The organism is Roseomonas alba (assembly GCF_019430885.1).
Classification (GTDB): domain Bacteria; phylum Pseudomonadota; class Alphaproteobacteria; order Acetobacterales; family Acetobacteraceae; genus Neoroseomonas; species Neoroseomonas alba.
Genome location: NZ_JAHYBZ010000006.1, coordinates 226,943 through 337,301, shown reverse-complemented (window position 1 = coordinate 337,301; position 110,359 = coordinate 226,943). Strand labels below are relative to the sequence as shown.

Sequence of the window (110,359 nt, the reverse complement as noted above, 5' to 3'; positions counted from 1 at the left end):
GCGCGCGCGGGTGATGCCCGATCCGGCGGGTTCGAATTGCGGGCTGTCGTTGCGGAAGAAGCGGTCGTAGTTCCAGATCACCGCATCGGCGTTGACCGGCGTGCCGTCATGGAAGGTCACGCCGCGGCGCAGGTGGAAGATCCATGTCTTGGGATCGTTCGGATCCTGCTCCCAGCGTTCCGCGAGGCCAGGACGCAGATCGGCGGGCTTCGAGGGATCGGACAGGTCCCACAGCACCATCGCCTCGAAGATCGGATAGCCGAGGAAGCGCATGCCCTCGAAGCCATTGTTCGGCATGCCGGTGGTGGTGGGCACGTCGGACGCTGTCATGGCGATGCGCAGGGTGCGCGGCTGCTGGGCATCGGCGGTGCCGGCTGCAGTGAACAGCGCAGCGCCCAGCACGGTGGCGGCAAGCCGCCGGAACTTGGTCATGCAACGATCTCCCCGTATCGGGGGCGCCGTGGTCCGGCGCCCCTGCGCGATTGTATGCAAGGAGTGGGCCGGGGGAGGGCGCGCGGATAGAGGGGCTCCGCCCCTCCAAACCACCTCGCCAGGGCTCTGCCCTGGACCCGCCAAAGGCCGAAAGGCCTTTGGAAACCTCAATTTGGCGCCGGGCGCCCCTGGCCGAGCGACATGCCGAGACGCGCTTTTGCGCACCGAGCGTGCTGGGAGGGGCAACACGGCGTTCCCGCCCGGGCCAGAGATCGGTTTGCAAAGGCCTTTCGGCCTTTGCCGGGGTGAGGTTCGGAGAGGAGTGAAGCCCCTCTCCGACGACCTTCCCACCCCAGGCTTCGCGCGAGAGGGGCAGCGCCCTTCTCGGTTCCGTCCCTTACTGCAGCGACACCCGCGTCAGGTCCTGGAACCACGACTGCGCGGAGACGAAGCCGCTGACCCGGCGGCTCATCGCCCGCGGGTTCAGGTCGTGCACGATCCACAGCCACGGCGCCCCATCCACCAGCCGCTCATTGGCCGTGCGGGTCAGCGCCAGGATGCGCTGCGGGTCGGTCGCGGTCTCCAGCTCGGCGAGCGCGGCATCGAACTGCGCGTCGCGCCAATGGCCGGAATTCGACCCGCGCGGCGAGAAGTTCGAGGACAGGAACCACCGCGCCATCTGCGACGGGTCCGAGGAGACCAGCGAGACATTCGCCGCATCCGCGCCCAGCCATTGCGGCTGATCCGGTGCCACGCGCTGGGAGCCGAGCAGCGTGTTCCACTCCACCACCTCGAAGGTGACGTCGACGCCGCAGTTTTCTTTCATCGACTGCTGCAGGAACTCGTTCATCGGCAGCGGCAGCATCTGGCCCGAACCCGACGGCGAGATCGCGATCTTGATCTTCAGCGGATTTTGCGCGGTGTAGCCGGCCTCGGCCAACAATGCGCGGCCGCGCGCGGCATCGAGCGTGTAGCGGTTCTGCGGGCTGCCGAAGCGCGGGTCGGAGGGGCGGAAGAAGCCGACCGCGGGTTCCGCCGTGTCGTTCAGCATCGTCACCAGGCCGGCGCGGTCGAAGCAGTAGTTCAGCGCCTGGCGCACGCGCTGGTCGGCGACCGGGCTGCCGTTGCGCCCGACGGCGAAGACCCAGGGCCACACATGCGGGTAGGAGTTGGTCACCACCTGGAACCCCGCCTGGCGCAAGGAGGGAATGGCATCCGGCGGCGGCACCTCGATCCAGTCGACCTGGCCCGAGCGCAGCGCCGCGAGGCGGGTCGTCGCTTCCGGCATGGGCAGCAGCACGATGCGCTCCAGCTTCGCGCGGCGCGCTTCATCCCAATACTCGGCGTTGCGCCCGAGTTCGGCCGACTGGCGTGGCACGAAGCGCGTCAGGCGGAAGGGACCCGTGCCCGCCGGCGGCAGCGCCGCGGTGCGCGCCCAGTCGCGCCCGCCCTGCTCGAAGGAATTGGGCGAGGTCATCAGGACCAGCGTCATCAGGTACGGCCAGTAGGAGACGGGCCGGGTGGTCTCGATCTCGACCGTGTACTCGTCGATCTTGCGATAGGCGGCGAGCACGGGAATGCGCCCGCGCGTGATGGCCGACCCGGTCGCGTCGAATTGCGGGCTGTCGTTGCGGAAGAAGCGGTCGAAGTTCCAGATCACCGCATCGGCGTTGAAGGCCGTGCCGTCATGGAACTTCACGCCCTGGCGAAGGCGGAAGCGCCACAGCTTCGGATTGGCGGCATCCTGCGTCCAGCTTTCGGCCAGGCCGTCGCGGATATCGGCGGGCACGTCGGCGCGCGTCAGGTTCCACTGCACCAGCGGCTCGAAGATCGGATAGCCGAGAAAGCGCATGCCCTCGTAGCCATTGTTCGGCATGCCCGAGGTGGTCGGCACGTCAGCCGCGGTCATGGCGATGCGCAGCGTGCCGGCCTGCTGCGCGACGGCGCCGGTTGCCCCCAAAGCAAGCAGTGCGGCGGCGGCAATGGCGCCACCGGCCAGACGATTCTTCAGTTTCATCATGCTCTCCCAGCCCGGAGCCGCCGTGGCACCAGGGTCGCGGCGGGGCTAGCAAGGATCGGGCCGCTTGTGGCGGTGGCGCTCAGGCCATGGAGAGGCATCGCCCTTCTGAGCCAGGCTGCCGGGCGTTTCCATCGGCGTTGCCGTGCAACGTCATCGGGGGGCCGGATGCCGGCATCCCGGACCGCACTCCATGGGAGCAGGCACGACAGACATGCTGCGCCCGGCGGGCTTCCTACCGTGCCAGCCTGTGCAGACTGTCGCGCAGGGCATCGGGGTCCCGCCGAGCCCCGGCGCGCAGGGCAAGGTGCCGGTCCCGTAGCGCCGCCAGTACGGCGCGACCGGCCGCAGGGTCCAGCATACGTGCCGGTTCCGCCGTCGCACGCCGCGCCGCAACGGCATCGAGCCCGAGCGCGACCCGCCGCGCCGCACCCTCCCGCAATCGCTGATCGGCGAGGGGCGAGATGGACCAGCCAAAGGACTCCGCGAGGCCGTCCAGTGCGGCGGCGCTGCCTACCCGCGCCACGCCGGCCCGGCGCAGCGCCGCGGCGACATCCGCGCCGTGGTCGGCCGCCACCTCGGCCAGCAGCGGACCGAGCATCGCCTTCTCGCGCTCGGCCGAACCGATCAGGCTGTCGAGCAGTGCGATCAGCGCGTCGTTTGGCTCCATCAGGCCGCGCGCCGCGCGCGCCCGGCTGATCGCGCCGCCAGCCAGGCGCGCGACACCGATGACGGTCTCGCCGCCCGGCAGGCTCTCGACCAGTTCGGATCCGTCCGTGGCGTGGCGCTCGATCAGGGTGCGTAGCGCCTCGGCATCCTCCATGGCGCGGTCGAGCAGCGCGTCGAACGCTTCCGGATCGCGCCCGGCGGCGACCTCGCCGAAGCCGCGGTAGCTCTCGCGCAGTCCTTCGAGGGCCTCGTGGTCCTGGGCCAGGATCGCCGACGCGGGGGCCAGCCGCGCATCGGCCGCCATCACACCGGGCTGTGCCCGCAGCGCGGCGACGCCGGTGCCGGCAGGGGCGGCGAGGGCCGCGCGGAGCAGCACCAGGTCCCGCGCCCGCTCGACCCGCTGCTGCGCCGCGGAAACATCTGCGGCCAGCCGGCCGGTCGCATGTTCGCCGTCCCGGGCAAGGCGCGCCGCTTCGATCGGGGAGACGCCGGCGCAGGCAGCCGGCAGGGCGGCGAGGGCGAGCGCCATCACCCGCCGTCCGACCATCGCGCCCCCTTGCCGTGGATCGTGGCTGTCGCTTGTCATATGCGGATCATGCCGCGTCGCAGGCAGGGCGCCAGGGTGACGTTGCCGGGCCAGCCTTCGCGTCCTGCGCGCAAACGCGTAGGATCGGTCACGATGAATGCCAGGACGATTCCGCCATGCGCCACCTCCTGCTGACGGCCATGCTCGCCGCCGCCGCGGCCTGCGCGCCCCAACAGCCGATCCCGATCACCTATGAGAATCAGGCGCCGACTCCGGCCTCGGACGGGACGCCGGAACAGCAGGCCTCCCGCCGCCTGAACCGCGCCATGAACCAGGAAACGCGCCAGGACCGGGCACAGGATTCCGACCCCTATGCCGGGTCCATGGCCGGGGCACCGACGCCTGCGAGCGACTTTGAGATCGGCGGCGGCAATCCCGACCCGGCGATGCCGAGCGGGCCGGGGATCGGGATTCCCTTCCAGTGACGCGGCCGGCCGGGGGCGCCCTGCGCCTTCGGCCGATATCTCCCGGCTGGCGCCGGCCTGGCCGGAGATGATGGCCGCGTGGCCGGCGCGGCCGTTCCCGATGCGCGACGCAGTATCGTTGTCGCCCGCTCCACACGCCTGAGTTGATCGATCATGGCGCAGCGGCCCGCATGGTGCGTGCCTGTCTGTAGCCGATTCATGATAATGATCCTAAATCGAAATGATTTGCGCCTGCCGGATGGAAAGCGCACAACAGGCGCGCAACCACCGGCAGAGGATCGGTGGCGCTCCCTGCACGGATCGGTTGCGGAAGGGAGAACGTCATGGCCAATAAGCAGGATACTCGGCGCTCGGTCATCGTGACCTTCAAGCCGAAGGACAAGCGGCCGGACGCGGGCACCGACAAGGTCGAGATCGTGCGCAGCGTCCTTCCGAAGGGCATGCAGACCCAGTTCTTCGCGGCGACGGACATGGTTTCGGGAACCTCCATTCCGCCCATGCCTGATGACCTCATCGGCTACGACGTGAACCAGTACGAGGCGCCGATCGTCACGGCGCAACTGACCCAGGCGGAAGTGGAGAAGCTCTCCAAGAACGGCAACGTCGCGGCGATCGAGGAGGACATGCCCTGCTACGCGATCGACGCCGACCAGTTCTCGCATCTGAAATTCGAGGACCAGCCCAGCGTGCAGGCCGAGACGGTGCCCGCCGGTGTCTCCCAGATCCGTTCCCGGGAAGCCTGGCCGTCCTCGCAGGGTGAGGGGGTGCGCGTGGCCGTGCTCGATACGGGCATCGATTTCCATCATCCGGACCTGGTCGCGAACTACCGCGGCGGGGTCAGCTTCGTGTCCGGCGCGGTGACGCCGATGGACGACCATGGCCACGGCACGCATTGCGCCGGCACCATCGCCGCGCCGATCAACGGCATTGGCGTGGTCGGCGTGGCGCCGAGTGCCTTCCTCTATGCGGTGAAGGTGCTGAACAGCGCGGGCAGCGGCGCCTTCAGCCAGATCATCTCAGGCATCGACTGGTGCATCCAGAACCGCATGCACATCATCAGCATGAGCCTGGGCGCCGGCGCGGCCCCAGCGGCGCTGGAGACGATCTGCAAGACCGCCTGGGCGCGGGGGCTGCTGATCGTCGCCGCGGCAGGCAACAGCGGGGCGCCATCCTCGCCATCGGGATCGACCGTCGGCTTCCCGGCGAAGTATCGCAACGTCATCGCCGTCTCGGCGGTCGATTCCGCCAATGCGCTCGCCCCCTTCTCGAGCCGCGGCCCGGAAGTGGACATCTGCGCGCCCGGGGTAACCGTGCTGTCGACGACGCGGGGCGGCGGCTATGGGAACATGAGCGGCACCAGCATGGCCTGCCCCCATGTCTCCGGCGCTGCGGCGGTGATCTGGGGCGCGCATCGCTTCGCGACGAATGAGCAGATCTGGAACCTGCTCGCCTTCCATGTGGACAATCTCGGCCCGCCCGGCTGGGACGCCAATTTCGGCTATGGGCGGGTGAATACCGACCGGGCCGCGATGGCCTTCGACCCGGCTCCGGTCGTGGCGAAGAAGGGCGTCTAGAGCATTTCCGGCGAACTTCCGTTCACCCGCAATGCTCCAGGTGTCTGTTTTTGCGAGCATCTTCACCTGTCCGGATGAGTTCATCCGGACAGGATCCGCTCAGGCAGCCTGGGACCGGCCCCGGTGGCGCTCGACGCCCGGGGGCCGGTCATTGGCGCAGGGGGCAACCATGCCCGTTGTCGAGACCTGTTCCCTGGTTCCCGGCCTGGCGATGCCGATCCCGGCCACGGGCCGGCTACGGGCCCAGGTGCCCGAGGACCATGGCACCGAGGAGCAATGCCTGCCCTTCGTGGCGGCGGCGGCGCTGGGGTTCCTGCTGCCGTCCCCCCCATTCGCTTCGGGCTGTGCCCGCCCCAGGCGATACCGCACGGTGCGCATGCTTTCCGCTCGCCCTTCGAGCGGCCCGGACCGGACGGCATCTGGCGCGATCCACGCGTTTTCTATGTGTGCGACCGGCCCGAAGCGCGCTTCCTGCTCAACGCCTATGAGATTCCGGCGTCACCGCCCTGGCCGGAGCTGCGCGAGCCGGGCCTCAGCTTCTTCGTCCGGGAGGACCAGGACGACCTATTCAAGGTCCACCTGCCCTATGTCTGGCGCACGCCGGCGGGGCTGGGGACGCTGTTCCTCCCGTCGCTGAGCCGGCCAGGGGTGCAGGTCGTCGCCGGGCTGGTCCAGGCCGAATGGTATGGCAACCCGGTCAACCTCGTGCCGTGCAAGCCCCCGATGGACCAGGCGCGGCATGTCGAGCCGGGGCAGCCCATCGCGCAGGTCGTGTTCCTGAACCGGGCGAACCGGCAATCGGAATTGCGGGTGGTGCCCGAAGGTGGCGCGGCGGCGCGGCGCTTCCACCACGGCCTGCATGCCTGGCACCGCGACAAGCTCGCGGATCGCAGTGCCTACAGGCGGCTCGCGCGCCGACAATCCCCCGGGGGCGGCTGACCGGTCCCGCCGCGGATCAGCGCCGGGGCAGGACGGTCGCGGTGCCGTCCGCCTCGATGGCGCTGACCTCCGCCGCCGCGGCGAGGCTGTCGATCTGCGCCCGCGTCACCGTCGCGGCGGCGCCGGGCAGGCTCTCATAGACCGCCGTCGGCGTGATGCCGAGGCGCTGCAGGACGCCGCGCCGCGTCGTCGCGTCCTCGGTCGAGAAGCGGATGATGACGCCGAAGCGCTGGGCGGGATCGGGCGCGGCGCCGAGTGCTTCTGCCAGGGCAGTGTCGATCTTCATGACGTTCCGGCTCCCTTGTTGCGCCACGCTTCCGGCCGGTGCGCCGAGCACGAGCGACATGGCCAGCAGCATGGCCAGACAGGAGGTGCCAGGACGTCCCGGACGGGCAAGCGACATGACACCTCAGCCTACGGCAAATCCGCCTGTCGGGGAATCGCCGAGGCGGCTCACGCCACCTCGGCCAGCCCTTCCGCCTGGCGGCGGAACAGCCCGGCATAGATGCCGCCTTCCCGCGCCAGCAGCGCGGCGTGGCTGCCTTCCTCCACGACGCGGCCGCGATCGAAGACCAGGATGCGGTCCATCGCGCGCACCGTGGACAGGCGATGCGCGATCACCAAGGCTGTGCGCCCCTCCAGCAGCGTCTCCATCGCATCCTGGATCAGCGCCTCGCTTTCGGAATCGAGCGAGGCGGTCGCCTCGTCCAGCACCAGGATCGGCGCATCGGCGAGGAAGGCACGGGCGAGGGCGATGCGCTGGCGCTCCCCGCCCGACAGCTTCACGCCGCGCTCGCCCACCAGCGTCGCGAGACCGCGCGGCAGCCGGGCGATGAAGCCATCGGCGTGCGCGAGGGTCGCGGCGCGCAGGATCTCCGCCTCGGTGGCGCCGGGGCGGCCATAGGCGATGTTCTCCGCGATCGAGCGGTGGAACAGCACGGGTTCTTGCGCGACGAGGGCGATGGCCTGCCGCAGGCTGTTCTGCGTCACATGACGGATGTCCTGCCCGTCGATGGTGATGCGGCCCTCGGTCGGGTCGTGCAGGCGCTGCAGCAGCTTCACCAGCGTCGACTTGCCCGAACCGGAATGCCCGACCAACCCGACGCGCTCGCCGCCGCGGATGCGGATGTCGAGGTCGCGATAGAGCGGCGTGACATGCCCGCCATAGCGGAAGCCGACGCGGTCGAAGTGGATCGCGCCCTTCTCCACGGCGAGGGGCACCGCATCCGGCGCATCGGCGATGGCCGGGCGCGTGGCTTCCAGCGCGACCGCGTCCTCCAGCTCGTTCACGCTGCGCTGGAGGTTGCTGATGTGGTAGCCGATGTCGCGCAGATAGCCCTGCACCACCAGGTACATGGTCAGCGCCGCGACCACGTCGCCGGCCGTCGCATGCCCCAGATTCCACAGCACCAGCGCGGCGCCGACCACGCCCGCACGCAGCACCAGCAGTGCGACATCCTGCGCGGCATTGGCCGCCGTGCCGCGCAGCCAGGCGCGCGCCGTGCGCTGCCGCCAGCGCGCCAGCAGCCCGCCGAGCAGCGCATCTTCGCGCGGTTCGGCGGCGAAGGACTTCACCACCGCATTGGCGCCGATGGAATCCGCGAGCGTCCCGCCCAGACGGCTGTCCCAGCGATTGGACAGGCGTGAGGCGGGCGCCACCCACAGCACGGACAGCAGCGCCGTCAGCGTGATGTGGCCCAGCGCGCCGATCAGCACGACCAGCCCCAGCCAGGGCGACACCGTCGCCAGCATCGCCGCGGCCGCGACCAGCACGGCGAGCGAGGGCAACAGCGCGATGAGCACCGTGTCGTTCAGCAGGTCGAGCGCCCACATCCCGCGCGAGATCTTGCGCACGGTCGATCCGGCAAAGGTTTCCGCATGCCAATCGGCCGACAGGCGCTGCACGCGCGCGAAGGTGTCCTGGGCGAGGCCTGTCATGTTGCCCAGCGTCAGCCGGATGACCGCGCGGATGGCGCCATAGCGCAGCACCGCCATGGCCGCGCCGAGGGCAACCATGCCGCCGAGCAGCCATAGCGTCGTCGCGAGCGCCCCTGGCGCGCCGGAGGCGACGGCATCGGTGAGCCGCCCGGCGAGCAGCGGCGTGGCGACGTCGCACAGCACGGCGGCGAGCATCAGCCCAGCGCTCAGCGGCGCGGCGGACCCCTCGCGCCGCCAGCGCGACAGGATGAAACGGAAGGCCACGCGGAAGGGTTCCGCGTGGACGGAGGAATCGGTGGACATGGTAACGGCACGGCCTGCGGCCGTGTCTCCCGGGATGTGCAGGAAAGGGGGCGCCGGCAAGGAGCCGGCGCGGGGCGTCAGGTCTGTGTCAGCCGACGCGCGGAGTGTCGGGCGGGCGATGGGACGTCATCCGGCACTCCTTTCCTTCAAGGGTTACGCAAGAACAGTCCGACTTATATGATGCGCTGCGGCAACGAGACAAGGCACCTTTCCGTGTGGGTGCCCGGCAAGGCGTGCGCCGGGTATCTTGGCGCGACGCTTTCGACCGCGAAGGATCGCCGATGCGCGCCACCTGTCTGATCGCCGCCCTGACGCTGCTGGCTGCCTGCGCCGAACGGGCGCCGCCACCGGCCGCCACCCCGGTGAGCGCGACGCCCAGCCCCGCCGGGCCGCAGCAGGGAACGATCGTGCGGCCCGACCGGTCGCAGCTCGCCGAGCCCCCGCCGCCGGAGGAACCCCGCTACGCCCCCTTCGATGTCGGCGGGGCGGGGCAGGGGCCGGTCATCCCCAACCAGGTCGCCCCGGCGTTCCGCGGGCTGTAAGGCTAGGCAGCGACCCGTTGCGGCTCGCGCCGGCCGCGCCCGGCCAGCACGGCGAGCAGCGCCTGCGACGCGGCCGCCTGGCAGGGTTCGATCACCGGGACGCCGCAGGCATCCTCGGCGAAGGCGCGGTGGCCGGCCATGCCGGCGCAGCCCAGCACCACGGCCTCCGCGCCCATGGCGACCAATTCGCGGGCGGCCTCGGCGAGGCGCGCGCGGGGTGCCACAGGATCCGTCAGCACCTCCATGTCGAGGTTCAGCGCCACGGTGCCCGCATGGCGGTCCTCGACGCCGAGCGCCTGCATGGCGCGGCGCTGGCGGGGCCGGGACTTTTCGGTGAAGCCGACGATGCCGAAGCGCTCGCCGCGCATCATCGCCGCCGCGATGCCGCAGCGCAGGGTGCCGAAGACGGGCTTGTCCGTCGCCGTGCGCACCGCCTCGATGCCCGGATCGGAGACGCAGGCGATGACATAGGCATCGGCCGGTTCGGACTCGACCATGCTGCAGAGCGGCTCGGCCACGGAATACCAGTCCCGCCAGGTGACGATGGCGGGCGGACCCTGTTCCAACCGCACGACATCGAGGTGCGGCAGCCCCGGTGCAGCGAAATGGGCCAGCGCGCCGGCGATTCCGTCGGTGCAGGACAGGCTGGAGTTCGGGTTGATCACCAGGATGCGTTCGGTCATGACCCATCCTCGCGCCGCTTGCCCCATGCATTCAAGCCCGCGCCGTGCTTGAAGCGGGGACGCGAAGCGTGCTTTATGTTGCGACGCACAATGAATGTCCTTGTGGCATTCGCTGACCGGCGCACCGCGCCCACCGAGGAGAGGCGCGCGAGCGCCCGCCGAAAGGAACGCCAATGCCCTGGGATACGGAGCCGCCGCGGCCCGAACCCGTCATCGCTTCCCCGCCGCTCCGCGAGGCCTTCCTCCGCGGCGCGAAAGGGCTCTGCCCGGCCTGTGGGCAGGGGAAGCTGTTCCAGGGCTACCTTCGGCTGGTTGATGAATGCTCGCATTGTCACACGGAACTCGGCCGCATCCGGGCCGATGATGCGCCGCCTTATTTCACCATCCTGATCGTCGGGCATGTGCTGGTGCCCTTCGTCTTCATGGCCGAACGCGCCTGGCACCCGCCCATGTGGGTGCACATGGCCATCTGGCCGGCGCTGTTCGGCGGGCTGAGCGCGCTGCTGCTGCGCCCGATCAAGGGGATGACGGTGGCCTGGATGATGCGGCTCGGCCTGACCGGGACCGAGCAAGGCGAACAGACCGCCGTGATGCCGCCACGCCGGACGCCGCGCGATGTCTGAACAGCGCCTAATCCGCGTGGAACTGCCGGAGGAGCCGCCGGCACCTTCCGCCTTCGCCGAGGCCGATCGCAGGCAGGCCATCGCCGACCTGCTCTCGGCCAATCATTTCGATCCACCGAACCTGCCGCCGGGCCCTTACGCGCTGGCCGTGATGGTGCGGGAGGGGCGGCTGGTGCTCGACATCCGCGATGTCGACAACCGGCCGCTGCATGTGCTGGCGCTGGCCCTCGGCCCGTTTCGCCGGCTGATCAAGGACTATCACCTGGTGGTCGAGGCGCATGAGCGCGCCGTCGCCGAAAGCGGCCCGGAAAGCCGCGTCCAGGCGATCGACATGGGGCGGCGCGGCCTGCACAACGAGGGGGCAGAATTGCTCCGACAGCGTCTCAAGGGCCGCGTGGACGTCGATTTCGAGACGGCGCGGCGGTTGTTCACCCTGGTCTGCGCGCTGCATCAGCGGATCTGACTTGGATTCCGGACGGGCGCCGAAGGGCGCTACCGCGCGGCCCAACGCCGACCGTAGTCAGGCCGGTCCCCCGAGGTTTCCGTCCGTCTCGGGATGCGCCGCGTTTTGGCCGCCATCACCGGGGACAAGCCCTTCAGCATGCAAGACCGATTCGATCGCCGCCGACTGGCTGCGCGCGGCCGGTCGGACGGAGCACCATGGTCGCGGGACAATCGCGCAACTTCACCATCGACGTCCTGCGCGGCATTTCCATCAGCGTCGTGCTGATCCTGCACTTTCATCTCTCATATTCGCTGATTGAAAGCCCGTTGGGCGTCGTGCTCCCGGCAGATGCCATCAGTGCCGTTGCGAGAAATGGCAATTACGGGGTCACGATGTTCTTCGTGATTTCCGGCTTCCTGATCACCTCGACCACGATCAGGCGATATGGCAGCCTTGCGACGGTGGATGTCCCAGGCTTCTACGCGTTCCGCTTTGCCCGCATCGTACCTTGCCTGTTGCTCGCGTTGGTCTTGATCGCCGGCCTCGGGGCGCTCGGCCAACCAGCCTTCGTCAATGCAGCGAAACCCGGGTGGCCCGAGGTCAGCATGCCGGTTGCTGTGCTCTCCGTGCTGACCTTCTGGCACAATATATTGATGCAATATGCATGGTATTTCAACTATGCGATGAATGTATATTGGTCGCTTTCGGTGGAAGAAATGTTCTATCTTGTGTTTCCGATTATTTGTATTGCTATCAGAAGAACTGGAATCATAGTAATTATATGGGTGGCAGCGATCGCATATGGGCCTGTTTACAGGTATTATCATAGCGATAACGAGATATATTTCATGTATGCCTACCAAGCCTGCTTCGACGCGATCGCTTTCGGTTGCTGCGCCGCGCTGGTCGCGCGGAAGATCAGCCTCAAGGGCATGGTGGGCGGCGTGGTTCGCATCGCTGCGGCGATCCTGGTGGGGGCAACCTATCTTGCCGGTATCCGCGGGCACGAGGTGTTCGGCTTCACCCTGGTTGCCGCCGGCACCGCCATTCTTCTGGTGGGAGCCGATGGTGAGCGGGTGCCGGCGCTGCTGCAGCGCAACCGCGCGCTGGCAGGTCTCCGCTGGCTCGGCCAGCGCAGCTACGAGCTCTATCTCTTCCATATCATCGTGCTTGGCCTGATGCGCAGCATCTGGCCGCGCGGCACCCTGGCCTATGGCGACAAGGCACCCGCGTTCGCGGCTTTCGTCGGTCTTTCCGCCCTGGCAGCATGGGCTGTCTCGCGCTTCTACGCCGAACCGCTGAACGCCGGCCTGCGCGCCGCCTTCCTTCGAACAAGGGAGCTCTCTGCCCGACAGGCCGGGTAGCCCGGAGTGCGCCCTGCCAGCAATGCGACGGCGAGAGACACGCCCCTGGCCCGCAGGGCGGCCGGGTTGCCCCGGTCTTGGGCACGATTCATGCCCCGGTGATTTCGTCCTGGCGGGAACTGCTCTAAGTCCCGAGGGTCAAAGACCGTTTGGCACGTCCGGTACCCGCCCGCACCCCAGCCCGGCCACCCGTTCGGCATCGTCGGGCCATGGGGGCGGAGTGGTGGGTGCGGCGTTTCCGAACAGGATTTCAGCCGGGCCCACAGGGGAAGCAGCATGAAGATCGACGGCGTCGCCTATCGCAGCATCTGGGTCGAGCCGTCCGATGGCTGGTCCGTCCGCATCCTCGACCAGACGAAGCTGCCCTGGCAGGTCGAATGGCTGCGCCTGACCGATGAGGACCAGGTCACCCATGCCATCCGCGCCATGCAGACGCGCGGCGCGCCGCTGATCGGGGCGACGGCGGCCTATGGGGTGGCGCTGGCGATGCGCCGCGATCCCACCACGCTGGAAGAATCGTGCCGGCGCCTGGCCGGCACGCGCCCGACCGCGATCAACCTGCGCTGGGCCATCGAACGCATGCTCGCCGCCCTGCGCAACCTGCCGCCAGCGCACCGCGCCGCCGCCGCCTATGCCGAGGCCGCTGCCATTGCCGACGACGACGCCGCCACTTGCGAAGCCATCGGCCGCAACGGCCTGCCCCTGTTGCAGGAGATCGCGGACCGCAAGCCGAACATTCCGGTGAACGTGCTGACGCATTGCAATGCGGGATGGCTCGCCACGGTGGATTGGGGCACGGCGCTGGCACCGATCTACATGGCGCATGATGCCGGCCTGCCCATCCATGTCTGGGTGGACGAGACGCGCCCGCGCAACCAGGGCGCGGCGCTGACCGCCTTCGAGCTTGGTGCGCATGGCGTGCCGCACACCGTCGTCGCCGACAATGCCGGCGGTCATCTGATGCAGCATGGCGAGGTCGACATCGTCATTGTCGGCACCGATCGGGTGACGCGCCAGGGCGATGTGGCGAACAAGATCGGCACCTACCTCAAGGCGCTGGCCGCGCGGGACAACGGCGTGCCCTTCTGGGTGGCGCTGCCGCATTCGACGCTCGACATGCGCGTCGCCGACGGCATCACCGAAATCCCGATCGAGGAACGCAGCCAGGCCGAGGTGACGGACCTGACCGGCCGCACCGCCGACGGCCGCATCGAGACCATCCGCGTCGTCGCCGGCGGCAGCCCGGCGGCCAACCCGGCCTTCGACGTGACGCCGGCGCGGCTCGTCACCGGGCTGGTCACCGAACGCGGCCGCATCGCCGCGACCGCGGAGGCCATTGCGGGCCTCTATCCCGAGAAGGTCTGACAGCCTGTCCGGAAATGCGCCAGGCGGCGCATTTCCGCGTCCGGCAGCGGCCCGCGCGCCCCATTCCGCCTACTGTCGTTGGGTGGCCGGGTGGCGGCAAAGCCCGGCGCCCGACTTTCCAAGCGATCCGAGGGCTGACGCTGCCGCGTGCAGGAAACGGCTATCGATTTTCTCTGGCGGACGCCCATGCGGAAGCGGATTCTGGTTGGCCCGATCGCCAGGGACGGAACTGACCATGCGCCTGCATCGCCCCATCCTCGCCGCCCTCCTGACCCTTGCCGCCATTCCGGCGGCGCAGGCCCAGGGTGCGGATGAGCGAACCGGCTGGAGCGTCCAGATCGGCCTCTACGGCTGGGCACCGACCTTCAACGGGAGGCTGAACTACAGCCTGCCGGGCAACCGCGGCGGCACGGCCGCCGTGAAGGCGGAATCGAGCAACTATCTCGACGACCTGAACGCCGCTCTGATGATGATGGCGGAGGTGCGCTATGACCGCATCTCGGTCGTCACCGACATTATCTATGTGGATCTCGGGTCGAGCTCGACGCGCTTCGGGGCCGTGAATCCAGGGCCGCTGGCCGGAAACCCGATCAGCTCCACCCAGACGCTGAACGCGGACAGCTCGCTCGAAGCCACGGTCTGGACTCTGGCGGCGGGCTACACCCTGGCGCGCGGCGGCTGGGGCAATTTCGACGTGGTCGGAGGGTTCCGGCTGCTGAACATGGACGCGCATACGAACTTCAGCCTGGCGGCGGATGTCACCGGACCAGGCGGACGGGACGTGGTGCTGGGCCGCAGCGGGCGGCTGAGCGGAAGCACCGATATCTGGAACGGCGTCGTCGGCGTGCGCGGCCGCGTGCTGATCGGGGATTCGGGCTTCTTCGTCCCCTACTACTTCGACCTCGGCACGGGGGATTCGCGGCTGACCTGGCAGGTGTTCAGCGGCATCGGCTACCAGACCGGCTGGGCTGGGGTGCAACTGGGCTACCGCTATCTGTCCTTCGACCAGGGAAACCAGGCGATGGTGGATTCCCTGTCGATGGGCGGGGCGTATCTGGCGGTGAACTTTACCTTCTGAGGCGGAAAGGCGCTGGCGCGGAGGCGCAGGAGAGGGCGCACGGCACAGGCCGGAGAGGGGCCTTGCCCCTCTCCGGACCTCACCCCAGCAAAGGCCGAAAGGCCTCTGCAAATCTCAACTTGGCGCCCGGCGCTGCTGGCAGAATGGTGCCGAGACCCGCTCTTGCGCACGATGCGCGCTTTGCGGGGGGCATTCCAGCTGACGTGCCTGGCACCAGAAGATTGCGTTCCAAGTGCTCCAAGCACCAGGTTTACCCATTGGCGTTGCGAAGCAAGGTCAATGGGATCCCGGTGGAGGGGCGGTTTGGAGGGGCGGCGCCCCTCCAATGGCGACAGTGCAAGGACACGGGCCATCGGTCCCGCACTCGCGCCCTCCAGGCCTCAGCCGACACCTTCCATCCCCGCCAGCGCCAGGATCGCGGCCAGGGTGCTGCGCATGCCGCGCAGGCATTCGGTGGGTTCGACGTCCAGCCATTCCTCCAGCGAATGCGCGCGCCCGCCGCGCCCGCCGGCGCCGACCTTCAGCGCCGGGATGCCGAGGCTCATCGGTACATTCGCGTCGGTGGAGGAAAATTCGAAGCTAGGGCTGTAGCCTTCGGCCGTGACCGCCGCGGCGGCAATGTCGCGGATCGGGCTGCCGGCCGGGGTCTCGCCAGCGGGCCGGTCGCCGACGCGGGCGATCTCCGCGACAATGCTGCCTGCCTGGGTCGAGCGCGCCGTGTTCTCGGTCGCGACGGCCTTCTCGACGATCGCGAGGAAGGCCTTGTCCAGCTTCTCGAGTTCCGCCGCGGAGGCGGAGCGCAGATCGACCTCGATCGTCACCGCATTGGCGATGGCGTTGATCGAGGTGCCGCCCGAGACGACCGACACGCAATGGGTGGTCGGCGGATTGCGCGGCACTTCGACGGCGGCGAGGCCGCGCGCCGCTTCCGCCATCGCGTACATCGGGTTCACCAGCCCGAAGGCCGCATAGGAATGCCCGCCGGGGCCTCGGAAGGTGACGCGGTAGCGCCGCGACCCCACGCCGCCCGAGACGATCTGCTCCACCTGCGGGCTGTCCACCGTCAGGAAGTGGCGCACCCGCGGGCGGTAGCGGGAATGTTCGAAGAAATGCCGCACGCCGCGCAGGTCGCCGAGGCCTTCCTCGCCGACATCGCCAAGGAACAGGATGTCCTGTCGCGTGCGGATGCCCGCCGCATCCAGCGCGCGCAGGAAGGCGAGATTCACGGCCAGCGACCAGGTGTCGTCCGAAACGCCGGGGGCGAAGAGCTTCGTACCGTCGCGACGCACGCGCACATCAGTGCCGGCGGGGAAGACGGTATCGAGATGGGCGGCGACGACCAGCATCTCGCCATTGCCGTAGCCGCGGCGGATGCCCATGACGTTGCCGATCGCGTCCTGCTCGACGTCTTCCAGCCCATGGGCCTTCAGCATGTCGAGATAGGCGGCCGCGCGCTGCTCCTCGCCGAAGGGCGGGGAGGGGATTTCCGTCAGGGTGATCACGTCCTGCACGGTGCGGCCGTGTTCAGCGGCGAGGGTCTCGGTCGCCTTGGCGAAGCGGGCATCGGCACGGATGGCGGCGATGGTCTCGGAGGCATTCATGCGGCGGGGTCCATCAGGGCGGCTGTGGAGCCCCTCATACGCACACATCGCAGACCGCGTAAGGGCCGCCCCGGCGCTTCGGTTCAGCGCGCCGTCTGTGCTGTCACAAGAGTGATCGGCGGCGCCGCCGCATAAGCGAGGATCTGATCGACCGCCGGGCCCGGCAGTGGTGCCCATTTCTCTGCGCGGTCAGCCTACCCCTCGCATCTCCCCGCGAAGCACGTCGTATTCCGCGACGAAGGTGGCGGCGAGGCCGCGCTTGTCCTCCTCCGGCAGGAAGGCGCCCACGATGCCGTTCAGCATGAAGCGGCGGAGATCGTCGAGGTCGAAGCCGAAATCCTCCACCATCATGCGCCAGCACCGTTCGGGGTCCACGCGGTGCAGCGGCGGGTCGTCGGTGTTGGGGTGGATCAGAAGCCCGGCTTCCGGCATGCGGCGGATCGGGTGGTCCAGCGCCCAGCGATCCGCTGGCAAGGTGCGCAGGTAGTAGGAGTTGGTCGGCACTACGGTGAAGACGATGCCGCGCTCGGCGCAGCGATGCGCAAGTGCCGGATTGTCGAGCACGGTATAGCCATGGTCGATGCGCTCGACCTCCAGCAGGTCGATCGCCGTCTCGATGTTGCGCCAATGGCAGCCGAACTCGCCGGCGTGGGCGGTCAAGCGGAAGCCGGCGCGCTTCGCCGTGCGATACGCCTTCCAGAAGGCCTCGGGCGGGCCGTCATTCTCGCGGTAGTCGATGCCGAGGCCGATGATGCGGTCGCGGCGATGCGTGATCATCCACTCCACCATCTCGGCCGCTTCCTCGGGCGTGCCCTCGCGGTCGATGGACGGGATCAGCAGGGCCGAGATGCCGTGGTCGTGTTTCGCATCGTCGAAGGCCGCGAGGATCGCATCCGCCCCGGCGGCATAGGGAATGCCCGTGTCGCGCGCCGCGCCGGTCGGATTCCAGAAGATCTCGGCATGGCGCACGCCCTGGGAGGCCGCGTCCTCCAGATATTCATAGGCGATGCGGTGCAGGTCCTCCGCGCCGCGCATGATGCGCTGCTCCAGCGCGCGCAGGATGTGCAGCACGCCCTTGGGCTTCGCATCGCGGCGCGCCAGGTCCTCGACTTCCTCCGGCGTGAAGCCGGCGCCCTGCCGCGCCGCCATCTCGGCCAGCGTCGCCAGCCGGATCGCGCCGAGGAGATGCACGTGCAGCTCGACCTTCGGCAGGCGGCGGCAGAATTCCGACAGATCCATCCCGTATCCTTCGGCGGGCCGCTACTTGCGTCCCCAGCGGATCACGCCATCCGTCTCGGGCAGGCGCTCGACCCTGCCATGCTCCTCCAGCCGGCGCAGATGCGCGAGGGTCTCCCCCAGCCCGAAGCCCAGGCTCCGATCGTCCAATGGCCGGCGGAACAGCGAGGGCAGCAGCGCATGCGCCGTGGACGGCTCTCGGCAGGCCTCCTCCAGCGCCGCCAGGCGCTCGTCATGGTGGTCCATGATGGCGTCCAGCCGCACATGCAGCGGCGAGAAGGGCTCGCCATGGGAGGGCAGGACCAGCGTGTCCTCCGGCAGGGCGTGGAAGCGCCGCAGCGTGGCCAGGAAGGCCCCGAGCGGATCGCCCATCGGCTCCCCCGCATGCAGCCCGACATAGGGGGTGATGCGCGGCAGCACCTGGTCCGCGGCGATCAGCACGCCCTCATCGGCGCAATAGAGGCATGCCATGTCCGGCGCGTGCCCCTGGCCGGTCAGGACCCGCCAGTGCCGCCCGCCGATGCGCAGCGTCTCGCCATCGGCGATCGCCCGGAAGGCGCGCGGCAGGGGCGCGACGGCCTTGGCATAGAGTGCGCCGCGTCGCAGCAGATAGGCGCTGTAGCTCTCCGGCGCCCCCGCGATGCGGGCGAATTCGGCCTGCTGCTGGAGCATGTCCGGGCCGGTGTCGTACCAGACCGCGCGCGCCTGCAGCCATTCGATGCGCGTCATCATCGGCGTGACGCCGTGGTTCTCCGCCAGCCAGCCCATCAGCCCGGCGTGGTCGGGGTGGAAATGGGTGATCAGCAGCCCGGTCAGCGGCCGGTTGCCGAAGGCCTCGCCGGTCAGGGCCGTGTGCCAGTGCCCGCGCGTCGTGTCGTCATTGATGCCGGCATCGATGACGAGCCAGCCATCGCCATCCTCCAGCAGCCAGACATTCACGTTGTGCGGCGCGAAGGGCAGGGGGAAGCGCATCCAGCGCAGACCCGGGATGACGGTGCGCGCCTCGCCGGGCGGGGGGATCTCGATCGACATGTGCCGCCAGGGTGGCGCGGGCCGGGCGGGGGCTCAACCCCCGCCCATGTTTCGTAACTGAATGGTTACGTCGGATTGCATCCGGGTCATCTGGCGGACTGCGCCGCTTCATGTGGGGTGGCGCTCAATGAAAGCCTCACGAAAACGAAAGAGCCGGATCCTAGGCCGCTGTCGGGACAGCCCATTCGCGCGCGCCGCCACGCCTGCCCATCCGGAAGGTCGGAGAACTGAGATGGGGCGATCGACTCGCCTGTTCCTGGTGGTGCTCCTCCTCGCCGGCGCGGGTGGCGGATGGTTCTGGTACAAGGAACGGGAGGCGGCGGCGCCCGCCCTCGCCGCGGCTCGGTCCGGCGGCGGCACGCCGCCGGTGGCGGTGTCGACCGAACCGGTGCGGCGGGGCGCCCTGCCCATCGAGATCACGGCCAACGGCCTCGTCGTCCCTGAAGCCGTCGTCACCGTCCGGCCCCGTGTCGATGGCCAGATCGAGCAGGTTCTCGTCGAGGAAGGCCAGATGGTCGAGAAGGGTGATCCGCTCTTCATCCTCGACAGCCGGCTGAACCAGGCCATCCTCGCCCAGCAGGAAGCGCAGCTCGCCCGCGACCGGGCGCTGCTGCAGCGCTACCAGTCCGACCTCGTGCGCTACCAGTCGCTGCGCGGGGAGGGCTACACCGCCCAGCAGCGCTTCGAGCAGGCCCAGGCCGACGCGGCCTCTGCCGCCGCCGTGGTGCGGGCGGATGAGGCGCTGGCCTCCCAGACGCGACTGTCCATCGAATTCGCCTCCATCCGTGCCGAGATGACCGGGCGTCTCGGCGCGCTGCCGCTGCGCCCGGGCAATTTCGTCCGCCAGGCCGAGAATGTCGGCATGGCGACCATCACCCGCATGGACCCGATCCTGGTGCAGTTCTCGGTGCCGGAGCGCTGGCTTGGCGAGATCCGCGCTGCCATGGCCACGCCCGGCGAGGGGCCTGTGGTCCGCGCCATGCCGGCCGAGAGCGACAGCGCCCCGGTCGAAGGGCGCCTTGTCTTCGTCGACAGCGCGGTCGACACCCAGACCGGCACGGTCGCGCTGAAGGCGCGCTTCGCCAACGACCCCGTGCGGCTCTGGCCCGGCCAGTTCGTGCGCGTCACCCTGATCCCGCGCACCGAGCCCGATGCCATCGCGGTGCCCTCGGCGGCGCTGCAGGTGGGGCAGCGGGGCCGCTACGTCTTCGTCATGCAGAACAACCAGGCTCGCCGCCGCCCGATCGAGCTGGTGCGCATGAGCGGCGACCGCGCCGTGGTGCGCGGCGAACTGGCCGAGGGCGACCGGGTGATCGTCGAGGGCGCGCAGCGCGTCGCCGACGGCGCCCGGGTGGTCGAGCGCAGCGGCGGAACGCCGCCCCCCGCGCAGCGCGTTTCCATGGCGACGCCGCAGTAGGGCGCGCGCCATGAACATCTCGGAGCTCTGCATCCGCCGCCCCGTCATGACGGGGCTGCTGGCCATCGCAGCCATCATCGCCGGCGCCGTCGCCTATACGAAGCTGCCGGTCGCCGCCGTGCCGCGCGTCGATTTCCCGGTCATCACCGTCTATGCGAACCTGCCCGGGGCGAGCCCCGAGACCATGGCGACATCAGTCGCCCTGCCGCTGGAGCGCGAATTCTCGACCATCGCGGGCATCGACCAGATCTCCTCGGTCAATGGCCAGGACACCACGCAGATCACCCTGCAATTCGTGCTGAACCGCAGCATCGACGCGGCGGCGCAGGACGTGCAGGCGGCGCTGACCCGCGCCCAGCGGCGCCTGCCGACCGAGATGACCACGCCGCCCTCCTACCGGAAGGTGAACCCGGCGGACGCGCCGGTGCTGCTGCTGACGCTCAACACCAATGGCGACGTGCCGCTCTACCGGCTGAACGACATCGCCAGCACCATCGTCGGCCCGGCGCTGTCGCGCGTGCCCGGCGTGGCGCAGGTGCAGGTCTTCGGCGAGCAGCTCTATTCCGTGCGGGTGCGGCTGAACCCCGACCGTATCGCGACCATGGGCCTCGGCTTCGACCAGGTGCAGCAGGCCGTGGCCGCCGCCAATTCCAATACCCCGGTCGGCATCCTGCAGGGGGACCGCCAGCAGCTTACGCTGCGCGCCAATGACCAGCCGCAGGATGCCGAGGATTTCTCGCGCCTCGTCGTCGGCGGCCGGCCGAACGCCCCGGTGCGGCTGGGCGACATCGCGCAGGTCGTGGACGGCGTGCAGAACCAGCGTGTCGCCTCCTGGCGTGACGGGCAGCGCGCCCTGGTCCTCGCCGTGATGCGCCAACCCGACGCCAATACCGTCGACGTGGTGGATGGCGTGCGCGCGACCCTGCCCGGGCTGCGCGAGGCGCTGCCGCCGGGCAGCGAGCTCGGCGTCATGCTCGACCGCTCGGCTTCGATCCGCGCGGCGGTGCACGATGTGCAGGAAAGCCTGCTGATCGCCATCGGCCTGGTGGTGCTGGTCTGCTTCCTCTTCCTGCGCCGCGTCAGCGCCACGCTGATCCCGACCGTCGCGGTGCCGATCAGCCTGTGTGTCACCTTCGGGCTGATGTATGCGCTGGGCTATGGCATCGACAACGTCACCCTGCTGGGCCTGACCATCGCGGTGGGCCTCGTGGTGGACGACGCCATCGTCGTGCTGGAAGCCGCGGTGCGCCACATGGAGCACGGGGTCGCGCCCTTCCAGGCGGCGATCCGCGGCGCGCGGGAGATCGGCTTCACCGTCATCTCCATCACCCTGTCGCTGATCGCGGTCTTCCTGCCCATCCTGCTGATGGGCGGGGTGGTGGGGCGCGTGTTCAATGCCTTCGCGGCGACCGTCTCGCTCGCCGTCGTTGCCTCCTGCGTGGTCTCGCTGACGCTGACGCCGCTCATGGCCTCCCGCCTGCCGGCGCATCCGAAGCCGTCGAGGCTGGACGCGGTGCTGGAAAAGGGCTTCGTCGCCGTGGAGCGGGGCTATGGCGCGGCGCTCGACTTCCTGCTGCGCTTTCGTTCCATTGTCTGGCTGGCCTTCTTCGGCTCGCTCGCCGCCGCGGTGTGGCTCGCCATCGTCATCCCCAAGGGCTTTTTCCCGGTGGAGGACACCGGCCTGCTCACCATCTCGACCGAGGGCCCGCGCGGTGCGTCGATCGACGCCATGGCGGAGATGCAGAACCGCGCGGCCGATATCCTGAGGCAGTCGCCCGATGTCGTCTCGGTCGTGTCCAATATCGGCGCGGTGGGCGGCTCGGCCTCGATCAACCAGGGGCGGCTTTTCGTCGAGCTCAAGCCGCTCGGTGAGCGCCCGCCCATGCCGCAGGTGCTCCAGCGGCTGCGGCGGGAGCTCGGCGGCATCCCGGGCCTGCGCGTCTTCGTGAACCCGATCCAGAACATCAATTTCGGGGCGCGCCAGTCGCGCACCCTCTACCTCTACACCCTGCAGGGGCTGCGGCTCGACGAGCTCTATGACTGGGCGCAGCGTATCGAGGACCGGCTGCGCCGCCTGCCCGAATTGCAGGATGTGAACACCGACCTCCAGCTCGACAGCCCGGTGGTGCAGGTGACGGTCGACCGCGACCGCGCCGTGCTGCTCGGCGTCAGCCAGGACCAGGTGCGTCAGGCGCTGTATTCAGCCTTCGGGTCGCGGCAGATCTCGACCATCTTCGGCCAGGCGAACGCCTATCCGGTGATCCTCGAGGCGCTGCCCGAGGACCAGCGGGACGAGGCGGGCCTCGCGAAGCTCTACCTGCGGTCCAATACGGGGCGGCTGGTGCCGCTCTCGGCGGTGTCGCGGCTCGATCGCGGGTCGGGGCCGCTGACGGTCGGCCATCAGGGCCAGTTGCCGGCGGTGACCATCGGCTTCAACACCGCCCCCGGCGTCGCGCTGGGCCAGGCGGTGGAGGCGATCCACGGGGTCGAGCAGGAGATCGGCATCCCGCCGACCATCGTCACCGGCTACACCGGCACGGCGCAGATCTTTCAGCAGGCCCTGGCCGGCCAGGGGATGCTGGTGATCACGGCGGTGCTGATCGTCTACCTGGTGCTCGGCGTGCTCTATGAAAGCCTGATCCACCCGCTGACCATCCTGTCCGGCCTGCCGGCGGCGGCGGTCGGCGCTTTCGCCACGCTGCGATTGTTCGATCTCGACCTGTCCGTCATCGCGGTGATCGGCGTGCTGCTGCTGGTCGGGCTGGTGAAGAAGAACGCCATCATGATCGTCGACGTCGCGCTGACCCAACAGCGCGCCGGAAGGCCGGTGTTCGAGGCGGTCCGCGAAGCCTGCATCGTCCGCTTCCGCCCCATCATGATGACGACGCTCGCCGCCGGCGCCGGCGCGCTGCCGATCGCGGCGGGCTGGGGCGCGGCGGCGGAACTGCGCCAGCCGCTCGGCCTTGCGGTAGTGGGCGGGCTGATCGTCAGCCAGGCGCTGACGCTGTTCGTGACGCCGGTGCTCTACCTGGCCTTCGACGGGCTGGCCCAGCGCTTCTCCTTCGGGCGCGGCGCGGTGGCGCCGGCGGAGTAGGCGCGGAGCAAGGGCAGCGGTCCGCTTCGGCGGGGAAGGGCTGTTGGAGAGGGGCGGCACCCCTCTCCCAGCGCCATCACCAGCCGCGATAATACCCCCTCGGAGGGCCGTAATAGGCCCGGGGCGGCGGCGCGTAGTAGCGCGGCGCGTAGTCGTATCGCGGCTGCGACGCCGCCGCGACGCCGAGCCCCGCGGCCGCGCCGATGCCGGCGCCGAGCAGCGCCGTCCGTGTCGGGTCGACGCGCCCATAGGCGTCGTAGCAGCCGGCTGTGAAGAGGCTGGCCCCGAGGGCCAGGAATGGAAGAAGGCGCATGGTCGGTGTCCTTCCCTGTGGTGGCGATGTCATGCGTGGAGGAAACGACCGGTTGATGGAAATCACGCGACCGAAACAAGGCCGGGGCGGGGCGTTCGGTAACGGAGCCTGTCGCTCACCAGCGGTTGCGATAGGGCTGGCGCTCCCAGCTCGCGTAGCGGTCGGGGCCGCGCGAGCGGTAGCGCCCCTGGCGGCGGTATCCATCGTTGTCATTGCTGCTGGCGGCGACGGCGATCAGTCCGCCGATCGCCGCGGCACCGATGCCGAGCGCGGCGGTGCTGCCCCAATCCGTGCTGCCATCCGGGTTCTGGCAGCCGCCGAGGGCGATCGAGGCGGAAAGGGCGAGGGCGGGGAGCAGGCGCATCGGGCATTCTCCTGATGGCCAGGAGATTGCCGGTGCGTCATGGCCTGGCTGCGGCGGGGTCAGGGCGGCGGTAAGGCGGCCAGCGCCGGCTTCGCCACAATCCATGCGTAAGGGGAACGGTGCCTCAACGGGACTGGGAGATCGCCGCCCCGGCCATGCCGACCGATCCGCCGACGCTGACCGACAGCGATCCGGGCCGCGTCGCATCCGGCGCCGGGGCGGTGTCGCGGCAGCCGGCGATCAGTGCGGCCGCCAGCAGCAGGCCCGCCACGGCGAGCTTCATCCGCGCTGGCCGGAGAAGGCGTTGAAGGTCTGCAGCGTGTAGGTGTCCTTCACGCCCGGGACGGTCTGCACCGTCTCCACGACGAACTGGCCGATGTCGCGGTCGGTCTCCAGGTAGAACTTCCCGAGTAGGTCGTACTGGCCGGAGATGGAGTGCATCTCCGACAACTCCTCGATGGTGTCGGCCATGTCGCGGGCCACGCGATAGGCTTGACCCATGTCGCATTTGATCATGACGAAGATCGCGCGCATCGCCGGTTCCGTTCCTTGACCCTGCGCGGCCCTGGCCGCGACTGCCTGGCAGCCTTCTACACCGTGGCGCCCGCGGCGCCCAACCGGCCCGGCCGCATGATGCGGTCGCGGGCGATCCCGCCCAGAAAATAGGCATAGCCGCCACCGCCCCGGAGTCGGAGCCGTCGCACGCGGCGGCACGCCGGTTGCTTGCCACCCTGTCATGACCGTCATCAGCCAGGCGCCCGACCGCGGCGGCCCCGCCCAGCCCCTTCTCAGCGTGACGGGGCTCGTGAAGCATTTCCCTATCCGCGGCGGCCTGCTCGGCCGCCAGGTGGCGGAGGTGCGCGCCGTCGATGGCGTGGACCTCACCATCCTGAAGGGCGAGACGCTCGGCATCGTGGGGGAATCGGGCTGCGGCAAGTCGACCACCGCGCGGCTGCTGATGCGCCTGATGGACCCCAATGCGGGCGAGATGATCTTCGACGGCGAAGCCGTCGGCGGCAATGACGAGACCGGCGGCGTACCGATGCGCGATTATCGCCGCCAGGTGCAGATGGTCTTCCAGGACAGCTACGCCTCGCTGAACCCGCGCCTGACGATCGAGGAGACGATCGCCTTCGCGCCCAAGGTGCATGGCGTCTCGACCCATGAGGCGCGGGAGCGCGCGCATGAATTGCTGGCGGCGGTGGGTCTCGCGCCCGCCCAGTTCGCCCGGCGCTATCCGCATGAGCTGTCGGGCGGCCAGCGGCAGCGCATCAACATCGCTCGCGCGCTCGCCCTGCAGCCGCGCCTGGTCATCCTCGACGAACCGGTGAGCGCGCTCGACAAGTCGGTCGAGGCGCAGGTGCTGAACCTGCTGATGGACCTCAAGGAGAAGTTCGGACTCACCTACGCCTTCATCAGCCATGACCTGAACGTGGTGCAGTACATCTCGGACCGGGTGCTGGTGATGTATCTCGGCAAGGTCGTCGAGACCGGGCCGGTCGAGGAGATCTACGAGCGTCCCGCGCATCCCTATACCCGCGCGCTGCTTGCCTCCCGCCCGTCCATGGATCCGGGCAAGCGGCGGACGGAACCGCCGCTGACGGGCGATCCGCCCAATCCGGTGAATCCGCCCTCCGGCTGCCGTTTCCGCACGCGCTGTCCGCTGGCCGAAGGCGTCTGCGCCGAACGCGAACCCCCCGCGGCGACGCTGTCCGCGGGCCATGAGGCCGCCTGCCACGCGGTGATGCCCGGTTCCGGGCACACCCTGGCGCCGAGGCTCGCGGCATGAGCGCGGCCCTGAAGATGGACGCCGCGGCGCCGCTGGTGCGCGCGCGCGACCTGACGGTGCGCTTCGTCTCCCGCGATGCCACGGTGCATGCGGTGAACGGCGTCGATCTCGACCTCGCGCAGGGGGAGGTGCTGTGCCTTCTCGGTGAATCCGGTTCGGGCAAGTCGGTCACCCTGCGCGCGCTGATGAAGCTGCTGCCGAAGCGCGCCGTGGTCGGCGGCTCGATCGAGGTCGCCGGGCGCAACGTGCAGGCGATGACCGAAAGCCAGCTCTCGGAATTCCGCGGCGGCGACGTCGCGATGATCTTCCAGGAGCCGATGACCGCGCTCGACCCGGTCTTCACCATCGGCCAGCAGATCGCCGAGGCGGTGCGCCGGCACGAAGGCGCCTCGCATGCCGCCGCCGAGGCCCGTGCGCTCGAGTTGCTGGAACTGGTGCAGATCCCCTCGGCGAAGCGCCGTCTCGCGGCCTATCCGCACGAGCTGTCGGGCGGCTTGCGGCAACGCGCGATGATCGCCGTGGCGCTCGCCTGCAAGCCGAAGCTGCTGCTGGCGGACGAACCGACCACCGCGCTCGACGCCACGGTGCAGATCCAGGTGCTGCTGCTGTTGCGGGAACTTCAGGAAAAGCTCGGCATGGGTGTCATCTTCGTCACCCATGATCTCGGCGTGGCGGGCGAGATCGCCGACCGCGTCGCGGTGATGTACGCCGGCCGGGTGGTCGAGGAAGGGCCGGTGGTGCCCTTCATGTCGGGGCCGTTGCACCCCTACCCGCAGGGTCTGCTGGGCGCGACCGTGCATGGCGGCATGCGCGGCAAGCGGCTGACCACCATTCCGGGCGCGCCGCCAAGCCTCGAGAAAGTGCCCACCGGTTGCGCCTTCGCGCCGCGTTGCACCCTGGCCGAGCAGGCCTGCCTGGAAGCCGTGCCCGCTGCGCGTGAAATGGGCGGCGGCCGCATGGTTCGCTGCATAAAGGTCGGCGGAGCCTGACGTTTCGACCTGACGATGGCTTGCTGATTCCTCTCAATATCGTCATGTAGTCAGCAACGTCGGGCAGGCTTTCGATGAAGACGATCACCCAGGTGGCGGTGCTGGCGGTGCTCGGTGGCTTGGGCGCGGGCTGGCACTACTATGGCGAGCAATTCGGGCTGAAGCCGCCCCTCGAGCTGCTGGGCCTGCAGGGGGCCGGCCCGCAGGGCGGCGGGCGCGGCGGCGGTTCCAGCGGCCCCGTCGGCGTCATCGTCCAGGCCGTGCGCGTCGCCCCGGTGGTCGAGCGTGTCGAGAGCGTCGGCACCGTGCGGGCGCGCGAGGCGGTCACCATCACTTCCAAGGTCGCCGGCATCGTCGAGCGCATCGGCTTCACCGAAGGCGAGCGCGTCGAGGCCGGGTCGACGCTGGTGCAGCTCGACGCGGCGGCGCTTCGGGCGGAACTCGACCAGGCGCGCGCCCTGCTGGACGATGCGCGCAACCAGCTCGATCGTGCGCGGCGGCTGCAGCCGGGGGCGACCATCGCGGCGCAGCGCCTCGAGACGCTGGAGGCGCTGTCGCGCCAGGCCGAGGGCCGCGTGCGCCAGGCCGAGGCGCGGCTGGAGGAACTGCGCGTCAACGCGCCTTTCGCCGGCCGGGTCGGGCTGCGCCAGGTCAGCCCCGGCGCGCTGATCCAGCCAGGCACGCCGATCACCACGCTCGATGACACGGCGCGGGTGCGCGTCGAGTTCTCGATCCCCGAGGTCTATCTGGCGCGCATCCATGCCGGCAGCGGCGTGACGGCGCGCAGCGCCGCCTATGGGGCCCGTCGCTTCGAGGGACAGGTGGCGGTGATCGACACCCGCATCGACCCGGCCACGCGGTCGGTGCGCGTCATCAGCGAATTCGACAATGCCGATGAGGCCCTGCGCCCCGGCCTGTTCCTGACCATCGAACTGGTGCTCGAGGAACGCGAGCACGCTCTTCTGGTCGCCGAGGAGGCGATCGATCCGGTTGGCGACCGCGCCTATGTCTTTGTGGTGCGCGACGGGCGCGCGCGGCGGCAGGAGGTCAAGCTTGGCCTGCGTCTGCCTGGCGAGGTCGAGATCCGCGAGGGGCTGAACGCCGGCGAGCCGGTGGTGGTGCGCGGCATCCAGCGCCTGCGCAACGACGTGCCGGTGCGCGTCACCGAAACCCTGACCCGACCGACGAGCTGAGGGGAGCGAGGCGCCGATGGTTCTCTCCGACGTCTCGATCAAGCGGCCCGTCTTCGCCACCGTCATCAGCCTGCTGCTGACGGTGCTCGGGCTGTTCGCGCTGTTCCGCATGCCGATCCGGGAATACCCTGCGATCGACCCGCCCATCATCCAGATCACCACCACCTATACCGGCGCCTCCGCCCCCGTGGTGGACAGCCAGATCACCGAGATCCTGGAAGCCGCCGTGGCGGGGATCGAGGGCATCAAGACCATCACCTCCCAGTCGCGCGACGAGCGCAGCCAGATCACGCTGGAATTCCGCCTGACCCGCGATGTCGACGCGGCGGCGAACGACGTGCGCGACAAGGTGGCCCGCGCGCTCGCGCGCCTGCCGGACCAGGCGGAGACGCCGATCGTCCAGAAGGTCGATGGCGACAGCCGGCCGATCTTGTGGCTCGCCTTAGCCTCGGACCGGCTGACGCCGCTCGACCTGACGGACCTCGCGCGGCGGCGCATCGTCGATCGCCTGGCCATCGTCGAGGGCGTGGCGCAGATCATCATCTCCGGCGAGCGGCGCTTTTCCATGCGCGTCTGGCTGGACCGCCAGGCCCTCGCCGCGCGCAACCTCACGGTGCAGGACATCGAGGAGGCGATCCGGCGCGAGAATGTCGAATTGCCGGGCGGGCGCATCGAGAGCGAGCAGCGCGAGCTGACCGTGCGCACCGACACGCGCATGTCGCGTCCCGAGCAGTTCCGCGAGATCGTCATCCGCCGCGGCGCCGACGGTGCCCAGGTGCTGTTGGGGGAGGTCGCGCGCATCGAGGTCGGTGCCGAGGATACCCGCGGCGCCTATCGCATCAACGGGCGGCCGGCCATCGGCCTAGGCATCCTGCGGCAATCCACCGCCAATACGCTGTCCGTCGCCAATGGCGTGAAGGCGGAGATGGCGCTGATCACGCCGACCCTGCCCGAGGGCGTGGACGTGATGATCGGCTATGACGAGAGCCTGTTCATCAGCCAGTCCATCTTCGAGGTGGAACACGCGCTGATGATCGCGCTCGCCCTGGTCATCGGCGTCATCTTCCTGTTCCTGCGCTCGGTGCGGGCGACGATCATCCCGGCCGTGGCCATCCCGGTCTCGATCATCGCGTCCTTCATCGCGACGGCCGCACTCGGCTTCTCGGTCAATGTCCTGACGCTGCTGGGGCTGGTGCTGGCCATCGGCCTGGTGGTGGACGACGCCATCGTGGTGCTGGAGAACATCCACCGCCGCATCGAGGAAGGCGAGGATCCACTGCTCGCCTCGGTCTATGGCGCGCGGGAGATCGCCTTCGCGGTCATCGCGACCACGCTGGTCCTCGTCGCGGTCTTCGTGCCGCTGTCCTTCATGGGCGGCAATACCGGGCGGCTGTTCACGGAATTCGGCCTGGCGCTGGCGGCCTCGGTCCTGTTCTCGGGGCTGATCGCGCTGACGCTGACGCCGATGATGTGTTCCAAGCTGCTGAAGCCGCATCAGAGCGAGACGCTGCTGGTACGCGTCACCGAACCCTTCTTCCTGGCGCTGAATGGCGGGCTGCGCTGGACGCTGGACCGCGCGCTGCGGGCGCCGGTGCTGGTGCTGGGCGTTTCGGGGGCGCTCTGTGGCCTGGCAGTGGTGCTCTACAACATCCTGCCCAAGGAATTCGCGCCGACCGAGGATCGCGGCGTGGTCATCATCCCGACGACTGGGCCGGAGGGTGCGTCCTTCGGCTACACCATGGAGCATGTGATCCAGATCGAGCGCCTGCTGCAACGCTATGTGGACAGCGGCGAGGCGGCGGCGGTGTTCTCGACCGTGGGCGGCTTCCAGCGGCCGGCGATCGGCAATGTCGCCAACATCTTCATCCGCCTGTCGCCCTGGGCGGAACGGCCCCGCAAGCAGCAGGAGATCGCGGCCGAGGTCTTCCCCGAGATCGCACAGATCCCTGGCGTGCGCGGCTTCGCGCTCAACCCGCCCTCGCTGGGCGCGCGCGGCTTCCGCCCGCCGGTGCAGTTCGTGATCGGCGGGCCAGATTACGACACGCTGGTCGAATGGCGGGACCGCTTCCTGGATCGCGCGCGGACCAATCCGCGGCTGCTGAACCTCGATCACGACTTCAAGGAGACGAAGCCCGAGGTGCGGGTCGAGATCGACCGGCGCAAGGCGGCCGACCTCGGCATTTCCATCGCGGCGGTGGGGCGCACCATCGAGACGATGCTGGGGTCGCGCGAGGTTACGACCTATGTCGTCGGCGGGCAGGAATACAAGGTGCTGCTCCAGGCGCCGAACGAGATGCGGCTCTCGCCTTATGATCTGCAGAACGTCTTCGTCCGCACGGCGTCGGGCGGGCTGGTGCCGCTGTCCAACGTGGTGACGATGACCGAGCGCGCCCGTGCCCAGACCCTGTCGCGCGAGGACCGGGTGCGCGCCATCACCATCACCGCGTCGCTGGCGCCGGGCTATTCGCTGGGGGATGCGCTCGGCTTCCTCGACGGCGTGGCGCGGGAGGTCCTGCCGCCCGAGGCGCGCATCTCCTACCGGGGCCAGTCGCTGGAGTTCAAGGAATCCTCGGGCGCGCTCTACGTCACCTTCGCCATGGCGCTGCTGGTCGTGTTCCTGGTGCTGGCAGCGCAGTTCGAGAGCTTCATCCACCCCTTCGTGATCCTGCTCTCGACGCCGCTTGCCATCACCGGCGGCCTGCTGGCGCTGTGGTGGACGGGGCAGTCGCTCAACATCTTCAGCCAGATCGGCATGATCCTGCTGATTGGACTGATGGCGAAGAACGGCATCCTGGTGGTCGAGTTTGCGAACCAACTCCGTGATCGCGGCCTGTCCATCCGCGACGCGGTGCTGGAGGCATCGGTGGTGCGGCTCCGGCCGATCCTGATGACATCCATCGCGACGGTGCTGGGCGCCGTGCCGCTGGCCGCCGCGACCGGGGCGGGGGCCGAGAGCCGTGCGGCGCTGGGCGTGGTGATCGTGGGGGGCATCACGCTGTCCACCTTCGTCACCCTCTATGCCGTGCCGGCGCTTTATCTGCTGCTCGCGCCCTATACCAAGCCGATCGGGGCCATCGCGGCGAAGCTCGCGGACCTTGAGGCCCATCGCGGGCGCGACGGTGGGCATGGCCACGGACCCCAGCCGGCGGAGTGACGCGCCGGCCGGGACCGGCTAGCTTCGCCGGCGACTGATTCCGAATCACGGGAAGGGTGTCCGTATGACTGAAGGTCGGCGCGCGATGGCGGGGCGCACGGGGGGCAAGCTGCTGGCGGATGCGCTGGTGGCGCAGGGTGTGACGCATGCCTTTTGCGTGCCGGGCGAATCCTACCTGGACCTGCTGGATGGGCTCTATTCGGTGCGGAACCGGTTGCAGCTCGTCACCTGCCGCTTCGAGGCCGGCGCCGTCCACATGGCCGAGGCCTATGGCAAGCTGACCGGCAAGCCGGGCGTGGCCATCGTGACCCGCGGCCCGGGCGCCTGCCATGCCGCGATCGGCGTGCATGTCGCCTTCCAGGATTCCACCCCGCTCGTCCTGCTGGTCGGCCAGATCCCGATCGAGGAGACCGATCGCGAGACCTTCCAGGAGGTCGACTACCGCCAGATGTTCGGACCGCTGGCGAAGTGGGTGACACAGATCGACGACGAGAAGCGCATCCCCGAGCTGATGGCCCACGCCTTCGATGTCGCGACCTCCGGCCGGCCCGGTCCCGTCGTTGTCGCGATCAGCGAGGAGATGCAGAAGCGTCTCGCCTCCGTCCCCGACATTCCCCCGGCCGAGGTACTGCCGCCGCATCCGGCCCCCGACGCCATGACCCGGGTGTTGAAGATGCTCGAAGGGGCGAAGAAGCCGCTCGCCGTCATCGGCGGGTCGCGCTGGTCGGACCAGGGCAAGGCCGATATCCGCGACTGGCTGGTCGCCAACGACCTGCCGGTCTCGGTCGCCTTCCGCCGCATGGGGCTCTTCGATGGGACCTCGGCGAATTATGTCGGTGACCTCGGCGTCGGCGCGGATGCCGGGCTGGTCGCCAAGGCCAAGGAAGCCGACCTGATCCTCGCCATCGGCACCCGTATCGGGGAGCCGGTGAGCCAGGGCTACACGCTGCTCGACATGGCCGGCGCGACGCCCATCATCCATGTCTATCCGGACCAGGCGGAGATCGGGCGCGTCTATCGCCCGGCGCTCGGCATCGTCTCCGAACTCAACGCCTTCGCCGCGGCCGCCAAGGCCGCGGGCCCTGTCGCCAAGCCGGTCTGGTCGGCCTGGACCAAGGAACTGCGTGAACTCCGCCTCGCCCAGGCCAAGCCGCAGGATTACGAGGGGCCGCTGAACCTCGCCGTCGCCCTGCAGGAGCTGGAAAAGGAACTGCCGGCGGACACCATCTTCACCACCGATGCCGGCAACTTCGCGACCTGGCCCAATCGCTTCATGCATTTCGGCGAGAAGCAGGACTTCCTGGGCCCGACCAACGGCGCGATGGGCTACTCGGTCCCGGCCGCGATCGGCGCCAAGATCACCCATCCGAACCGGCCCGTGATCGCCTTCGTGGGCGATGGCGGCTTCCTGATGACGGGGCAGGAGATCGCGACCGCGTTCCACCACTCGGTGAACCCGGTCATCTTGGTCTTCAACAACCAGATGTACGGCACGATCCGGATGTACCAGGAACGCGCCTATCCAGCCCGCGTGTCCGGAACCGCCCTGACCAACCCCGATTTCGCCAAGTTCATCGAGGCCTTCGGCGGCCATGGCGAGATCGTGGAGCGTACCGAGGAACTGGTGCCGGCGGTGAAGCGGGCGCTCGCCTCCGGCAAGCCCGCCGTCGTGGAAGTGCGCACCAACCCCGAGCAGGTGACGAACCGCGCGACCATCGCGGATCTGCGGGCGCAGGCGACGAAGGCGGCGGCGGGCGCGGCCGCGCCGGCGCCGGCCCAGGCGGTACGGACCCCGGCGCCGCGGCGGACGGGCCCGCGCACGCGGTAAGGCGGTTCCTGATACGGCCGCTGTTGGACCGAGAGGGGCGCCGCCCCTTTCGGGTTCACCCTGCCGCGGGATTCAAATGATCCCGATGGTTCCACGGGCGCAATTGGAGGGGCGCCGCCCTTCCAAACGACCCCGACACCGGGGTCTCATTGACGTTGCTTCGCGACGCCAATGGGTGCCCGTGGTGCTTGGAGCACCTGGAGTGCGATCTTTTGGCGTCTGGCGCGGCTGATAGGACGCCCTCCGTGCGCAAGAGCGGATCTTGTCACCATTCTGACTGCTGGGCGCCGGGCCAGGTGATGGTTTCCAAAGGCCTTGGGCCTTTGGTGGGGTTCGGGGAGGGGCAAAGCCCGTCCCCGTGGCCGCCGTCGCACGCTCATGGGGGCTGTGCCCCTTCTTCGATCTTCCCCTCGCGCCAATGGCCCAGGCGCTGCCTCACCCCGCGGTGCTGACGTCTTTCAGCACCTCCTCCGCCGTCCGCATCGCCGCGATCGCCGCCGGAAACCCGGCATAGGCGCAGGAATGGGTGATCACCTCGGCGATCTCTTCCGGCGTGCAGCCATTGTTCAGCGCGCCGACCAGATGCCCGCGCAGTTCGTGATGCTGGCTCATCGCGACCAGCATGCCGATCGTCACCATGCTGCGCTCCCGTCGCGTCAGCGTCCCGCGCGTCCACAGAGAGGCGTAGGGGAACTCCTCCGACAGGTGCCGCAGCGCCTGGTTCAGCGGCGAGGTGCTGGCGTCCCGCTTCGCCATGTAGCCTTCGCCGAGAACCTCCCGCATCGCCTGCCGCCCCGTGGCTTGCAGCGCGGCATGCGCATCCGTGTCGGTCATCGCGTATCCTCCTCGCGTGTTGGGCGGCGAGGATAGCCGATGACGAAGACGCTGCTGATGGTCTTCCACTCCATGACCGGCGGGACGCGGCAGATGGCGCAGGCAGCGGCGCGCGCAGCGGAAGGCGAGGGGGTCCGCGTGCGGCTGCTGGAAGCACGTGACGCGGCCGGCGACGACCTGCTCGCGGCCGACGGCTATCTCTTCGCGACACCCGAGAATCTCGCCGCCATCGCCGGCATGATGAAGGACTTCTTCGATCGCACCTACTACGCCGCGCTAGGGCGCATCGAGGGGCGGCCCTATGCCCTGATGGTCTGCGCCGGCAGCGACGGAGCCAACGCCGTGCGCCAGGTGGCGCGCATCGCGACAGGCTGGCGGCTGCGGCAGGTCGCCGAACCGCTCATAGTCTGTACCCACGCGCAGACGCCGGAGGCGATCCTCGCACCCAAGACCATCCCGGCCGACGATGTCGCGCGCTGCGAGGAACTCGGCGCGACCATCGCCGCCGGGCTGGCCATCGGGATGTTCTGACGGAAGATCGAGGGGCTCCGCCCCTCGAGCACCCCGGCAGGAAACTCAGTTTCCTGCATCTTCGGGCGATTTCTGCGAAATCGACCAGCCGATCCAGTCGCGGAAGGCCGGACCCATGACGCGGGTCAGGGCGTCACCGCGCAGCCAGGGCAATTCCTCGGTGAACAGGGTGATGCACTGCGTCCAGGTGCAGGGCATGCGCGTGATGTCCGTACCCCAGAAGAAGCGATCCGGGCCGAAGGCATCATACAGGCGATGCAGCCCGTCATGGATGTCGCGGAACGGATAGCCCTGCTGCGAATACCCCGGCGCACCCGTCGCCTTCAGCGCGACATTCGGGAAGCGCGCCAGCGCGGTCACGGCATCAATGTTCGCGAAGGCCGCCGCACCCTTCTCATGCCGGATCAGCCCGCAATGATCGATGATCAGCCGCAGCTCAGGATGGCGTTCCGCGATGCGCGCGAATTCCGGCAGGAAGCGCCAAGCCATGGTCGCGACCGGCAGCCCTTCGGCCTCCGCGACCGGCCACAGCCAGTCCAGCGTGCCGTCATAGGGCCAGCGTTCCTGGTCCTTGCGGATCAGCGGGTAGCGCAGCCCGCATTGCCCGGGCCGCTGGCGCCAGCCCTTCAGCAGCGCGCGGCTGGTCTCCGGCGTATCGAGCGGCACTTGGCCGAGCACGGCGAAACGGTCGGGGAACCGCTTCGCGGCATCCTCCGCCACCGCATTGGCATCCGGGTCCCAGGAGACCGGCGGATGGATCACGGCGCCGTCCACACCCGCGGCGTCCATCTCCGTCAGCAATTCCTCGACGGTGTAGGACGAAACCTGGCGATGGTCGCCGCTCGGCGTCCCGCTGGACCAGATATGGACCTGGGCATCGATGATGGTCATGGCGTTCCTCCTGATCCCGGCAGTGTCATGGAGGAGAAGCGATTGTCGAGATGCTCGATCTCGAGGAACCCCGCATCCGGCCCATGCGCCTTGTAGATCGGGAAGACCTTCATCACGGCGAGCGTCGCCGCACTTTCCAGCGGAGAGATGAAGGACACGTCGCGATCGAGGAAGCTCGGCTGCCGCACCCAATGCGCAAGCTGCGTTGCCGACAGCGCGAAGAAGCCGCTATGCGGGTTCATCGCGCGCCGGAACACGACCGGCGCGCGGCCTGGCATGGGCAGGTGCAGGAAGGGCTCGTCCGGCAGCGGATCGCGCCACGCCGATGTGGCTCCAGGGCGCAGGTCGCCGTCGATCCAAGTCTTGAGCGTCGGGCCGTTCGGGTTCCATTCGAAGCGGTTCGGCATCAGCAGCCGCTTCCATCCGAATGCATTCTGGAAGGCCCGCAGACGGTCAATGAATCCGGGATCGGCGATGCGTAGATCGTCTTCGGAATAGCAGAACAGGTCGTAGTTATGACGCAGCTCCGCAAACAGCCGATGCGCTGCGAAGCCCAGCATGCGCGGATTGTCCACCTGTGCCGCGACATGCCGCACGCCCCGTGCCTTGGCATGCGCCTCATCCAGCAGATGGTCCGTGCCGTTGGTGACCACCACGATGTCGAGCCCGTCGACCGCCCCGCGCATCCGGTCGAAGCGCTTCGTCTCGATGGTGAGCGTCGTGGTGGCGCCGAGGCTGCCGCGCCAGGAATCGATCACCCGCCGCAGCACCCCGGCCCGTTGCTCGCGCCGGCGTTCGTCTGTCGAGGAGTGGCGGGATTCCGCCTCCCCCTTGAAGTAGTGCACCAGCGCGAGCAGGGCGCGCATCAGCGGCCGACCGCGTAGCCCTGCATGCCGCGCGGATTGGCGCCGGCACGGATGGTGCCGTCCGTCTCCTGCCGCACGCCGGTCAGGCGGCCTTCGGACCACTCGCCGCCCATCTCGGCGACATGGCCGCGAGCCTTCAGGTCTTCCAGCACGGAAGGCGCATAGCGGCCTTCGATCACCACCTTCCCGGGCTTGGCACCGCGCGGCCAGAAGCTGCTGATCCAATGCTCGGAGTGGAATGAGGGCAGGTCGATCGCCTGCTGGATGTTGAAGCCGTGATGGATCATGCGCATCAGCATGATGGGCTGCCACTGATCCTGCTGCTCGCCGCCCGGCGTGCCGAAGGACATCCAGGGCCGGCCTTCCTTCAGCACCATGGACGGCGACAGCGTGGTGCGCGGCCGCTTGCCCGGCTGCAGCCCGTTCGGCAGCGTCTCGTCCAGCCAGAACATCTGGCAGCGCGACCCCAGGCAGAAGCCTAGCTCCGGGATGGCCGGCGAGGATTGCAGCCAGCCCGCGGACGGCGTCGCGCTGACCATGTTGCCATGGGTGTCGATGATGTCGATGTGGCAGGTATCGCCGCCCGAGGCGCCGAGCCGCGACACGGTCGGCTCGCCCGATCCCGCCGCGGCGGCGAGTTCCTTCGAGCGCCGGATAGCCGCAGCGTAGTCGGTGCGATGCTCGCGCCCATCCGGATTGCCGGGGATGAACTCCAGCGAGGCATCCGGCCCGATCAGCTTGCGCCGCTCATCATTGTAGGCCGCCGAGAGCAGCGTCTCGAGCGGCACGTCCACGAAGTCGGGATCGCCGTAGAAGGCCTCGCGATCGGCGAAGGCGAGCTTCTTGGCCTCGACGACGTGATGGATGAAATCGGCGCCGACCGGGTCCATCGCACCCACGTCGAAGCCCGCCATCAGGGCCATGGTCTGAAGCATCGCCGGGCCCTGGCTCCACGGCCCGCACTTCAGGACGGTGTGGCCGTGATAGTCGAGGGTCACCGGCTTCTCGACCGTGGCCGACCACCGCGCCATGTCGTCCGCGGTGATGACGCCGCGATGGCGTTCGCCGGAGGTGTCCATCGCCTCGGTGGTGGCGGCGAACCTGCCGATCGCCTCGGCGACGAAGCCGCGATACCAGGCGGCGCGGGCGGCATCGATCTGCGCCTCGCGCCCGCCCACGGCCTCGGCTTCCTTCACGACGCGCTCATAGGTGTCGGCGAGCGTCGGGTTGGCATAGACGCCATTCGGCGCCGGCCCGCCATCGCGCAGCCACAGCGCGGCGGAGGTCGGCCATTCGGCCTCGAACAGCGGCCGGACGCTTTCGATCGTCGCGCGGATGCGCGGGACCATCGGCGCGCCGCGGCGGGCATAGCCGATCGCATAGGCCAGCACCTCCCGCACGGACCAGGTCCCGTGGTCGCGCAACATCAGCATCCACGCATCGAAGGCGCCGGGAATGGGCGTCGCGAGCAACCCGGTGCCCGGCATGATCTCCTGGCCGAGGCTGCGCATATGCGCGACCGTCAGCCCCGCCGGCGCCGGGCCCTGGCCGCAGATGACCGACTGCGTGCCCGTGCTGGCGCTGTGGATGATGATAGGGCAGTCGCCGCCGGGGCCGTTCAGGTGTGGCTCGACGATCTGCAGCGTGAAGCCGGCCGCGGCAGCGGCGTCGAAGGCGTTGCCGCCGCGTTCCAACACCGCCATGCCGACCTGGCTCGCGAGCCAATGTGTCGAGGCGACGGCGCCGAAGGTGCCGATGATCTCGGGGCGGGTGGTGAACATGCTCGGGGCCTCCTTGGCGGGGAAGCCGATCATCTCCGGCGTCACGACGGACATGTGCGCGGTTCCTCGGTCTTGCGGCGAAACTCGTCGCGCGGCAGAGGGAGCACGTCAATCCTGCCGGGGGTTCTACGTTTCATGCTGATGGCGGTGGTCGGGCCCTCGGGTGCCGGGAAGGACACGCTGATGGCGCTCGCCCGGGCGCAGCTCGACGGCGATCCGCGCTTCCGCTTCGTGCAGCGTGCGATCACGCGACCCGCGGCGGCCGGCGGCGAAGCCCACCGTGCGCTGGACGTGCCCGGCTTCGAGGCCGAACGCGACGCCGGCCGCTTCGCGCTTTGGTGGAACGTGCATGGGCTGCTCTACGGCATCCCGCGGGACATCGAGGCCGACATCGCCGCCGGCCGCGTCGCGGTGGCGAACCTGTCGCGCGGCGTGTTGGCCGAGGCCGCCGCGCGCTACCCGTTGCGCGTGCTGGTGGTGACGGCGCCGGTGCCGGTGCTGGCCGCGCGCCTCGCCGCGCGCGGGCGCGAGACCGCCGAGGACATCGCCGCACGATTGCAGCGCGAGATGACTCTTGCGCCTGGCCTCGACACCGTGACGGTGATGAACGACGCGACGCCGGAAGACGGCGCGGCGCGCGTCGTGGCGGAGCTCACCCGCGCAGCGGAAGACGCTCGGCGATCGTGAAGGGCGCGCCCGGCGCGGGCTGGACGAAGAGGCTGATCGCGCTCACGCGCCGCGTCACCCCCGGCAGGTCGCCGAGATAGTCGGTGACGGCGGGCATGACGACTGCCTTCTCCTCCGCGCTAAGCCGGCGCGACAGGGTGACGTGGAAGCGCCACTCCCCGAACACATAGGGGTAGCCCCAGCGCGTCAGGTTCTCCCGCTGCTCCGCCGAGAGGCGCTCGGGCCGGCGCCGCGCGATCTCGGCCTCGGTCGAGGGTGCGCGATGATCGTCCACCGCCTCGACGCAGGCATCGGCGAAGGCGTGCAGGGCTGGGCAGGGGGCTGTCTCGCGCAGAGCGAGGAAGCCGTCGAGATCGAACACCGCGAGTGGCGGCAGGTCGAAGGACGCCGTGCGCGCCGCCAGCGCCGCCGTCGCATCGCGCGCCGCCGCATAGCCATTCGCGAGGCGGAAGGGCGGCTTCAGCGTCGCATGCAGACCATAGCTGCGCGGGTCCGCCGTGACCTCCGCGATATCGAGCCCCGGCAGGCCGGGCTGGTCCAGCGCCGCGCCGCTCACCGCGTCCCGGCCGAGCCAGGTGCTGGCGCGACCATGCAGCGCGTCGCTCTCCTCCGGCGCCCAGTAGAGCGCGATGCGATGCGGCGTCATGCGACGCGCTTGCCCTCGCGCCAGACGCGCCGCACGACGGGGATGTCATGCACCGGCCGCACCTGCACCAGATCCGCGCGCAGCCCGGCCTCCAGCCGCCCGCGATCGGCCAGGCGTGCCATGCGCGCCGGCATCTCGGCGATCATCGCGACGGCGGCGGGCAGGGTGATACCGGCCTCGGTCACGCTGCGCCAGGCGGCCTCGACCATCGAGGCGGGCACATAGTCCGAGGCGAAGGCATCCGCGGCCCTCGCGCGCACCAGATCGGCCGCCGAGACATTGCCCGAATGGCTGCCGCCGCGGACGATATTGGGCGCGCCCGCGATCACCGCCACGCCCGCGTCGCGCGCGGCCTCCGCGGCTTCCATGGCGACTGGGAACTCGCTGATGGCGATGCCGTCGGCGAGGTTACGGCGCACCTCGTCCGGCGATTCATCGTCATGGGAGGCGAGCGGCAGGTCGCGATGCGCGATGCGGTCCAGCAGCCAGCGGCGCTGCGGCTCGCGCAGGCGTTCGCGCTGCACGAGCAGTTCCTCGATGCGATTCTTCACCTGTTCGAGCGTCATGCTCGTCTGCTTGCGGCGCATGACGACATAGCGTTCGAGGTCGCGATATTGACCCACCCCCGGCGAGTGATCCATCAGCGAGACCATGCGCACGCGCGGATGGTCCGCCACCGGCTCGACGGAGGGGACCATGTCGGGGGCGGGGATTTCGCAGCGCAGATGCAGGAAATGCTCGCTGCGCAGCACGCCGGTCTCGGCCAGCGCGTCGAGATCGGCGACACCTTCGCGGAAGGTCTGCCCGCGCCCCTGGTCGAAGCCGAGATCGCCGAGGCAGAGCGCGTCGAACACTGTCGTCACGCCGGCGGCCGCGCATTGGGCGTCATGCGCGATCATCGCGGAACGGGACGGCCAGCGGGCATTCTGCCGCGGCTGCACCTGGCGTTCGAGGTTGTCGGTGTGGACATCCACCACGCCGGGGATCAGGTGGTCGCCATCCAGGTCGCGCGCGGTCAGCGCGTGGCTGCGGCCGGTCTGGATGTCGGCGATGCGTCCGTCGCGGATCAGCAGCGTGCCGGCGATGGTCTCGTTCGGCAGGACAAGGATGGCGTTGGTGAGGATGGTCTCGGCGGTCATGCGGCGTCCTGGTGGGGGAGCACTTCGAACAATCGGTCGGCGACGGCCTCCCGCACCTCGGCGTCGTGGAAGATGCCGATGATGGCGGTGCCGGCGGCCTTGGCCTCGTTGATCAGAGCCATCACGACGGCGCGATTGGCGGCGTCGAGGCTGGCCGTGGGCTCGTCCAGCAGCAGTACCGGGTAGCCCGGCGCGAAGCCGCGGGCAAGGTTCACGCGCTGCTGCTCGCCGCCCGAGAAGGTGGCCGGCGGCAGGCCGTGCAGGCGCTCCGGCAGGTTCAGCCGGTGCAGCAGCGCGGTGCCGCGGGCGAGCGCCTCCTCGCGCGGCACGCCGCGGGCGATCATGGGCTCGGCGACGATGTCGCGCGTCGCGACGCGCGGGATGACGCGCAGGAATTGCGAGACGTAGCCGAGCGTCTCGCGCCGCGCCGCGATGACGTCGCGCGGATCGGCGGAGACCAGGTCGATCTCGCCGGCGCCGTGCCGCAGCATGATCCGCCCCGCCCCGGCGCCGTAATTGCCGTAGAGGCAGCGCATCAGCGTGGATTTCCCCGCGCCCGATGGCCCCCACAGCGCGACGCATTCGCCCGGATGCACGGCGAGATCGACGCCTCCCAGCACGGGAATGCGCGTGCCGCCCTGAAGATGCAGCGTGAAGGCCTTGGACAGCCCTTCGGTCCGGATGGCGGGCATCATGCGGCAAGCACCGAGGAGACGAGGAGTTGCGTATAGGGATGCTGCGGATCGTCCAGCACGCGGTCCGTCAGCCCCTGTTCGACGACCTCGCCGCGCCGCATCACCAGGATGCGGTCGGCGAGCAGGCGCGCTGCCGCGATGTCATGCGTGACGATCAGCACGGCGAGGCCGAGCTCCCGCGACAGCGACCGGATCAGGTCGAGCAGCCGCGCCTGCACGGACACGTCCAGCCCGCCGGTGGGCTCGTCCATGAAGACCAGCTTCGGGCGCGTGACGAGGGTGCGGGCGATCTGCAGCCGCTGCTGCATGCCGCCCGAGAAGGTGCGCGGCAGATCGTCGATGCGCGTCGCGTCGATCTCGACCTTGGCGAGCCAGGACAGCGCCTCGCCGCGGATATTGCCGTAGTGGCGGGCGCCGACGGCCATCAGGCGTTCGCCCACATTGCCGCCGGCAGAGACCGCGAGGCGCAGCCCGTCGCGCGGGTTCTGGTGGACGAAGCCCCAATCGGTGCGCATCAGGCGGCGGCGCGCGGCCTCGCCCATGGCATGCACATCCTGGCCGAGCCAGCGGACCGTGCCGCTGTCCGGCGCCATCAGCCCGGACAGCACGCGCAGCAGCGTGGTCTTGCCCGACCCGGATTCACCCACGATGGCAACGACCTCGCCGGCGGTGATGTCGATGGCGACGTCGCGCAAGGCGGCGATCGCGCCGAAGTGCAGGTTCAACCCCTCGGCGGTGAGCAGCGGCGTGGTCATTCTGCGGCCTCCTTGGCGGCGTCGGCCTGGCGCTCGGCGCAGAAATCGGTGTCGGAGCAGACGAAGAGCCGCCCGCCGCGATCATCCGTGATCACCTCGTCCAGATAGGTGTCGCGGCTGCCGCACAGCGCGCAGGCCTGGGGCGCGCGGATCGGGCGGAAGGGATGATCCTCGAAATCGAGCGACCGCACATCGGTGTAGGGCGGGATGGCGTAGATGCGTTTCTCGCGCCCCGCGCCGAACAATTGCAGCGCCGGCATGCGGTCCATCTTCGGATTGTCGAAGGCCGGGATGGGGGAGGGAGACATCAGGTAGCGCCCGTTCACCATCACCGGATAATCGTACGCCTTCGCGATATGGCCGAGCCGCGCGATGTCCTCATACAGCCGCACATGCATCAGCCCGTAATCGGCCAGCGCATGCAGGCGCTTCGTCTCCACGCGGCGCGGTTCCAGCCGGAACAGCGGTTCGGGCTGCGGGACCTGATAGACCATGATCTGGTCCTCCCGCAGCAGGCGTTCGGGGATGCGGTGGCGGGTCTGGATGACGCTCGCTTCCGCCGTGTGCTCGGTCGTCGCGACGCCGGCGACGCGGGTGAAGAAGCGGCGGATGGAAATCGCGTTGGTCGTGTCGTCCGACCCCTGGTCGATAACCTTCAGCCTGTCCTCGGGCCCGAGGATCGAGGCCGTGACCTGGATCCCGCCCGTGCCCCAGCCATAGGGCAGCGGCATCTCCCGCCCGCCGAAGGGGATCTGGTGCCCGGGGATCGCGACCGCCTTGAGCAGCGCGCGGCGGATCATCCGCTTCGTCGCCTCGTCCAGATAGGCGAAGTTGTAGCCTTCCAAGGTCGTCGCGCCGGAGGCGCTCGGGGCTTCGCTGGTGTTCATTCCGCGGCCTCCTGGATCGCTGCTTCGGCGCTGCGCCGGATGGTGCGCAGATTCTCGAGTTCCGACTGGAAATCGACGTAGTGCGGCAGCTTCAGATGCTCGACGAAGCCGGTCGCCTCGATGTTGTCCGAGTGATAGAGCACGAACTCGGCATTCTGTGCCGGGGCCGTGATGTCCTCGCCGAGTTCCGCCGCGCGGAGCCCGCGATCGACCAGCGACATCGCCATGGCGCGCCGCTCGCCATGGCCGAACACCAACCCGTAGCCACGGGTGAACTGCGGCGGTTCGGTCCGGCTGCCCTTGAACTGGTTCACCATCTGGCATTCGGTGACGCCGATCTCGCCGAGCTCGATCGGGAAGCCGAGTTCCGGCGGCGTGAATTCCACCGTGACATGGCCGACGCGGATCTCGCCGACGAAGGGATGCGCGTTGCCATAGCCGCGCTGCGTCGAATAGCCGAGCGCCAGCAGGAAGCCCTCATCGCCACGCGCGAGGTTCTGCAAGCGCACCGGCCGTTCCGCGGGGAAGGTCAGCGGCTGGCGCGTCAGGTCGCCAGGTTCGGCGTCTTCGGCGACCTCGCGCTGCATCAGGCCTTCGCGCGCCAGCAATTCGGTCACGCGCGGGGCGCTCTCGACCGGCGTCGGCGCTTCGGGGGCCGCCGCGCGCTCAACACCCTCGGCCGCCAGCGCGAAATCCAGCAGGCGGTGCGTGTAGTCGAAGGTCGGTCCCAGCACCTGCCCGCCGGGCAAATCCTTGTAGGTCGCGCTGATGCGCCGGCGCAGGCGCATCGCCGCGGTGTCCAGCGGCTCGGACGCGCCGAAGCGGGGCAGGGTGGTGCGATAGGCGCGCAGCAGGAAGGCGGCCTCGATCAGGTCGCCCTTCGCCTGCTTGATTGCGAGCGCCGCGAGGAACCGGTCATGGCAGGACCCTTCCGCCATGACGCGATCGACCGCGAGGCCCATCTGCTGCTCGATCTGCACGACGGTGAGCTCGGGCACGGCGGCATCGCCGCGCCGCGTCTCCTCCAGCCAGGCATGCGCGGCGGAGATCGCCCGCTCGCCGCCCTTGACTGCGACATACATGGCTCAGCTCTCCGCGATGGAAACGGTGCGCGGCAGGGCCGCGAGGCGGTCGCCGGCACACAGCACGACATCGACGCCGCAGGGAAAGCCCGCGCGGTTCGCGGCCCAGGCGGCGAGAAAGCCCTCCGGCGCGCCATCGACGCGCAGGCGGTGCTCGGTCTCGATGCCCGGCCCGGTCAGGCGCCAGCCTTCGCCGGCGACCAGCGCCGCCACCTGCAGGATCAGCGTCGCACCGTTCTGCGGTTCTTCCTCGCTGCCCTGCACCAGCGACGCCAGGGCCGGCGCGGCCCCCGTTGCCAGCACAAAGGACGCGGCCCCGGGTGCCACCAGCGGCGCGCCGCAATGGAAGCGCAGCCAGGCCTCCGCATCCGCGCCGGCATCCTGGGCCAGAGGCGTGTCGGCATCGGCGAGCGTCAGCAGCACCGCTGCCGCCGCCTGATTCATCGGCGCCGGCGGGCGCAGCGCGGAACCGGCCGTCACGATGCGGCCCGGGCGGCTCATCGCCTCCAGCACCGCGCGGAAGGCCGCCTGCGCGCCGAGCACGGGATCGGCGAAGCCGGGGGTCAGCGCGCTCATCGGATCGTCTGCATGGCGAGGAAATCCACCTTGGTCGCCGCGGCGCGGCGCGCCTCGGCCTCGCGCGCGGCCTGCTGGCGTGCGGCGAGGGGCGCGATCACGCTGTCCATCAGCGCATCGCGCCGCGCCGGGTCCTGCAAGGCGGCATCGAGCAGAGCGGCGAGTTCCGCCTGCACCTTGTCGCGCCCGGCGACATAGGCATGGCCCACCGCCTCGCCGAGCCGCACCGCGCAGCGCGTGACGGTCATCTCACCGAGGTTGAACGGCGCGCCATCTCCCCCGGCGCGGCCGCGCACCATGACGAGGCCGGTCTCGGGCGGGCGCAGATGCTCGAAGGCGGGCAGGGCGGGAAGCGGGGCCAGCAGATCGGTGATCTCGGCGGCACCCGCGCGGGCAAGCACGGCCATCCAATGGCGGCGCTCGGGGTCGGGATTTGTTGCGGTCTGGGTCATCGGATTTGTCTAGACAGATAGACATCCACCCGCCACAAAGTCCACACGGATATCCCACGGACATGACCAGGGATGGTTGAAGTTTCGATGACGGACGCCCCTCTCGCACGGGGACAAGGTGTTGCGCTGTGGCGGCAGATCGCCGCGGCGATGGAGGCCGAGATCGCGCGCGGCGAACGCGTCGCGGGCGAACGCCTGCCGACCGAGGCGGTGCTGACCGCCCGCTTCGGCGTGAACCGCCACACGGTGCGCCGCGCGCTGGAGGATCTCGAAGCGCGCGGGCTGATCCGCGTCGAGCAGGGCCGCGGCGCCTTCGTGGCCGAGGACGTGCTCGACTACCGGCTCGGGCCGCGCACGCGATTCTCGGAAGTGCTGCGCAAGCAGAACCGGGAACCGCAGGGCCGTATCCTGCGCATCGGCGAGATCCCGGCCGAGACGCAGCTCGCCGAGGCGCTGAACATCCGGCGCGGGCGGATGGTGCTGCGCGTCGACCGGCTCGGCCTGTCGAACGGCCGGCCGGTGGTGCTGGGGACGCATCACCTGCCGCTGCCGCGCTGCGCGGCGGCGGCTGACGTCCTCGGCATCAACCCGTCCATCACCGCGGCGCTCGAGGCCTGCGGCGCGGGCGACTATCGGCGCCATTCCTCCCGCATCACCGCGCGCCTGCCAACGCCTGAGGAAGCGGACCTGCTGCAGCAGTCCCGATCCCGCCCGGTGTTGGTTGCGGAATCCCTCAATGTCGATCCCGACGGGCAACCGGTGGACTGGACCATTTCCGTCTACGCCGCGGGGCGCGTGCAATTGGTGGTGGAGCCCTGAATCGCATGGATTGGCTTGTGACCGGCGGCCGCGTGCTGCGTGGCGCGGTGTTGGAGGACGGCGCGCTCGCGCTGACGAATGGCAACGTGGCGGAGCAGGCCGCGCCCGGCGCGATGCGCTTTGATGCGACGGGGCTGCTGGTGCTGCCGGGCCTGGTGGACATCCATGGCGACGCGCATGAACGGCAATTGCAGCCGCGCCCCGGGGTGAACCTGCCGGTGCCGCTGGCGCTGCGCGATTCGGCCGCACAGCTCGTCGCCTGCGGTATCACCACCGCCTATCTCGGCGTGACGCTGTCCTGGGAACCGGGGCTGCGGTCGCTCGACGCCTGGCGTGCGTTGAAGGCGGCGCTGCCGGCCGCGCGGGCAGAGGCCGCGACTGACCTGCGCGTGCATCTGCGCTTCGAGGCCGACAATCTCGACGCGCTGGAGGACGCGCTGGAGGGCATCGCCGATGGGTCCGTGCATCTGCTCGGCTTCAACGACCATACGCCGGGCATTCTGAAGAAGCTCGACGACCAGGCCGCCGCGGCGAAATACGCTGGCCGGGCCGGGATGGGCGTGCCGGAGTTCAGCGCGCTGGTGCAGCGCGTCGCCGCGCGGCGCGGGGAGGTGCCGGCGGCGCGCGCGCGTCTGGCCGCCGCGGCCGCGAATGCCGGCATCCCGGTGCTGAGCCACGACGATGCCACCACCGAGGACCGCCTGCTGTTCCGTGGTCTCGGCGCGCACATCTGCGAATTCCCGATGGCCGAGGCGGTCGCCGCCGATGCCCGCGCAGCGGGCGAGCCCGTGGTAATGGGCGCGCCCAATGTGGTGCGCGGCGGCAGTCATCTTGGCTGGGCCTCGGCGGCGCCGCTCGCGGAACGCGGCCTCGTGACCGTGCTGGCCTCGGACTATGTGTGGCCGACGCTGCTCCAGGCGGCCTTCGTGATGGTCGATCGCGGCGTGCTCGACCTGCCGCGCGCCTGGGCGCTCGTCAGCCGCAACCCGGCCGAGGCTTGCGGCCTGACCGATCGTGGGATGCTGGCACCGGGCCTGCGCGGGGATGTCGTGATGGTCGATCCCGCGACGCGCGCGCCGGCCGCGGTCTTCGCCGCCGGCGCGCTGGCCTGGATCGCGCCGGGGGCTTCGCTGCGCCTGCGTGGCTGACCGCTGGCGGGCGCATCGGCGGCGCCGTAGCATTCCTGTCACGAGCGATGGCATGGGGGTGCTGCGGCGATGGCCAAGAAGCAGAAGGACAAGGACAGGGATCGCGCCGGGAAGGCCGCCGAGGCCGCGCCGGAGCCTGGCCTGAAGGCGGATGGGCGGCTGTCCCGCAAGGTCTATGAAAGCACCCTGCGCGACCTGCATGTCGAACTGGTCAAGCTGCAGATGTGGGTTCAGCACACCGGCACGAAGATCTGCATCGTCTTCGAGGGCCGCGACGGCGCCGGCAAGGGCGGCACCATCAAGGCCATCACCGAGCGCGTCAGCCCGCGCATCTTCCGCGTCGTCGCGCTGCCCGCGCCGACCGATCGCGAGAAGACGCAGATGTACATGCAGCGCTACGTCCAGCACCTACCGGCCGGCGGCGAGGTCGTGATCTTCGACCGGTCCTGGTACAATCGCGCCGGCGTCGAGCGCGTGATGGGCTTCACCAGCGAGAGGCAGGTCGAGCGCTTCCTGGAGACCGTGCCTTCCTTCGAGAAGGCGGTCGTCGATTCCGGCGTGATCCTGCTGAAATATTGGCTGGAGGTGAGCCCCGAGGAGCAGACCCGCCGGCTGGAGGCGCGCATCGACGATGGGCGGAAACTGTGGAAGCTGTCGCCGATGGATCTGAAATCCTACAGCCGCTGGTACGACTATTCGCGGGCGCGGGATGCGATGTTCCTGGCTACCGACACGGCCTGGGCGCCGTGGTTCGTCGCCTTCTCGGACGACAAGAAGCGGGCGCGGCTCAACATCATCCGCCATTTGCTGCGCCACATTCCGTATGAGGCGCCGAAGCGCGAGAAGATCACCCTGCCGAAGCGGCAGAAGCCGGGCGACTACCTGCAGCCGGAATATGCGTTCAAGCTGGTGCCGGACACCATCGATCCGGCGAAGGGCTCCCCCGCGGCGTGAGGCGCGCAGGGCCGCTCGGCCGACCAGGGTCGACGGCGTGGTGCGTCCAGGCTGTGTGGGAGGGTGGATGTGCTGGCGATGACCGGCGCGCCGCGGCGCCGCATGGCCTGAACCGGCCGCTGGCCGGGCGTCAATCCTTGGTCTTCGGTTCCACCGGCGCGGGTCCATAGCGCGACCTGGTTGATTCGCACGGCAGTTCGGGGAAGGGGGCCTGGGACAGTCCGGTCATCTTGAGTTCGGCCTCGATGCCGGCGCAGCGGTCGCGTGCAGCCTGAAGCCGTGCCTTGGCCGCTTTCAGCGCCTCGCACGCCGCCTCGAGCTCAACGCATGCCTGTACGTAGGCGTCCCGCAGCGCCTCGTCCATCGACTAGCCTCCGTTACATTGGGCCCGAGGGCCAGGCGGGAGTGTAAGCGGCCTGACGGCGGATCGGGCCAGACCGGCCGGCAGAAAATTCGACATCCCGTCGAGAATTGTCCAAGATGTGTTCACGAAGCCGCGGGTTGCACAGCCGGAGGGCGCAACGCTGACAGCGGCGAAATTGCTGGCGAAGCTCGCGTGGGACGGCACGCGGGGTGGGGTTGTTTGCGCGCCCCTTCTTCTCGACGACGCATCCGGTTCGGGCGCCGGCGACGGCAACCCACGCGCGCCGTTCGGCCGGGCGTGGTGTTACAAATTGTATATCAGCGAAGATGTCGGCTGGCGGATCCGCCAGCCTGGACCATTCTATGCTCGCTGAAGTTTGCGGACATCCGGGGCAATGGTCGGGCGGAAACTGCTCGTCGAGGGATGGCGCGGGATCAATCATTCCTACGCCATGGTGAATCAGTGGCAGATCCTCGAACTGCTCCGACGAGGATTGACCATACGGTTCCTCGATACGCCGTTCTTCCGGCAGGAATGGAACAGCCGAAACAATTCCGGGGGATTCGACCCCGCACAGACCACCGCGATTTCCGAACTCCGAGCCCCCGATTCAGACGAGCCCGTCGACGTCACTTTCCGCATTGCCTATCCCTATGATTTCTCGGCGGCCCGTTCGGGCCGTCTTTTCGTTTTCGGGACCTCCGAGGATGGGGTGCTCGATGGCATGGTGCGCGACGGGCTCGACATCGCGCAGGCGCGCGACAATGGCGTGCATGTCGTCACGCCTTCGGCTTGGTCGCAGCAGGGTTTCCTCGCCTATGGCTTCGAGCCGGAAGAGGTCTCGGTCGTGCCGCATGGCATCGATCCCGCGATCTTCCGTCCCGCCGCGCCCGGCGACCGGCAGCGCCTGCGCAGCATGCTGCGCTTCGGCCCCGACGATTTCGTGCTGCTCTCGCTCGGCAGCATGTCGCGCAACAAGGGCGTCGACCTGCTGTTGCGCGCCTATGCCGCGCTGAAGCCCAAGCATCCGCGGCTGCGCCTGGCGCTGAAGGATTCCGCGGACCTCTATGGCTGGCAGGGCCAGGGCATCCTGCGCACCCTGATGGCCGGCCCGCATGCGGCCGCCTTCACCGAGGCGGTGCTGCGCGACATCGCCTTCATCTCGCGTAACCTGAACATCCGGCAGATGCAGGCGCTCTACGTTGCCGCCGATTGCTACGTCTCGGCCTATCGCTGCGAGGGGTTCAACATGCCCCCGCTGGAGGCCGCGGCCTGTGGTGTGCCGATCATCGTCACGCGCGGCGGCGCCACCGACACGTATTTCGACCCGTGCCTGGGCCAGACCATCGAAAGCCGCATCATCGAGGATGGTCCGCGCCGCGCGCTGGAACCGGACCTCGACGCGCTGATCGCCTGCATCGAGGCCGCCATTGCCGCACCGCAGGCGACCGGCGGTGCGGCGGGCAGCCGGCTGGTGCATGACCGCTTCTCCTGGCGCGCGGTCTGCGACACGCTGCAGGACGTGCTGTTCGAGGCGTGCTGATCCGCGCGCCGTTCAGAAGCTGAAGGCCAGCCCCACGCTCCAGCCGGTGACGTTGTCGCCGAACAGGCCAGACCCGCGCAGGCTCACCGCCTCAACGCCCGGGATCAGCAGGTCGCCCGCCAGTTCCAGCCCGGCGCCGAGCTCGGCGAAGCTGGAGAAGCCCAGCGCATCGCTGTTCCGCCCATACATCCCGGTCCCGGAGGCGAAGGTGATCCAGCGCAGGGCACGGCCCGCGACCTCGATCCCGGTCGGTCCCTTCAGCTCGATCACCGCGGTCGCGACGCTGAACCCGTTGGTGGTGTTGAGCGCGGAATCGCTCGCATGCAGCCCCGTGTCGACGAGCTGGTTGAAGCGCAGCCCCAGCATCAGCGTGACATCGCCCCAGATCGAACGTTCATGGGTCAGCGCGATCGCCCCCCCCAGCAGGAGGCTGTTGAGCGATACATCCGTGAGCAGCCCCTGCGTCGCCGTGGCGATGGCGCTCGCATTCGGGCCGCTGAACCGCGTGTTGCTGCTGATATAGGCGTAGCCCGCGAGCAGGATGGGCCGCAGGATCGTCTTGCCGCCAAGATCCTCGAGGATCGGAATGTCGAGCCCGACGCCGGCGAGGACGGTGATGGCATCGAAGGTCAGCCGCGCATCGGTCGAGCCCAGCGCCGCGTCGGTGACGGTGGTGTCGTCCCGCGCATGGAGGTAGCCCGCCGTCAGCTCGACATAGGGCGCGGTGCCTGCCAGCCAGCCTGATGCGATGGGCGCGAAGCTGTGCGACAGCGGCACCTTGTAGCTGTCGAGGTGAAGCCCGTCGGAATCGTAGGTCGCCGCGCTGATGCCCGGCACGCCGCCGAAGACGGAAAAGGAATGCATCGCCCCGCCGATCGCGCCGGCGCGGCCGAGATTGAGCAGGTCCTCGCGCAGCGTCTGGGCGGCGGCAATCCGTGGCCCCACGAGGAGAAACAGGACGAGAAGCAGCAGGCGCGACCGAGCGGAACCGCACATGCGTCACCACCTTTGCGGGAAGATTGTGACGGATATGACACCACACCGCGCGGCACGCCAAGCGCGCCGGATGCCGGTGATGCGCTTGCGGCCGATGTGCCACGCGGCAACCATCCGTAGCTTGTCTGGACGAACGAGGCCTGTCGGCGTCGGGCGGCCCCTGACGGGCCTTCACCGCGTGCCGGCCTCCCGCGCCGCGGCCTGGCGGCCATAGACCCGAGGCGAGCAGCCCATCACGCGCTTGAAGGCCGTGCTGAAGGCGCTCTCGGACTCATAGCCGAGCGCCGGGGCGAGGACCGACACCGGATCGCCCGACCGCGCCAGCCGCTCCGCGGCCAGCGCCATACGCCACCGCGTCAGGTAGTCGAGGGGAGAGGTCCCGACCTTCTCCCGGAAATGCTGCGCGAAGGTCGACCGCGACATGCCGGCGCGGGCCGCCAGCTCGGCCAGCGTCCAGCGATGCGCCGGGGCGTCGTGGAGGCAGCCGATGGCAGCACCCAGCCGCCGATCGGCGAGGGCGAAGAGCCAGCCGACACCGCCCTGCGGAGCCTCGGCCAGGTGGCGGCGCAGCCCCTCGATCAGCATCATGCGGGCGAGGTCCTGGATGACCAGCGCACTGCCCGGCTGCGGGTCGCGCAGCTCCTGCATCATGCGCTCGACGGACCAGCGCAGCGCGGCCTCCTCGCCCTGCGGGCGCAGATGGATGATGGGCGGCAGCACGCGCAGCAGCATCGCCGCATGCGCGCCGTCCAGCGCAAAGCGGCTGCTGACGAGGAAGGTCTCGCCGCCGCCCTGGATCGTCACGACGCCGCCATGGCGGGCCAGAGGAAACATCGTGCCGGCCTCGACCGGCGGCAAGGCGGGATCGCTGGCGAGGCGAAAGGGCCGCCCGCTCGGCAGCAGGAAGGACGCCCCCGCATCGAGGCGCACCGGCGCCGCCACGCCTTCCACCGTGACCCAGCAGGTCCCGCTGACGACGGCGCCGCATTTGATGGTCGCCTGCTGGTCGGGAAAGCGGACGGACCAGGGCCCGCCGGCATCGAAGCCGGCCGACATCAGGTTGCGCGGCTTCAGCAGCCCCAGCACGTCGGAAAGCGGATCCATCACCTCTGCCGGACGATCGCGAAGATATTCCGGAGGCTACGGCATGGAGCGTGCGGCTTCCACGCTCTAGGTGAAGCCCGACCGCATTTGGAGGGGCAGGGCGCCATGCATGTCTTCGTCACGGGGGCGACGGGTTTCGTCGGGTCGGCGGTGGTCCGGGACCTCATCGCCGCGGGCCATCGGGTGCGCGGCCTGGCACGGTCGGAGGCCGCGGCGGCCACGCTCGCCGAAGCGGGTGCCGACCCGCATCGCGGCAGCCTCGAGGATCCCGACAGCCTCGTGCGCGGCACTGAAGGCGTGGACGCCGTGGTGCACACTGCCTTCAACCACGACTTCACGCGCTTCGCGGAGAACTGCGCTCTCGATGGCCGGGTGATCGCCGCGCTCGGCGGGGCGCTGCTGGGGTCGCGGCGTCCGCTGATCGTCACCTCGGGCATCGGCCTGCTACCGCCCGGGCGGTTTGGGCAGGAGACCGACGCGCCGGCCACGGGCGCGAACCCGCGCGTGGCGACGGAGGCGGCCGCGGCGGAGCTCGCGGCGCGCGGCGTGCGAGTCGGTGTGGTGCGGCTGCCGCCTTCGGTACATGGGACAGGCGATCATGGCTTCGTGCCCATCCTGATCGGTATCGCGCGCGCCAAGGGCGTGTCCGTCTTCGCCGGGGAGGGCGCCAACCGCTGGCCCGCCGTGCATCGCGGCGATGCCGCGCGGCTCTATCGGCTGGTGCTGGAGACCGGCGTGACCCAGGCGCGCTACCATGCCGTCGCCGAGGAAGGCGTGCCCTTCCGCGACATCGCCGCGGCGATCGCGCGGGGCCTCGGCGTGCCCTGCGTCAGCCGACCGGCGGAAGACGCGGCCGCGCATTTCGGCTGGTTCGCGCATTTCGCCGAGCTCGACGTGCCGGCCTCCAGCGCCGCGACGCGCGCGGCGCTGGGCTGGACACCCGAAGGGCCGGGCCTGATCGCCGACCTCGACGGGCCTGGCTATGTCGCGGCGTGACTCATACGGCCGAGTCTTGCCGGTGACCTATTCGGCGGCATGGTGCGCGGCGTTGTTGGGGCGGCCGCGCGCGATACCAAGCTTCTGATACCGGGTCAGCCATGAGGCTGGCGGGTATCAGACGCGGATGCCGGCCTGGCGGACCACCTCGCCCCAGACTTCCCGTTCGGTGCGCAGCTTCGTCGCGTAGTCGGCCGGCGATCCGCCGGTCGGGTCCGCGCGCAGGCGCTGCAGCCGCGCCTGCACATCCGGCCTGGCCAGGGCGTCGGTAACGGTGCGGTTCCAGAAGGCCACCCAGTCCGGCGACAGGCCCGAGGCGACGATCAACCCGTAATCCGCCGTGCCGGTGAAGCCGGGCCAGGTCTCGGTCAGCGCCGGGATGTCGGGCAGCGCGGCGTTGCGCGTGGGCGAGGCGACGGCGAGCGGGCGCATCTTGCCGCCTTCGACATGCGGCATCGATTCGGTGATCAGGCTGAAATAGAGATCGACATTGCCCGCCATGACGTCGAGCAGCGCCGGCGTGCCACCACGATAGGGGACATGCTCGACCGAGATACCGGTCAGCGCCGCGAGGCGCGCGATGAGCAGATGCGTGATGGTCCCCGTGCCGGATACGCCCACCGTCACCTTGCCCGGATTGGCGCGGGCATAGGCGATGAATTCGGCGAAGGTCGTGAAGGGGGCGTTGTTGCGCGCGACCAGCAGCGTCGGCACGCGGATCAGCGAGGCGACGGGCGTCAGCGTGCGGTCCGGGTCGATCGGCAGCGTCGCACCGGGGATGACCGGGCTGACGGCCAGGCCGAGATCCGGCGCGAGACCGATGGTGTGCCCATCCACCGGGGCATTCGCGACCGTCTGCAACCCGATATAGGCGCCCGCGCCGGACCGGTTCTCGACCACGACGTTGTGGCCAAGCGTCGGCGGCAGCACCTCGGCGAGCAGCCGGCCGAGGATGTCCACAGTCCCGCCGGGGGCATAGGGGACGATCAACCGCACATCGCGCGTGACGGATTGCGCCCGGACCAGGCGCGGCGCGGCGAGCAGGCTGGCGACGCCGGCGGCAAGCGCGCGGCGACCGGTCAGGATCGGCATGGGCGACAACTCCCGGTGAAGGCCGCCCTGCCCAAGCAAGCGCCGTGCCTGGGTGCGGCCGCGGCGATCCGCGGTCCGCAGGCGCCTTGTCAGGCCGTCATCGGGACGAAGCTGAAGGGCGTCGCGTCCAGGAACTGATCGGCAGCCTCGCCGGCGAAGACCTCGCCATTCTGGATGGTCAGCCGCCTGACCGCGGCGCCGGCGCGGAGGTTGAGCTTCGCCAGCGACACCCAGAAGGTGTTCGGCCGCGTCGCGGAATCGAAATAGTAGGTCATGCTCCGATGGTCGGCGACGGTGCGCCAGATGGTCGAGGAGATGTTCGGCTGCTCCGGCGTGGTGATGCCTAGCGGCACGCTGACTGCGCGCTGCACGCTGAGCACGGCCGCGACGGCCTGATGGGCATAGGACTGTCCCGGCACGCCGCGCATGTAGTGGGGGTCCGCCTTGCGCGGGATGGCGCCGAGCAGGAAGGACGCACGTGCGAAGCGGTCCGCGGCGTTGTTGGTGCCGGGCAGGAACTGCAGGCCGCCGATCCGCGCCCAGTAGGCGTTGATCGCCAACTGCTCGTCATAGGCCGGCGAGTTCGTCATCACTGCGTACTGGCGGCCATGGTGAATTGTCAGCGTCCCGCCGAGATATTCGAGGATGGCCGAATCGCCCGTCGCATCGGAGATCGACAGATGCAGCGTGGCCTTCGCACCATTCGGCAGGGCCGGCGAGACGATCTGGAACGGCTCCTGCCCCAGGGCCGCCACCGCCTCGGCCACCGAGGCGAAGTTGTCGAGCACATATTGCGCCCAGACGCCGTTCGACAGCAGGGGCCGGCTGCCATCCGGCGTCCCGTACTCCGATTCCGCGAGGTAGAGCAGGTTCACCGCCAGCCCCTTCTCATTGAGCCCGTCGGAGGTGCCGTTGTCATAGGCCGAGACGACGAGGCTCCCGTAGTGCGACACCCACGCGATGGAACCGGCCCCGGCCGCGCCGTCACGCGGCATGCCGGCGGGCAGCACCCAGAGGTCGGAGGCCATGTCCTCCTTCCAGTCCATGTTGCGGCCGGTGATGACCGTGCCGTCCTCGCCGACATAGAGCGTCCGGGTGCACACGATGTCTTTCTCCTCTGCCGTGAACTGCCGGCGCGCGGACTGTTGCCCGGATGGGCGTGTCCGTCACGTCCGCGGCGGAGGGGGAGGCGCGCCCGATCAGGCGTCGCGCGTCAGGCATGCTAGGCTCGGATTCATCCGGCATGGGAGACGACGATTGAGTCGCTCAGGGATCTTCGCGGCCGGGATCCTCGCCCTCGCCGCCTGTGCCGCCCCGCCACGGCCGGCGGAGCCCCGATGCGTCGTGCACAGCGAGAGTGAAGGCAGCCCCGGCATGGTGGAGTGTTCTTCCGCCCCGGAGACGCGGGAGGCCGAGTAGCCGTCAGCGTCGCAGGCACACCCCGATCAGCACGCCGGTCAGCATGGCGGCGAGGATGGCCTGGATGGGGCGCTTCTGGATCCGCTGCACCGCCCGGATCGCACAATCCGCGGCCGCGTCGACCGCGGCCTTCGCACTGTCCGCCGCCGCCTGCGCGGCATCCTGCGCCGCTTCGGATGCCCGGTCGATCTGTTCGATGTTGCCGCTCATGGCTGATGCCTCCGTGCTCAGACATGGCCAACGCGCGGGGGGTGGCCCGGGTTGAGATGTCACGGAAAAGAATCGGCGCCATGGCGAGGCGGCGCCGGGTGGCGGTAGCCGCCCGGGAAGTGTCAGGCGCACAGTCGCCGGCCGGACAGGTCGCCTCGTCGTCTCCCGACGTGCTGCCCCAACCGCTTCAGGGCGGCGGCCGGACCCGGCTGGCGAGGAACCGCGCCATGGCCGGGCCCGTCAGGAGCACCACGACGAGCCGCGCCATCTGCATGGTCATGACGAAGGGCGTATCGACATGCGTCGAGGCAGCGATGATCGCGACGGAATCGGCGCCGCCCGGTCTCGTCGCGAGATAGGCCGTGAGCGGATCGATTCCGGCGAACACCACGAAACCCGCGGCGAGGCCGCCGCAGGCTGCGATCAGCGCCAGCGTGCTCGCGATGATGATCGGCATCTTCCGCGCGGCGTGGACCAGAAGCGGGCGGCTGAATCGCGGGCCGATGCGCCAGCCGATGACGGCGTAGGCGCCCGCCAGAAGCCATCGCGGCAGGTCGATCGTCATCAGGCCGGTCTGCTGGAGGACGATGCTGGCGAAGAGCGGGATCAGCAGTCCGCCGGCCCGCAGCCGCAGGCGGCTCGCGACCAGTGAACCGGCGGCGGCGAGCAGCAGCGTCTCGCCGAAGGCGAGCCAGTCGCCGGGCAGCAGTGGCGTTGCCGTATGCACGGTGTGAACGTCCGGAACGCCGACAATCTTCGCGATCACGAAGGCGCTCGCCGTGATCCTGGCCGACCCACTGCCGTCGCTTCCGCCGGCCAGGGCGCCGCACATGGCGGCGATTCTCATGACCGTGTTCAAGGGCTTGGCTACCGTGAGCCGGGAGAGGCCCGCCGTGCGGGGCGTCCTCATCGCCGAGACCAAGGCTATGGTCGGGCTCTATCTGGCGGCCGCGGCGAAGCCCGATGGCTGAACACGCCCGGGAGGTGATGGTCGGCAGGGGTAGGGACGCGCCGCACACCACCGCGGCAAGCGCGGTGATGGTGCGTCGCAATTCCAAGGGCAGATGGCTCCCCGAGTAGGACTCGAACCTACGACCTAGGGATTAACAGTCCCGCGCTCTACCAACTGAGCTATCGGGGAACGGAGCCGGGCGCCGCATATAGTCGTGGGCGACCACCCTGTAAACCCTCCCGCTTCGTGGAGGTCCGGAGCGGAATCGAACCGCTGTAGAGGGTTTTGCAGACCCTTGCCTGACCACTCGGCCACCGGACCCCGCGATGCGGGCGCCCCATATCGTCTGCGCGCCGCCGCGGGTCAAGCACCAGCTTGGCGCATCGGTGCCGCCGGACCTATAACGCCGGCTTCCGGACGAAGGGCGGGCAGAGAATGGATTTCGCCGAGGCACGCAAATTCATGGTCGACGGCCAGCTTCGGCCCAATCAGGTCGATGACCCCCGCATCATTGCCGCGATGCGCGATCTGCCGCGGGAGCGTTTCGCGCCGGCCGCGCTGGCCGCGCGCGTCTATGCCGATGCGGATGTTCCGCTGCCGGGCGGGCGCTTCATGCTGAAGCCGCTGGTGCTGGCGCGGCTGGTGCAGTCCTCGGGCGTGCGGCGTGGCGAACGGGTGCTCGTACTCGGGGCCGGGACCGGATTCGGCGCGGCCCTGCTCGCGACCATCGGCGCGACGGTCACGGCGGTCGAAGCGGACCCGGTGCTGCTGGCAATCGCGCGGACCGCCCTCGCGGCCACGGTGCCGGTCGGCACCGTGACGGTGGCGCAGGGCAGCCCCGAGGCGGGCTATGCCGAGGGCGCGCCGTATGACGTCATCCTGATCGAGGGCGGCGTGCAGGCCGTGCCGCAGGCGGTGCAGGATCAGCTGGTCGAGGGCGGTCGCCTGGTTGCCGTGGGCCTGGCGGGCGGCCCGCCGGGCCGCGCGCTGCTGCTGCGCCGGGTGGGCGGCACCGTCACGACCACGGTCGGCTTCGATGCCCACGCCCCGGCGCTGCCGGGTTTCGCCGCGGCGCCTGCCTTCGCATTCTGACCGGTGTGGCCGGCGCGCACGCCGGCCCGCCTGTCGCATTTCTTTTGCCTCGCCGGGCTGGCGTGGCCCTGTTGCACTGCGTTAGGTTTCCCACGTTAGGCTTTAAGCGTGGCGCGGATGATCGTCTGCGGTCGCGCGCCATCCGGTAGGGGATTGCGGAGTGATGACCAGCCTGCGACGGACCTTGTTTCTTTCCGCCGCATTGACCGTCCTGCCGGCCGCTGCCTCTTGGTCACAGACCTTGCAGGATGCGCTCGCGGCGGCCTACGCCAACAATCCAACGCTGCTCGCCGCGCGCGCCCAGGCCCGCGCGGTGGACGAAAACGTGCCCCAGGCGCTGGCCGGCTGGCGCCCCACGGTCGTGCTTGGCGCGGCGGGCGGCTATGCCGATACCCGCTACCGCTCGCAGTCCACCGTGGCGGTGCAGCGCGATCCTTCAGGCAACGTCGTCAACCTCGACAGCGCGGGCACGCCATACTCGATCTTTTCCGATCAGCCGCGCGACACCGCGAACGTGACCGCGACCGTGACCCAGCCGCTCTATCGCGGCGGCCGCACCACGGCGGGGACGCGACGGGCCGAGAATCAGGTCTATGGCCAGCGCGCCCGTCTGCTCGCGACCGAGCAGACCGTGCTGCTGGACGGCGTGCGCGCCTATGTCTCGGTGGTGCAGAACCGCGAGGAAGTGCGCCTCAACGAGAACAACGTGCAGGTGCTGCTCCGTCAGCTCCAGGCCACCAACGAACGCTTCCGCGTGGGTGAGATCACCCGCACCGACGTCGCGCAGGCTGAGGCACGCCTCGCTGCGGCGCGTTTCCAGCTCGAACAGGCGCAGGGCACGCTGCAGGCCTCTCGCGCCACCTTCGTGCGGGTGATCGGGCTGGAGCCGCTGCAGGTCGTACCGCCGTCGCCGGTGCAACCGCCGGTGCGCAACCTGCAGGAGGCGATCCGTCTCGCCACCGGCAACAGCCCGGCGGTGGTCGCCGCGACCTTCGACGAGCAGGCGGCGCGCGACAACATCGATCTGCAGTTCGGCGCGCTGCTGCCCACGGTCAGCGCCCAGGTGCAGGCCTTCCGCCTCGACAACAGTCAGACGCGTGGCACGCGCCAGACCGGGGCGCAGGTCACCGCGAATCTCTCCGTGCCGCTGTACCAGGGCGGTGCGGAACATTCCGCCGTGCGCCAGGCGCGCCAGCAGGCGCAGCAGGCCCGGCAGGTGCTCTCCGACGCGAAGCGCGTGGCCGAGCAGGATGCGACCCGTACCTGGGAGGCGCTGACAACCGCCCGCGCCCAGGTGCAGTCCTCCCAGGCCGAGATCCGGGCGCAGGAGATCGCGCTGGATGGCGTGCAGCGCGAAGCGATCGTCGGCAGCCGCACCACCCTCGACGTGCTGAACGCCGAGCAGGAATTGCTGAACGCCCGCGTGCGCCTGGTGCGCGCGCTGGCGACGCTGATCACCTCTTCCTACGAGCTGACGGCCTCGCTGGGTCGGCTGACGGCGCAGGACCTGGCGCTGCCGGTGCTGATCTATGATCCCCGCAGCTACTACAACGCGGTGCGCGACCGCTGGGTGGGCACGGGCGACTTCAACGAGCAGGTGCCGCAGGCGGCGGTGGTGCCACAGGCGGTGGTGCAGCCGCAGGTCGGATCGATCTCGGTCCAGCCGCTAGTGCCGATCAACCCCAATCCACCAGCGGTGCAGCCGGCGCGGGGCACGCGGTGAGCGGGCAGGGCACCACGCCGCCGGGCGGGAATCCGCCCGGGGCGGCCTCGGACCAGTCGATGGAGGACATCCTGGCCTCCATCCGGCGAATCCTGAACGAGGATGAGGCCCAGCCGGCGGCGCCCGCGTCCGAAACGCCCGATGCTACGGGCACCGACCCGGCGCCGGGGGCGCCGGAGCCTCTGCTCCTGACCGAGGACATGATGGTGTCGCCGCCGGAGGGGCCGCCCGCGACGCCGGAAGCGGCGGCGGAACTGATACCTGAATCCGAATCGGAACTGGACCCAGAACCGGCGCCTCAGCCGGACCCTGAACCCGCCCCGAGCCGGGCCGTGTCGCCGGAATCGCTGCTTGCCCCGGCTGTGGCCGCGGCGGCGGCGGCGTCAGTCGGACAGTTGCTGCGCGCCGTCAGTACGGAACGCAGTGCCGCCGTGCATCGCGGCGGGCCCACCATCGAGGATGTGGTGCGCGAAGAACTGCGCCCTCTGCTGAAAGACTGGCTGGACCAGCACCTGCCGGGCCTCGTCGAGCGCCTCGTCCGCGCCGAGATCGAACGGGTCGTCGGCCGCGCGCTGTCCTGATCGCGAATTGGCGCGGACGACGCCTCGGCGCGCTTCGGCCTGACCGCGCGGCTGTCGGTATCCCTGGGGCCGTGCCGGGGCCATACGGACCGCGGTGTCCCAGCGATCCGGAAGCCTTGAGCGGGGCCGCTATTCGGAGCGGATGTTGTTGTCCCGCACCACCTTGCCCCAGACCTCCATCTGGCGGTCGAGGAAGACCCCGAATTCCTCGGGGCTCGACCCCACCACGTCGATGCCGAGCGGGCCGGTGAGTCGCTCGCGCACCTCGGGCATCGCCATGGCCCTGGCCATCGCGGCATGGACGCGGCGCAGTACCGGGTCCGGCACGCCGGCGCGGCCGATCAGGCCCCACCAGGCGAGTGCGTCGATGCCCGCGATGCCGGCATCTTGCACCGTTGGCAGGTCAGGAAAGTGCGGGGACCGCCGAGCGCCGGTCTGGGCGAGCGGCCGCAGCGTGACGTTCACCTGGCCGCCGAGGCCGGCATTCGTCGCCATCGGCATGTCGAGCTCACCCGCCGCGGCCGCCGCGCTCATCGGCCCGCCGCCGCGATAGGGCACATGCACCACCTGGAAGCCGCCCGCCTGCTGCATCAGCGACATGGTCAGATGTGCGAGCGAGCCATTGCCGATCGACCCGTAGGTGATGGTGTCCGGGCGCGCCTTTGCCGCGGCGATCACCTCCTGCAGGCTGTGCCAGGGGCGGTCCTTGTGAGTGGTGATGAGCATGGGGGAGGTGCCCACCAGCATCACCGTGGTGAGGTCCCGCTTGGTGTCGTAGCCGAGGGTCGGCATGAGCGAGGGGTTCACCGCATGGGTGTCGAAGACCATCGCCCAGGTCTGGCCATCGGCCGGAGCCCGGGCAAGGGCAAGGGTGCCGATGGCGCCCGAGGCGCCGGGCCGGTTCTCGATGACCACGGGAGCGCCGAGATCGGCGGTGAGATGCGGCTGCAACAGGCGGGAGATGGTGTCGACCGACCCGCCGGGCGGGAAGGGGACGATGATGCGGATCGGCCCGTTCGGCCAGTTGGCCTGGGCAAGGCCCGGGCGCGCCAGCGCGGCGGCCGGCAGGACGAGGGCATGACGACGGGTCAGGCGCATGGATCGATTCCACCGTGGTTGATGCTGGCATAGGGCAGATGGCGCCCGGGTGGAATTGGGGGGAAGGCTTTGCCCCGCATGGGCACTGATGGGGATGGAGAGCGGCTCCGCCCTGCTCCAAACCTCTCCCCGTCACTGGTGACGGGGCCTCTGGAAGCCATCACCTGGCGCCGGACTGGGCGTGCGCCGCGGTGAAGGGCTCGATAGGCACGATGCGTGTGTCGGTGCCTGAAGCGATCTTGCCCGCACGACACCAGGTATTGGTTTCCAAAGGCCTTGTGGCCTTTGGCGGGTGGGGGTTCGGGGGAGGGCAGAGCCCTTCCCCGTCCCGCCATGGCCATGATCTTCGCGCCCTGGCGGGGCGGCGGCCCCTCCATTGGCCAGCAGCCCTGTGCGCCTTGCCCTTGACGGCGGGCCGGCTGGCGGGGAAGGGATGCGCCCATGCTCGACAAGTCCTTCGACCCCGCCGCCATCGAACAGCGCCTCTATGAGGGCTGGGAGAGCGCGGGCGCCTTCTCCGCGAACCCCGCTTCGCCGGCCAAGCCCTTCACCATCATGATCCCGCCGCCCAACGTTACGGGCAGCCTCCATATCGGGCATGCGCTGGACAACACGCTGCAGGACGTCCTGATCCGCTGGCGCCGCATGCAGGGCCGAGATGCGCTGTGGCAGCCGGGCACCGACCATGCGGGCATCGCGACGCAGATGGTGGTGGAGCGCCTCCTGGCCCAGCAGGGCAATGCCGATCGGCGCTCCATGGGCCGCGACGCCTTTGTCGAGCGCGTCTGGCAGTGGAAGACGGAATCGGGCGGGACGATCACGCGGCAGTTGCGGCGCCTCGGTGCTTCGCTGGATTGGCCGCGCGAGCGCTTCACCATGGACGAGGGCCTGTCCAAGGCGGTGCGCGAGGTCTTCGTGCGGCTGTACCGCGAGGGCCTGCTCTATCGCGACAAGCGCCTGGTGAACTGGGACCCGAAGTTCCTGACCGCGATTTCCGACCTGGAAGTCGAGAGCAAGGAGGTCAAGGGCCACCTCTGGCATCTGCGCTATCCGGTGCAGGGCGAGCCGGGCCGCTTCCTGGTGGTGGCGACGACGCGCCCCGAGACCATGCTGGGCGACACCGCGGTCGCCGTGCACCCGGATGACGACCGATTCCGCGACCTGGTCGGCAAGCAGGTGGTACTGCCGCTGACCGGCCGGCTGATCCCGGTGGTGGCGGATGAGTATTCCGACCCCGAGAAGGGCTCGGGTGCGGTAAAGATCACCCCCGCGCACGACTTCAACGACTTCGAGGTCGGCAAGCGCCATGCGCTCGCATCGCCGTCCGTGCTGGACGCCGAAGGCAAGGTGATGCTCGACGAGATCGCGGCATCCATGACCGCGATCGCGGGCGTGTCGGACCTAGACTTCGTCCGCGGCCTCGCCGGGCAGGATCGCTTCGCCGCGCGCAAGGCCATCGTCGCGAAGCTCGAGGAAATGGAGCTTGTCGAGAAGATCGAGCCTCACACCCATGCCGTGCCGCATGGCGACCGCTCGGGCGTGCCGATCGAACCACGCCTGACCATGCAGTGGTATGTGGACGCGAAGACGCTGGCACAGCCCGCCATCAAGGCGGTCGAGACTGGCCAGACCGTCTTCACGCCGAAGCAGTGGGAGAACACCTTCTTCGCCTGGATGCGCGACATCCAGCCCTGGTGCGTGTCGCGCCAGCTCTGGTGGGGCCACCAGATCCCGGCCTGGTACGCGCCGGATGGCGAGGTTTTCGTCGCCTATGACGAGGACGAGGCACGCATCATGGCGCGCGAGAAATTCGGCCGCGAGGTCGAGCTGACGCGCGATGAGGATGTGCTCGACACCTGGTTCAGCAGCGCGCTGTGGCCGTTCTCCACCATCGGCTGGCCGGACAAGACGCCGGAGCTGGCGAAGTACTATCCCGGCGACGTGCTGGTGACGGCCTTCGACATCATCTTCTTCTGGGTCGCCCGGATGATGATGATGGGCATCCACTTCATGGGCGAGACCCCCTTCAAGACGGTCTACATCCACGGCCTGGTGCGCGACGAGAAGGGCCAGAAGATGTCGAAGTCCAAGGGCAATGTGCTCGATCCGCTGGAGCTGATCGACGCGCATGGCGCGGACGCCGTGCGCTTCACGCTCTGCTCGCTGGCCGGGCCGGGCCGCGACATCAAGCTGCCGAAGCAGCGCATCGAGGGCTACCGCGCCTTCGCCACCAAGATCTGGAACGCGTCGCGCTTCTGCGAGATGAACGGCATCGCGCCGCGCAGCGACTTCGATCCGGCATCCGCGAAGCTGCCGCTGTCGCGCTGGATCCTCGACGCCGCCAATGCCGCGGTCGCCGAGGCCAATGCCGCACTCGAGGCCTTCCGCTTCGACGAATACGCCGGCGCCTGCTACCGCTTCACCTGGAACACTTTCTGCGACTGGTTCCTGGAATTCGCCAAGCCCGTGCTGAACGGCCCGGACGGCGTGGAGAAGGAGGAGGTGAAGGGTGCGGCCCAGCACGTCCTCGGTACCATCCTGAAGCTGCTGCATCCGGTGATGCCCTTCCTCACCGAGGAACTGTGGTTCCGCATGGGCTATGGCGAGGAAGGTTCACTGATCCGCACCGCTTGGCCCGAAGCGACCACCGTGGCGGATGCTGCCGAGGCCCGCGCCGAGCTCGACTGGGTCGTCCGCCTGGTGTCGGAAATCCGCACCGTGCGGTCGGAAATGAACGTCGCGCCATCCATCACCGTGCCGCTGCTGCTCTCCGGCGCCTCGGGTGAATCGCTCGATCGGGCGAAGCGGTGGGAGGACGCGATCAAGCGCCTGGGCCGCGCGACCGAGATCCGCGAACTCGCCGGCGAGGCCCCGCGCGGCGCCGTGCAGGCCGTGGTGAACGAGGCGACGATCATGCTGCCGCTCGCCGATGTCATCGACCTCGGCGCCGAGCGCGCGCGCCTCGCCAAGGAACGCGCCCGTGTCGCCGGCGAGGCGCAGAAGATCGAAGCCAAGCTGGGCAACGAGACCTTCGTCTCCCGCGCGCCGGAGGAAGTGGTCGAGGAGAACCGCGAACGCCTCGCCGCCGCGCAGGTGGAAATGGCGCGGCTCGACGCGGCGATGGCCCGCATCGCCGGCTGATGTTCGACAACGCCACCCTCAACCTGTTCATCGCCATCACGGTGTTCGTCATCGTGACGGTGGGTGGCAGGGACCTGCTGGCGAGGGCGTTCGGACTGTCGAAGGCGATCGCCCAGGCGATCTCCGGGCTGGTGGCGATCGGGGTGGCGGTCGGCTTCCTGCTGCTGGTCGGATAGGCGCGCTCAGTCGGGCGGTTCGCCGGGGTATTGCACCGCGCCGGGCGGGATCACCACGCCCGGCAGCTTGCGGTCGGTCCAGATGTGGATCGCCGTGGCGAAATCCACCGGCTCGTCCAGCGCGCCGGCCTTGAGGGTGACCGCCGCGATACCGACGGCGCCCTCATGCCACAGGCGCGATCCGCACTCACCGCAGAACAGGCAGCGGAGTTGCCGGCCGCTATCGGTCGATCGCGTCCAGGAACGCGGCGTCCCGCGCAGCAGGACCAGGCCATCGCGCGGCACGACGAGCGACATGCCGAAGGCCGAGGCCGACTGCTTGCGGCATTCGCGGCAATGGCAGGCATAGAGCGCCCGTGCCGGGCCGCTGCTCGAAAAGCGCACCGCGCCGCATTGGCATCCGCCGAGCCTCGGTCCGGTCATCCCGCCTCCTGTCGCAAGGCCGCTCCGGGCCTCGAACGAATGAGAACTTTACGCGAACATAGACCCTTCCTATCCTGGCGGGGCAGCCGAGGGAAGGGGACATCATGGCCATCGTCGGGCGGCAGGCGGTTGGGCAGATCGGCGTGACGCTGATCGTGCGGGATGTGGCGGCGGCGGCCGATTTCTACCGCGACGTCTTCGGCGCGGAGGAGGTGGAGCGCAGCTTCCGCCTCGCACCCACGGATGCGCCGGGCGACGAGGCGACTGCCGCCGAGCTTCGCCTGAGCGGCGCCTACCTGATCGTCGCGAAGGAGAATCCCCGCTGGCGCGAGGCGCCCCGGCCAGACTGGCCGCGGTCGCCAGCCTCTGCCGGCGCGACCTCGGTGGGCGTGACGCTCTATGTCGATGACGTGGACGAGGTCTTCGCCCGTGCCGTCGCAGCCGGGGTGAGGGCGCTGGGCGGCACCGGCACGGTGGAGGCGACCTTCTGGGGCGACCGCCACATCCAGTTCCATGATCCCTTCGGCCATCTCTGGCGTGTGATGACGCGCATCGAGGACGTCGAGGCCACCGAACTCCCCGCGCGCTTCGCGGCGGAGCGCGCGGCCCATCGCCGCGCTCGCGGGCTGGCATGACCGCCCCCCGCATCCATATCGGCATCGGCGGCTGGGTCTTCGCGCCCTGGCGCGGCAGCTTCTACCCCAAGGGCCTGCCGCAGAAGGAGGAGCTGCGCTATGCCGGCGAACGCCTGACCGGCATCGAGATCAACGGCACCTATTACGGCGCGCAGAAGCCGGCGAGCTTCGCCCGCTGGCGCGAGGAGACGCCTGCCGGCTTCGTCTTCGCGCTCAAGGGATCGCGCTTCGTCACCAATCGCCGCGTCCTGGCCGAGGCCGGCCCCTCGGTCGGGAAATTCTGCGCCAGCGGCATCACGGAACTGGGCGACAAGCTTGGCCCGATCAATTGGCAATTGCCGGCGACGAAACGCTTCGATGCCGATGACATCGCGGCCTTCCTCGCCCTGCTGCCGGAATCCGTGGACGGCATCACGCTGCGCCATGCGATCGAGGCGCGGCACGACAGCTTCCGCGATCCCGGCTTCGTTGCGCTGTGCCGCGATCGCGGCGTCGCCATCATCACCGCGGCGGATGGCGAATACCCCACAATCACCGACCTGACGGCGCCCTTCGCCTATCTGCGGATCATGGGCACCACGGCCGACCACGATGCGGGCTATGCGCCCGACGCCCTGGATACCTGGGCGATGCGTGCCAAGGCCCTGGCGGCAGGGAAGGGGTTGGACGACCTGCACCCGCCCGTCGCAACTGCGGCGGAAACCACCCCGCGCGACGTCTTCCTCTTCGTCATCAGCGGGGAGAAGGAACGCAACCCTGCCGCCGCCCAGGAACTGATCCGCCGCGTGAAGGGCTGACGCGCGGCGCGGGCTGCCCATATCCCGGGGCATGATCCCGCTCTCTGTCCTCGACCTTTCCCCGATCCCGGAAGGCAGTGACGCCGGCCAGGCGTTGCGCAACTCCCGCGATCTTGCCCGTCATGTGGATGCGCTGGGCTTCCGGCGCTTCTGGATGGCGGAACACCACAACATGCCCGGCATCGCGAGCGCGGCGACGGCGGTGGCGCTCGCGCATGTCGCGGATGGCACAACGCGCATCCGCATCGGCGCCGGCGGCATCATGCTGCCGAACCACGCGCCGATCATGGTCGCGGAGCAGTTCGGCACGCTCGCCGCGCTCTATCCGGGCCGTGTCGATCTCGGCCTCGGCCGGGCGCCGGGCACGGACCAGGTCGCCGCACGGGCGATGCGGCGCAACCTCGCCAGCGATTCCGACGAGTTCCCCCGCGATGTCGTCGAGCTGATGGAATATTTCCGCCCCGCCACCGAAGGTCAGGCGCTACGGGCCGTCCCCGGCGAGGGCCAGGATGTCGAGGTCTGGATCCTCGGTTCCAGCACCTTCGGCGCGCAACTCGCCGCCTATCTGGGGCTGCCCTACGCCTTCGCGTCCCATTTCGCGCCGCAACAGATGATGGATGCGCTGCGCGTTTACCGGGACCGCTTCCGCCCCTCCGAGCGCCTGGCCGCGCCGCGCGCCATGATCGGCGTGAACGTCTTCGCCGCACCGACCGAGGAGGAAGCGCGCTTCCTCTTCACCTCCCTGCAACAGGCCTTCGTGAATCTGCGCCGCGGCCGCCCGGGCAAGCTGCCCGCCCCGGTGGAAGGCTATGAGGAGCGTCTTGATCCCCAAGCGCGCGCCATCCTGGCGCATTCGCTGTCCTGCGCCGTGGTCGGCACGCCGGCCATGGTGCGCCAGGGCCTCGCCGACCTCGCCGCGACGACGGGGGCCGACGAGATGATCATCACCGCCCAGATCCACGACCCCGCCGCGCGGCTGCGGTCCTTCACCCTGGTCGCGGAGGCCCAGGCGATGGCGGAGGCTTGACGCCGCCCGCCCATCCGCGCCGGGATAGGCTCCGCAAGAATGCCGCGTGAGGAAGCCGTCCATGACCGCCTGGGACAAGTCCCGCCTGCCGAGCCGCCACACCACCATGGGCCCGGAGCGCGCGCCGCACCGGTCCTACTACTACGCGATGGGCCTCACGGCGGAGGAGATCGAGGCGCCCCTGGTCGGCGTCGCCTCCTGCTGGAATGAGGCCGCGCCCTGCAACATCGCGCTGTCCCGCCAGGCCCAGGCGGCCAAGACCGGCGTGAAGGCGGCTGGCGCGACCCCGCGCGAATTCACCACCATCACGGTGACCGACGGCATCGCGATGGGGCACCAGTCGATGAAGTCCTCTCTGGCCTCGCGCGAGGCCATCGCGGATTCCATCGAACTCACCATGCGCGGTCATTGCTACGACGCGCTGGTCGGCATCGCCGGCTGCGACAAGTCGCTGCCCGGCGTGATGATGGCGATGCTGCGGCTGAACGTGCCGAGCGTCTTCATGTACGGCGGGTCAATCATGCCCGGGAAGCATCACGGGCGGGACGTGACGGTGCTCGATGTGTTCGAGGCGGTGGGCCAGCACGCCGCCGGCAACATGTCCGACGCCGAGCTGCTCGATCTGGAACAGCATGCCTGCCCCGGCGCGGGCGCCTGTGGCGGCCAGTTCACCGCCAACACCATGGCCTGCGTGTCGGAGGCGATCGGGCTCGCGCTGCCCTTCTCGGCCGGCGCGCCCGCACCCTTCGAGGAACGCGACGAATACGCCGTGGCCTCGGGCAAGGCGGTGGTGGAACTGATCCGCCGCAACCTCCGCCCGCGCGACATCGTGACGCTGGAGGCGCTGCACAACGCCGCGGCGATCGTGGGCGCGACGGGCGGATCCACCAACGCCGCGCTGCACCTTCCCGCCATGGCGCATGAGGCCGGCATCCGCTTCACCCTGCAGGATGTCGCGGAGATCATGCGCAGGACGCCGCACATCGCGGACCTCAAGCCCGGCGGCAAATACGTCGCGGCCGACGTCCACCGCATCGGGGGCGTGCCGGTCATCATCAAGGCGCTGCTCGATGGCGGCTACCTGAAGGGCGATTGCATCACGGTCACCGGGAAGACTCTCGCCGAGAACCATCGCGACGTGATCGTCCCGAAGGACCAGGACGTGGTGTATCCCACCACCAACCCGATCAGCCCGATCGGCGGCGTCGTCGCCCTGCACGGCAACCTCGCGCCCGAGGGCGCGATCGTGAAGATCGCCGGCATGCACAAGTTGCGCTTCGAGGGCACCGCACTCTGCTTCGACTGCGAGGAGGACGCCTTCGCCGCCGTCGAGGCCCGCGCCTACAAGCCCGGTGACGTCATCATCGTCCGCTACGAAGGCCCCAAGGGCGGGCCGGGCATGCGGGAGATGCTGTCCACCACCTCCGCCATCTACGGCCAGGGCATGGGCGACAAGGTCGCGCTGATCACCGATGGCCGCTTCTCCGGCGCCACGCGCGGCTTCTGCATCGGGCATGTGGGACCGGAAGCCGCGGTGGGCGGCCCCATCGCGCTGCTCCAGGACGGCGACCGCATCGTCATCGACGCGGAACAGGGCACCATCGACATGATGCTGCCGGAAGACGAGATCGCCCGCCGCCGCGCCGCCTGGAAGCCCCGCGGCCACGACTACAATGCCGGCGCGCTGTGGAAATACGCGCAACTCGTCGGACCGGCCTATCTCGGGGCGGTGACCCAGCCTGGTGCGGCCGCAGAGACGCATTGCTACGCCGACCAATAGTCACGCGGGCGCCATCATGGCGCCATGCGCAACGCCCCAGGCTTCCCCCGCGTTGACGGGCGGCGGCGCGCTTCGCCGCCCATGTCGAGAGGGCCCGAATCATGTCGCTGCGACCGCTGTTGCTTCTGGGTGGCCTGGGTCTGGCCGGCTGCGTGGCCTATCCGGCGCCGCCGCCCCCGCCGCCGAGACCCGTCTATGTCGCCCCGGCACCGCCGCCGCCGGTGTATGTTGAACCTGCGCCGCGCCGCCGGGTCTGGGTGCCGCGGCGCTGTGATGCCTATGGCCGGTGCTGGGGCGGCTATTGGGGCTGGCGTTGACATGGCCGGGTGACCTGCCCGGCCGCTGAGGATGATATCCATGCGTGTGGCCCTGCCTGTCCTGGCGCTCGTTTCGGCGATTTCCCTGGGTGGTTGCGTGCAATATCCGAATGGGACCTGGGGGCCGCCGCCGGCCCCGCAGCCCGTCGCCTATGCGGCCCCGGTTCCACCCCCGGCCCCGCCTGTCGTCTATTCCCCGCCCAGCTACGGCTATGGTTATGCGCCCGGCGTGCCGGTCTATGTCGCCCCCGCGCCGGCCCCGCCGCCGGTCGTAGTCGCACCCTCGGTCAGCCTCGGCTTCGGTTGGGGGTGGGGGAGGGGATATTGGGGGCCGGGCTATTGGGGCCGGCCCTATTACGGGCGCCGCTGGTAGTATGGCTGCGCACCGCACGCCTGCCATAGGAGGCTTCCCGATGTCCCGACGTCTTGTCCTGGCGCTCGCCGGATTGCTGGTGGCGGCACCTGCCGTCGCACAGGCACCCTACTGGCCGCCCATCCCGCCGCCGCGCGCAGAGCCGGTCCCGCCCCCGCCCGGCGAACGACTGACCTGGCAACCCGGCCACTGGCAATGGGAGGGGCGGGAATATGTCTGGGTTCCCGGCCGCTGGATCGAGCGCCCGGCGCCACACCTGCAGTTCGTTCCCGGGCATTGGGCCTGGCGGCCGACCGGCGGCTGGGTTTGGATCCCGGCGCATTGGCGCTGACGGCCGCCCAGCTCAGCGCAGCGTGACGATCACCGGCGTGTGGTCGGAAGGCTGCGCCTCGCTGCGCGGCAGGGTGTCCACCTCGCAGGATTCCAGCCGCTCGGCGAGCTCGGGGCTCAGCAGCGCATGGTCGATGCGCAGGCCGCGATTGGTCTCGAAGGCCGCGCCGTAGTCCCAGTAGGTGTAGAGCGTCTCGCGCGGATGCAGCGCCCGCAGCGCATCCGTCAGGCCGAGATGCAGCAGCGCCCGAAACCGCGCCCGGCTTTCCGGCCGCACCAGGGCATCGGTCGGCGGCAGCGCCCCCGACGCGAGGTCCGCATCCGTCGGACAGACATTGAAGTCGCCCAGGATCGCAAACGGCGTGAAGGTGTCGAGGCGTTCTGCCGCCACCGCCCGCAGCCGGTCCATCCAACCGAGCTTGTAGGCGAAGCCGGCCTCCCCGCCCGAATTGCCGTTCGGCAGGTAGATGCCGGCGGCGTTCATGCCCTCCGCCGCGACCTCGATGTAGCGGGCATGGCCATCCTCATCGTCGCCAGGCAGATGCTCGGCAACGACCGTGAAGGGCACCCGCGCGATGACCGCCACGCCGTTGCGCCCGCCCGCCTGGCCGACCGCATGGGTGGTGTAGCCCAGCGCCTCGAATCCCGCTGTGGGCACCTGTTCGGCCGTGCAGCGGGTCTCCTGCAGGAACAGGATCTCAGGCTGCACGCGCTCCAGGAACCGCGCGACATGGGCCGCCCGCTGGCGGATCGAATTGACGTTGAATGTCGCGAGTTTCATGCCGGCTTCGATGGAAAGGGGTCGCACCATACCCCCGCCGCCGAAGCCGCGGTCAAGCCGCGGACCCTATGCGGCGATGGCCATGGCCATGCAGGCCAGGAAGACACCGATCCGCAGGATGATGGCAGGCATCACGCCAGGCGCGCGCAGGGGGTCGGTCATCGCTGATCCCTCCGGTTGGTGGTCATGCCGCGTGCGGGTTTTCCGTTGGGGGAACGATATACGTCAGCGATGCTGACCTGCAAGAAAATTGCTGCGGTGCATCATGTGGGCGCCGGGAGGGCTCTCCCCATGCGCCTGAAGATGAAGCGCTGACGGCAATGCAGAGGGGCTCGGCCCCTTTCAAGCCTCACCCCGCCAAAGGCCCAAAGGCCTCTGGACACCTCAACTTGGCACCGGGCGCCGCGCCTGCGCTGGGCCGAAAAGGGCGGTCTGCTGCCCGGCGCCCAGAAAAATACCCGGTGCTCAGCCGCAGCGGGTGCGCCGCATGCGTGACCGCCCCGCGGGCCCGGCACCAAGTATCGGCTTCCAAAGGTCCTGTGGCCTATGCGAGGCCCATCGACGCCGAAGCAACGCCAATGGATACCCGTGGCGGGGAGAGAGGTCCGGAGAGGGGCAAAGCCCCTCTCTGGCCGCCCTCAGCCGCCTTACGCCACCGAGAACGACGTCCCGCACCCGCAGGCAGACACCGCCTGGGGGTTCCGAATGGCGAAATGCGCCCCGATCAGTTCCTCGGCCCAGTCCAGTTCCGCCCCCGCCAGCAGGTCCAGCGAGACAGGATCGACGAAGACCCGTCCCGGCCCATCGCCGACCACCAGGTCTTCCTCGGCCGGGCTGTCTTCCAGCCCGAACTTGTACTGGAACCCCGAGCAGCCGCCCGCTTCCACTGCCAGGCGCAGCCCGGCATCCGGGCGGCCGTCGCGGGCCGCGATCTCGGTGATTTGGGCGTGGGCGCGGTCGGTGACGCGGAAGGCGGGCGTGGTGGTGGTGCCGTCGGGCATGGCTAAAATTCCTCGACGCTTCAGTTTGGTATTCTGCGGGCGCTATCAAGGTTCTTCTAGCAGGTAAGCTTTTGCAGCGGGAAAGGGAGGATCGAAGCGATTCGACATTGAAACTACTCCTGCTGCCGTGATAACAAGATCAGCGTCTTTGAATATAATCATAAAAGTGATGGAATGAGAATAAAGACATGGATCGTATCATAATTATATCAAATGCGGAAATCTTCTGCAAAAGGATGATCGGCTGTGGACGCCTTCGGAATGCAGAAATGAAAACAAATATCAATGAAGAAAAGTGTCGGTATATTATTATGCTCGGAGAGTGCGAGCAATGAAATTGTTCGGATCGGAAGAAAATATTAGGATTTTAAATATCCTTCGCGAAATTCCGGGTAAATTCGCTTGGCTCGGGCTGATGATTTGTGTGGCGTCAGCGTTTGCGTATGGGCCTTGGTTATTGAGTATGAAGTCATACTTAATCATGGGCTTTGCGATCGGTTCACTGTTGGTCATGTTTATATATTCTCGATTTCTAAAAAATATTGATCTTGGGCGCATGGAATCGGGATGGAAGACCTGGTCGATAATAATATTTGTCGGTGCCGGACTTAGAATTTTATGGGCTGTTCTGGTGGATCCAGTATATGGAGGTGATGCTATCTCTTTTCATGAGACGGCGCTCCGCATCTTATCGGAACACCGATATGCGAGCACCTATCAGGATGTGTTAGGTATTATAGATCGTCAAATCGAGCTTCGCTCCTGGAGGCCGCCAGGGTTACCTGTCATGCTGGCCTGTTGGTATTTTATATTTGGGCATGAATCATCTTCTGTTATCGCTTTCAATATATTTGTATATGTAATGACGTCATTAATTCTCATTATATTCTGTGTTAGATTGTTTAATCGAGGTGGAGTGAGTGTGGTTTTGGCGGTTTTTGCGCTGTGGCCAAAGCTTATTATATTGGGTTCTGTCCCACTTACAGAGGCGCCGAGTCTTCTGCTATTCTTGATTTCGGTGCTTGCTTTTGATCGATTTCTGAGGGGGTCGCTTCCATCCTCAGTAGGTGCGGGGTTGGCCTTCGGGGTTGGTGCCCTTGTGCGACCGTCGATGCTTCTGATGCCTTTGGCGTGGGGCGCGATGGCCGCCGCGTCCACGAGGGTATCGTTGCGTCGAGGCGCCCTCGTCCTGGCAGGTGCGACCATCATCGGCATGGCGTGCGTGCTTCCATGGTCGTTGCGCAATCAAGCTGTGCTGGGCGAATTTGTGCTAATCTCTACGAATGGCGGAGACGTACTTTACAGAGCAAATAATCCACGCGCGACAGGGAATTTTACTCCTGCGGGAGAGCGCGATTTAACGCAATTCATTACCAATGAAGCGGAATGGAATAAATTAGGATCTGCGTGGGCTGTCGAATGGATTTTAGAGAATCCGACGGAGTTCCTCAAATCTGCAATACGAAAGCTGGGGTATTTTTGGGGAGCTGGAGAAGATGGAAACACATTTCGTCTGTATTATCCAGATATGAAAGACAGATTCCCATTAATTGTCTTAACGGCAGAAATATTAATGAATTTTTCATGGTTTCTGTTGTTGTTTGCGGTAGGAGGATCTCTTGTTGCGATCCGAGGGGAAATTATAACATCTCCCCTGCTTGTTGGCTTAATGTGGGGGACTTTATTGCTCTCGGGAGTGCATGCGGTCTACGAAAGCCATGCAAGATACAATCTGCCAATCCTGGGTGCTCTCATCCTGATTGCCGCCTCTGGTCCGATGCTTTCGCGCTCGGGCACGTCGTCAGCGCAGTAGACCGGGGAGGAACGTTTTCGGCACGACTTGGCGGAATAACCACGGCGGTGATAGGGCTCCGCCATGAGTCTCGCCCCATACGCCGTCCGGCCCGAGACCTCGCGTGGCCGGCTGCATCCGGAACCGGGCGGGGATGCGCGCTCGCCCTTCCAGCGGGACCGGGACCGGATCATCCACGCCACGTCCTTCCGGCGGCTGCAGTACAAGACCCAGGTCTTCGTCTACCATGAGGGCGACCATTTCCGGACCCGCCTGACCCATTCGATCGAGGTCGCGCAGATCGCGCGGTCGATCGCCCGGCAACTCCATCTGGACGAGGACCTGGCCGAGGCGCTGGCGCTGGCGCATGACCTCGGCCACCCGCCCTTCGGCCATGCGGGGGAGGATGCGCTGAACAGCGCGATGAAGCCCTATGGCGGCTTCGACCACAATGCGCAGTCGCTGAAGGCGGTGACGCAGCTCGAAGCGCGCTATGCCGGTTTCGACGGGCTGAACCTGACCTGGGAGACGCTGGAGGGCCTCGCGAAGCACAACGGCCCGCTGCGCCGGCCCGCGCCCTACATCGCCGAATACGACGCGATCCATTCGCTCGACCTCAGCACCCATGCGAGCGCCGAGGCGCAGGTTGCGGCACTGGCCGACGACATCGCCTACAACAACCACGACCTCGATGACGGGCTGCGCGCGCGGCTCTTCACGCTGGAGGAAGTGAGCGCGCTGCCGCTGATCGGCGATGCGCTGGCCGAGGCGCGCGGCACTTACCCCGGCATGCCCGAGGATCGCGTGGCGCCCGAGATGATCCGCCGCGTCATCAACATGATGGTGGTCGATGCCATCTCGGAATGCCGCCGGCGCCTGATCGGCCTCGCACCCGAGACGGTGGACGATGTCCGCCGCGCGCCCGAGCCCGTGGTCGCCTTCTCCCGCGACATGGCCGCGGCGAACCTCGTCCTGCGCGACTTCCTGTTCACGCGCATGTACCGCCATTGGCGGGTGAACCGCACCATGGCGAAGTCGAAGCGCGTGGTGCAGATGATGTTCAGCCTGTTCCATGGCGGGCCGCAGATGCTGCCGCCGGCCTGGCGCAGCCGTGCCGGCGACCCCGGTTCCCCGCGCTGCGCCCTGGTGGTGTGCGACTACATCGCCGGCATGACCGACCGCTACGCGCTGGAAGAGCACCGGCGCATGACCGACCCCGACATTCCTGGCTGAGGCCACATGATGACCGAGAACATTTTCACCCTGCTGACGCAGGAGGTGCGCGGCGCGCTCGCCGCCCTGGTGCCCGAACTCCCGCCCGAGGCGCTGGCCCGCGTGCAGGTCGAACCGCCGCGCGACGCCGCGCATGGTGACATGGCCACCAATGCGGCGCTGGTCGCGGCGAAGCCGGCGCGTATGCCGCCGCCGAAGCTCGCCGCCGCGCTCGCCGAGAAACTGGTCGCCCTGCCCATGGTGGCCGAGGCGGCCCCGGCTGGCCCTGGCTTCGTGAACATGCGTCTGCAGGAGGACTTCATCCGCGCCCAGGTCCCCGTCGCGCTGCGCGCCGGCGAAGCCTACGGCGACAGCACGCTCGGCGCCGGCGTGAAGGCGAATGTCGAATATGTCTCCGCCAACCCCACCGGACCGATGCATGTCGGCCATTGCCGCGGCGCGGTGGTGGGCGATGCGCTCGCCAACCTGATGGCCAAGGCGGGCTGGGCGGTCACCAAGGAATACTACATCAACGATGCGGGGAATCAGGTCATCGCCCTCGGCTGGGCGACCTATTGGCGATACCTGCTTGCCGTCACCGGCGACACCGACCACTGGAACGCCGAGCAGACAGAACGCCGCTTCGGCGTGACGCTGCAATATCGCGGCGACTACCTGGTCGCGGTCGGCGCCGCGCTCGCGGAGCGCTTCGGCGACAGCCTGATGCCGCGCCACATCGGCAATGACGAGCTCTCGCCCGAGGACACCATCGCCGCCTTCGGTCCGGCGCTCGCCCAGGGCTGGCTGGTGAAATCCACCTGGATCGACACCTGCCGCGAGACGGCGGTCGCCATGATGATGACCGAGATCCGCGAGGATCTGACGCTGCTCGGAGTGAACCAGGACGTGTTCCGCTCGGAGCGGGCCATGGTCGAGGCCGGCGCGGTCGAACACGCGGTCAAGCTGCTGGAAGACAAGGGCCTGATCTACGAGGGCGTTCTGGAACCGCCCAAGGGCAAGACGCCCGAGGATTGGGAGCCCCGCCCGCAGACGCTGTTCCGCGCCACCGAATTCGGTGACGACGTGGACCGCCCGCTGCGCAAGTCGGACGGGTCCAACACTTATTTCGCCAACGACATCGCCTACCATGCCGACAAGGTCGCGCGCGGCGAGCAGCTTCTGATCGACGTTTGGGGCGCCGACCATGGCGGCTATGTCCCGCGCATGACGGCGGCGGTGAAGGCGGTCTCCGGCGGCGCCGTGCCGCTCGAGATCGTGCTCTGCCAGATTGTTCACGTGATGAAGGCCGGCGAGCCGGTGCGCATGTCGAAGCGGGCAGGGACCTACATCACCCTGCGCGACCTGATCGAGGAAGTCGGTCGCGACGCCGTCCGCTTCACCATGCTGACGCGCAAATCCGACGCGCAGATGGAATTCGACCTCGACAAGGTCGTCGAGCAATCGCGCGACAACCCGGTCTTCTACGTCCAATACGCCCATGCGCGCTGCCGGTCCGTGCTGCGCCAGGCCGAGGCGACCGACCCTGCCCTGGTGGTCGATCTCGCAGCCGCGCCGCTCGATGCCCTGACGGATGCGGCGGAAATGGCGCTGATCCGGCGCATCACCGCCTGGCCGCGCACGGTGGAAGCGGCCGCAACAGCGCGTGAACCGCACCGGATCGCCTTCTTTCTCCAAGACTTGGCCGGGGACTTTCACGTATTGTGGAACCGTGGTCGCGACGATTCGACGCTCCGCTTCATCCGGGCGGAGGATCCGGCGGCCACGCGGGCCCGGCTGGCGCTCGTCGCCGCGACGGCGACGGTCATTCGCTCGGGCCTCGGTGTCATGGGGGTGACGCCGGTCGAGGAAATGCGCTGACGGGCTAGCCCACGGCCCAAGGGGGGGAGTTGGGCGTGACTGACGTACCTGTACCATCCTATCGCGTGCGGCCGTCGCATGATGGCAGCCCGCCATGGCGGATGCTGGCGATCGGTGGCGGGATCGCCGCGGCGGTGGTCGTGGGCGGCGCCGTGATGTGGGGTGTCATGCATGTTTCGGGACCGCGCAGCGTGCCGGTGATCGAGCCGGACCCGCGTCCCTTCAAGGTCCGCCCGGACGATCCGGGCGGCTTGCGCGTGCCCAACCAGGACGAACTGATCTTCGAGCGCAACCGCGGCAGCAATGCCCAGCCGCCGGCTGCGCGCCTCGCACCGGAGCCCGAGGCGCCGCGCATCGACGCGCTGCGCGCGCAGGTGGCGCAGCCCTCGTCGAGACCGGCCCCGGCGGCCGAAGGCGTGACCCTGCCTCCGCGCGCCGCCGCGCCGACGGCGGCGGCGCCCCCAGCCACGGCGCCCGCCACCTCCGCGCCAGCCGCCACGACGCCAGCCCCCGCTGCGCAGACGGCGGCGGCGCCCGCGCGGCCCGCGCCGGTGCCGAATGGCCGCATCCGCGTGCAGCTCGGCGCCCTGACCAGCGACGAGGCGGCGCGCGGCGAGTGGGACCGGCTGTCCGGGCGGTATCCTGACCTTCTCGGCGCCTTCCGGCCCCAGGTGGTGCGCTTCGAACGGGAAGGGCAGGCGACGCTGTATCGCCTGCGTACCGGCGGCTTCGCCGACGTCGCGGCGGCCCAGGCCTTCTGCGAGCAGGCCCGCGAACAGCGGATTCCCTGCATCATCGTCCGCTGACGATCCTGCCGTGACCCCTCGCGCGGCGATCATCGGCCTGTCCGGGCCCCGGCTCACCACGGCCGAGGCGGCGCTGCTGCGCGCCCGCCGCCCGATCGGCGCCATTCTCTTTGCCCGCAACGTGGTCGATCCGGCGCAAGTCGCGGCGCTGACGGGCGAGATCCGGGACATCCTCGGCGCCGAGGCGCCGATACTGGTCGATCAGGAAGGCGGCCGCGTCGCCCGGCTGAAGCCGCCGCACTGGGAACGCTTCCCCGCCGCCGCCGCCTTCGAGCACGCGCCGGAACCCGCGCTGCGCGCCAATGCGGCGCTGCTCGGCGCCACCTGCCGCGATGTCGGGCTGGATGTGGTCTGCGCGCCGGTGCTCGATCTTCGCCTGCCGGGTGCGCATGGGGTGATCGGCGACCGGGCCTTCTCCGAGGACCCTGCCGTGATCGCACGGCTCGGCGCGGCCTTCGTCGCCGGGCTGCAGGCGGCAGGGTGCATACCGGTGATCAAGCACATCCCTGGCCATGGCCGGGCGATGGCCGACAGTCATCACGAGTTGCCCCGCGTCGCCGCGTCCGCGACGGACCTCGTGGCCGATATCGCCCCTTTCCGGGCGCTGGCGGGGTCGGGTGCCTGGGCGATGACCGCCCATGTGCTCTATGAGGCCTGGGATCGGGCGCTGCCCGCGACCATCTCTCCCGCCGTGATCGGAAGCATCATTCGTGGCGATATCGGATTCGACGGCGTGCTGGTGACGGACGACCTCGCCATGGGCGCGCTGGCCGGCATGGCCAATGACTTGGCTGGGGCTTCGATCGCCGCGGGCTGCGACCTTGTGCTGCACTGCACAGGCCGGCTGGCGGAGACCGAGGCGGTCCTCGATGCCTGTCCCATGCTGAGCGACCGCTCAGCCGAGCGCATCGCCCGGGCGGCTGCCACGCGCGACGCCTTCCAGCGCCTCCGGCCCGAGGCTCTGCGTGCGCTGCGCGACACCGCGCTCGGCGCCCTGGCCGCTGCCGCCCCCGGCGAAGACCCCACCGCACGGATCGCGTGATGCCCGACTGGCTGCCCAATGCGGCGGTGGCGATCCTCGCCGCTGTCCTTGCGATCACGCTGCATGAGGCGGCGCATGGCTATGCCGCGCTCGCCCTTGGCGACGACACCGCCAAGCGGGCGGGGCGCATCAGCATCAATCCGCTGCGCCATGTCGACCCGATGGGGACCATCATCCTGCCGGGCATCCTGGTGATCGGCCAATTGCTGGCAACCGGCCAGGTGCAGGGCGTCTTCGGCTGGGCCAAGCCGGTGCCGGTCGACATCTGGAAGCTGCGCAACCCGCGCAGCGGCATGGTGTGGGTCGCCGCCGCCGGGCCGGCGATCAACGGCGTGCTGGCGATCGCCGCCGCCGTGCTGGCCCATATCGTGATCTGGGGGCAGGGGGCCTTGGGGCCGGAGGCGACCGGCCTGCTGCTGCGATTCTGCGGGCTATCGATCCTGTCGAACCTGGTGCTCGGCCTGTTCAACCTGATCCCGCTGCCGCCGCTGGATGGCGGGCGCATCATGGTCGGCATCCTGCCGCGGGAACCGGCCATCGCGCTCGCCCGGGTCGAGCCATATGGCATGATGATCGTGATCCTCGGCCTGTTCATCATGCCGATGGTCATCCCGGGCTGGGACCCGATGGGCGTCTTCTTTCGCAATGTCGTGGCACCGGCCTTCGATTTCGTTCTCTGGCTGGCCGGGCACGGGGGCGGCGGCGGATGAGCGAATCCCTGCATCTGCAACTGGACGGCTTCGAGGGTCCGCTCGACCTCCTGCTCGAACTCGCCCGGTCGCAGAAGGTGGATATCGCCAAGATCTCGATTATCGCATTGGTCGACCAGTATATCGCGGTCATCGAGGGCGCGCGGCGGGTGCGCCTGGAACTCGCGGCCGACTGGCTGGTCATGGCCGCCTGGCTCGCCTGGCTGAAATCCCGCCTGCTGGTCCCGCCCGAGGAAGCCGAGGGCGAGGACGCCGAGGCACTGGCCGAACAACTCGCCGACCGGCTGGTCGAACTCGAACGCATGCGCGCGGCGGCGCTGTGGCTGAACCGGCGCCCCTGGCTGGGCCACGACGTCTTCGCCCGCGGCGCGCCCGAAAGCCTGAAGGTCGAGGACCGGTCCGGCCTGCATGCCGACCTGCCATCGCTGTTGCAGGCCTATGTTGCCGCGCGGCGGCGGGCGCTGGCGAAGCGCCCCTACCGCCCCAAGCCGCGCAAGCTGTTCACGGTGCAGGAGGCGCTGGAGCGCCTGTCCCGCCTGGTCGGTGCATTGCCCTCCTGGTCCGTGCTGATGGGTTTCCTGCCGGAGACCATCCTCGACCCGCTGGAACGGCGCGCGGCCCTTGCCAGCACGCTCGTGGCGGGATTGGAGATGGCCCGCGGCGGCGGGATCGAGATCCGTCAGGAGGAGGCCTTCGGCCCCATCATGGTACGGCGCCGGACTGAGGAGGGTGGCACCGATGACCAACCAGGCTGAGGAGCCGAAGCAGAGCGCGTCTGAGCCGGAGGGCGCGGCGCTGCCGGGTGCCGGGCAGGAGACGGTTGCGTCCGCGGGGACCGACGGCCATGTCCCGGAGGACGCCGCTCCCGAGGGCGCCGCGATCGACGACGCCATGGCGGATGATGCTGTTTCCGAAGACGCCGTGCCGCAGAACACCGCGCCCGACGACGCAGATCCCGAGCACACCGGCGCGGAAGACAGTGCCGCGGACGTCGCCGTGTCCGGCGCTTTCGAGGACGCCATCCTGCCCGAAGCAGGGGAGAGCGTGCCCGAACCGGTCGCTGGCGACGCGCTCGACCCGGCGCCCATCGACACCGCGCCTCCTGCCGCCGAGGGCGACGCCCTCGTCGCGTCCGGGACAGATGCTCCCCAAGGCGCCGCACTCGACACCGCCGAGGAACCTCTCGATCCCATCCTCCTCGCCGAGGGCGTACGCATCGCCGAGGCCCTGGTCTTCGCCTCCGACCGCCCGGTGACCTCGCACATGCTTGCGGCCGTCCTGCCCGAGGGCCTGACCGCCGCCCCGGTCATGGCGGCCCTGGCCGAGGCCTGCGAAGGCCGCGGTGTGACACTCACCGAGGTCGCCGGCGGTTGGGCTTTCCGCACCGCTGCGGACCTGGCCCAGCGCCTGACCAAGGTCGTCCAGGCCCCGCGCCGCCTGCCGCGCGCGGCGATGGAGGCGCTGTCCATCATCGCCTACCACCAGCCCTGCACCCGCGGCGAGATCGAGGAGATCCGCGGTGCGGCCCTGGCCCAGACGACGCTGGAAGCGCTGCTGGAACTCGGTCTGGTGGCCCCACGCGGACGGCGGGAGGTGCCGGGCCGGCCGACGCTGTGGGGGACCACGCCGAAGTTCCTGGAACAGTTTGGGCTGAAGGCGCTGTCCGACCTCCCGCGCAAGGAGGAACTGGTCACGGCGGAGACCGCGCCGGTGCTGCCATTGGCGCCCGAGCCGGCAGAGCCAAAGCAGGGCGAGTGATGCTGCGTCCGATGGCAGAGGGCGATTGGAGGGGCTCTGCCCCTCCAAGCCACCCCGCCAAAGGCCGAAAGGCCTTTGGAAACCAATACTTGGCGCCCGGTACGACCGCCGGCGCACAGACGATCCCGCCGCGCTCGGCAGCCGGTCGAGGTTTCCAAAGGCCTTTCGGCCTTTGGCGGGGGGAGGTCCGGAGGGGGGCCAAGCCCCTCTCCGTGCGCCCGTAAGGCTCAGCGATGTCCTTGGTTTTCCACACAATCCACCACGCCTATGGCGACAACCCCGTCCTGCGCGGCATCGACCTGTCCGTCGCCCCGGGCGAGATCGTCTGCCTCCTCGGCGCTTCCGGCTGCGGCAAGACGACGTTGCTGCGCCTGGCCTCGGGGCTCGAACCGCTGCAACAGGGCCGCATCGAGCTCGGCGGGCAGTTGATCGCCGAACCGGGCCGCGAAGTCCCGCCGGAACGCCGCGGCGTCGGCTTCGTCTTCCAGGACTACGCGTTGTTCCCCCATCTGACGGTGGCCGAGAACATCGCCTTCGGCCTGCGCTTCGCCCCGCGCGGGGAGCGCGCGGAACGCGTCACTGATGCGCTCGCCCGAGTGGGGCTGGAGAGCCATCGCGACGCCTTCCCGCACATGCTCTCGGGCGGGCAGCAGCAGCGCGTGGCGCTGGCGCGCGCGTTGGCCCCGCGGCCCTCCGTGCTGCTGCTGGACGAGGCCTTCGCCAGCCTCGATGCCCGGCTGCGGGAGCAGGTGCGCGACGACACGCTGCACGTTCTGCAATCCTCCGGCATCGCTACCCTGCTGGTGACCCACGATTCGGAGGAGGCGATGTTCATGGGCGACCGCATCGCCCTGATGCGGGAAGGGCGGATCCTCCAGCTCGGCGCGCCCGAGACGCTCTACTTCGCCCCCGTGGACCGCTACGTCGCGACTTTCCTCGGTGAGGTGAACCGGCTGCCGGCGCGCATCGCCGGCGGACAGGCGGAAACGGCGCTGGGCGCCTTGCCCGCACCGGACCTGGCCGAGGGCGCGGCCGAAGTGCTGGTGCGGCCCGAGGGGCTGCGCCTCGGCGCCGACTCCGCGCCGCAGGCGCAGGTCGAGGCGTGCCGCCTGCTCGGCGCGACCACGCTGGTCCATCTGGCGCTGCCGGACGGGGCCGGAGGCCTCGTGCATCTGCATGCGCGGCTGCCTCCGGGACGCCGGCTGGTACGTGGAGAATACGTAACGGTTGGAATTGACCCCGAGCGGGCCTTCGTCTTTCCGCCCGAGGCTCCCTAGATAAGGGGTCCGGCGCATTGGCGATTGGCCGGCTTCCTGCTAACGGGGCGTCCCCTGCCGGCAGGAACGCCGGGGGACAAGGGAACGCATGCTAGGGCTCGACTGGTCAGAGATCGCCTTGATTGCCGTGGTGGCGCTCGTCGTCATCGGGCCCAAGGACCTGCCCGACGCCATCAAGGGCCTGGCGCGGGGCATCCAGTCCCTGCGCCGGAAATTCACCGAATTCCAGCAGCAGGCGGATGAGCTGGTCCGCGAGGCGAAGCTCGAGGACGTGCGCAACCAGATCGCGGATGTGCGCAACACGATCAGCGAGATCCGCAGCTTCGACATCAAGGGCCAGATCCAGAAGGCGGTGGACGCCGACGGGTCCGTGACCAAGGCGTTCCAGGAACCGTTGATGGGCAGCGGGTCCACCTACACGCCGCCGCCGGCCTATGAACCGCCGCCGGTGCCCGAGAACGCGCCCGCCTTCGTGCCGCCCGACGTGGCGCGCTGGGCCGCGCCGCCCCCGCCGCCGAAGCCCGCCCCCGCGCCGGCCTTCGTGCCGCCGGAGGAGCCGGTGCCCGAAGTGATCTCCGCCCCCGCGATGCCAGCCGTGGCGACCCCGGAGGCGACCTCCGCCGCCGCGACGCCGGTTGTCGCCGTGCCCGATCCGTCGCCCGCCACCCCGGCTGAGCCGCCGCGGCCGGCCCCCACCACCCCGAGCGTGTAGGCGACCGGTTCATTGGCTACCGACACCACCGAAGACGACGATCCCATCCACGACAAGCCCATGCCGTTGATGGACCACCTGAAGGAGCTGCGCACGCGGCTGCTCTGGTCGGTGGCTGCGTTCCTGATCGCCTTCGCGGGGTGCTACTACTTCGCCGAGCCGATCTACTTCTTCCTGGCCGAACCGCTGATCCACGTCATGCGGGACCTGGGGCATTCCAACCCTCGGCTGATCTTCACCCACCTGCTGGAAGCCTTCGTCACCTATCTGAAGGTGGCCTTCTTCGGCGCGGTGTTCCTGTCCTTCCCGATGTGGGCGACGCAGCTCTGGCTGTTCGTGGCACCGGGGCTGTACCGGTCGGAGAAGCGGGCGATCCTGCCCTTCCTGATTGCGTCGCCCTTCCTCTTCGTGTTGGGGGCGGCACTCGCCTACTACTTCATCTTCCCGTTGGCCTGGCGCTTCCTCGCCGGCTTCGCGACCCCACCGGGCGGGTGGGACGGCGCCTCGGTCGACCTGCTGCCGAAGGTGAGCGAGTACCTCTCCCTCGTCATGCACATGATCCTGGCCTTCGGCATCGCCTTCCAGCTGCCGGTGCTGCTGACGCTGCTGTGCCGCGTCGGCATCCTGAGCCCCGACAGCCTGCGCAAGGGCCGGCGCTACGCCGTGGTGATCATGTTCGTGGTGTCGGCGGTGCTGACGCCGCCCGACATCGTCAGCCAGATCGGCCTCGCCGTGCCGCTGATCCTGCTCTACGAGATCTCGATCTGGGCCGCGCGGTGGATGACGCCGAAGCAGGTGGACCAGAGTTGACCCTGTGACGCCTTGGCCCCGTTGCGGCGGGGCCGTTCCACAGTTCACGGGTTCGGGTCTTCAAAGGGCTTTTTCGCGATGCATGACATCCGGGCGGTGCGGGCAGATCCCGCGGCTTTCGACGCGGCGCTGGCGCGACGGGGCATAGCGCCCCTCTCCACGGCGATCCTGGCGAGCGATGAAGCACGCCGCACGGCGCAGACCGCGTTGCAGGAGAAGCAGGCCAGGCGCAACGCCATCGCCAAGGAAATCGGCATGGCCAAGCGCCAGGGCGGCGACACCGCCGCGCTGGAAGCCGAGGCCGTGGCGTTGCGCGACGAGATGGCCGCCCTCGACGCCGTGGCAGCGGAGGCGGAGCGCGAGCAGACCACGCTGCTCGAAGCCCTGCCCAACCTGCTGGATGCCGAGGTGCCGGACGGCGCGGATGAATCCGCCAATGTCGTTCTGCACCAGCATGGCGACATCCCGAATTACCCCTTCCTGCCGAAGCAGCATTTCGAGCTCGGCGAGGCGCTCGGGCTGATGGATTTCGCCACGGCGACCAAACTCGCCGGGTCGCGCTTCACCGTGCTGAAGGGTGTGCTGGCGCGACTGGAACGTGCGCTGGGGCAGTGGATGATCACCCTGCACACGGACGCGCATGGCTACAGCGAGACGTCGGTTCCGCTGCTGGTCAACGACGCGACCATGTACGGCACGGGCCAGCTTCCGAAATTCGCCGAGGACCTGTTCCGCACCACCGACGAGCGCTGGCTGATCCCCACCGCCGAGGTGCCGCTGACGAACTTCGCGCGCGACGAGATCATCCCCGAGGCCCAGTTGCCGATGCGCATGACGGCGCTGACGCCATGCTTCCGGTCCGAGGCCGGCAGCGCCGGGCGTGACACGCGCGGCATGCTGCGCCAGCACCAGTTCTGGAAGGTGGAGATGGTCTCCATCACCACCCCGGACGAATCGGCCGCCGAGCATGAGCGCATGACGCGCTGCGCCGAGCGCGTGCTGACCGATCTCGGCCTGACCTGGCGGCGGATCATTCTGTCCTCTGGCGATACCGGCTTCGGCGCGGCGCGGACCTATGACCTGGAGGTCTGGCTGCCGGGCCAGCAGGCGTGGCGGGAGATCTCCTCCTGCTCCAACTGCCGGGACTTCCAGGCGCGTCGCATGAACGCGCGCATGAAGCCCAAGGAAGGCAAGGGCAATGTCTTCGTCCACACGCTGAACGGGTCGGGCGTTGCCGTCGGCCGCGCGCTGATCGCGGTGATGGAGACCTATCAGCAGGAAGACGGGTCGATCCGCATCCCGGACGTGCTGCTGCCCTTCATGGGCGGCGTCAGCAAGATCGGCTGAAGGGGACGCTGATCGTCTCGCCGAAAGCGGGGATGCGGAAATCGGCATCCCCGCGCAGCGCGCGCAGGCGTTGCGGCGGCTCGTCGATCGGCTCGCGCGTCAGCTTGAAGACGCCGAAATGCATGGCGATGGACGTCCGCGCCCGCAGCGCGTGATGGGCCTGCATCGCTTCCTCTGGATTCATGTGGACGGATGACATGAACCAGCGCGGGTCATAGGCGCCGATCGGCACCAGCGCGGCATCGAAGGGGCCAAGGCGTTCGCCGATTTCGGCGAAATGCGGACCCCAGGCGCTGTCGCCGCAAAAGAATACCCGTGCGCCGTTGACGCTCTCGATGGCGAAGCCGCCCCAGAGCCGCCGGCAGGCGTCCCAGAGCGTCCGCGCGGAGCCATGGTGCATGGGCAGATAGGTGATGCGGTGGCCGCCGGGCAGGGTGTGCGCCTGCCACCAGTCGAGTTCCGCGACCTCCTCCAGCCCCGACTGCCGCACAAGTGCGGCATTGCCGAGGCCGGTGACGACCGGCGGTGCACCCATCCGCACCAGCTGCCGCAGTGTCCCGATGTCGCAATGATCGTAGTGGCAATGCGACAGCAACACCGCGTCGGCCCGGGGCAGCGCGTCGAGCGCCTGGCCGGGAGCGCGCGCCCGGCGCGGGCCGATGGCGCGGAAGGGGCTGGCGCGTTCGCTCCAGACCGGGTCGGTCAGCAGTACCGGGCCGCCGTCGATGGCGATGCAGAAGCTGGCATGGCCGATGGCGGTGATCGCGACATGTCCTGGCGGCGGCGGGGCCGGCGGTGGCTGCGGCGGATCGGTGATCCGGCGCGGCCAGCGCGCGCCGTCGCCGCCGACCATGAGCTTCAGCACCTCGGTCAGGCGCTTGCCGGCATGTGAGCCGTCGGGGTTGCGGAAACGGCCATCCGCACCCCGGGGCGCGTCATCCCCACCGGGCATGGCTCGCGTGTCCGGTCCGATCCGAGGTCACGGACGAGACCTGGTGAGGCGCCGCACCTCGCCATCCGTCCCGAGCAGGCCCTCCGTGGCCATGCCGAAGAAGATCCCATGCTCGACGACCCCCGTCGTCGCCTTCAGGCGCGCGGCGAGCGTTCCGGGATCGTCGATCGCGCCGCACTGCGCGTCGTAGATCAGGTTGCCGTTGTCGGTGACCCTCGGGACGGACCCATCCATCCGCAGGCGGAGCGGGCCGTCGATGCCGCTGGCGTGCAGCACGTCACGGATGCGCGCCGCCGTCGTCCGATGGCCGAAGGGAACCACCTCGATCGGCAGGGGAAAGGCCCCCAGGCGCGCGACATGCTTGCTGCCATCGGCGATGACGACGCAGCGATCGGAGACTGCCCAGACCAGTTTCTCCCGCAGCAGGGCCCCGCCGCCGCCTTTGATCAGAGCGAGGTCGGGCCCGATCTCGTCGGCACCGTCCACGGTGATGTCGATCCGTTCGACCGCATCCATCTCGATCAGGCGCAGGCCGAGACGTGTGGCGAGATGTGCGGTTTCCACCGATGTCGGCACGCAGGAAAGGTCCAGTTTGCGCGCGGCCACGGCCTCGACGAACCATTTGGCCGTCGAGCCCGTCCCGAGGCCGACCACCATGCCGTTGCGGACCAGTTCCGCGGCGGCCTGCCCGACCGCCTGCTTCTGCCGCTCGGCGTCTGTCATGCGCCCCACGCCTTCGTGCCGGGCATCAGGCGTCGATCCTCACGCCCAGCCGCCCGGCAAGGTCCTGGATGAACTGCCACGCCACGCGCCCCGATCGCCCGCCGCGCGTCACCGACCATTCCACCGCCTCCGCGTGCAGCGCCTCGGTCGAGATGGGCAGGCCGAAATGCGCCGCATAGCCCTCGATCATCGCGAAGAAGGTCGGCTGGTCCGCGTTGTGGAAGCCGATCCATAGGCCGAAGCGGTCGGACAGGGATACCTTCTCCTCGACCGCCTCATGCGGGTTGATGGCGGTGCTGCGCTCATTCTCGATCATGTCGCGCGACATGAGGTGGCGGCGGTTCGACGTCGCGTAGAACAGGACATTGGCCGGCCGGCCCTCGATGCCGCCGTCCAGCACCGATTTCAGCGCCTTGTAGTCGGCGTCATCCTTCTCGAAGGACAAGTCGTCGCAGAAGACCAGGCAGCGGCGGGGCTGGAGGCGAAGCTGCCCGAGCAGCTCGGGCAGGGTGCTGATGTCCTCGCGGTGGATCTCGATCAGGGCTAGGCTGCCGGGGAGCTCGGCATTGGCGGCGGTGTGCGCGGCCTTGACCAGGGACGACTTGCCGGTGCCGCGGGCACCCCAGAGCATGGCGTTGTTGGCGCTGAAGCCGCGCGCGAAGCGCAGCGTGTTGTCCATCAGCAGGTCCTTCTGCCGCTCGACCCCGCGCAGCAGCCCGATGGGCACGGCGGCGACCTTTGGAACCGGCGCCAAGTGCGGGCGCGGCGGTTCGGGATGCCAGACGAAGGCATCCGCCGCCGTGAGGTCGAGTGCCGAGGCCGGCGGCGGGGCGAGGCGTTCGAGCGCCTCGGCGATGCGGGTCAGAACGGGGATCAAGGACGCGTCTTCCATGGTTTCTGCGGCATAGGACGGGACGCTATTGACGGGAAGGGGTGGGCCGCTAGGTTCCGCGCCGTCACGCCGGGAAACGGAGCAGAACCATGTGGAATCCCTTCGCGATCTCGGTCGCGCATGCCCAGGACGCCGCCGCCGGCGGCGCTGCGGGCATCGTCATGCAGATCATGCCGCTGGTGCTGATCTTCGTCGTCTTCTACTTCCTGCTGATCCGCCCCCAGCAGAAGAAGATGAAGGATCATCGCGAGATGCTGACGCAGCTCAAGCGGAATGACCGTGTGGTCACCGCTGGCGGCATCATCGCGACCATCACCAAGGTCAAGGAAGGCTCGGACGAGATCGAGGCGGAGATCGCCCCGAATGTTCGCGTCAACTTGGTGCGCGGCACCATCACCAGCGTGATCCGCCCGCAGGCGGCGAACGACCAGAAGGCGGCCTGACGCGCCTGCTCCCGCAGGCGGATGGCCCGACGGGGTCGTCCGGCTGCCGGGGACACGGCGACTTGGCAACAGCTGGGGTGGCAGGGAGGGTGCCTGCCATCACTGCGTGCATATCGGATTGCCTAGACGTGCATGCGTTGTCCTGCGTATGATCGGGGTGACGAAAGGTTTATATTCGGCCACTCTCCTGCCGGACCGCGTGCATGTCGATTCACCCGCCCACCGTTTTCGCTGTTGCCTGTGTGCTCGCCCTGTTCCTGGGGTGCCTGCAGCTTTGGCTTTGGCGGCAGGATCGTGAGCAGCGTGCCCTGGCGACCATCGGTGGGGCCTACCTGGTCGGGGCGGTCGGGACGCTGTTGCTCTCCGGCCGAGGCTCCCTGCCGAACTGGATCTCGATCGACGCCGCGAACACCCTGATCGCCGTCGCCTACGGGATGATCTGGTGCAGCATGCGCCAGTTCGAGCAGCGGCCGCTGCGGCCGGGCCTGACCTTCCTCGGCGCGGCGGCCTGGCTGGCGAGCTGCCAGGTGCCGGCGATCTACGACAGCCTGCCGGGGCGCGTGGCGGTGATGTCCGCCGTCACCGGCTGCTACTGCATCGCCGCGGGCATCGAGGTGTGGCGCGGAAGGATCAGCCGGCCACTGCCCTCGCAACGGCCTCTCGCCGCGCTACTGATGCTCAACGGCGTGCTGCACGCTGCGCGGACGCCGCTGATGATTGTGCTGCCGGTCCAGGAGCGCGGCCATCGCCTGCCGTCGGAGACGGGCTGGTTCGCCGTCATATCCCTGATCTCCGTCGTGGTCGTCGTCGGCATCGCGATGCTGCTTGTCGCCCTCGCCAAGGAACAGGCGCAGCTTCGCTCCAATGCCGCGATGGCCGCGGCGCGCGATGCCTCGGAGAAGGCGAGCGAGGAGAAGTCGCGCTTCCTTGCGCGCATGAGCCACGAGCTGCGCACGCTGCTCAATTCGGTGCTCGGCATGGCGCAGCTCCTCGCGCGCGATCCCGGGCTCGATCCCGGGCGGCGCGAGCATGCCGCGACGCTCGAACGCGCCGGGCGGCACCTCGTCGCGATTGTCAACGACGTGCTCGACCTCGCGCGGGTCGAGGCCGGGCGGCTCGAACTGGCGCCGCGTCCGGTGGAACTCGGCGGGCTGCTGGATGAGGCGGTCGAGCTGGTCCGCCCCGCCGCCATGGCGAAGGGCATCACCCTCGACGTGCAACTCCGCTCCTCTCTGCCCGCGTCGCTGATGCTCGATCCGGTGCGCATCCGCCAGATCCTGCTGAACCTGCTCGGCAACGCCGTGAAGTTCACGCCGGAAGGCGGCTCCGTCACCCTGGCCGCGAGCGCGGGACCGGCGATGCTCGCGCTCATCGTCACCGACAACGGGCCCGGTATTCCGGAGGCGCAGCGCGCCCGGTTGTTCCAGGATTATGAGCGCATGGGCGCCGATGCCGCGGGGACGGAGGGAACGGGTCTCGGCCTTGCCATCACCGCCGCCTTGGCGCGGGCGATGGGCGGGCAGGCGGCTTATGCGCCGGGGCCGGACGGGGCCGGCAGCAGCTTCGTCATCACCCTGCCGCTGGTCGTCGCCACGCTGGCGATGGCCGCCGAAAAGCCGGCCGCGGAACCGGTCCTGCCGGCCGATGGCCTGCGGATCCTGGTGGTCGACGACATCGCCGCCAACCGCATGGTGGCGGAGGCTCTGCTGAAGCAGGCCGGCCACAAGGTCGCCTGCTACGCCGACGGTCCTTCGGCGATCGCGGCGATCGAGAGCGGGCCGCTGCCGGACGTCGTGCTCATGGACATCCACATGCCCGGGATGGACGGCTTCGCCACGACCGCGCGCATCCGCGCGCTGCCCGCGCCGGCGGGGCAACTGCCCATCATCGCCCTGACCGCCGAGGCCGCGCCGGACGAGGTGCGCGCCTGCCTCGAGGCCGGCATGGACGGTCATGTCTCGAAGCCCATCGACCGCATGTCGCTGCTGCTGGCCATTGCCGAGGCGACGCGGGTGCGCGTCTGACCGATTCCGGCCCTACAGCCGCGGATCGGCGGTCCAGCCCTGACCCGTCGTTGCCGGCACGGTGCCGAGGCCGACCGCGCCGCGCCAGGCGCCATCGGCCCCCGCATCGAGGGCGATGCGCGCGATGCCGATGACGGCGCAGGCGCGGCAGCCGTCGAGCACCGGCAAGGCGAAGACCAGGCGTTGCCCGCCTTCGGGCAGGCTGCGCTGCCGGATGAAGGCCTGGGTACCGACATCGAGCAGCGCGTCGGGATGCGCCGCCAGCAGGTTGGCCTGAATCTCGCGCGCCAACCGTCTCGCCTCGTCCATCACGGCGACGACGTGGCTCTCGCGCAGGATGACGAGCCATTGCTCATTGCTGTTCGCGCGGCGCGCGAAGAAGACTCGCAGGGCGGCGACCGGACCGAAGCGGCGGATCTCCTCGACGCGCAGGGGTTCGTTGAAATGCCGCTGCAACGCCGCACCCAGCGCCGCCGGGTCACCCAGGGGAAAGGCGACACCCTGCGAGGCGGCCGGCACCGCAGCGAAGGCCAGCATCAGCGCAAGGCGGCGGCGCATCGCGGCGTCCTGCAAACGAAAAGGGCGCCAGGGAAGTCCCCGGCGCCCGATTCCTGCCGATCCGTGACGGATCAGGCCGACTGGCCGGAGGTGAAGCCACCCTTGCCCATCAGATCGGCGACAACGTCCCAGTTCACCAGCTTGTCGAGGAAGTTCGCCAGGTAGTTCGGGCGCACGTTGCGGAAGTCGAGGTAGTAGGCGTGCTCCCACACATCGACGCCGAGGATCGGCTTGCCTTCGCCGGTCGAGATCGGGTTCGCGCCGTTCGGGGTCTTCGTCACCTTCAGCTTGCCGTCGGTGCCGATGATCAGCCAGGCCCAGCCCGAGCCGAACTGCGTCGCGCCGGCGGCCTTGAAGTCCTCCTTGAACTTCGCGAGGCCGCCGAGGTCGCTGTCGATCTTCGCGGCGAGCGCGGCGGGCAGGCTCTCGCCATGCGCGCCACCCGGCGCCATCACGTTCCAGAACAGGCAGTGATTGTAGTGCTGGCCAGCCTGGTTCAGCACGGGCAGGCCGTCGGCGCCGGCCTTGCCGGCCTCGGCCACGATGGTCTCGAGCGACTTGCCGCCGAGGCCCTTGCTCTCGATGAAGCCGTTCAGCGCGGTGACATAGGCGTTGTGATGCTTGCCGTGGTGGAGTTCGAGCGTCTCCTGGCACATGCCGTTGGCGGCGAGCGCGCCGGTGGCATAGGGCAGAGGGGGAAGGCTGAAGGCCATGGGGTCTCTCCCGATCGTCGGACGAAGCGCGGGCCGCGCCTCCTGGCCGAGGTAGGCGGCGGCTTATCGCGCGTCAACCGCGTGCGGGCTTCCTTTGCGCGACGGCAGCCCGCATATCGCTGCCCGTGAGCCTTTCCGCCATCGGCGCCTTCGCGCGCACACACGACCCCGATCGCTTCCTCTGCGCCCTGTTCGCGCCTGAGGCGCGGCGCGAGGCGGTCTTCGCCCTGATCGCCCTGAACCACGAGCTGGCGCGGGCGCGGGAGGCCGCGAGCAACCCGCTCGCCGCGCTGATCCGCCTGCAATGGTGGCGTGACGCGGTGGAGGAGGCGCGCAGCGGCCGCCCGGCGCGACGGCATGAGGTCGCCGGGCCGCTGCACGATGCCGTGACCGATGGCGCGCTCGATCCCGATGCGCTTCTCGGCCTGATCGACGCGCGGGAAGCGGAGACGGAGGAGGGCGGCCTCGCCACCGAACAGGATTTCGTGACCTGGCTGCGGGGGACGGCGGGGGGCTGGTCGGCGGTGGCCGGGCGCCTGCTGGGCGCCGCGCCGGAAGCCTGCGAGGTGCTGCGTGCCCTCGGAGCCGCCTATGGCCTCGCCGGCGTGCTGCGCAGCATTCCGGTCCATGCGGCGCAGGGCCGCTGCCTGCTGCCGGCCGACCGGCTGGCGGCCGCTGGCCTGACGGCCGAGGACGCCATCGCCGCCCCCGATTCCCCGCCGGTCGCAGCCTTGGTCCGGGAGATGGCGGCGGAGGGCCTGACCGCGCTGGCCGACGCACGGCGTGACGTGCCGGCCGAAGCCATCGCCGCCGCGCTGCCCGCCGTGCTGGCGCGGCGCGATCTTGCCCGGCTCGCCCGCGGTCAGGCGACGGGGGAACGCGGCCTCGGCGATCGCCTCGCCGTCTCCTGGGCGGGGCTGCGGCATCGCGTGTGATCCACTTCGTCGCCCGATCGCCGGACCCGCAGTAGCAAGCGCGCCACTGCGACTGACGACCAGGAGATTCGGATCATGGCAGCGAACGATGCTGAGTTCGGCGGCACGACGGGCGATAGGAACCTCGCCTTCGCGCAGGGCTGGAACCCGTCCGCAAGGGCGGCCCGCGGCGGCATTTCCTTCCCCCAGCAGGTCAAGATCCGGCCCGGCCAGGTGCTGATTCGCATCGGCCATTCGGTGGACGACAAAGGCAATCCGGTCCCCGACTGGGTGAACCTGACCTCGCCCTGGTGGATGACCAGCAGCACCTTCCACGAGATCGCGGGGCGCAGCGAGGATTCCGGCACCGGGATCAGCCAGATGGTGCGTATGAAGCTCGCCCTGACGCCGGATTTCGGCGTGGCGGACACACTGTTCTGGGTGATCGTGCGCGACACGCTGCGCGCCTGGAACGGGCGCGGCTTCCCGGTGATGGAGGACCCCGACCCGGCGGTGCGCGAGAAGCAGGGCGTGCCCATGGCCTGGTATGGCGGCTACGAGATCTCGCAGAACTTCATCCCCGGCCTGCGCGACTTCGCGGCGTGGAAGCCCTCGCCGATCGCGCTCGCCTGCTTCGACGTGCTGCCGAAGATGCCGCTGACGCAATGGTCCTCGCTACGCGATGGTGGCTTCGCGCCGATTCCCTTCCCGATGCCCTGACCCGGAGCCCGACGATGCATCCCGTCCTCGCTGCCTTTCCGCGACGTCCGCTGACCCTGAAGCCCGGCCGGGGATCGATCGGGGCCTGGCTGATGGCGCTGCTCGGCCTGGTGCTGTTCGGCGGCTTCCTCGCGCTCGTCGCCGTGCAGATCGTGCCGGAGATCCGGGACGATCTCGCCATCCGCGATGCCGCGGTGCCAGCACCGCAGGTGCGGGTGACGGATGGCCGCTGCCGATCCCGCATGTTCCTGTTCCAGGATTGCGAGGTCACGCTGACTTGGCGCGGCAAGGACGGGCAGGGGTCGCGCAAGCTGTCCTACATGTTCGTCGAACCGCATATGGGGTCCTGGTCGGTCATTCCGATGATGGATCCCGCGCGGCCGGGCCTGGTCAGCACCGATCTAGGGCTGGAGCGCCTGACGAACCGCATGCTGACCGCGGCCGGCGGCGTGGTCTTCGCGATCCTGTTGATCGGCGGGCTGATCGTCGCGGCCACCAAGGGCCAGGGCAAGGCGCGCGAGGTGAAGGCACTGTCCGGCCGTCCGCTGGAACCCGTGCCGGTCCGCTTCGCCGGCTGGGGAACGGGGCCGAGCTGGCGCGTGCAGGACGAACGCGGCGCCACCTTCGAATGGCCGGTGCGCAAGAAGGACAAGCCCTTCGTGATCGATGCGCAGCGCGGGATGGTGCTGGCGTTGCGGCCGACGGAAGGCGGTGCGGCCTTTCCGTTGGATGAGAAGCTGCGCTTCGTGACGCTGAGCGCGGAGGAACGTGCCCGGGTGCGTCAGGCCGGCGGGCTGCCGCCGACTTGACGGCCGGGCCCGGCCTGAGAAGCATGGCCGGAACAGTGCGCGGGACAGGCAGGATGATCATCGAGGGTGTGCCGCCGGGGCTTTGCCCGGTGCCGATCGTGATCTTCTCCTTCGACCGTCCCGACTATCTGGAGGTTCTGTGCCGCGGACTGCTGGCGCAGACCCAGGTGACGGTCGATCCGGCGCGGGTGATCCTGGCCCAGGACGGCGGCGTGTCCCGGCGCACGGGCCACCGTCACGCGGAGCCGGCGAAGCTGCGGCGTAGCGTCGAGGTCTTCCGGCATCATTTCCCGCAGGGCGAGGTGCTGGCCTCGCCGCATAATCTTGGCATCGCCGAGAATATCCTGCGCGGCCAGCGTCACGTCTTCGAGACGCTGGACTGCGACACCGGCTACTTCTTCGAGGACGATCTCGAACCCGGCCCGCTCTACCTCGCGGCGCTGGAGGCGATGCGCGCGGCGACCGAACCCTTCGCCGACCAGGTCGGCTACTTCGCACCCTATGGCTCGCAGCCTGAGCCCGAGCCCGGGCCCGAGGTGGGGCTGCGTCAGCTCGGCCATCACTGGGGCTTCGGCCTGCGGCGCGCGGCGTGGCGCCGTATCATCGAGCGCAACGCCGTCTGGTGGGAGGAGATCCGGCGCAACGACTATCGCGCCCGCAACCGGCTGCGCCTGTTCCGCCTGTGGCGGGACCGCGAACTGGCGGTGGGCGGGGTGAGCCAGGATGCCGCCTCCGAACTCGCCTGTGGCGAACTTGGCCTGGCGCGGCTCGGCACGACGGTCTGCTTCGGGCGCTACATCGGCCGCGAGGGGGAGCACTTCAACCAGAAGATCTTCGCCGATCTGGGCTTCGAGGGGATGCGCTGGGCCGAGGCGGAGCGCTTCACCTTCCGCCCCCTGCGCGGCGAGCAGGTCGCGCGCATCGCCGAGACGGCGCGCCATCGGCTGGCCGCCTGGCGGCGCGACACTCTGGAACCGACGATCGCGCGGCTGGAAGCCCGGCAGGACGACCCCGACCGGCTGGCGACCGAGGCGGACATCGCGGCGCTGTGGCACCTGCTGTTGGACCTGCGGCAGGTGCCGCCCGCCGTGATGGCCCGGCATGCGGGCAAGACGACGATCCGCGCCCTGCGGCGCGAGATCGTCCGCATGAAGGATTTCCGGCGCCAGACCGGCCCGTGATCAGGCGCGGCGGCGCTTGGCCGGCTTGACCTCGACGCGTTCCAGCAGGGGGGCGAGGAAGCGGCCGGTATGGCTTTCGGCGACCGCGGCGATGTCCTCCGGCGTTCCTTCGGCGATCAGCCGCCCGCCGCCTTCACCGCCCTCCGGCCCCAGATCCAGCACCCAGTCGGCGGTCTTGATGACTTCGAGGTTGTGCTCGATCACCACGACCGTGTTGCCCTGTTCCACCAGGGCGTGGAGCACTTCGAGCAGCTTGCGCACATCCTCGAAATGCAGCCCGGTGGTGGGTTCGTCGAGGATGTAGAGCGTGCGGCCCGTGGCACGGCGGGAGAGTTCTTTCGACAGCTTGATGCGCTGCGCCTCGCCACCCGACAGCGTCGTCGCCTGCTGGCCGAGATGGATGTAGCCGAGGCCGACATCGCGCAGGACGGAGAGCTTGTCGCGGATGGAGGGCACGGCGGAGAAGAACTCCACGCCCTCATCCACCGTCATGTCCAGCACGTCGGCGATGGACTTGCCGCGGAACTTCACCTCCAGCGTCTCGCGGTTGTAGCGCTTGCCCTTGCAGGTGTCGCAGGTGACGTAGACGTCGGGCAGGAAGTGCATCTCGATCTTGATGACGCCGTCGCCCTGGCAGGCCTCGCAGCGGCCACCCTTGACGTTGAAGCTGAAGCGGCCGGCCTTGTAGCCGCGCGCCCGGGATTCCGGCATTTCGGAGAACCAGTCGCGGATCGGCCCGAATAGCCCCGTATAGGTCGCGGGGTTCGACCGCGGCGTGCGACCGATTGGCGACTGGTCGATGTCGATGATCTTGTCGAGATGCTCCAGCCCCTCAATGCGGTCATGCGGGGCGGGGACCTCGGCCGCGCCCATCAGGCGGCGGGAGGCCGCCTTGTAGAGCGTCTCGATCACCAGGGTCGACTTGCCGCCGCCCGAGACGCCGGTGACGCAGGTGAAGGTGCCGAGCGGGATGGCGGCCGACAGGTTCTTCAGATTGTTGCCGGTCGCGCCGATGACCTTGAGCTGCTTCTTGCGGTCAGGCTTGCGGCGGGTCGCCGGCACCTCGATGCGCCGCGCGCCCGAGAGATATTGGCCGGTGATGGAGGCGGGGTTGGCCGCGACCTCGGCCGGCGTGCCCTGGGCGATGACGCGCCCGCCGCCCTTGCCCGCGGCCGGACCGATATCGACCAGGTAGTCGGCCTGGCGGATCGCGTCCTCATCGTGTTCCACGACCAGCACGGTGTTGCCGAGGTCGCGCAGGCGCCGCAGCGTCCCGAGCAGGCGTTCATTGTCGCGCTGATGCAGGCCGATGGAGGGCTCGTCCAGCACATACAGCACGCCCGTCAGCCCGGACCCGATCTGCGAGGCCAGCCGGATGCGCTGGGATTCGCCGCCCGACAGCGTGGCTGACGAACGGCCGAGCGAGAGATAGTCCAGCCCCACATCGACCAGGAACTGCAGGCGTTCCTCGATCTCGCGCAGGATGCGCCGCGCGATTTCCTGGCGCTGCGGGGTCAGCGTCTCCATCACCGTCGCGAACCAGTCGCGCGACCGGCGGATGGACAGCTCGGAGGCCTCGCCGATGTGCTTGCCGGCGATCTTAACCGATAGCGCCTGCGGCTTCAGCCGGTATCCGGCGCAGACGGCACAGGGCTTCTGCGCCTGGTAGCGGGACAAGTCCTCGCGCACCCAGGGATTGTCGCTTTCCTTGAAGCGGCGCTCGAGGTTGGGGATCACACCCTCGAAGGGCTTCTTCACCTCATAGGCGCGCAAGCCATCCTTGTAGCGCAGGGTCACCACGTCATCGGTGCCGAACAGGATCTGCTTGCGCACCGCGGCCGGGATGTCCTGCCAGGGCGTCGTCATGGCGAATTTGAAGTGCTTCGCCAGGCTGTCCAGCGTCTGCGTGTAGTAGGGCGACTGCACCCCGGTCCAGGGCGCGACCGCACCATCCTTCAGCGAGACATCATCCTGCGGCACGACAAGCTGCGGATCGAAGAAGGTCTCCGTGCCCAGTCCGTCGCAGGCCGGGCAGGCGCCGTGCGGGGAGTTGAAGGAGAACAGCCGGGGCTCGATCTCCTCGATGGTGAAGCCGCTGACGGGGCAGGCGAATTTCGCGCTGAACACCGTGCGTTCCTGGGTGTCGGCATTCTCGGCATAGGCAATGCCGTCCGACAGGCCGAGCGCCGTCTCGAAGCTGTCCGCGAGGCGCGATGCGATGCCCTCCCGTACCACGATGCGGTCGATCACCGCCTCGATGTCGTGCTTCAGCTTCTTGTCGAGTTTCGGCGCCTCACCGATCAGGTAGAGTTCGCCGTTCACCTTCACGCGCTCGAAGCCGCGGCGCTGGAGCTCCGCGATCTCCTTCCTGAACTCGCCCTTCTTGCCGCGGGCGATGGGGGCGAGCAGCAGCAGGCGCGTTCCTTCCGGCATCGCCATCACGCGATCGACCATCTGGGAGACGGTCTGGGCCTCGATCGGCAGGCCCGTGGCGGGGGAATAGGGCACGCCGGCGCGCGCCCAGAGCAGGCGCATGTAGTCGTGGATCTCGGTGACCGTGCCGACCGTGGATCGCGGATTGTGGCTGGTGGTCTTCTGCTCGATGGAGATGGCCGGCGACAGGCCCTCGATCGAATCGACATCGGGCTTCTGCATCAGTTGCAGGAACTGCCGCGCATAGGCCGAGAGCGATTCGACGTAGCGGCGCTGGCCCTCGGCATAGATGGTGTCGAAGGCGAGCGAGGATTTGCCCGATCCCGACAGGCCGGTGACGACGGTCAGCGTGTCGCGGGGGATGTCGAGATCGACGTCCTTGAGATTGTGCTGGCGCGCGCCGCGGATACGGATCTGGCCGGTCATGCAGGGGGGGCTCCGAACCTGGCGCGGCGGAGCCGGCCGGTGATGTTCCGGTGATGTTCTTTTCATATATGAGCCGGGACGGCCTGGAAGGGAAGGGGATGTTGCGATGCGGTCGTTCCGGCCGCTCGCCGTCCTGGTCCGTCGCGCGGATGATCCGCCGGAGGGGCAGGACTGGCCGTCACGCGCTGAAACGGCTATGCTCTTCGGCTCAAAAATCCCCAGGAATCGGCAGGCATGGCGGGCGTCAACAAGGCGATCATTCTCGGGCGGCTGGGCCGCGATCCGGAAGTCCGCAACTTCCAGAACGGTGGCAAGGTCGTGAACCTGCGCATCGCTACTTCCGAGCGATACAAGGACCGCGAAGGCAACCAGCAGGAGAGGACGGAGTGGCACGCCGTCGCCATCTTCAACGAACGCCTGGGCGAGGTGGCTGAGAAGTATCTGCGCAAGGGCAGCGAGGTCTACATCGAGGGCCAGATCGAGACCCGCAAGTGGCAGGACCAGAGCGGGCAGGAGCGCTACACGACCGAGATCGTGCTGCGCCAGTTCCGCGGCGAGCTGCAGCTTGTCGGTGGGCGCGGGTCGGGCGGCGGTGCCGGCGATGACGCTGGCTATTCGGAACGCCCGATGGGCGGCGCTGGCGGCGGATCGCGTGGCGGCTACGAGGGCGGCAGCCGCTCCGGCGGCGGTGGCGCCGCCCGCAGCAGCGGCGGCGGCGGGGGATGGGATTCCAAGAAGACCGACCTCGACGACGAAATTCCCTTCTGAAACAAGGCCCGCGCGGCGGTTGACTGCGGCCGCCGCACGGTGCCTATGGCGCCCAGAACCCCGGCGCGGCCGCTTTGCCGCGCCCACCCCATGACCGGATCGAGCCCCAGCGCGTGAGCGACCCCAGCACCCCCGGCGAGCCCCCGATCGACACGACACCCGTCGCGCTCGAAGAGGAGATGCGCCGCTCCTACCTCGACTACGCGATGAGCGTGATCGTCTCGCGCGCCCTGCCGGATGCGCGCGACGGTCTGAAGCCGGTGCACCGGCGCATCCTGTTCTCGATGCACGAAAGCGGGTTCACGCCCGACAAGCCGTACCGCAAGTCGGCGCGCGTGACCGGCGACGTCATGGGTAAGTATCACCCGCATGGCGACGCGGCGATCTACGACGCCATGGTGCGCATGGCGCAACCTTTCTCGCTGCGCGTGCCGCTGATCGACGGGCAGGGCAATTTCGGCTCGGTCGACGGCGATCCGCCGGCGGCGATGCGTTATACCGAGGCGCGTCTGGCGCCTTCCGCCATGGCGCTGCTGGAGGGCATCGACGAGGACACCGTCGATTTCCAGCCGAACTACGATGAGAGTGCGGATGAACCGCGCGTCCTGCCGGCCGCCTTCCCGAACCTGCTGGTCAATGGCGCGGGCGGCATCGCCGTCGGCATGGCGACCAACATCCCGACGCACAACCCGACCGAGGTGATCGACGCGACGCTCGCCCTCGTCGCGGACAATTCGCTGACGCTCGAAGATCTGATGAAGATCATCCCGGGGCCGGATTTCCCGACCGGCGGGCTGATCCTCGGGCGTTCCGGCATCCGCGCGGCCTTCGAGACGGGCAGGGGCTCCATCCCGCTGCGCGCGCGCGCCGAGATCGAGGAGATGCGCGGCGGCCGCCAGGCCATCGCCGTCACCGAGATCCCCTACCAGGTCAACAAGTCCACGCTGCTGGAGAAGATCGCCGAGCTGGTGCGTGCCAAGGCGATCGAGGGCATTTCCGACCTGCGCGACGAATCCGACCGGTCGGGCATGCGCATCGTCATCGAGCTGAAGCGCGATGCGACGGCGGAGGTGGTGCTGAACCAGCTCTACCGCATGACCTCGCTGCAGACCTCCTTCGCGGTGAACTTCCTCGCCCTGCACAATGGGCGTCCGCAGCAGATGGGGCTGAAGGACGCGCTGATGGCGTTCATCGGCTTCCGCGAGGAGGTGATCCTCCGCCGGTCGCGCTTCCGCCTGAACAAGGCGCGTGAACGCGGGCATCTGCTGATCGGCCTCGCCATCGCCGTTGCGAACATCGACGAAGTGATCCGCGTCATCCGTGCCAGCGCCGACGGCGCCACCGCGCGCGTCGCACTGATGGAACGCGACTGGCCGGCGGGCGATGTCGGCGTGCTGCTGGAACTGGTCGACGACTACCGCAACGTGATCACGCCCGAAGGCACGGTGCGGCTGACCGAGGAACAGGCGCGCGGCATCCTGGAACTGCGCCTGCAGCGCCTGACCGGCCTTGAGCGCGAGAAGATCACCAACGAACTCGGCGAGGTCGGGGAGAAGATCCGCGAGCTGCTGCACATCCTCGGTTCCCATCCCCGCCGCATGGAGGTGATGACCGAGGAGCTGCGCGCGGTGCGCGCCGAGATCGCCTCCCCACGCATGACGCAGATCGTCGATGGCCTCGCCGATGTCGATGACGAAAGCCTGATCGAACCCGGCACCATGGTCGTCACGCTGACGCGCGACGGCTATGTGAAGCGCACGCCGCTCGACACCTTCCGCGCCCAGGGGCGCGGGGGGAAGGGGCGCACCGGTGCGGGGACGCGGGAGGATGATGTCGTCATCCGGTCCTTCGTCGCGCATACCCATCAGTTCGTGCTGTTCTTCACCAGCCGCGGCATGGCCTTCCGCGAGAAGGTCTGGCAACTCCCGGAAGGCGGCGCCACGGGCCGCGGGCGGTCGCTGCGCCAGGTGCTGGCGTTGCAGGAGGAGGAGAGCATCACGGCGGTGTTGCCGCTGCCGCTCGACGAATCGCTGTGGGATGGGCTGCATCTGGTCTTCGCGACGGTGCAGGGCAATGTCCGCCGCAACCGCCTGTCGGACTTCAAGAATGTCCGCTCCTCGGGCCTCATCGCGATGAAGCTGGATGAGGGCGACAGCCTGGTCGGCGTGGCGACCTGCCGCGAGGGTGACGACGTGCTGCTCGCCACGCGCAGTGGCAAGGTGATCCGCTTCCAGGCCGAACCCGATACGCTGCGCCTGTTCGCCGGGCGCGATTCCACCGGCGTGCGCGGCATCCGCCTGGCCCAGGGCGACAGCGTCATCGCCCTGTCGGTGCTGCGTCACAGCGATGCGACGCCGGATGAGCGCGCCGCCTATCTCAAGGCCGCCGCCGCCCGCCGTCGCGCTGCCGACGAGGAGGCCGAGGCCGCGCCGGCCGAGGACAGCGAGGAACCGGTTGCCGACATCGCGCTGACGCCCGAACGCTTTGATGCACTGGCGGAGGCCGAGGAGATCATCCTTGCCGTCACCGATGGCGGCTTCGGCAAGCGGACCTCCTCGCACGAATACCGCGTCACGGGCCGTGGCGGACAGGGGATCACGGGCATCACCCTGTCGAAACGCACGGGGCGCGAGGTCGTCGGGACCTTCCCCGTGCGCGCCGGCGACCATCTGATGCTCGTTACCGATGGCGGCCAGCTCATCCGCATCGAGGCGGATGCGGTGCGCATCACGGGCCGGCAGGGCATGGGCGTAACGCTGATGCGTCTGGCCGAGGGCGAGCGGGTCATCTCCTGCTTTCCCGTCGCCGATGAGGATGAGGGCGGCGAGGAAACGTCGCCCGAGGAAACGACGGATACCCCATGACCGAACGCATCGCCCTCTATCCGGGCACCTTCGATCCGGTGACGAACGGCCACCTGGACGTGATCGGCCGCGCCGCGCGGCTGGTGGACAGGCTGGTCGTCGGCGTCGCCATCAACATCGGCAAGGGGCCGCTCTTCGAGCTTGAGGAGCGCGTGGCGCTGGTAAAGGCCGAGACCGCGCTGATCGCCGAGCGCGACGGCACGGTGATCGAGGTGCAGGCCTTCGAGGGGTTGCTCGTGAGCTTCGCGCGATCGGTCGGCGCGAAGATGATGATCCGCGGCCTGCGCGCGGTTGCGGATTTCGACTACGAATTCCAGATGGTGGGCATGAACCGCCGCCTCGACCAGGAGATCGAGACGGTGTTCCTGATGGCCTCGGAGACGAACCAGTTCATCGCCTCGCGCCTCGTGAAAGAGATCGCGCGGCTCGGGGGGGATATCTCCTCCTTCGTGCCGCGCACCACACTTGAGCGCACGCTTGCCAAGCTGCGCCCCACACAAGCCTGAAGGGAAAGCCAGTCATGGATCGCAGGACCCTCCTCGGCGGCGGTGTCGCCGTCCTCGGCCTTGCCGCCTGTGCGCAGGACCAGCCCGCTCGCGCGCAGACCGCCGCCCCGGCCACTCCGCCGGATCCTGAAAACATCCTGGTGCTGCAGATCCCCTCGGGCGAGGTGCGCATTCAGCTTCTGCCGGAGCTCGCGCCGAATCATGTCGAGCGCATCAAGACGCTGACCCGCCAGGGCTTCTACGACAACACGCCCTTCCATCGCGTGATCGAGGGCTTCATGGCGCAGGGCGGCGATCCCACCGGCACCGGCACGGGCGGTTCGCGTCTGCCGAATCTACGGGCCGAGTTCAGCCCGCCGTCACGCGCGCGCTTCCTCCGTGGCACGGTCGGCATGGCGCGCACCGCCGATCCGAACAGCGCGAACAGCCAGTTCTTCATCATGTTCGCGCCGAATTCGAGCCTGGATGGCCAGTACACCATCTGGGGCCGGGTGATCTCCGGCATGGATGCGGTGGACAAGATCAAGCGCGGCGCGCCGGGCTCCGGCACCGTGACCAACCCCGACCGCATCCGTTCGGCCCGCATCGCGGCCGACATCCGCTGAGGACTGCGCCATGAGCGAGACCACGACTCCCGACCCCGAGAACACGCTGATCCTCGAGCTCGAGCACGGCACCGTCACTATCGCGCTGCGGCCCGATCTGGCGCCGAAGCATGTCGAGCAGATCAAGACCCTGGCGCGCCAGGGCTTCTACAACGACGTGCCCTTCCATCGCGTGATCGAGGGCTTCATGGCCCAAGGCGGCGACCCGACGGGCACCGGCCGCGGCGGATCGGAGCTGCCGGACATCGAGGCGGAGTTCAGCCAGCCTTCCGTCGCGCGGTTCCAGCGCGGCACCTGCGGCATGGCACGCACCCAGGACCCGAACAGCGCGAACAGCCAGTTCTTCATCATGTTCGCGCCGGCGCCGAGCCTTGACGGCCAGTACACCATCTGGGGGCAGGTGACCGCCGGGATGGACGCGATCGACAAGATCAAGCGCGGTGCAGGCATGTCCGGCATGGTGCAGGGGCCGGACAAGATCCGCAGCTTGAAGGTGGCGTCCGACGCCGCCTGAGGCTAATACCCCCGGCGCATAACGACCCGGCGCCGGGTCCAGGCGTGCCCGTAGCTCAGCCGGTAGAGCACGTGACTTTTAATCATGGGGTCCCGGGTTCGAGTCCCGGCGGGCACACCAGGATTTCGTGACGGCGTCCACAGCACCGATCTGCGCCATCGGATGCCCACCGGCGACGCCCGCGGACGGCGGTTCGAACGGTCCGCAAGCCAAGGCTTGCAAAGCCGTTGCGATGCGCAATCCTCCCGAGGACGAGTGGAGGACAACGAGCCATGACCCCCTACATCAACCGTCGCGCGATGCTATCCGGCATCGTCGGAGCGCCCCTTGCCGTGACCGCGGCGCGGGCGCAGAGCGATTGGCCCAATCGCCCGGTACGCTTGATCATTCCGTCGGCCGCCGGCGGGGCCGCGGATTTCATCGGTCGCACCCTCGGCCGCTTTCTCGAGCCGCATCTGCGCCAGCCCGTCGTGGTGGACAACCGGCCGGGCGCGGGCGGCATCACGGGCACCGAGGCGGCGAAGCAATCGGCGCCGGACGGCTATACCTTCCTGATCGCCACCAACTCGACGCATGCGGCGAATGAGTTCCTCTACCGTCGCCTGCCCTACGACCCGGTGAAGGATTTCGCCCATATCGGCATGCTCGGCACCTTCGCGACGATCGCGGTCGTGCCCAATGAGGCGCCCTTCAAATCCATCCCGGCGCTGATCGCGCACGCGCGCGCCAATCCGGGGAAGGTCTTCTTCGGCTACTATTCCTCCTCCTCGCTGGTGCCTTCGGCGTTGCTCAAGGCGCGGGCCGATCTCGACATCACCGGCGCGGCCTATCGCAACATCACCCAGATCCTGCCGGACCTCATCAGCGGGCAGATCCAGTTCGCCTTCCTCGACACGCTGTCCGCGCAACCCGCGCTGCAATCGGGCCGCGTGGTGCCCATCGCCGTCAGCTCGCCGCAGCGCTGGGCGCTGCTGCCGGAGGTGCCGACCGTCGCCGAGGCGGTTCCGGATTTCGTCGTGCAGGGCTGGTTCGGCGTGACCGCGCCCGTCGGGACGCCGCAGCCGATCCTCGCGCGCATGCAGGGGTTGCTCCAGCAGGCTGTGGCCGATGCGACGTTCGCCGAGGCCGTCACGCGCCAGGGCCTGACGCCGGGCTTCATGGACGCGGCTGCGATGGATCGCTTCATCGCCGAGGACCGCCTGCGCTGGCGCGAATGGGTGCGCATCGCCGGGATCGAACCCGAGTGAGCCTCGGCCGCGCGGCGGGCAGGCGCGACGCATGACCATCGCGCCGCCGCCCGGCCTGGTCCCATCCGGCACGCGTCGCCTCGCGATGTCCCGCGCCTCACTCTTCGTCACGGAGGGAGGTGGGGATGGTCCGCCGATCCTCTGTATACCCGGAGGCTATCATGGCGCCTGGTGCTTTGATGCCTGGCTCGGGCTTTTCGCGGCCTCGGGCATCGCCGCCGCGGCGCTCGAGCTGCGCGGGAAGGGCACGCTCGGCACCTCGGCCGACCCCAACACCGACATCGCCGCATACGCAGCCGATGTCGGAGAGGCGGCTGGCGCCCTCGGCACCGCGCCGGTGCTGCTCGGGCATAGCCTGGGCGCCCTGATCGCGCTGCGGGCGGCCGTGGACGTGCCGGCGGTGGCGGGCCTGCTGCTGGTCGCGCCGTCGCCGCCCGGCAACATGCCCGGCGTCGCGGCTGTACGGGAGGTGCCGGAAGGCGCGCTCATTCCGCCACCGGCGCCCGAGGTGGCAGCCCGGCGCTTCCTTGGCGGAGAGCAGCCGGAGGGCTTCATCGCCTATCATGCAGCGTTGTCGCCCGAGTCACCCCGCGCATTGAATGACCGCTACGCCCTGCGCGTCGCCGTCGATCCGGCGCGCCTGGCGGGGATCCCGACGCTTGTTGTCGAAGCCGGCCGCGACGATGCGGCGCGCCATCCCTCGGGCCAGGATGCCGGGATCGCGGCGCTCCTCGGCGGTCAGCATCGGTTCATGCCGGAACTGCCGCATTGCATGATGCTGCGACCGTGGGCCGAGGCCGGCGCGGCACCGATCATCGCATGGCATCGCCGCCTGTCGCGCCGGAGGCCGTGACCTGCGCCGGCTGCGCTGCCGGCCGGGGCACCGTGGCAGGGCGACGGACGGGGCGCGGCTCAGCTACCGCATCTCCCCGCCCGATCGCATCCATCGTCTGGTTTCAGTCCGAATAGACCGGCTTGTAGGCGCGCGACCGGATCAGCGCGCCGATATCGGCGGGCCGCTCCACCCGCGCCAGCCCCTGGTCAAAGATGTATTCGGCGACCCGCGTCGCGACATGCAGGGACGTGGCGAGCATTCGGCTCTGCGGTGGGTAGATCAGGCCGGAGTCCAGCGTCTGCTGGTCGACCTGCTCGGCCACCGCCTTGGCGGCGACGATGAACATGGCTTCGGTCACTCGCTTCGCTTCCGTCGCATAGACCGCCATGCCGAGCGCGGGGAAGATGTAGACGTTGTTGCCCTGCCCCGGGATGAATGTCTGCCCGTTGAGGTGGACCGGCGGGAAGGGGCTGCCGCTCGCGAAAATCGCGCGGCCCTTGGACCAGGTGTAGGCCTCCTCCGCCGTGCATTCCGACCGGGAGGTCGGGTTGGAATAGGGGAAGATGATCGGCCGGTCGTTGATCTCGGCCATGGCCTCAATGACCGCCTGGTTGAACAGCTTCGGAACGGTGCTGACGCCGATGATGCCGGTCGGCTTCAGCGCCTTGATCGCCTCGACGAAATTGCCGATCGGCGGCATGTCCTTGGCGAAGGGCTTCTGGAACCCCGCGAGGTCGGTGCGCGAGGTGACCATCAGCCCGTTGATGTCGAACAGCGCGTTGCGCCCGCGCGCCGCCGTGATGTCGAGCCCTTCGAGCGCCATCGCCTCGCTGATCAGCTCCGCGATACCGGTCGCCGCCGACCCGCCGCCGAGGAAGAGGAAGCGCTGGTCCGTCAGCTTCTCCCCCGAGATGCGCAGCGCCCCATACATGCCGGCCAGCGCCACCGCCGCCGTGCCCTGGATGTCGTCGTTGTAGGTGCAGACCTTGTCGCGGTATCGCTCCAGGATCGGCACGGCGTTGATGTTCGCGAAATCCTCCCACTGGATGCAGCAGCGCGGGTAGAGATCCTGCACCGCCTGCACGAATTCCTCGATGAAGGCGTCGTATTCCGCGCCGCGCACGCGGTTCTGCCGCAGGCCCAGATAGAGCGGGTCTTCCAGCAGCGTGTGGGTGTTGGTCCCGACATCGAGGGTGATCGGCAGGCAGTATTGCGGCGGCACGCCCGCGCAGGCGGTGTAGAGCGCGAGCTTGCCGACCGGGATCCCCATCCCGCCGACGCCGAGATCGCCGAGGCCGAGGATGCGCTCCCCATCCGTGACGACGATGAAGCGCACATCCTTCTCCGGCCAGTGGCCGAGCAGTTCCTTCAGCCGCCCCTTCGCCGTGATGGGCAGATAGAGGCCGCGCGGGGCGCGGAAGATGTGGTCGAACTTCTGGCAGGCCTCGCCGACCGTCGGCGTATAGACCAGCGGCATGAAGTTGGCCGGATCGCCCATCAGCACGGCATAGAACAGCGTCTCGTTGCGCGCCTGCAGGTCCGACAGCAGCAGGTATTTCTGCAGGTCGTTATCGAGGTTCGACAGTTCCTCATGAATGCGTGCGACCTGCAGGTCGAGGGTCGCGACGCCGACCGGCAGAAGCCCTTCGATGCCGTAGCGGCGGCGTTCCGCCTCGCTGAAGGCGCTGCCCTTGTTGAAGCGCGGATCGCGCAGCAGCGCATGGCCGTCGCGGCCGGTCGTGTCGGATGCTGACATGCTTCCTCTCGGGGCTCTTGCTTGGGTTCCGGGCGATCGGCGCGTCAGCCGGCCGCAACGTAGGGATTCACCATCTTCGCGGGATCGACGACGCGGTCGAATTCCTCGGCGCTGATGAAGCCGAGATCGAGCGCCGCCTGCTTCAGCGTCATGTCGTGATCGGCGGCGTGATGGGCGATCTGGGATGCCTTGTCGTAGCCGATCAACGGCGTCAGCGCCGTCACCAGCATCAGCGACCGCTCGACATACTCGGCGATCTTCTTCCGGTTGGGCTGCGCACCGACCACCAGGAAACGGCGGAAATTATCGCAGCCATCGGCCAGCAGCGTGATGGACTGGCAGATATTGGCGATCATCAGCGGCTTGTAGACGTTCATCTCCAGATAGCCGCCGGCGCCGCCCAGGGTCACCGCCATGTCGTTCGCCATGACCTGCACCGCGATCATGGTCAACGCCTCGCACTGGGTGGGGTTCACCTTGCCCGGCATGATGGAGGACCCCGGCTCGTTCTCCGGGATCAGCAATTCGTAGAACCCCGCGCGCGGGCCGCAGGACAGCAGGCGGATGTCGTTCGCGATCTTGTAGAGCGCGCCCGCCAGCGTCTTCAGCGTGCCGGACAACTGCACCAGCGCGTCATGCGCGCCCTGGGCGGCGAACTTGTTGGCCGCGCTGACGAAGGGCAGGCCGGTGCTGCGGGCGATCTCGGCGGTCGCGGCCTCGGCGAAGCCCGGCGCGGCATTCAGCCCGGTGCCGACCGCCGTGCCGCCCAGTGCCAGGCGATACACGCCCTTCAGCGCATCCCCGGTCCATTCCAGGCATTCCTCCAGCATCGCCGCATAGCCCGACCATTCCTGGCCGAGGGTCAGCGGCGTCGCATCCTGCATATGGGTGCGGCCGATCTTCACGATGCCGTCCCATTCGACGGCCTTGGCGGCGATGGCGTCGCGCAGCGCGGTCACTTCCGGGATCAGCCGCTTCGTCACGGTCACCGCCGCGGCGATGTACATCGCGGAGGGGAAGGTGTCGTTCGACGATTGCGACATGTTCACATGGTCGTTCGGATGCACCGGCGTCTTCGACCCCAGCGCCGTGCCGGCCATCTGGCAGCAGCGGTTGGACACGACCTCGTTGACGTTCATGTTGAACTGCGTGCCGCTGCCGGTCATCCAGACATGCAGCGGGAATTCGTCGCGGTGCCGGCCGGCCAGCAGCTCGTCGCAGACGGCGAGGATCAGGTCGTGGCGCTGTGCATCGAGCCGCCCGCCCCCATGGTTGGCGACCGCCGCGGCGCGCTTGAGCACCGCATAGGCGTCGATCATCTCGCGCGGGATCAGGTCGTGGCCGATGCTGAAATGCTCCAGCGATCGCTGGGTCTGCGCCCCCCAGAGACGATCCGCCGGCACCTCCACGGCGCCGAGGCTGTCATGCTCGGTCCGAAACTCGCTCACATTGGCCATCCCATGTCGATGAGGCGTGTCGCATTCCGGTGGTGCTGCGGCGCCTGGTGGAATGCCAGGCACCATATCACCCGGTTTTTGCCTCTCGCACCCGGTATCGACATTACTGATCTCCACGACGACGGCTCGGCTGGGATCATCGCCGGGCGGCGCAAGGCGAAGGTTACCACTGCCGCGCAAAGGGGTGCCTTGTCGGGATGGCCCGACCGCCGGTAGCTTCGCTGTGGCTTCGGCATGGCTGCCCGTGCGATCTCGGGCGCTGGCCGGACCATTTCCGGACAATCGATGCTGGCCGCCCGCACCGGGCACCACCGGGGAACCCATCCGCATGTCCCTTGAATTTGGCCTGGACACCTTCGGCGACATCACCGCCGGGCCGGACGGCCAGGCGCTTCCATCCGCGCAGGTCATCCGCAACGTCATCGCCGAAGGCGTGCTCGCCGACCGGCTGGGCATCGACTTCTTCGGCGTCGGCGAGCATCACCGCGAGGATTTCGCCATCTCAGCGCCCGAGGTGGTGCTGGCCGCGATCGCCGGCCAGACGGCGCGTATCCGGCTGGGATCGTCGGTGACGGTGCTGAGCTCCGACGACCCGGTCCGCGTCTACCAACGTTTCGCGACACTGGATGCGGCCTCGCAGGGGCGGGCGGAGGTGATCCTCGGCCGCGGCTCCTTCACCGAATCCTTCCCGCTCTTCGGCTATCCGCTGGATCAATACGAGGTGCTGTTCGAGGAGAAGCTCGACCTGTTCACGAAGCTGCTGCCGCAGCAGCCGGTGACCTGGTCCGGCACGACGCGCGCCGCGCTGCGCGACCAGCGCATCTTTCCGACGGTCGAGACGCCGCCCCTCCGTACCTGGATCGGCGTCGGCGGCAGCCCGGAATCCGTCATGCGCGCGGCCCGGCATGGGCTGCCGATGATGCTCGCCATCATCGGCGGCGACCCGCAGCGCTTCGTCCCCTATGCGGATTTCTTCCGCCAGGCCTGCGGCAAGCTCGGCCAGCCGGACCTGCCGATCGGCGTCCACTCCCCGGGCTATGTCGCCGAGACGGACGCGGCGGCGCGCGAGGAGCTGTGGCCCGACTACCGCGTCATGCGCGATCGCATCGGCGCCGAGCGCGGCTGGCCGCCCATGACCCGCGCGGAGTTCGACCGCGAGGCGGACCGCGGCTCGCTCTATGTCGGCGCGCCGGAGACGGTGGCGCGCAAGATCGCCGCGACGGTGCGGGCCCTGGGCGCACGGCGCTTCCAGTTGAAGTACAGCGCCGGCGCGCTCAGCCATGATCGGATGATGCGCTGCATCGAACTCTACGCGACGCAGGTCATCCCGCGCGTGCGGGACCTGCTGGCCTGACGGTCAGCGCGGCCCGCAGGCGGCGGCCAGCGCGGCGACGCCTTGCCGGACATTGGCGAGCGGATAGCGGTCGGTCCGCCCGCCGACAGTGATGCGCAGGGTGCGGCCTTCCGCCAGCACGCGGCCGAGCGCCGGGTCGTAGGGCAGCGTCGCGGTCAGGATATCGCCGATCTCCATCGCCTCCGCCCGCAGCCGCAGCGTCACCCGCCCGGCTTCCGAGGCGAATTCGACCGGCACGCTGCGCCCGGCCTGGACGCCGCGCGTCTGGTCAAGCGACACGGTGAAGCGCCGCTGCGGCAGCGCGCAGCCGAGGTAGATCGGCTGGAAATCGGTGTCCGGCTGTTCATAGGCGAGGACCACGCCATCCGCGGATTGGCGGGTCTGCCAGAGCAGCTCCTCCGCCTGCGCGCCGATGCCGCTCGTCATCACCGCCGCTGCCGCCAGCCATGCCACCTTGCTCATCGTCACTCCTCGCCGACACGCCCCCATAGGCGGCGCGGTGCCGCGCGCGCCATGAAGGGATTCCGGGCGTCAGCCCTCGCGCTCGACCGGATGCGCCGCGAGCCAGTCCTCGCGATGGGACAGCAGCAGCCGGCGGCCGGCTTCCAGGCCTTGCGAGGCCTCCAAGGCGAAG

Annotated in this window: 107 protein-coding genes and 3 tRNA genes (2 of these 110 cut by a window edge); 62 read left to right on the top strand and 48 right to left on the bottom strand. The window is 69.1% G+C overall.

What is annotated here, in order from left to right; genetic code table 11:
• The 3 genes from KPL78_RS18430 to KPL78_RS18420 all read right to left on the bottom strand — a co-directional run.
• Positions 1 to 432: the start of an ABC transporter substrate-binding protein gene (locus tag KPL78_RS18430; protein ID WP_219764440.1), read on the bottom strand. The gene continues 1,179 nt to the left of window position 1, outside the view; the window shows 432 of its 1,611 coding nt (coding positions 1-432); the start codon lies at positions 430 to 432; the stop codon falls past the left edge of the window.
• 397 nt (positions 433 to 829) lie between these two features.
• On the bottom strand, positions 830 to 2,452 hold the full coding sequence (locus KPL78_RS18425; RefSeq protein WP_219764439.1) for an ABC transporter substrate-binding protein: 1,623 nt from the start codon (positions 2,450 to 2,452) through the stop codon (positions 830 to 832).
• Between the two features lie 232 nt (positions 2,453 to 2,684).
• Positions 2,685 to 3,704 (bottom strand): hypothetical protein, encoded by a 1,020-nt coding sequence (locus tag KPL78_RS18420; protein WP_219764438.1) that lies wholly within the window; start codon positions 3,702 to 3,704, stop codon positions 2,685 to 2,687.
• 116 nt (positions 3,705 to 3,820) lie between these two features.
• On the opposite strand from KPL78_RS18420, the gene KPL78_RS18415 reads away from it, so the two are divergent.
• The 3 genes from KPL78_RS18415 to KPL78_RS18405 all read left to right on the top strand — a co-directional run bounded on the left by KPL78_RS18415 (position 3,821) and on the right by KPL78_RS18405 (position 6,642).
• Positions 3,821 to 4,129 (top strand): hypothetical protein, encoded by a 309-nt coding sequence (locus KPL78_RS18415; RefSeq protein WP_219764437.1) that lies wholly within the window; start codon positions 3,821 to 3,823, stop codon positions 4,127 to 4,129.
• Positions 4,130 to 4,452: 323 nt separating this feature from the next.
• Positions 4,453 to 5,703 carry a S8 family peptidase gene (locus KPL78_RS18410; RefSeq protein ID WP_219764436.1) on the top strand — a complete coding sequence of 417 codons (1,251 nt, stop codon included), beginning with the start codon at positions 4,453 to 4,455 and terminating at the stop codon, positions 5,701 to 5,703.
• Positions 5,704 to 6,147: 444 nt separating this feature from the next.
• Positions 6,148 to 6,642 (top strand): hypothetical protein, encoded by a 495-nt coding sequence (locus KPL78_RS18405; protein ID WP_219764435.1) that lies wholly within the window; start codon positions 6,148 to 6,150, stop codon positions 6,640 to 6,642.
• A 16-nt stretch (positions 6,643 to 6,658) separates the two neighbouring features.
• Here the strand turns inward: KPL78_RS18405 and KPL78_RS18400 are convergent, their stop codons facing one another.
• Together KPL78_RS18400 and KPL78_RS18395 are read right to left on the bottom strand one after the other, a co-directional pair.
• Positions 6,659 to 6,928: a hypothetical protein gene (locus KPL78_RS18400; protein ID WP_219764434.1), complete on the bottom strand. Its 270-nt coding sequence runs from the start codon at positions 6,926 to 6,928 to the stop codon at positions 6,659 to 6,661.
• 167 nt (positions 6,929 to 7,095) lie between these two features.
• Positions 7,096 to 8,883: an ABC transporter ATP-binding protein gene (locus KPL78_RS18395; RefSeq protein WP_219764433.1), complete on the bottom strand. Its 1,788-nt coding sequence runs from the start codon at positions 8,881 to 8,883 to the stop codon at positions 7,096 to 7,098.
• A gap of 281 nt (positions 8,884 to 9,164) precedes the next feature.
• Between KPL78_RS18395 and KPL78_RS18390 the strand changes: the two genes are divergently transcribed.
• Positions 9,165 to 9,425 (top strand): hypothetical protein, encoded by a 261-nt coding sequence (locus tag KPL78_RS18390; RefSeq protein ID WP_219764432.1) that lies wholly within the window; start codon positions 9,165 to 9,167, stop codon positions 9,423 to 9,425.
• 2 nt (positions 9,426 to 9,427) lie between these two features.
• Here KPL78_RS18390 and KPL78_RS18385 read toward each other — a convergent pair whose 3' ends face one another.
• On the bottom strand, positions 9,428 to 10,108 hold the full coding sequence (locus KPL78_RS18385) for an aspartate/glutamate racemase family protein (protein WP_219764431.1): 681 nt from the start codon (positions 10,106 to 10,108) through the stop codon (positions 9,428 to 9,430).
• Between the two features lie 173 nt (positions 10,109 to 10,281).
• On the opposite strand from KPL78_RS18385, the gene KPL78_RS18380 reads away from it, so the two are divergent.
• From KPL78_RS18380 to KPL78_RS18360, 5 genes are all read left to right on the top strand, one after another.
• Positions 10,282 to 10,731 (top strand): DUF983 domain-containing protein, encoded by a 450-nt coding sequence (locus KPL78_RS18380; RefSeq protein ID WP_219764430.1) that lies wholly within the window; start codon positions 10,282 to 10,284, stop codon positions 10,729 to 10,731.
• Positions 10,724 to 11,194, top strand: coding sequence for a UPF0262 family protein (locus KPL78_RS18375; protein ID WP_219764429.1), 471 nt, complete (start codon positions 10,724 to 10,726; stop codon positions 11,192 to 11,194). Before KPL78_RS18380 ends, KPL78_RS18375 begins: the two co-directional genes overlap by 8 nt.
• 197 nt (positions 11,195 to 11,391) lie before the next feature.
• Positions 11,392 to 12,540, top strand: coding sequence for an acyltransferase family protein (locus KPL78_RS18370; protein WP_219764428.1), 1,149 nt, complete (start codon positions 11,392 to 11,394; stop codon positions 12,538 to 12,540).
• Between the two features lie 276 nt (positions 12,541 to 12,816).
• Entirely contained in the window at positions 12,817 to 13,905 is a 1,089-nt protein-coding gene (gene mtnA, locus KPL78_RS18365) for an S-methyl-5-thioribose-1-phosphate isomerase (protein WP_219764427.1), read from the top strand.
• A 235-nt stretch (positions 13,906 to 14,140) separates the two neighbouring features.
• Complete coding sequence (locus KPL78_RS18360; protein WP_219764426.1) at positions 14,141 to 14,983, top strand: hypothetical protein; 843 nt, start codon at positions 14,141 to 14,143, stop codon at positions 14,981 to 14,983.
• A gap of 380 nt (positions 14,984 to 15,363) precedes the next feature.
• Here KPL78_RS18360 and KPL78_RS18355 read toward each other — a convergent pair whose 3' ends face one another.
• The 3 genes from KPL78_RS18355 to KPL78_RS18345 all read right to left on the bottom strand — a co-directional run bounded on the left by KPL78_RS18355 (position 15,364) and on the right by KPL78_RS18345 (position 18,852).
• Positions 15,364 to 16,584 (bottom strand): M20/M25/M40 family metallo-hydrolase, encoded by a 1,221-nt coding sequence (locus KPL78_RS18355; RefSeq protein ID WP_255569165.1) that lies wholly within the window; start codon positions 16,582 to 16,584, stop codon positions 15,364 to 15,366.
• A 189-nt stretch (positions 16,585 to 16,773) separates the two neighbouring features.
• The gene (add, locus tag KPL78_RS18350) at positions 16,774 to 17,823 is read right to left on the bottom strand and encodes an adenosine deaminase (protein ID WP_219764425.1); all 1,050 of its coding nucleotides are present in this window, start codon (positions 17,821 to 17,823) and stop codon (positions 16,774 to 16,776) included.
• A gap of 21 nt (positions 17,824 to 17,844) precedes the next feature.
• Positions 17,845 to 18,852, bottom strand: a complete 1,008-nt coding sequence (locus KPL78_RS18345) for an MBL fold metallo-hydrolase (protein WP_219764424.1) — start codon at positions 18,850 to 18,852, stop codon at positions 17,845 to 17,847.
• A 232-nt stretch (positions 18,853 to 19,084) separates the two neighbouring features.
• Here KPL78_RS18345 and KPL78_RS18340 point away from each other — a divergent pair, with 232 nt between their 5' ends.
• Complete coding sequence (locus KPL78_RS18340) at positions 19,085 to 20,269, top strand: efflux RND transporter periplasmic adaptor subunit (RefSeq protein WP_219764423.1); 1,185 nt, start codon at positions 19,085 to 19,087, stop codon at positions 20,267 to 20,269.
• A gap of 10 nt (positions 20,270 to 20,279) precedes the next feature.
• Positions 20,280 to 23,363 (top strand): efflux RND transporter permease subunit, encoded by a 3,084-nt coding sequence (locus KPL78_RS18335; RefSeq protein ID WP_219764422.1) that lies wholly within the window; start codon positions 20,280 to 20,282, stop codon positions 23,361 to 23,363.
• 76 nt (positions 23,364 to 23,439) lie between these two features.
• Here KPL78_RS18335 and KPL78_RS18330 read toward each other — a convergent pair whose 3' ends face one another.
• From KPL78_RS18330 to KPL78_RS18315, 4 genes are all read right to left on the bottom strand, one after another.
• The gene (locus KPL78_RS18330; RefSeq protein ID WP_219764421.1) at positions 23,440 to 23,676 is read right to left on the bottom strand and encodes a hypothetical protein; all 237 of its coding nucleotides are present in this window, start codon (positions 23,674 to 23,676) and stop codon (positions 23,440 to 23,442) included.
• A 115-nt stretch (positions 23,677 to 23,791) separates the two neighbouring features.
• Positions 23,792 to 24,040, bottom strand: a complete 249-nt coding sequence (locus tag KPL78_RS18325) for a hypothetical protein (protein WP_219764420.1) — start codon at positions 24,038 to 24,040, stop codon at positions 23,792 to 23,794.
• A gap of 124 nt (positions 24,041 to 24,164) precedes the next feature.
• Entirely contained in the window at positions 24,165 to 24,323 is a 159-nt protein-coding gene (locus KPL78_RS18320) for a hypothetical protein (protein ID WP_219764419.1), read from the bottom strand.
• Entirely contained in the window at positions 24,320 to 24,574 is a 255-nt protein-coding gene (locus tag KPL78_RS18315; RefSeq protein ID WP_219764418.1) for an Lrp/AsnC ligand binding domain-containing protein, read from the bottom strand. The genes KPL78_RS18320 and KPL78_RS18315 overlap by 4 nt, the downstream gene beginning before the upstream one ends.
• Before the next feature lie 202 nt (positions 24,575 to 24,776).
• Between KPL78_RS18315 and KPL78_RS18310 the strand changes: the two genes are divergently transcribed.
• The 5 genes from KPL78_RS18310 to KPL78_RS18290 all read left to right on the top strand — a co-directional run bounded on the left by KPL78_RS18310 (position 24,777) and on the right by KPL78_RS18290 (position 32,993).
• Positions 24,777 to 25,829 (top strand): ABC transporter ATP-binding protein, encoded by a 1,053-nt coding sequence (locus KPL78_RS18310; protein WP_219764417.1) that lies wholly within the window; start codon positions 24,777 to 24,779, stop codon positions 25,827 to 25,829.
• Positions 25,826 to 26,818 (top strand): ABC transporter ATP-binding protein, encoded by a 993-nt coding sequence (locus KPL78_RS18305; RefSeq protein ID WP_255569164.1) that lies wholly within the window; start codon positions 25,826 to 25,828, stop codon positions 26,816 to 26,818. Before KPL78_RS18310 ends, KPL78_RS18305 begins: the two co-directional genes overlap by 4 nt.
• Before the next feature lie 74 nt (positions 26,819 to 26,892).
• The gene (locus KPL78_RS18300) at positions 26,893 to 28,011 is read left to right on the top strand and encodes an efflux RND transporter periplasmic adaptor subunit (RefSeq protein WP_219764416.1); all 1,119 of its coding nucleotides are present in this window, start codon (positions 26,893 to 26,895) and stop codon (positions 28,009 to 28,011) included.
• A 16-nt stretch (positions 28,012 to 28,027) separates the two neighbouring features.
• The gene (locus KPL78_RS18295; RefSeq protein WP_219764415.1) at positions 28,028 to 31,165 is read left to right on the top strand and encodes an efflux RND transporter permease subunit; all 3,138 of its coding nucleotides are present in this window, start codon (positions 28,028 to 28,030) and stop codon (positions 31,163 to 31,165) included.
• A gap of 64 nt (positions 31,166 to 31,229) precedes the next feature.
• Positions 31,230 to 32,993: a thiamine pyrophosphate-dependent enzyme gene (locus KPL78_RS18290; protein WP_219764414.1), complete on the top strand. Its 1,764-nt coding sequence runs from the start codon at positions 31,230 to 31,232 to the stop codon at positions 32,991 to 32,993.
• A gap of 435 nt (positions 32,994 to 33,428) precedes the next feature.
• On the opposite strand, the gene KPL78_RS18285 is transcribed toward KPL78_RS18290, so the two are convergent.
• Positions 33,429 to 33,827: a carboxymuconolactone decarboxylase family protein gene (locus tag KPL78_RS18285; RefSeq protein ID WP_219764413.1), complete on the bottom strand. Its 399-nt coding sequence runs from the start codon at positions 33,825 to 33,827 to the stop codon at positions 33,429 to 33,431.
• A gap of 39 nt (positions 33,828 to 33,866) precedes the next feature.
• Here KPL78_RS18285 and KPL78_RS18280 point away from each other — a divergent pair, with 39 nt between their 5' ends.
• Positions 33,867 to 34,358 (top strand): flavodoxin family protein, encoded by a 492-nt coding sequence (locus KPL78_RS18280; RefSeq protein WP_219764412.1) that lies wholly within the window; start codon positions 33,867 to 33,869, stop codon positions 34,356 to 34,358.
• 45 nt (positions 34,359 to 34,403) lie between these two features.
• On the opposite strand, the gene KPL78_RS18275 is transcribed toward KPL78_RS18280, so the two are convergent.
• The 3 genes from KPL78_RS18275 to KPL78_RS18265 are packed head-to-tail and all read right to left on the bottom strand — an operon-like array spanning position 34,404 to position 37,950.
• Complete coding sequence (locus tag KPL78_RS18275; RefSeq protein ID WP_219764411.1) at positions 34,404 to 35,249, bottom strand: amidohydrolase family protein; 846 nt, start codon at positions 35,247 to 35,249, stop codon at positions 34,404 to 34,406.
• Positions 35,246 to 36,115 (bottom strand): hypothetical protein, encoded by an 870-nt coding sequence (locus KPL78_RS18270; protein WP_219764410.1) that lies wholly within the window; start codon positions 36,113 to 36,115, stop codon positions 35,246 to 35,248. The genes KPL78_RS18275 and KPL78_RS18270 overlap by 4 nt, the downstream gene beginning before the upstream one ends.
• On the bottom strand, positions 36,115 to 37,950 hold the full coding sequence (locus KPL78_RS18265; RefSeq protein ID WP_432761284.1) for a gamma-glutamyltransferase family protein: 1,836 nt from the start codon (positions 37,948 to 37,950) through the stop codon (positions 36,115 to 36,117). The genes KPL78_RS18270 and KPL78_RS18265 overlap by 1 nt, the downstream gene beginning before the upstream one ends.
• 81 nt (positions 37,951 to 38,031) lie before the next feature.
• Between KPL78_RS18265 and phnN the strand changes: the two genes are divergently transcribed.
• Positions 38,032 to 38,583 (top strand): phosphonate metabolism protein/1,5-bisphosphokinase (PRPP-forming) PhnN, encoded by a 552-nt coding sequence (phnN, locus tag KPL78_RS18260; protein ID WP_219764409.1) that lies wholly within the window; start codon positions 38,032 to 38,034, stop codon positions 38,581 to 38,583.
• Here the strand turns inward: phnN and KPL78_RS18255 are convergent.
• The 8 genes from KPL78_RS18255 to phnG are packed head-to-tail and all read right to left on the bottom strand — an operon-like array spanning position 38,549 to position 44,815.
• Positions 38,549 to 39,229 carry a DUF1045 domain-containing protein gene (locus KPL78_RS18255; RefSeq protein ID WP_219764408.1) on the bottom strand — a complete coding sequence of 227 codons (681 nt, stop codon included), beginning with the start codon at positions 39,227 to 39,229 and terminating at the stop codon, positions 38,549 to 38,551. The genes phnN and KPL78_RS18255 overlap by 35 nt on opposite strands.
• Entirely contained in the window at positions 39,226 to 40,368 is a 1,143-nt protein-coding gene (locus KPL78_RS18250; RefSeq protein ID WP_219764407.1) for an alpha-D-ribose 1-methylphosphonate 5-triphosphate diphosphatase, read from the bottom strand. Before KPL78_RS18250 ends, KPL78_RS18255 begins: the two co-directional genes overlap by 4 nt.
• Positions 40,365 to 41,063 (bottom strand): phosphonate C-P lyase system protein PhnL, encoded by a 699-nt coding sequence (phnL, locus tag KPL78_RS18245; protein ID WP_219764406.1) that lies wholly within the window; start codon positions 41,061 to 41,063, stop codon positions 40,365 to 40,367. The genes KPL78_RS18250 and phnL overlap by 4 nt, the downstream gene beginning before the upstream one ends.
• Positions 41,060 to 41,818, bottom strand: a complete 759-nt coding sequence (phnK, locus tag KPL78_RS18240) for a phosphonate C-P lyase system protein PhnK (RefSeq protein WP_219764405.1) — start codon at positions 41,816 to 41,818, stop codon at positions 41,060 to 41,062. Before phnK ends, phnL begins: the two co-directional genes overlap by 4 nt.
• Positions 41,815 to 42,705, bottom strand: coding sequence for an alpha-D-ribose 1-methylphosphonate 5-phosphate C-P-lyase PhnJ (locus tag KPL78_RS18235; RefSeq protein WP_219764404.1), 891 nt, complete (start codon positions 42,703 to 42,705; stop codon positions 41,815 to 41,817). The genes phnK and KPL78_RS18235 overlap by 4 nt, the downstream gene beginning before the upstream one ends.
• On the bottom strand, positions 42,702 to 43,787 hold the full coding sequence (locus tag KPL78_RS18230; protein ID WP_219764403.1) for a carbon-phosphorus lyase complex subunit: 1,086 nt from the start codon (positions 43,785 to 43,787) through the stop codon (positions 42,702 to 42,704). The genes KPL78_RS18235 and KPL78_RS18230 overlap by 4 nt, the downstream gene beginning before the upstream one ends.
• A 3-nt stretch (positions 43,788 to 43,790) precedes the next feature.
• Complete coding sequence (gene phnH, locus KPL78_RS18225) at positions 43,791 to 44,363, bottom strand: phosphonate C-P lyase system protein PhnH (RefSeq protein WP_219764402.1); 573 nt, start codon at positions 44,361 to 44,363, stop codon at positions 43,791 to 43,793.
• On the bottom strand, positions 44,360 to 44,815 hold the full coding sequence (gene phnG, locus KPL78_RS18220; RefSeq protein WP_255569163.1) for a phosphonate C-P lyase system protein PhnG: 456 nt from the start codon (positions 44,813 to 44,815) through the stop codon (positions 44,360 to 44,362). Before phnG ends, phnH begins: the two co-directional genes overlap by 4 nt.
• Positions 44,816 to 44,902: 87 nt before the next feature.
• Between phnG and phnF the strand changes: the two genes are divergently transcribed.
• The 3 genes from phnF (at position 44,903) to ppk2 (ending at position 47,736) form a co-directional block, all read left to right on the top strand.
• The gene (gene phnF, locus KPL78_RS18215; RefSeq protein WP_219764401.1) at positions 44,903 to 45,634 is read left to right on the top strand and encodes a phosphonate metabolism transcriptional regulator PhnF; all 732 of its coding nucleotides are present in this window, start codon (positions 44,903 to 44,905) and stop codon (positions 45,632 to 45,634) included.
• A gap of 5 nt (positions 45,635 to 45,639) precedes the next feature.
• Positions 45,640 to 46,782 carry an alpha-D-ribose 1-methylphosphonate 5-triphosphate diphosphatase gene (locus tag KPL78_RS18210; RefSeq protein WP_219764400.1) on the top strand — a complete coding sequence of 381 codons (1,143 nt, stop codon included), beginning with the start codon at positions 45,640 to 45,642 and terminating at the stop codon, positions 46,780 to 46,782.
• A gap of 69 nt (positions 46,783 to 46,851) precedes the next feature.
• Positions 46,852 to 47,736, top strand: a complete 885-nt coding sequence (ppk2, locus tag KPL78_RS18205) for a polyphosphate kinase 2 (RefSeq protein ID WP_219764399.1) — start codon at positions 46,852 to 46,854, stop codon at positions 47,734 to 47,736.
• Positions 47,737 to 47,866: 130 nt separating this feature from the next.
• Here ppk2 and KPL78_RS18200 read toward each other — a convergent pair whose 3' ends face one another.
• Positions 47,867 to 48,100 carry a hypothetical protein gene (locus KPL78_RS18200; protein WP_219764398.1) on the bottom strand — a complete coding sequence of 78 codons (234 nt, stop codon included), beginning with the start codon at positions 48,098 to 48,100 and terminating at the stop codon, positions 47,867 to 47,869.
• 394 nt (positions 48,101 to 48,494) lie between these two features.
• Here KPL78_RS18200 and KPL78_RS18195 point away from each other — a divergent pair, with 394 nt between their 5' ends.
• Positions 48,495 to 49,643, top strand: a complete 1,149-nt coding sequence (locus KPL78_RS18195; protein WP_219764397.1) for a glycosyltransferase family 4 protein — start codon at positions 48,495 to 48,497, stop codon at positions 49,641 to 49,643.
• 12 nt (positions 49,644 to 49,655) lie between these two features.
• Here the strand turns inward: KPL78_RS18195 and KPL78_RS18190 are convergent, their stop codons facing one another.
• Positions 49,656 to 50,639 carry a hypothetical protein gene (locus tag KPL78_RS18190; protein WP_219764396.1) on the bottom strand — a complete coding sequence of 328 codons (984 nt, stop codon included), beginning with the start codon at positions 50,637 to 50,639 and terminating at the stop codon, positions 49,656 to 49,658.
• A 171-nt stretch (positions 50,640 to 50,810) separates the two neighbouring features.
• Entirely contained in the window at positions 50,811 to 51,743 is a 933-nt protein-coding gene (locus KPL78_RS18185) for an AraC family transcriptional regulator (protein ID WP_219764395.1), read from the bottom strand.
• A 105-nt stretch (positions 51,744 to 51,848) separates the two neighbouring features.
• Between KPL78_RS18185 and KPL78_RS18180 the strand changes: the two genes are divergently transcribed.
• Complete coding sequence (locus KPL78_RS18180; RefSeq protein ID WP_219764394.1) at positions 51,849 to 52,739, top strand: SDR family oxidoreductase; 891 nt, start codon at positions 51,849 to 51,851, stop codon at positions 52,737 to 52,739.
• 117 nt (positions 52,740 to 52,856) lie between these two features.
• Here KPL78_RS18180 and KPL78_RS18175 read toward each other — a convergent pair whose 3' ends face one another.
• The 4 genes from KPL78_RS18175 to KPL78_RS18160 form a co-directional block, all read right to left on the bottom strand.
• Positions 52,857 to 53,831 (bottom strand): Bug family tripartite tricarboxylate transporter substrate binding protein, encoded by a 975-nt coding sequence (locus KPL78_RS18175; protein ID WP_219764393.1) that lies wholly within the window; start codon positions 53,829 to 53,831, stop codon positions 52,857 to 52,859.
• Positions 53,832 to 53,920: 89 nt separating this feature from the next.
• Complete coding sequence (locus KPL78_RS18170) at positions 53,921 to 54,934, bottom strand: linear amide C-N hydrolase (RefSeq protein ID WP_369412777.1); 1,014 nt, start codon at positions 54,932 to 54,934, stop codon at positions 53,921 to 53,923.
• Between the two features lie 319 nt (positions 54,935 to 55,253).
• The gene (locus KPL78_RS18165) at positions 55,254 to 55,460 is read right to left on the bottom strand and encodes a hypothetical protein (protein ID WP_219764392.1); all 207 of its coding nucleotides are present in this window, start codon (positions 55,458 to 55,460) and stop codon (positions 55,254 to 55,256) included.
• Positions 55,461 to 55,647: 187 nt separating this feature from the next.
• A complete protein-coding gene (locus KPL78_RS18160; protein WP_219764391.1) occupies positions 55,648 to 56,226 on the bottom strand; it encodes an AbrB family transcriptional regulator in 579 nt (192 codons plus the stop codon).
• 13 nt (positions 56,227 to 56,239) lie between these two features.
• Between KPL78_RS18160 and KPL78_RS18155 the strand changes: the two genes are divergently transcribed.
• Entirely contained in the window at positions 56,240 to 56,431 is a 192-nt protein-coding gene (locus tag KPL78_RS18155) for a hypothetical protein (protein ID WP_219764390.1), read from the top strand.
• A 94-nt stretch (positions 56,432 to 56,525) separates the two neighbouring features.
• Here KPL78_RS18155 and KPL78_RS18150 read toward each other — a convergent pair.
• Positions 56,526 to 56,601, bottom strand: a tRNA-Asn gene (locus KPL78_RS18150).
• A 58-nt stretch (positions 56,602 to 56,659) separates the two neighbouring features.
• Positions 56,660 to 56,733: transfer RNA gene (locus tag KPL78_RS18145), tRNA-Cys, on the bottom strand.
• A gap of 114 nt (positions 56,734 to 56,847) precedes the next feature.
• Between KPL78_RS18145 and KPL78_RS18140 the strand changes: the two genes are divergently transcribed.
• From KPL78_RS18140 to KPL78_RS18130, 3 genes are all read left to right on the top strand, one after another.
• Positions 56,848 to 57,504 (top strand): protein-L-isoaspartate O-methyltransferase family protein, encoded by a 657-nt coding sequence (locus KPL78_RS18140; protein WP_219764389.1) that lies wholly within the window; start codon positions 56,848 to 56,850, stop codon positions 57,502 to 57,504.
• Positions 57,505 to 57,667: 163 nt separating this feature from the next.
• Positions 57,668 to 59,227, top strand: coding sequence for a TolC family outer membrane protein (locus tag KPL78_RS18135; RefSeq protein ID WP_219764388.1), 1,560 nt, complete (start codon positions 57,668 to 57,670; stop codon positions 59,225 to 59,227).
• 59 nt (positions 59,228 to 59,286) lie between these two features.
• Entirely contained in the window at positions 59,287 to 59,808 is a 522-nt protein-coding gene (locus KPL78_RS18130) for a DUF2497 domain-containing protein (RefSeq protein ID WP_219764387.1), read from the top strand.
• 129 nt (positions 59,809 to 59,937) lie between these two features.
• Here KPL78_RS18130 and KPL78_RS18125 read toward each other — a convergent pair whose 3' ends face one another.
• Positions 59,938 to 60,906 carry a tripartite tricarboxylate transporter substrate binding protein gene (locus KPL78_RS18125; protein WP_219764386.1) on the bottom strand — a complete coding sequence of 323 codons (969 nt, stop codon included), beginning with the start codon at positions 60,904 to 60,906 and terminating at the stop codon, positions 59,938 to 59,940.
• A 441-nt stretch (positions 60,907 to 61,347) separates the two neighbouring features.
• Here KPL78_RS18125 and KPL78_RS18120 point away from each other — a divergent pair, with 441 nt between their 5' ends.
• Together KPL78_RS18120 and KPL78_RS18115 are read left to right on the top strand one after the other, a co-directional pair.
• Complete coding sequence (locus tag KPL78_RS18120; protein ID WP_219764385.1) at positions 61,348 to 64,047, top strand: valine--tRNA ligase; 2,700 nt, start codon at positions 61,348 to 61,350, stop codon at positions 64,045 to 64,047.
• Positions 64,047 to 64,223 (top strand): hypothetical protein, encoded by a 177-nt coding sequence (locus KPL78_RS18115; protein WP_219764384.1) that lies wholly within the window; start codon positions 64,047 to 64,049, stop codon positions 64,221 to 64,223. Before KPL78_RS18120 ends, KPL78_RS18115 begins: the two co-directional genes overlap by 1 nt.
• A 6-nt stretch (positions 64,224 to 64,229) precedes the next feature.
• Here KPL78_RS18115 and KPL78_RS18110 read toward each other — a convergent pair whose 3' ends face one another.
• Positions 64,230 to 64,646: a GFA family protein gene (locus KPL78_RS18110; RefSeq protein WP_219764383.1), complete on the bottom strand. Its 417-nt coding sequence runs from the start codon at positions 64,644 to 64,646 to the stop codon at positions 64,230 to 64,232.
• A 104-nt stretch (positions 64,647 to 64,750) separates the two neighbouring features.
• Here KPL78_RS18110 and KPL78_RS18105 point away from each other — a divergent pair, with 104 nt between their 5' ends.
• The 6 genes from KPL78_RS18105 to KPL78_RS18080 all read left to right on the top strand — a co-directional run bounded on the left by KPL78_RS18105 (position 64,751) and on the right by KPL78_RS18080 (position 69,906).
• Positions 64,751 to 65,281: a VOC family protein gene (locus tag KPL78_RS18105; protein ID WP_219764382.1), complete on the top strand. Its 531-nt coding sequence runs from the start codon at positions 64,751 to 64,753 to the stop codon at positions 65,279 to 65,281.
• Positions 65,278 to 66,078, top strand: coding sequence for a DUF72 domain-containing protein (locus KPL78_RS18100; protein WP_219764381.1), 801 nt, complete (start codon positions 65,278 to 65,280; stop codon positions 66,076 to 66,078). Before KPL78_RS18105 ends, KPL78_RS18100 begins: the two co-directional genes overlap by 4 nt.
• Positions 66,079 to 66,109: 31 nt before the next feature.
• Positions 66,110 to 67,105 carry an LLM class flavin-dependent oxidoreductase gene (locus KPL78_RS18095; RefSeq protein ID WP_219764380.1) on the top strand — a complete coding sequence of 332 codons (996 nt, stop codon included), beginning with the start codon at positions 66,110 to 66,112 and terminating at the stop codon, positions 67,103 to 67,105.
• A 61-nt stretch (positions 67,106 to 67,166) separates the two neighbouring features.
• The gene (gene ilvD, locus KPL78_RS18090) at positions 67,167 to 68,885 is read left to right on the top strand and encodes a dihydroxy-acid dehydratase (protein WP_219764379.1); all 1,719 of its coding nucleotides are present in this window, start codon (positions 67,167 to 67,169) and stop codon (positions 68,883 to 68,885) included.
• A gap of 357 nt (positions 68,886 to 69,242) precedes the next feature.
• Positions 69,243 to 69,575 carry a hypothetical protein gene (locus tag KPL78_RS18085; RefSeq protein ID WP_219764378.1) on the top strand — a complete coding sequence of 111 codons (333 nt, stop codon included), beginning with the start codon at positions 69,243 to 69,245 and terminating at the stop codon, positions 69,573 to 69,575.
• Positions 69,576 to 69,615: 40 nt separating this feature from the next.
• Complete coding sequence (locus tag KPL78_RS18080; protein WP_219764377.1) at positions 69,616 to 69,906, top strand: YXWGXW repeat-containing protein; 291 nt, start codon at positions 69,616 to 69,618, stop codon at positions 69,904 to 69,906.
• A 12-nt stretch (positions 69,907 to 69,918) separates the two neighbouring features.
• On the opposite strand, the gene xth is transcribed toward KPL78_RS18080, so the two are convergent.
• Positions 69,919 to 70,686, bottom strand: a complete 768-nt coding sequence (xth, locus tag KPL78_RS18075; protein ID WP_219764376.1) for an exodeoxyribonuclease III — start codon at positions 70,684 to 70,686, stop codon at positions 69,919 to 69,921.
• Between the two features lie 647 nt (positions 70,687 to 71,333).
• A complete protein-coding gene (locus KPL78_RS18070; RefSeq protein WP_219764375.1) occupies positions 71,334 to 71,687 on the bottom strand; it encodes a HesB/IscA family protein in 354 nt (117 codons plus the stop codon).
• A gap of 331 nt (positions 71,688 to 72,018) precedes the next feature.
• Here KPL78_RS18070 and KPL78_RS18065 point away from each other — a divergent pair, with 331 nt between their 5' ends.
• The 12 genes from KPL78_RS18065 (at position 72,019) to serS (ending at position 85,031) form a co-directional block, all read left to right on the top strand.
• Positions 72,019 to 73,500 (top strand): ArnT family glycosyltransferase, encoded by a 1,482-nt coding sequence (locus KPL78_RS18065; RefSeq protein WP_219764374.1) that lies wholly within the window; start codon positions 72,019 to 72,021, stop codon positions 73,498 to 73,500.
• A 63-nt stretch (positions 73,501 to 73,563) separates the two neighbouring features.
• Positions 73,564 to 74,712 carry a deoxyguanosinetriphosphate triphosphohydrolase gene (locus KPL78_RS18060; RefSeq protein ID WP_219764373.1) on the top strand — a complete coding sequence of 383 codons (1,149 nt, stop codon included), beginning with the start codon at positions 73,564 to 73,566 and terminating at the stop codon, positions 74,710 to 74,712.
• Positions 74,713 to 74,721: 9 nt separating this feature from the next.
• Positions 74,722 to 76,569, top strand: a complete 1,848-nt coding sequence (locus tag KPL78_RS18055; RefSeq protein WP_219764372.1) for an arginine--tRNA ligase — start codon at positions 74,722 to 74,724, stop codon at positions 76,567 to 76,569.
• A 35-nt stretch (positions 76,570 to 76,604) separates the two neighbouring features.
• Positions 76,605 to 77,375 (top strand): SPOR domain-containing protein, encoded by a 771-nt coding sequence (locus tag KPL78_RS18050; protein WP_219764371.1) that lies wholly within the window; start codon positions 76,605 to 76,607, stop codon positions 77,373 to 77,375.
• Positions 77,376 to 77,385: 10 nt separating this feature from the next.
• A complete protein-coding gene (gene nagZ / locus KPL78_RS18045; RefSeq protein WP_219764370.1) occupies positions 77,386 to 78,417 on the top strand; it encodes a beta-N-acetylhexosaminidase in 1,032 nt (343 codons plus the stop codon).
• Positions 78,417 to 79,127 carry a site-2 protease family protein gene (locus KPL78_RS18040; RefSeq protein WP_219764369.1) on the top strand — a complete coding sequence of 237 codons (711 nt, stop codon included), beginning with the start codon at positions 78,417 to 78,419 and terminating at the stop codon, positions 79,125 to 79,127. Before nagZ ends, KPL78_RS18040 begins: the two co-directional genes overlap by 1 nt.
• Positions 79,124 to 79,882, top strand: coding sequence for a segregation and condensation protein A (locus KPL78_RS18035; RefSeq protein WP_219764368.1), 759 nt, complete (start codon positions 79,124 to 79,126; stop codon positions 79,880 to 79,882). The genes KPL78_RS18040 and KPL78_RS18035 overlap by 4 nt, the downstream gene beginning before the upstream one ends.
• Positions 79,866 to 80,885 (top strand): SMC-Scp complex subunit ScpB, encoded by a 1,020-nt coding sequence (gene scpB / locus KPL78_RS18030; RefSeq protein WP_255569162.1) that lies wholly within the window; start codon positions 79,866 to 79,868, stop codon positions 80,883 to 80,885. The genes KPL78_RS18035 and scpB overlap by 17 nt, the downstream gene beginning before the upstream one ends.
• Before the next feature lie 233 nt (positions 80,886 to 81,118).
• The gene (locus tag KPL78_RS18025) at positions 81,119 to 82,162 is read left to right on the top strand and encodes an ABC transporter ATP-binding protein (RefSeq protein ID WP_219764367.1); all 1,044 of its coding nucleotides are present in this window, start codon (positions 81,119 to 81,121) and stop codon (positions 82,160 to 82,162) included.
• Between the two features lie 88 nt (positions 82,163 to 82,250).
• Positions 82,251 to 82,874 (top strand): Sec-independent protein translocase protein TatB, encoded by a 624-nt coding sequence (gene tatB / locus KPL78_RS18020; protein WP_219764366.1) that lies wholly within the window; start codon positions 82,251 to 82,253, stop codon positions 82,872 to 82,874.
• 12 nt (positions 82,875 to 82,886) lie between these two features.
• Entirely contained in the window at positions 82,887 to 83,684 is a 798-nt protein-coding gene (gene tatC / locus KPL78_RS18015; RefSeq protein ID WP_408904488.1) for a twin-arginine translocase subunit TatC, read from the top strand.
• 78 nt (positions 83,685 to 83,762) lie between these two features.
• Positions 83,763 to 85,031 carry a serine--tRNA ligase gene (serS, locus tag KPL78_RS18010; RefSeq protein WP_219764365.1) on the top strand — a complete coding sequence of 423 codons (1,269 nt, stop codon included), beginning with the start codon at positions 83,763 to 83,765 and terminating at the stop codon, positions 85,029 to 85,031.
• On the opposite strand, the gene KPL78_RS18005 is transcribed toward serS, so the two are convergent.
• The 3 genes from KPL78_RS18005 to KPL78_RS17995 are packed head-to-tail and all read right to left on the bottom strand — an operon-like array spanning position 85,015 to position 87,598.
• Positions 85,015 to 85,983: an MBL fold metallo-hydrolase gene (locus tag KPL78_RS18005; protein ID WP_255569161.1), complete on the bottom strand. Its 969-nt coding sequence runs from the start codon at positions 85,981 to 85,983 to the stop codon at positions 85,015 to 85,017. The two genes, serS and KPL78_RS18005, sit on opposite strands and share 17 nt — an antisense overlap.
• 27 nt (positions 85,984 to 86,010) lie before the next feature.
• Positions 86,011 to 86,706: a ribose-5-phosphate isomerase RpiA gene (gene rpiA / locus KPL78_RS18000; RefSeq protein WP_219764364.1), complete on the bottom strand. Its 696-nt coding sequence runs from the start codon at positions 86,704 to 86,706 to the stop codon at positions 86,011 to 86,013.
• 25 nt (positions 86,707 to 86,731) lie between these two features.
• A complete protein-coding gene (locus tag KPL78_RS17995) occupies positions 86,732 to 87,598 on the bottom strand; it encodes an ATP-binding protein (protein ID WP_219764363.1) in 867 nt (288 codons plus the stop codon).
• Between the two features lie 89 nt (positions 87,599 to 87,687).
• Between KPL78_RS17995 and yajC the strand changes: the two genes are divergently transcribed.
• Together yajC and KPL78_RS17985 are read left to right on the top strand one after the other, a co-directional pair.
• Positions 87,688 to 88,041, top strand: a complete 354-nt coding sequence (yajC, locus tag KPL78_RS17990; RefSeq protein WP_219764362.1) for a preprotein translocase subunit YajC — start codon at positions 87,688 to 87,690, stop codon at positions 88,039 to 88,041.
• Positions 88,042 to 88,244: 203 nt separating this feature from the next.
• Positions 88,245 to 90,065: a response regulator gene (locus KPL78_RS17985; protein WP_219764361.1), complete on the top strand. Its 1,821-nt coding sequence runs from the start codon at positions 88,245 to 88,247 to the stop codon at positions 90,063 to 90,065.
• Positions 90,066 to 90,077: 12 nt separating this feature from the next.
• Here KPL78_RS17985 and KPL78_RS17980 read toward each other — a convergent pair whose 3' ends face one another.
• Positions 90,078 to 90,623, bottom strand: coding sequence for a hypothetical protein (locus tag KPL78_RS17980; RefSeq protein ID WP_219764360.1), 546 nt, complete (start codon positions 90,621 to 90,623; stop codon positions 90,078 to 90,080).
• A 71-nt stretch (positions 90,624 to 90,694) separates the two neighbouring features.
• On the bottom strand, positions 90,695 to 91,336 hold the full coding sequence (locus tag KPL78_RS17975; protein ID WP_219764359.1) for a superoxide dismutase: 642 nt from the start codon (positions 91,334 to 91,336) through the stop codon (positions 90,695 to 90,697).
• Between the two features lie 125 nt (positions 91,337 to 91,461).
• Here KPL78_RS17975 and KPL78_RS17970 point away from each other — a divergent pair, with 125 nt between their 5' ends.
• The 4 genes from KPL78_RS17970 to KPL78_RS17955 all read left to right on the top strand — a co-directional run bounded on the left by KPL78_RS17970 (position 91,462) and on the right by KPL78_RS17955 (position 94,960).
• Positions 91,462 to 92,271, top strand: a complete 810-nt coding sequence (locus KPL78_RS17970) for a squalene/phytoene synthase family protein (RefSeq protein WP_369412776.1) — start codon at positions 91,462 to 91,464, stop codon at positions 92,269 to 92,271.
• A 75-nt stretch (positions 92,272 to 92,346) separates the two neighbouring features.
• A complete protein-coding gene (locus tag KPL78_RS17965) occupies positions 92,347 to 92,970 on the top strand; it encodes a hypothetical protein (protein ID WP_219764358.1) in 624 nt (207 codons plus the stop codon).
• Between the two features lie 14 nt (positions 92,971 to 92,984).
• Complete coding sequence (locus tag KPL78_RS17960) at positions 92,985 to 93,779, top strand: hypothetical protein (RefSeq protein WP_219764357.1); 795 nt, start codon at positions 92,985 to 92,987, stop codon at positions 93,777 to 93,779.
• 53 nt (positions 93,780 to 93,832) lie between these two features.
• Positions 93,833 to 94,960 carry a glycosyltransferase family 2 protein gene (locus KPL78_RS17955; protein WP_219764356.1) on the top strand — a complete coding sequence of 376 codons (1,128 nt, stop codon included), beginning with the start codon at positions 93,833 to 93,835 and terminating at the stop codon, positions 94,958 to 94,960.
• On the opposite strand, the gene uvrA is transcribed toward KPL78_RS17955, so the two are convergent.
• Positions 94,961 to 97,819: an excinuclease ABC subunit UvrA gene (uvrA, locus tag KPL78_RS17950; protein ID WP_219764355.1), complete on the bottom strand. Its 2,859-nt coding sequence runs from the start codon at positions 97,817 to 97,819 to the stop codon at positions 94,961 to 94,963.
• Between the two features lie 234 nt (positions 97,820 to 98,053).
• On the opposite strand from uvrA, the gene ssb reads away from it, so the two are divergent.
• The 8 genes from ssb (at position 98,054) to KPL78_RS17910 (ending at position 105,176) form a co-directional block, all read left to right on the top strand.
• Positions 98,054 to 98,587, top strand: a complete 534-nt coding sequence (ssb, locus tag KPL78_RS17945; RefSeq protein WP_219764354.1) for a single-stranded DNA-binding protein — start codon at positions 98,054 to 98,056, stop codon at positions 98,585 to 98,587.
• Positions 98,588 to 98,700: 113 nt separating this feature from the next.
• Positions 98,701 to 101,451 (top strand): DNA gyrase subunit A, encoded by a 2,751-nt coding sequence (gene gyrA, locus KPL78_RS17940; RefSeq protein ID WP_219764353.1) that lies wholly within the window; start codon positions 98,701 to 98,703, stop codon positions 101,449 to 101,451.
• Positions 101,448 to 101,957 carry a pantetheine-phosphate adenylyltransferase gene (coaD, locus tag KPL78_RS17935; RefSeq protein WP_219764352.1) on the top strand — a complete coding sequence of 170 codons (510 nt, stop codon included), beginning with the start codon at positions 101,448 to 101,450 and terminating at the stop codon, positions 101,955 to 101,957. The genes gyrA and coaD overlap by 4 nt, the downstream gene beginning before the upstream one ends.
• A 14-nt stretch (positions 101,958 to 101,971) precedes the next feature.
• Complete coding sequence (locus KPL78_RS17930; protein WP_219764351.1) at positions 101,972 to 102,562, top strand: peptidylprolyl isomerase; 591 nt, start codon at positions 101,972 to 101,974, stop codon at positions 102,560 to 102,562.
• A 10-nt stretch (positions 102,563 to 102,572) separates the two neighbouring features.
• The gene (locus KPL78_RS17925; protein WP_219764350.1) at positions 102,573 to 103,076 is read left to right on the top strand and encodes a peptidylprolyl isomerase; all 504 of its coding nucleotides are present in this window, start codon (positions 102,573 to 102,575) and stop codon (positions 103,074 to 103,076) included.
• Between the two features lie 44 nt (positions 103,077 to 103,120).
• Positions 103,121 to 103,196: transfer RNA gene (locus tag KPL78_RS17920), tRNA-Lys, on the top strand.
• Positions 103,197 to 103,348: 152 nt separating this feature from the next.
• Positions 103,349 to 104,323, top strand: coding sequence for a Bug family tripartite tricarboxylate transporter substrate binding protein (locus KPL78_RS17915; protein ID WP_219764349.1), 975 nt, complete (start codon positions 103,349 to 103,351; stop codon positions 104,321 to 104,323).
• Positions 104,324 to 104,354: 31 nt separating this feature from the next.
• Entirely contained in the window at positions 104,355 to 105,176 is an 822-nt protein-coding gene (locus KPL78_RS17910) for an alpha/beta fold hydrolase (RefSeq protein ID WP_219764348.1), read from the top strand.
• A 103-nt stretch (positions 105,177 to 105,279) separates the two neighbouring features.
• On the opposite strand, the gene KPL78_RS17905 is transcribed toward KPL78_RS17910, so the two are convergent.
• Positions 105,280 to 106,914 carry an NAD-dependent malic enzyme gene (locus KPL78_RS17905; protein WP_219764347.1) on the bottom strand — a complete coding sequence of 545 codons (1,635 nt, stop codon included), beginning with the start codon at positions 106,912 to 106,914 and terminating at the stop codon, positions 105,280 to 105,282.
• Between the two features lie 44 nt (positions 106,915 to 106,958).
• A complete protein-coding gene (gene fumC, locus KPL78_RS17900) occupies positions 106,959 to 108,371 on the bottom strand; it encodes a class II fumarate hydratase (RefSeq protein ID WP_219764346.1) in 1,413 nt (470 codons plus the stop codon).
• A 328-nt stretch (positions 108,372 to 108,699) separates the two neighbouring features.
• Here fumC and KPL78_RS17895 point away from each other — a divergent pair, with 328 nt between their 5' ends.
• Entirely contained in the window at positions 108,700 to 109,725 is a 1,026-nt protein-coding gene (locus KPL78_RS17895) for an LLM class flavin-dependent oxidoreductase (protein WP_255569159.1), read from the top strand.
• 3 nt (positions 109,726 to 109,728) lie between these two features.
• On the opposite strand, the gene KPL78_RS17890 is transcribed toward KPL78_RS17895, so the two are convergent.
• Complete coding sequence (locus tag KPL78_RS17890; RefSeq protein ID WP_219764345.1) at positions 109,729 to 110,187, bottom strand: hypothetical protein; 459 nt, start codon at positions 110,185 to 110,187, stop codon at positions 109,729 to 109,731.
• A gap of 69 nt (positions 110,188 to 110,256) precedes the next feature.
• On the bottom strand, positions 110,257 to 110,359 hold the end of the coding sequence (locus KPL78_RS17885; protein ID WP_219764344.1) for a monovalent cation:proton antiporter-2 (CPA2) family protein. The gene runs 1,673 nt beyond the window's last position; 103 of the gene's 1,776 nt are visible here — the last part of the coding sequence; its start codon lies off the right edge, out of view — the gene reads right to left on this strand; the stop codon is at positions 110,257 to 110,259.

Excerpts from the sequence above, each read along its gene's own strand:
- KPL78_RS18425 (WP_219764439.1), bottom strand. The coding sequence starts at position 2,452 with ATGATGAAACTGAAGAATCGTCTGGCCGGTGGCGCCATTGCCGCCGCC.
- KPL78_RS18420 (WP_219764438.1), bottom strand. The coding sequence starts at position 3,704 with ATGACAAGCGACAGCCACGATCCACGGCAAGGGGGCGCGATGGTCGGA.
- KPL78_RS18415 (WP_219764437.1), top strand. The coding sequence starts at position 3,821 with ATGCGCCACCTCCTGCTGACGGCCATGCTCGCCGCCGCCGCGGCCTGC.
- KPL78_RS18410 (WP_219764436.1), top strand. The coding sequence starts at position 4,453 with ATGGCCAATAAGCAGGATACTCGGCGCTCGGTCATCGTGACCTTCAAG.
- KPL78_RS18400 (WP_219764434.1), bottom strand. The coding sequence starts at position 6,928 with ATGAAGATCGACACTGCCCTGGCAGAAGCACTCGGCGCCGCGCCCGAT.
- KPL78_RS18395 (WP_219764433.1), bottom strand. The coding sequence starts at position 8,883 with ATGTCCACCGATTCCTCCGTCCACGCGGAACCCTTCCGCGTGGCCTTC.
- KPL78_RS18390 (WP_219764432.1), top strand. The coding sequence starts at position 9,165 with ATGCGCGCCACCTGTCTGATCGCCGCCCTGACGCTGCTGGCTGCCTGC.
- KPL78_RS18385 (WP_219764431.1), bottom strand. The coding sequence starts at position 10,108 with ATGACCGAACGCATCCTGGTGATCAACCCGAACTCCAGCCTGTCCTGC.
- KPL78_RS18380 (WP_219764430.1), top strand. The coding sequence starts at position 10,282 with ATGCCCTGGGATACGGAGCCGCCGCGGCCCGAACCCGTCATCGCTTCC.
- KPL78_RS18375 (WP_219764429.1), top strand. The coding sequence starts at position 10,724 with ATGTCTGAACAGCGCCTAATCCGCGTGGAACTGCCGGAGGAGCCGCCG.
- KPL78_RS18370 (WP_219764428.1), top strand. The coding sequence starts at position 11,392 with ATGGTCGCGGGACAATCGCGCAACTTCACCATCGACGTCCTGCGCGGC.
- mtnA (WP_219764427.1), top strand. The coding sequence starts at position 12,817 with ATGAAGATCGACGGCGTCGCCTATCGCAGCATCTGGGTCGAGCCGTCC.
- KPL78_RS18360 (WP_219764426.1), top strand. The coding sequence starts at position 14,141 with ATGCGCCTGCATCGCCCCATCCTCGCCGCCCTCCTGACCCTTGCCGCC.
- KPL78_RS18355 (WP_255569165.1), bottom strand. The coding sequence starts at position 16,584 with ATGAATGCCTCCGAGACCATCGCCGCCATCCGTGCCGATGCCCGCTTC.
- add (WP_219764425.1), bottom strand. The coding sequence starts at position 17,823 with ATGGATCTGTCGGAATTCTGCCGCCGCCTGCCGAAGGTCGAGCTGCAC.
- KPL78_RS18345 (WP_219764424.1), bottom strand. The coding sequence starts at position 18,852 with ATGTCGATCGAGATCCCCCCGCCCGGCGAGGCGCGCACCGTCATCCCG.
- KPL78_RS18340 (WP_219764423.1), top strand. The coding sequence starts at position 19,085 with ATGGGGCGATCGACTCGCCTGTTCCTGGTGGTGCTCCTCCTCGCCGGC.
- KPL78_RS18335 (WP_219764422.1), top strand. The coding sequence starts at position 20,280 with ATGAACATCTCGGAGCTCTGCATCCGCCGCCCCGTCATGACGGGGCTG.
- KPL78_RS18330 (WP_219764421.1), bottom strand. The coding sequence starts at position 23,676 with ATGCGCCTTCTTCCATTCCTGGCCCTCGGGGCCAGCCTCTTCACAGCC.
- KPL78_RS18325 (WP_219764420.1), bottom strand. The coding sequence starts at position 24,040 with ATGCGCCTGCTCCCCGCCCTCGCCCTTTCCGCCTCGATCGCCCTCGGC.
- KPL78_RS18320 (WP_219764419.1), bottom strand. The coding sequence starts at position 24,323 with ATGAAGCTCGCCGTGGCGGGCCTGCTGCTGGCGGCCGCACTGATCGCC.
- KPL78_RS18315 (WP_219764418.1), bottom strand. The coding sequence starts at position 24,574 with ATGCGCGCGATCTTCGTCATGATCAAATGCGACATGGGTCAAGCCTAT.
- KPL78_RS18310 (WP_219764417.1), top strand. The coding sequence starts at position 24,777 with ATGACCGTCATCAGCCAGGCGCCCGACCGCGGCGGCCCCGCCCAGCCC.
- KPL78_RS18305 (WP_255569164.1), top strand. The coding sequence starts at position 25,826 with ATGAGCGCGGCCCTGAAGATGGACGCCGCGGCGCCGCTGGTGCGCGCG.
- KPL78_RS18300 (WP_219764416.1), top strand. The coding sequence starts at position 26,893 with ATGAAGACGATCACCCAGGTGGCGGTGCTGGCGGTGCTCGGTGGCTTG.
- KPL78_RS18295 (WP_219764415.1), top strand. The coding sequence starts at position 28,028 with ATGGTTCTCTCCGACGTCTCGATCAAGCGGCCCGTCTTCGCCACCGTC.
- KPL78_RS18290 (WP_219764414.1), top strand. The coding sequence starts at position 31,230 with ATGACTGAAGGTCGGCGCGCGATGGCGGGGCGCACGGGGGGCAAGCTG.
- KPL78_RS18285 (WP_219764413.1), bottom strand. The coding sequence starts at position 33,827 with ATGACCGACACGGATGCGCATGCCGCGCTGCAAGCCACGGGGCGGCAG.
- KPL78_RS18280 (WP_219764412.1), top strand. The coding sequence starts at position 33,867 with ATGACGAAGACGCTGCTGATGGTCTTCCACTCCATGACCGGCGGGACG.
- KPL78_RS18275 (WP_219764411.1), bottom strand. The coding sequence starts at position 35,249 with ATGACCATCATCGATGCCCAGGTCCATATCTGGTCCAGCGGGACGCCG.
- KPL78_RS18270 (WP_219764410.1), bottom strand. The coding sequence starts at position 36,115 with ATGCGCGCCCTGCTCGCGCTGGTGCACTACTTCAAGGGGGAGGCGGAA.
- KPL78_RS18265 (WP_432761284.1), bottom strand. The coding sequence starts at position 37,950 with ATGTCCGTCGTGACGCCGGAGATGATCGGCTTCCCCGCCAAGGAGGCC.
- phnN (WP_219764409.1), top strand. The coding sequence starts at position 38,032 with ATGCTGATGGCGGTGGTCGGGCCCTCGGGTGCCGGGAAGGACACGCTG.
- KPL78_RS18255 (WP_219764408.1), bottom strand. The coding sequence starts at position 39,229 with ATGACGCCGCATCGCATCGCGCTCTACTGGGCGCCGGAGGAGAGCGAC.
- KPL78_RS18250 (WP_219764407.1), bottom strand. The coding sequence starts at position 40,368 with ATGACCGCCGAGACCATCCTCACCAACGCCATCCTTGTCCTGCCGAAC.
- phnL (WP_219764406.1), bottom strand. The coding sequence starts at position 41,063 with ATGATGCCCGCCATCCGGACCGAAGGGCTGTCCAAGGCCTTCACGCTG.
- phnK (WP_219764405.1), bottom strand. The coding sequence starts at position 41,818 with ATGACCACGCCGCTGCTCACCGCCGAGGGGTTGAACCTGCACTTCGGC.
- KPL78_RS18235 (WP_219764404.1), bottom strand. The coding sequence starts at position 42,705 with ATGAACACCAGCGAAGCCCCGAGCGCCTCCGGCGCGACGACCTTGGAA.
- KPL78_RS18230 (WP_219764403.1), bottom strand. The coding sequence starts at position 43,787 with ATGTATGTCGCAGTCAAGGGCGGCGAGCGGGCGATCTCCGCCGCGCAT.
- phnH (WP_219764402.1), bottom strand. The coding sequence starts at position 44,363 with ATGAGCGCGCTGACCCCCGGCTTCGCCGATCCCGTGCTCGGCGCGCAG.
- phnG (WP_255569163.1), bottom strand. The coding sequence starts at position 44,815 with ATGACCCAGACCGCAACAAATCCCGACCCCGAGCGCCGCCATTGGATG.
- phnF (WP_219764401.1), top strand. The coding sequence starts at position 44,903 with ATGACGGACGCCCCTCTCGCACGGGGACAAGGTGTTGCGCTGTGGCGG.
- KPL78_RS18210 (WP_219764400.1), top strand. The coding sequence starts at position 45,640 with ATGGATTGGCTTGTGACCGGCGGCCGCGTGCTGCGTGGCGCGGTGTTG.
- ppk2 (WP_219764399.1), top strand. The coding sequence starts at position 46,852 with ATGGCCAAGAAGCAGAAGGACAAGGACAGGGATCGCGCCGGGAAGGCC.
- KPL78_RS18200 (WP_219764398.1), bottom strand. The coding sequence starts at position 48,100 with ATGGACGAGGCGCTGCGGGACGCCTACGTACAGGCATGCGTTGAGCTC.
- KPL78_RS18195 (WP_219764397.1), top strand. The coding sequence starts at position 48,495 with ATGGTCGGGCGGAAACTGCTCGTCGAGGGATGGCGCGGGATCAATCAT.
- KPL78_RS18190 (WP_219764396.1), bottom strand. The coding sequence starts at position 50,639 with ATGTGCGGTTCCGCTCGGTCGCGCCTGCTGCTTCTCGTCCTGTTTCTC.
- KPL78_RS18185 (WP_219764395.1), bottom strand. The coding sequence starts at position 51,743 with ATGGATCCGCTTTCCGACGTGCTGGGGCTGCTGAAGCCGCGCAACCTG.
- KPL78_RS18180 (WP_219764394.1), top strand. The coding sequence starts at position 51,849 with ATGCATGTCTTCGTCACGGGGGCGACGGGTTTCGTCGGGTCGGCGGTG.
- KPL78_RS18175 (WP_219764393.1), bottom strand. The coding sequence starts at position 53,831 with ATGCCGATCCTGACCGGTCGCCGCGCGCTTGCCGCCGGCGTCGCCAGC.
- KPL78_RS18165 (WP_219764392.1), bottom strand. The coding sequence starts at position 55,460 with ATGAGCGGCAACATCGAACAGATCGACCGGGCATCCGAAGCGGCGCAG.
- KPL78_RS18140 (WP_219764389.1), top strand. The coding sequence starts at position 56,848 with ATGGATTTCGCCGAGGCACGCAAATTCATGGTCGACGGCCAGCTTCGG.
- KPL78_RS18135 (WP_219764388.1), top strand. The coding sequence starts at position 57,668 with ATGACCAGCCTGCGACGGACCTTGTTTCTTTCCGCCGCATTGACCGTC.
- KPL78_RS18130 (WP_219764387.1), top strand. The coding sequence starts at position 59,287 with ATGGAGGACATCCTGGCCTCCATCCGGCGAATCCTGAACGAGGATGAG.
- KPL78_RS18125 (WP_219764386.1), bottom strand. The coding sequence starts at position 60,906 with ATGCGCCTGACCCGTCGTCATGCCCTCGTCCTGCCGGCCGCCGCGCTG.
- KPL78_RS18120 (WP_219764385.1), top strand. The coding sequence starts at position 61,348 with ATGCTCGACAAGTCCTTCGACCCCGCCGCCATCGAACAGCGCCTCTAT.
- KPL78_RS18115 (WP_219764384.1), top strand. The coding sequence starts at position 64,047 with ATGTTCGACAACGCCACCCTCAACCTGTTCATCGCCATCACGGTGTTC.
- KPL78_RS18110 (WP_219764383.1), bottom strand. The coding sequence starts at position 64,646 with ATGACCGGACCGAGGCTCGGCGGATGCCAATGCGGCGCGGTGCGCTTT.
- KPL78_RS18105 (WP_219764382.1), top strand. The coding sequence starts at position 64,751 with ATGGCCATCGTCGGGCGGCAGGCGGTTGGGCAGATCGGCGTGACGCTG.
- KPL78_RS18100 (WP_219764381.1), top strand. The coding sequence starts at position 65,278 with ATGACCGCCCCCCGCATCCATATCGGCATCGGCGGCTGGGTCTTCGCG.
- KPL78_RS18095 (WP_219764380.1), top strand. The coding sequence starts at position 66,110 with ATGATCCCGCTCTCTGTCCTCGACCTTTCCCCGATCCCGGAAGGCAGT.
- ilvD (WP_219764379.1), top strand. The coding sequence starts at position 67,167 with ATGACCGCCTGGGACAAGTCCCGCCTGCCGAGCCGCCACACCACCATG.
- KPL78_RS18085 (WP_219764378.1), top strand. The coding sequence starts at position 69,243 with ATGCGTGTGGCCCTGCCTGTCCTGGCGCTCGTTTCGGCGATTTCCCTG.
- KPL78_RS18080 (WP_219764377.1), top strand. The coding sequence starts at position 69,616 with ATGTCCCGACGTCTTGTCCTGGCGCTCGCCGGATTGCTGGTGGCGGCA.
- xth (WP_219764376.1), bottom strand. The coding sequence starts at position 70,686 with ATGAAACTCGCGACATTCAACGTCAATTCGATCCGCCAGCGGGCGGCC.
- KPL78_RS18070 (WP_219764375.1), bottom strand. The coding sequence starts at position 71,687 with ATGCCCGACGGCACCACCACCACGCCCGCCTTCCGCGTCACCGACCGC.
- KPL78_RS18065 (WP_219764374.1), top strand. The coding sequence starts at position 72,019 with ATGAAATTGTTCGGATCGGAAGAAAATATTAGGATTTTAAATATCCTT.
- KPL78_RS18060 (WP_219764373.1), top strand. The coding sequence starts at position 73,564 with ATGAGTCTCGCCCCATACGCCGTCCGGCCCGAGACCTCGCGTGGCCGG.
- KPL78_RS18055 (WP_219764372.1), top strand. The coding sequence starts at position 74,722 with ATGACCGAGAACATTTTCACCCTGCTGACGCAGGAGGTGCGCGGCGCG.
- KPL78_RS18040 (WP_219764369.1), top strand. The coding sequence starts at position 78,417 with ATGCCCGACTGGCTGCCCAATGCGGCGGTGGCGATCCTCGCCGCTGTC.
- KPL78_RS18035 (WP_219764368.1), top strand. The coding sequence starts at position 79,124 with ATGAGCGAATCCCTGCATCTGCAACTGGACGGCTTCGAGGGTCCGCTC.
- scpB (WP_255569162.1), top strand. The coding sequence starts at position 79,866 with ATGACCAACCAGGCTGAGGAGCCGAAGCAGAGCGCGTCTGAGCCGGAG.
- KPL78_RS18025 (WP_219764367.1), top strand. The coding sequence starts at position 81,119 with ATGTCCTTGGTTTTCCACACAATCCACCACGCCTATGGCGACAACCCC.
- tatB (WP_219764366.1), top strand. The coding sequence starts at position 82,251 with ATGCTAGGGCTCGACTGGTCAGAGATCGCCTTGATTGCCGTGGTGGCG.
- serS (WP_219764365.1), top strand. The coding sequence starts at position 83,763 with ATGCATGACATCCGGGCGGTGCGGGCAGATCCCGCGGCTTTCGACGCG.
- KPL78_RS18005 (WP_255569161.1), bottom strand. The coding sequence starts at position 85,983 with ATGCCCGGTGGGGATGACGCGCCCCGGGGTGCGGATGGCCGTTTCCGC.
- rpiA (WP_219764364.1), bottom strand. The coding sequence starts at position 86,706 with ATGACAGACGCCGAGCGGCAGAAGCAGGCGGTCGGGCAGGCCGCCGCG.
- KPL78_RS17995 (WP_219764363.1), bottom strand. The coding sequence starts at position 87,598 with ATGGAAGACGCGTCCTTGATCCCCGTTCTGACCCGCATCGCCGAGGCG.
- yajC (WP_219764362.1), top strand. The coding sequence starts at position 87,688 with ATGTGGAATCCCTTCGCGATCTCGGTCGCGCATGCCCAGGACGCCGCC.
- KPL78_RS17985 (WP_219764361.1), top strand. The coding sequence starts at position 88,245 with ATGTCGATTCACCCGCCCACCGTTTTCGCTGTTGCCTGTGTGCTCGCC.
- KPL78_RS17980 (WP_219764360.1), bottom strand. The coding sequence starts at position 90,623 with ATGCGCCGCCGCCTTGCGCTGATGCTGGCCTTCGCTGCGGTGCCGGCC.
- KPL78_RS17975 (WP_219764359.1), bottom strand. The coding sequence starts at position 91,336 with ATGGCCTTCAGCCTTCCCCCTCTGCCCTATGCCACCGGCGCGCTCGCC.
- KPL78_RS17965 (WP_219764358.1), top strand. The coding sequence starts at position 92,347 with ATGGCAGCGAACGATGCTGAGTTCGGCGGCACGACGGGCGATAGGAAC.
- KPL78_RS17960 (WP_219764357.1), top strand. The coding sequence starts at position 92,985 with ATGCATCCCGTCCTCGCTGCCTTTCCGCGACGTCCGCTGACCCTGAAG.
- KPL78_RS17955 (WP_219764356.1), top strand. The coding sequence starts at position 93,833 with ATGATCATCGAGGGTGTGCCGCCGGGGCTTTGCCCGGTGCCGATCGTG.
- uvrA (WP_219764355.1), bottom strand. The coding sequence starts at position 97,819 with ATGACCGGCCAGATCCGTATCCGCGGCGCGCGCCAGCACAATCTCAAG.
- ssb (WP_219764354.1), top strand. The coding sequence starts at position 98,054 with ATGGCGGGCGTCAACAAGGCGATCATTCTCGGGCGGCTGGGCCGCGAT.
- coaD (WP_219764352.1), top strand. The coding sequence starts at position 101,448 with ATGACCGAACGCATCGCCCTCTATCCGGGCACCTTCGATCCGGTGACG.
- KPL78_RS17930 (WP_219764351.1), top strand. The coding sequence starts at position 101,972 with ATGGATCGCAGGACCCTCCTCGGCGGCGGTGTCGCCGTCCTCGGCCTT.
- KPL78_RS17925 (WP_219764350.1), top strand. The coding sequence starts at position 102,573 with ATGAGCGAGACCACGACTCCCGACCCCGAGAACACGCTGATCCTCGAG.
- KPL78_RS17915 (WP_219764349.1), top strand. The coding sequence starts at position 103,349 with ATGACCCCCTACATCAACCGTCGCGCGATGCTATCCGGCATCGTCGGA.
- KPL78_RS17910 (WP_219764348.1), top strand. The coding sequence starts at position 104,355 with ATGACCATCGCGCCGCCGCCCGGCCTGGTCCCATCCGGCACGCGTCGC.
- KPL78_RS17905 (WP_219764347.1), bottom strand. The coding sequence starts at position 106,914 with ATGTCAGCATCCGACACGACCGGCCGCGACGGCCATGCGCTGCTGCGC.
- fumC (WP_219764346.1), bottom strand. The coding sequence starts at position 108,371 with ATGGCCAATGTGAGCGAGTTTCGGACCGAGCATGACAGCCTCGGCGCC.
- KPL78_RS17895 (WP_255569159.1), top strand. The coding sequence starts at position 108,700 with ATGTCCCTTGAATTTGGCCTGGACACCTTCGGCGACATCACCGCCGGG.
- KPL78_RS17890 (WP_219764345.1), bottom strand. The coding sequence starts at position 110,187 with ATGAGCAAGGTGGCATGGCTGGCGGCAGCGGCGGTGATGACGAGCGGC.